The 112,343-nt window shown below is 69.5% G+C and carries 101 protein-coding genes, 1 tRNA gene, 2 pseudogenes and 3 riboswitches (1 of these 107 running past the window's edge); of the genes and pseudogenes, 51 read left to right on the top strand and 53 right to left on the bottom strand.

Translation table 11 applies throughout. The annotated features are described in order from the left end of the window. Positions 1-1,725 carry the 5' portion of an ATP-dependent chaperone ClpB gene (gene clpB, locus ASG71_RS04070; protein WP_056737442.1) on the bottom strand. Its footprint begins 933 nt before the window's first position, so only the first 1,725 of its 2,658 coding nucleotides appear in the window; the start codon lies at positions 1,723-1,725; its stop codon lies beyond the left edge, outside the window. Between the two features lie 344 nt (positions 1,726-2,069). On the opposite strand from clpB, the gene ASG71_RS04065 reads away from it, so the two are divergent. The 6 genes from ASG71_RS04065 (at position 2,070) to ASG71_RS04040 (ending at position 8,204) form a co-directional block, all read left to right on the top strand. After that, positions 2,070-3,128 (top strand): LacI family DNA-binding transcriptional regulator, encoded by a 1,059-nt coding sequence (locus ASG71_RS04065; RefSeq protein ID WP_056737441.1) that lies wholly within the window; start codon positions 2,070-2,072, stop codon positions 3,126-3,128. Positions 3,129-3,224: 96 nt separating this feature from the next. Further along, positions 3,225-4,544: an MFS transporter gene (locus ASG71_RS04060; RefSeq protein ID WP_235563920.1), complete on the top strand. Its 1,320-nt coding sequence runs from the start codon at positions 3,225-3,227 to the stop codon at positions 4,542-4,544. A gap of 133 nt (positions 4,545-4,677) precedes the next feature. Further along, entirely contained in the window at positions 4,678-5,442 is a 765-nt protein-coding gene (locus ASG71_RS04055; RefSeq protein ID WP_056737439.1) for an SDR family oxidoreductase, read from the top strand. 20 nt (positions 5,443-5,462) lie between these two features. Continuing rightward, positions 5,463-6,395 carry a 3-keto-5-aminohexanoate cleavage protein gene (locus ASG71_RS04050; RefSeq protein ID WP_056737437.1) on the top strand — a complete coding sequence of 311 codons (933 nt, stop codon included), beginning with the start codon at positions 5,463-5,465 and terminating at the stop codon, positions 6,393-6,395. Between the two features lie 4 nt (positions 6,396-6,399). Continuing rightward, the gene (locus ASG71_RS04045) at positions 6,400-7,389 is read left to right on the top strand and encodes a glycerate kinase (RefSeq protein ID WP_056737434.1); all 990 of its coding nucleotides are present in this window, start codon (positions 6,400-6,402) and stop codon (positions 7,387-7,389) included. A gap of 296 nt (positions 7,390-7,685) precedes the next feature. Further along, positions 7,686-8,204 carry a carboxymuconolactone decarboxylase family protein gene (locus ASG71_RS04040; protein ID WP_056737433.1) on the top strand — a complete coding sequence of 173 codons (519 nt, stop codon included), beginning with the start codon at positions 7,686-7,688 and terminating at the stop codon, positions 8,202-8,204. Positions 8,205-8,235: 31 nt separating this feature from the next. Here ASG71_RS04040 and ASG71_RS04035 read toward each other — a convergent pair whose 3' ends face one another. The 5 genes from ASG71_RS04035 to ASG71_RS04015 form a co-directional block, all read right to left on the bottom strand. Further along, a complete protein-coding gene (locus ASG71_RS04035) occupies positions 8,236-9,318 on the bottom strand; it encodes an SDR family oxidoreductase (protein ID WP_056737430.1) in 1,083 nt (360 codons plus the stop codon). Between the two features lie 64 nt (positions 9,319-9,382). Further along, complete coding sequence (locus tag ASG71_RS04030) at positions 9,383-10,432, bottom strand: sulfate/molybdate ABC transporter ATP-binding protein (RefSeq protein ID WP_056737428.1); 1,050 nt, start codon at positions 10,430-10,432, stop codon at positions 9,383-9,385. After that, on the bottom strand, positions 10,429-11,295 hold the full coding sequence (locus ASG71_RS04025) for an ABC transporter permease (RefSeq protein ID WP_056737426.1): 867 nt from the start codon (positions 11,293-11,295) through the stop codon (positions 10,429-10,431). Before ASG71_RS04025 ends, ASG71_RS04030 begins: the two co-directional genes overlap by 4 nt. Next, positions 11,295-12,062 (bottom strand): molybdate ABC transporter substrate-binding protein, encoded by a 768-nt coding sequence (gene modA, locus ASG71_RS04020; RefSeq protein ID WP_056737424.1) that lies wholly within the window; start codon positions 12,060-12,062, stop codon positions 11,295-11,297. Before modA ends, ASG71_RS04025 begins: the two co-directional genes overlap by 1 nt. Further along, positions 12,059-12,469, bottom strand: a complete 411-nt coding sequence (locus ASG71_RS04015) for a TOBE domain-containing protein (protein WP_056737421.1) — start codon at positions 12,467-12,469, stop codon at positions 12,059-12,061. The genes modA and ASG71_RS04015 overlap by 4 nt, the downstream gene beginning before the upstream one ends. 20 nt (positions 12,470-12,489) lie before the next feature. On the opposite strand from ASG71_RS04015, the pseudogene ASG71_RS17155 reads away from it, so the two are divergent. Further along, a pseudogene (locus tag ASG71_RS17155) lies at positions 12,490-13,050 on the top strand (FAD-binding oxidoreductase); the annotation flags it as partial. A gap of 658 nt (positions 13,051-13,708) precedes the next feature. Here ASG71_RS17155 and ASG71_RS17150 read toward each other — a convergent pair. Beyond that, positions 13,709-13,789, bottom strand: a complete 81-nt coding sequence (locus ASG71_RS17150; RefSeq protein ID WP_414826657.1) for a twin-arginine translocation signal domain-containing protein — start codon at positions 13,787-13,789, stop codon at positions 13,709-13,711. Here ASG71_RS17150 and ASG71_RS16870 point away from each other — a divergent pair. Together ASG71_RS16870 and ASG71_RS04005 are read left to right on the top strand one after the other, a co-directional pair. Then, the gene (locus ASG71_RS16870; RefSeq protein ID WP_414826656.1) at positions 13,788-13,964 is read left to right on the top strand and encodes a BBE domain-containing protein; all 177 of its coding nucleotides are present in this window, start codon (positions 13,788-13,790) and stop codon (positions 13,962-13,964) included. The genes ASG71_RS17150 and ASG71_RS16870 overlap by 2 nt on opposite strands. A 9-nt stretch (positions 13,965-13,973) precedes the next feature. Beyond that, positions 13,974-14,843: a DUF4031 domain-containing protein gene (locus tag ASG71_RS04005; protein WP_056737418.1), complete on the top strand. Its 870-nt coding sequence runs from the start codon at positions 13,974-13,976 to the stop codon at positions 14,841-14,843. A gap of 13 nt (positions 14,844-14,856) precedes the next feature. Here ASG71_RS04005 and ASG71_RS04000 read toward each other — a convergent pair whose 3' ends face one another. From ASG71_RS04000 to ASG71_RS03985, 4 genes are all read right to left on the bottom strand, one after another. Next, positions 14,857-15,348, bottom strand: coding sequence for an SRPBCC family protein (locus ASG71_RS04000; protein WP_056737416.1), 492 nt, complete (start codon positions 15,346-15,348; stop codon positions 14,857-14,859). Between the two features lie 44 nt (positions 15,349-15,392). Beyond that, a complete protein-coding gene (locus tag ASG71_RS03995) occupies positions 15,393-15,794 on the bottom strand; it encodes a YccF domain-containing protein (RefSeq protein ID WP_056737414.1) in 402 nt (133 codons plus the stop codon). A 72-nt stretch (positions 15,795-15,866) separates the two neighbouring features. After that, positions 15,867-16,418, bottom strand: coding sequence for a YceI family protein (locus ASG71_RS03990; protein ID WP_056737412.1), 552 nt, complete (start codon positions 16,416-16,418; stop codon positions 15,867-15,869). A gap of 103 nt (positions 16,419-16,521) precedes the next feature. Continuing rightward, complete coding sequence (locus ASG71_RS03985; RefSeq protein ID WP_056737410.1) at positions 16,522-17,121, bottom strand: phosphoribosylanthranilate isomerase; 600 nt, start codon at positions 17,119-17,121, stop codon at positions 16,522-16,524. Positions 17,122-17,231: 110 nt separating this feature from the next. On the opposite strand from ASG71_RS03985, the gene ASG71_RS03980 reads away from it, so the two are divergent. From ASG71_RS03980 to ASG71_RS03960, 5 genes are all read left to right on the top strand, one after another. After that, the gene (locus ASG71_RS03980) at positions 17,232-17,900 is read left to right on the top strand and encodes a HutD family protein (RefSeq protein ID WP_056737408.1); all 669 of its coding nucleotides are present in this window, start codon (positions 17,232-17,234) and stop codon (positions 17,898-17,900) included. Between the two features lie 92 nt (positions 17,901-17,992). Continuing rightward, positions 17,993-18,059: riboswitch (guanidine-III (ykkC-III) riboswitch) on the top strand. Between the two features lie 9 nt (positions 18,060-18,068). Continuing rightward, positions 18,069-18,392 (top strand): DMT family transporter, encoded by a 324-nt coding sequence (locus ASG71_RS03975; RefSeq protein WP_056737406.1) that lies wholly within the window; start codon positions 18,069-18,071, stop codon positions 18,390-18,392. After that, positions 18,392-18,820 carry a DMT family transporter gene (locus ASG71_RS03970; protein WP_056737402.1) on the top strand — a complete coding sequence of 143 codons (429 nt, stop codon included), beginning with the start codon at positions 18,392-18,394 and terminating at the stop codon, positions 18,818-18,820. Before ASG71_RS03975 ends, ASG71_RS03970 begins: the two co-directional genes overlap by 1 nt. A 186-nt stretch (positions 18,821-19,006) precedes the next feature. Continuing rightward, a complete protein-coding gene (locus tag ASG71_RS03965) occupies positions 19,007-20,017 on the top strand; it encodes an aldo/keto reductase (protein ID WP_056737399.1) in 1,011 nt (336 codons plus the stop codon). A gap of 21 nt (positions 20,018-20,038) precedes the next feature. Next, on the top strand, positions 20,039-20,689 hold the full coding sequence (locus ASG71_RS03960) for an MBL fold metallo-hydrolase (RefSeq protein WP_056737397.1): 651 nt from the start codon (positions 20,039-20,041) through the stop codon (positions 20,687-20,689). 161 nt (positions 20,690-20,850) lie between these two features. Here ASG71_RS03960 and ASG71_RS03955 read toward each other — a convergent pair whose 3' ends face one another. From ASG71_RS03955 to ASG71_RS03945, 3 genes are all read right to left on the bottom strand, one after another. Further along, positions 20,851-22,761, bottom strand: coding sequence for a DEAD/DEAH box helicase (locus tag ASG71_RS03955; protein WP_056737395.1), 1,911 nt, complete (start codon positions 22,759-22,761; stop codon positions 20,851-20,853). A 361-nt stretch (positions 22,762-23,122) separates the two neighbouring features. After that, positions 23,123-24,520, bottom strand: a complete 1,398-nt coding sequence (locus tag ASG71_RS03950) for an MFS transporter (RefSeq protein ID WP_056737393.1) — start codon at positions 24,518-24,520, stop codon at positions 23,123-23,125. 42 nt (positions 24,521-24,562) lie between these two features. Beyond that, complete coding sequence (locus ASG71_RS03945) at positions 24,563-25,594, bottom strand: Lrp/AsnC family transcriptional regulator (protein WP_056737391.1); 1,032 nt, start codon at positions 25,592-25,594, stop codon at positions 24,563-24,565. A 176-nt stretch (positions 25,595-25,770) separates the two neighbouring features. Here ASG71_RS03945 and ASG71_RS03940 point away from each other — a divergent pair, with 176 nt between their 5' ends. Continuing rightward, positions 25,771-27,012 carry a M20 metallopeptidase family protein gene (locus ASG71_RS03940; RefSeq protein WP_056737389.1) on the top strand — a complete coding sequence of 414 codons (1,242 nt, stop codon included), beginning with the start codon at positions 25,771-25,773 and terminating at the stop codon, positions 27,010-27,012. Between the two features lie 22 nt (positions 27,013-27,034). Further along, complete coding sequence (locus tag ASG71_RS03935; RefSeq protein WP_056737387.1) at positions 27,035-28,324, top strand: MFS transporter; 1,290 nt, start codon at positions 27,035-27,037, stop codon at positions 28,322-28,324. 147 nt (positions 28,325-28,471) lie between these two features. Here ASG71_RS03935 and ASG71_RS03930 read toward each other — a convergent pair whose 3' ends face one another. Continuing rightward, positions 28,472-29,785, bottom strand: coding sequence for an MFS transporter (locus tag ASG71_RS03930; RefSeq protein WP_414826646.1), 1,314 nt, complete (start codon positions 29,783-29,785; stop codon positions 28,472-28,474). Between the two features lie 206 nt (positions 29,786-29,991). Here ASG71_RS03930 and trmB point away from each other — a divergent pair, with 206 nt between their 5' ends. The 4 genes from trmB (at position 29,992) to ASG71_RS03910 (ending at position 37,185) form a co-directional block, all read left to right on the top strand. Continuing rightward, positions 29,992-30,915 carry a tRNA (guanosine(46)-N7)-methyltransferase TrmB gene (trmB, locus tag ASG71_RS03925; RefSeq protein ID WP_056737384.1) on the top strand — a complete coding sequence of 308 codons (924 nt, stop codon included), beginning with the start codon at positions 29,992-29,994 and terminating at the stop codon, positions 30,913-30,915. Between the two features lie 122 nt (positions 30,916-31,037). After that, a complete protein-coding gene (locus tag ASG71_RS03920) occupies positions 31,038-31,916 on the top strand; it encodes a DUF1206 domain-containing protein (RefSeq protein WP_056737382.1) in 879 nt (292 codons plus the stop codon). 85 nt (positions 31,917-32,001) lie between these two features. Continuing rightward, complete coding sequence (locus tag ASG71_RS03915; RefSeq protein ID WP_056737380.1) at positions 32,002-35,439, top strand: DEAD/DEAH box helicase; 3,438 nt, start codon at positions 32,002-32,004, stop codon at positions 35,437-35,439. Between the two features lie 117 nt (positions 35,440-35,556). Further along, on the top strand, positions 35,557-37,185 hold the full coding sequence (locus tag ASG71_RS03910) for an FG-GAP-like repeat-containing protein (protein ID WP_082574854.1): 1,629 nt from the start codon (positions 35,557-35,559) through the stop codon (positions 37,183-37,185). Between the two features lie 52 nt (positions 37,186-37,237). Here ASG71_RS03910 and ASG71_RS03905 read toward each other — a convergent pair whose 3' ends face one another. The 7 genes from ASG71_RS03905 to ASG71_RS03875 all read right to left on the bottom strand — a co-directional run bounded on the left by ASG71_RS03905 (position 37,238) and on the right by ASG71_RS03875 (position 45,198). Then, positions 37,238-37,639 carry a hypothetical protein gene (locus ASG71_RS03905; protein ID WP_200947936.1) on the bottom strand — a complete coding sequence of 134 codons (402 nt, stop codon included), beginning with the start codon at positions 37,637-37,639 and terminating at the stop codon, positions 37,238-37,240. Between the two features lie 239 nt (positions 37,640-37,878). Then, complete coding sequence (locus tag ASG71_RS03900) at positions 37,879-38,301, bottom strand: heat shock protein transcriptional repressor HspR (RefSeq protein ID WP_056737376.1); 423 nt, start codon at positions 38,299-38,301, stop codon at positions 37,879-37,881. Between the two features lie 10 nt (positions 38,302-38,311). Continuing rightward, positions 38,312-39,292 carry a DnaJ C-terminal domain-containing protein gene (locus ASG71_RS03895; protein WP_056737374.1) on the bottom strand — a complete coding sequence of 327 codons (981 nt, stop codon included), beginning with the start codon at positions 39,290-39,292 and terminating at the stop codon, positions 38,312-38,314. A 173-nt stretch (positions 39,293-39,465) separates the two neighbouring features. Then, on the bottom strand, positions 39,466-40,137 hold the full coding sequence (locus ASG71_RS03890; RefSeq protein WP_056737371.1) for a nucleotide exchange factor GrpE: 672 nt from the start codon (positions 40,135-40,137) through the stop codon (positions 39,466-39,468). 2 nt (positions 40,138-40,139) lie between these two features. Next, positions 40,140-41,999, bottom strand: a complete 1,860-nt coding sequence (gene dnaK / locus ASG71_RS03885) for a molecular chaperone DnaK (protein ID WP_056737369.1) — start codon at positions 41,997-41,999, stop codon at positions 40,140-40,142. A gap of 331 nt (positions 42,000-42,330) precedes the next feature. Further along, on the bottom strand, positions 42,331-42,783 hold the full coding sequence (locus tag ASG71_RS03880) for a hypothetical protein (RefSeq protein WP_056737367.1): 453 nt from the start codon (positions 42,781-42,783) through the stop codon (positions 42,331-42,333). 195 nt (positions 42,784-42,978) lie between these two features. Further along, positions 42,979-45,198 carry an MMPL family transporter gene (locus tag ASG71_RS03875; RefSeq protein WP_056737365.1) on the bottom strand — a complete coding sequence of 740 codons (2,220 nt, stop codon included), beginning with the start codon at positions 45,196-45,198 and terminating at the stop codon, positions 42,979-42,981. Positions 45,199-45,370: 172 nt separating this feature from the next. On the opposite strand from ASG71_RS03875, the gene ASG71_RS03870 reads away from it, so the two are divergent. The 4 genes from ASG71_RS03870 (at position 45,371) to ASG71_RS03855 (ending at position 48,092) form a co-directional block, all read left to right on the top strand. After that, on the top strand, positions 45,371-45,868 hold the full coding sequence (locus ASG71_RS03870; RefSeq protein ID WP_082574852.1) for a MarR family winged helix-turn-helix transcriptional regulator: 498 nt from the start codon (positions 45,371-45,373) through the stop codon (positions 45,866-45,868). Positions 45,869-45,945: 77 nt separating this feature from the next. Then, positions 45,946-46,761 (top strand): methyltransferase domain-containing protein, encoded by an 816-nt coding sequence (locus tag ASG71_RS03865; RefSeq protein ID WP_056737360.1) that lies wholly within the window; start codon positions 45,946-45,948, stop codon positions 46,759-46,761. A gap of 93 nt (positions 46,762-46,854) precedes the next feature. Next, complete coding sequence (locus ASG71_RS03860) at positions 46,855-47,406, top strand: dihydrofolate reductase family protein (protein WP_056737358.1); 552 nt, start codon at positions 46,855-46,857, stop codon at positions 47,404-47,406. Positions 47,407-47,468: 62 nt separating this feature from the next. After that, positions 47,469-48,092, top strand: coding sequence for a LysE family transporter (locus ASG71_RS03855; RefSeq protein WP_056737357.1), 624 nt, complete (start codon positions 47,469-47,471; stop codon positions 48,090-48,092). A 106-nt stretch (positions 48,093-48,198) separates the two neighbouring features. On the opposite strand, the gene ASG71_RS03850 is transcribed toward ASG71_RS03855, so the two are convergent. The 5 genes from ASG71_RS03850 to ASG71_RS03830 all read right to left on the bottom strand — a co-directional run bounded on the left by ASG71_RS03850 (position 48,199) and on the right by ASG71_RS03830 (position 53,363). Further along, positions 48,199-49,761, bottom strand: coding sequence for an acyl-CoA synthetase (locus tag ASG71_RS03850; protein WP_056737355.1), 1,563 nt, complete (start codon positions 49,759-49,761; stop codon positions 48,199-48,201). Between the two features lie 72 nt (positions 49,762-49,833). Beyond that, positions 49,834-50,289, bottom strand: a complete 456-nt coding sequence (locus ASG71_RS03845; RefSeq protein WP_056737353.1) for a MaoC family dehydratase — start codon at positions 50,287-50,289, stop codon at positions 49,834-49,836. 27 nt (positions 50,290-50,316) lie between these two features. Continuing rightward, on the bottom strand, positions 50,317-51,531 hold the full coding sequence (locus tag ASG71_RS03840) for an acyl-CoA dehydrogenase family protein (protein WP_414826645.1): 1,215 nt from the start codon (positions 51,529-51,531) through the stop codon (positions 50,317-50,319). A 1-nt stretch (position 51,532) separates the two neighbouring features. Next, positions 51,533-52,426, bottom strand: coding sequence for an amidohydrolase family protein (locus ASG71_RS03835; protein ID WP_056737349.1), 894 nt, complete (start codon positions 52,424-52,426; stop codon positions 51,533-51,535). A gap of 1 nt (position 52,427) precedes the next feature. Beyond that, complete coding sequence (locus ASG71_RS03830; protein WP_056737347.1) at positions 52,428-53,363, bottom strand: SDR family oxidoreductase; 936 nt, start codon at positions 53,361-53,363, stop codon at positions 52,428-52,430. Positions 53,364-53,481: 118 nt separating this feature from the next. On the opposite strand from ASG71_RS03830, the gene ASG71_RS03825 reads away from it, so the two are divergent. The 3 genes from ASG71_RS03825 to pabB all read left to right on the top strand — a co-directional run bounded on the left by ASG71_RS03825 (position 53,482) and on the right by pabB (position 56,641). Next, complete coding sequence (locus tag ASG71_RS03825; RefSeq protein WP_056737345.1) at positions 53,482-53,976, top strand: MarR family winged helix-turn-helix transcriptional regulator; 495 nt, start codon at positions 53,482-53,484, stop codon at positions 53,974-53,976. A gap of 71 nt (positions 53,977-54,047) precedes the next feature. Continuing rightward, on the top strand, positions 54,048-54,581 hold the full coding sequence (locus ASG71_RS03820; RefSeq protein WP_056737343.1) for a low molecular weight protein-tyrosine-phosphatase: 534 nt from the start codon (positions 54,048-54,050) through the stop codon (positions 54,579-54,581). Beyond that, positions 54,578-56,641 carry an aminodeoxychorismate synthase component I gene (gene pabB / locus ASG71_RS03815; protein WP_056737341.1) on the top strand — a complete coding sequence of 688 codons (2,064 nt, stop codon included), beginning with the start codon at positions 54,578-54,580 and terminating at the stop codon, positions 56,639-56,641. The genes ASG71_RS03820 and pabB overlap by 4 nt, the downstream gene beginning before the upstream one ends. 9 nt (positions 56,642-56,650) lie before the next feature. On the opposite strand, the gene cls is transcribed toward pabB, so the two are convergent. Then, entirely contained in the window at positions 56,651-58,126 is a 1,476-nt protein-coding gene (cls, locus tag ASG71_RS03810; protein ID WP_200947935.1) for a cardiolipin synthase, read from the bottom strand. 93 nt (positions 58,127-58,219) lie between these two features. Here cls and ASG71_RS03805 point away from each other — a divergent pair, with 93 nt between their 5' ends. Then, entirely contained in the window at positions 58,220-59,167 is a 948-nt protein-coding gene (locus tag ASG71_RS03805; RefSeq protein WP_056737339.1) for an aminodeoxychorismate lyase, read from the top strand. A 9-nt stretch (positions 59,168-59,176) separates the two neighbouring features. On the opposite strand, the gene ASG71_RS03800 is transcribed toward ASG71_RS03805, so the two are convergent. After that, the gene (locus ASG71_RS03800; protein WP_056737337.1) at positions 59,177-59,953 is read right to left on the bottom strand and encodes a hypothetical protein; all 777 of its coding nucleotides are present in this window, start codon (positions 59,951-59,953) and stop codon (positions 59,177-59,179) included. 182 nt (positions 59,954-60,135) lie between these two features. After that, positions 60,136-60,249: riboswitch (SAM riboswitch) on the top strand. Between the two features lie 38 nt (positions 60,250-60,287). On the opposite strand from ASG71_RS03800, the gene ASG71_RS03795 reads away from it, so the two are divergent. Genes ASG71_RS03795 through ASG71_RS03785 form a run of 3 tightly spaced genes read left to right on the top strand, consistent with a single transcriptional unit; the run spans position 60,288 to position 62,202 of the window. After that, positions 60,288-60,590: a DUF1737 domain-containing protein gene (locus ASG71_RS03795; RefSeq protein WP_056738474.1), complete on the top strand. Its 303-nt coding sequence runs from the start codon at positions 60,288-60,290 to the stop codon at positions 60,588-60,590. Continuing rightward, a complete protein-coding gene (locus ASG71_RS03790) occupies positions 60,587-60,997 on the top strand; it encodes a rhodanese-like domain-containing protein (protein WP_056737335.1) in 411 nt (136 codons plus the stop codon). The genes ASG71_RS03795 and ASG71_RS03790 overlap by 4 nt, the downstream gene beginning before the upstream one ends. Beyond that, positions 60,994-62,202, top strand: coding sequence for an O-succinylhomoserine sulfhydrylase (locus ASG71_RS03785; RefSeq protein WP_056737332.1), 1,209 nt, complete (start codon positions 60,994-60,996; stop codon positions 62,200-62,202). The genes ASG71_RS03790 and ASG71_RS03785 overlap by 4 nt, the downstream gene beginning before the upstream one ends. Here ASG71_RS03785 and ASG71_RS03780 read toward each other — a convergent pair. The 5 genes from ASG71_RS03780 to ASG71_RS03760 form a co-directional block, all read right to left on the bottom strand. Next, on the bottom strand, positions 62,199-63,392 hold the full coding sequence (locus ASG71_RS03780; RefSeq protein ID WP_056738472.1) for a glutamate--cysteine ligase: 1,194 nt from the start codon (positions 63,390-63,392) through the stop codon (positions 62,199-62,201). The two genes, ASG71_RS03785 and ASG71_RS03780, sit on opposite strands and share 4 nt — an antisense overlap. A 93-nt stretch (positions 63,393-63,485) precedes the next feature. Next, complete coding sequence (locus ASG71_RS03775; protein ID WP_056737330.1) at positions 63,486-65,009, bottom strand: UDP-N-acetylglucosamine 1-carboxyvinyltransferase; 1,524 nt, start codon at positions 65,007-65,009, stop codon at positions 63,486-63,488. Between the two features lie 134 nt (positions 65,010-65,143). Further along, positions 65,144-65,947, bottom strand: coding sequence for an energy-coupling factor transporter transmembrane component T family protein (locus tag ASG71_RS03770; protein WP_056737328.1), 804 nt, complete (start codon positions 65,945-65,947; stop codon positions 65,144-65,146). Then, positions 65,944-67,572, bottom strand: a complete 1,629-nt coding sequence (locus tag ASG71_RS03765; RefSeq protein ID WP_056737326.1) for an ABC transporter ATP-binding protein — start codon at positions 67,570-67,572, stop codon at positions 65,944-65,946. Before ASG71_RS03765 ends, ASG71_RS03770 begins: the two co-directional genes overlap by 4 nt. A 13-nt stretch (positions 67,573-67,585) precedes the next feature. Beyond that, on the bottom strand, positions 67,586-68,218 hold the full coding sequence (locus tag ASG71_RS03760) for an ECF transporter S component (RefSeq protein WP_056737323.1): 633 nt from the start codon (positions 68,216-68,218) through the stop codon (positions 67,586-67,588). Between the two features lie 68 nt (positions 68,219-68,286). Then, a riboswitch (TPP riboswitch) is annotated at positions 68,287-68,426 on the bottom strand. A 335-nt stretch (positions 68,427-68,761) separates the two neighbouring features. On the opposite strand from ASG71_RS03760, the gene ASG71_RS03755 reads away from it, so the two are divergent. Next, positions 68,762-68,989 (top strand): DUF2188 domain-containing protein, encoded by a 228-nt coding sequence (locus tag ASG71_RS03755; RefSeq protein WP_056737321.1) that lies wholly within the window; start codon positions 68,762-68,764, stop codon positions 68,987-68,989. A 403-nt stretch (positions 68,990-69,392) separates the two neighbouring features. Here ASG71_RS03755 and ASG71_RS03750 read toward each other — a convergent pair whose 3' ends face one another. Next, entirely contained in the window at positions 69,393-69,938 is a 546-nt protein-coding gene (locus ASG71_RS03750; RefSeq protein ID WP_056737319.1) for an RNA polymerase sigma factor, read from the bottom strand. Further along, positions 69,935-70,522 (bottom strand): hypothetical protein, encoded by a 588-nt coding sequence (locus tag ASG71_RS16535; RefSeq protein ID WP_157366202.1) that lies wholly within the window; start codon positions 70,520-70,522, stop codon positions 69,935-69,937. The genes ASG71_RS03750 and ASG71_RS16535 overlap by 4 nt, the downstream gene beginning before the upstream one ends. A gap of 534 nt (positions 70,523-71,056) precedes the next feature. Here ASG71_RS16535 and mraY point away from each other — a divergent pair. From mraY to ASG71_RS03730, 4 genes are all read left to right on the top strand, one after another. Further along, the gene (mraY, locus tag ASG71_RS03740) at positions 71,057-72,160 is read left to right on the top strand and encodes a phospho-N-acetylmuramoyl-pentapeptide-transferase (RefSeq protein WP_056737315.1); all 1,104 of its coding nucleotides are present in this window, start codon (positions 71,057-71,059) and stop codon (positions 72,158-72,160) included. Between the two features lie 101 nt (positions 72,161-72,261). Then, complete coding sequence (locus tag ASG71_RS03735) at positions 72,262-72,846, top strand: DinB family protein (RefSeq protein WP_056737313.1); 585 nt, start codon at positions 72,262-72,264, stop codon at positions 72,844-72,846. Between the two features lie 673 nt (positions 72,847-73,519). Continuing rightward, positions 73,520-73,615 (top strand): hypothetical protein, encoded by a 96-nt coding sequence (locus ASG71_RS16865; protein ID WP_235563967.1) that lies wholly within the window; start codon positions 73,520-73,522, stop codon positions 73,613-73,615. A gap of 252 nt (positions 73,616-73,867) precedes the next feature. Beyond that, complete coding sequence (locus ASG71_RS03730; RefSeq protein ID WP_235563917.1) at positions 73,868-74,431, top strand: heme-degrading domain-containing protein; 564 nt, start codon at positions 73,868-73,870, stop codon at positions 74,429-74,431. Positions 74,432-74,444: 13 nt separating this feature from the next. On the opposite strand, the gene ASG71_RS03725 is transcribed toward ASG71_RS03730, so the two are convergent. Continuing rightward, positions 74,445-75,182: a DUF4386 family protein gene (locus ASG71_RS03725; protein ID WP_056737311.1), complete on the bottom strand. Its 738-nt coding sequence runs from the start codon at positions 75,180-75,182 to the stop codon at positions 74,445-74,447. Between the two features lie 137 nt (positions 75,183-75,319). Between ASG71_RS03725 and ASG71_RS03720 the strand changes: the two genes are divergently transcribed. Further along, positions 75,320-75,583: a DUF4235 domain-containing protein gene (locus ASG71_RS03720; protein WP_056737309.1), complete on the top strand. Its 264-nt coding sequence runs from the start codon at positions 75,320-75,322 to the stop codon at positions 75,581-75,583. A gap of 41 nt (positions 75,584-75,624) precedes the next feature. Here the strand turns inward: ASG71_RS03720 and mnhG are convergent, their stop codons facing one another. Genes mnhG through ASG71_RS03690 form a run of 6 tightly spaced genes read right to left on the bottom strand, consistent with a single transcriptional unit; the run spans position 75,625 to position 82,011 of the window. Next, positions 75,625-76,017 carry a monovalent cation/H(+) antiporter subunit G gene (mnhG, locus tag ASG71_RS03715; RefSeq protein WP_056737307.1) on the bottom strand — a complete coding sequence of 131 codons (393 nt, stop codon included), beginning with the start codon at positions 76,015-76,017 and terminating at the stop codon, positions 75,625-75,627. Then, positions 76,007-76,285 (bottom strand): monovalent cation/H+ antiporter complex subunit F, encoded by a 279-nt coding sequence (locus ASG71_RS03710; protein ID WP_056737305.1) that lies wholly within the window; start codon positions 76,283-76,285, stop codon positions 76,007-76,009. Before ASG71_RS03710 ends, mnhG begins: the two co-directional genes overlap by 11 nt. Next, on the bottom strand, positions 76,282-76,827 hold the full coding sequence (locus tag ASG71_RS03705; protein ID WP_056737303.1) for a Na+/H+ antiporter subunit E: 546 nt from the start codon (positions 76,825-76,827) through the stop codon (positions 76,282-76,284). The genes ASG71_RS03710 and ASG71_RS03705 overlap by 4 nt, the downstream gene beginning before the upstream one ends. Beyond that, the gene (locus ASG71_RS03700; RefSeq protein WP_056737301.1) at positions 76,824-78,437 is read right to left on the bottom strand and encodes a Na+/H+ antiporter subunit D; all 1,614 of its coding nucleotides are present in this window, start codon (positions 78,435-78,437) and stop codon (positions 76,824-76,826) included. The genes ASG71_RS03705 and ASG71_RS03700 overlap by 4 nt, the downstream gene beginning before the upstream one ends. Next, positions 78,434-79,000, bottom strand: a complete 567-nt coding sequence (locus tag ASG71_RS03695) for a Na(+)/H(+) antiporter subunit C (protein WP_056737299.1) — start codon at positions 78,998-79,000, stop codon at positions 78,434-78,436. The genes ASG71_RS03700 and ASG71_RS03695 overlap by 4 nt, the downstream gene beginning before the upstream one ends. Next, complete coding sequence (locus ASG71_RS03690; protein WP_056737297.1) at positions 78,997-82,011, bottom strand: Na+/H+ antiporter subunit A; 3,015 nt, start codon at positions 82,009-82,011, stop codon at positions 78,997-78,999. Before ASG71_RS03690 ends, ASG71_RS03695 begins: the two co-directional genes overlap by 4 nt. Before the next feature lie 171 nt (positions 82,012-82,182). Between ASG71_RS03690 and ASG71_RS03685 the strand changes: the two genes are divergently transcribed. Genes ASG71_RS03685 through ASG71_RS03675 form a run of 3 tightly spaced genes read left to right on the top strand, consistent with a single transcriptional unit; the run spans position 82,183 to position 85,308 of the window. Next, complete coding sequence (locus tag ASG71_RS03685) at positions 82,183-83,583, top strand: MFS transporter (RefSeq protein ID WP_056737295.1); 1,401 nt, start codon at positions 82,183-82,185, stop codon at positions 83,581-83,583. A 40-nt stretch (positions 83,584-83,623) separates the two neighbouring features. Further along, complete coding sequence (locus ASG71_RS03680) at positions 83,624-84,106, top strand: cation:proton antiporter regulatory subunit (protein ID WP_056737293.1); 483 nt, start codon at positions 83,624-83,626, stop codon at positions 84,104-84,106. Positions 84,107-84,111: 5 nt separating this feature from the next. Beyond that, the gene (locus ASG71_RS03675) at positions 84,112-85,308 is read left to right on the top strand and encodes a cation:proton antiporter (RefSeq protein WP_056737291.1); all 1,197 of its coding nucleotides are present in this window, start codon (positions 84,112-84,114) and stop codon (positions 85,306-85,308) included. Between the two features lie 39 nt (positions 85,309-85,347). Here ASG71_RS03675 and dcd read toward each other — a convergent pair whose 3' ends face one another. Both dcd and ASG71_RS03665 read right to left on the bottom strand, forming a co-directional pair. After that, positions 85,348-85,923: a dCTP deaminase gene (gene dcd, locus ASG71_RS03670; RefSeq protein ID WP_056737289.1), complete on the bottom strand. Its 576-nt coding sequence runs from the start codon at positions 85,921-85,923 to the stop codon at positions 85,348-85,350. Positions 85,924-85,990: 67 nt separating this feature from the next. Further along, positions 85,991-86,434 carry an SRPBCC family protein gene (locus ASG71_RS03665; RefSeq protein WP_056737287.1) on the bottom strand — a complete coding sequence of 148 codons (444 nt, stop codon included), beginning with the start codon at positions 86,432-86,434 and terminating at the stop codon, positions 85,991-85,993. A 303-nt stretch (positions 86,435-86,737) separates the two neighbouring features. Here ASG71_RS03665 and ASG71_RS03660 point away from each other — a divergent pair. Then, positions 86,738-86,811, top strand: a tRNA-Gly gene (locus ASG71_RS03660). A gap of 304 nt (positions 86,812-87,115) precedes the next feature. On the opposite strand, the gene ASG71_RS03655 is transcribed toward ASG71_RS03660, so the two are convergent. Then, entirely contained in the window at positions 87,116-88,528 is a 1,413-nt protein-coding gene (locus ASG71_RS03655; RefSeq protein WP_056737285.1) for an MFS transporter, read from the bottom strand. A 157-nt stretch (positions 88,529-88,685) separates the two neighbouring features. Between ASG71_RS03655 and ASG71_RS03650 the strand changes: the two genes are divergently transcribed. Together ASG71_RS03650 and ASG71_RS03645 are read left to right on the top strand one after the other, a co-directional pair. After that, positions 88,686-89,540 (top strand): LysR substrate-binding domain-containing protein, encoded by an 855-nt coding sequence (locus tag ASG71_RS03650; protein ID WP_056737283.1) that lies wholly within the window; start codon positions 88,686-88,688, stop codon positions 89,538-89,540. A 218-nt stretch (positions 89,541-89,758) separates the two neighbouring features. After that, on the top strand, positions 89,759-90,124 hold the full coding sequence (locus ASG71_RS03645; RefSeq protein WP_056737281.1) for a hypothetical protein: 366 nt from the start codon (positions 89,759-89,761) through the stop codon (positions 90,122-90,124). A gap of 134 nt (positions 90,125-90,258) precedes the next feature. Here the strand turns inward: ASG71_RS03645 and ASG71_RS03640 are convergent, their stop codons facing one another. Further along, positions 90,259-93,807 (bottom strand): bifunctional proline dehydrogenase/L-glutamate gamma-semialdehyde dehydrogenase, encoded by a 3,549-nt coding sequence (locus ASG71_RS03640; RefSeq protein ID WP_082574846.1) that lies wholly within the window; start codon positions 93,805-93,807, stop codon positions 90,259-90,261. A gap of 216 nt (positions 93,808-94,023) precedes the next feature. After that, a complete protein-coding gene (locus ASG71_RS03635; RefSeq protein WP_056738466.1) occupies positions 94,024-95,487 on the bottom strand; it encodes an amino acid permease in 1,464 nt (487 codons plus the stop codon). A 142-nt stretch (positions 95,488-95,629) separates the two neighbouring features. Here ASG71_RS03635 and ASG71_RS03630 point away from each other — a divergent pair, with 142 nt between their 5' ends. From ASG71_RS03630 to ASG71_RS03620, 3 genes are all read left to right on the top strand, one after another. After that, positions 95,630-96,538, top strand: a complete 909-nt coding sequence (locus tag ASG71_RS03630; RefSeq protein WP_056737279.1) for a LysR substrate-binding domain-containing protein — start codon at positions 95,630-95,632, stop codon at positions 96,536-96,538. A 71-nt stretch (positions 96,539-96,609) separates the two neighbouring features. Beyond that, positions 96,610-97,038, top strand: a complete 429-nt coding sequence (gene panD / locus ASG71_RS03625; RefSeq protein ID WP_200947934.1) for an aspartate 1-decarboxylase — start codon at positions 96,610-96,612, stop codon at positions 97,036-97,038. A gap of 133 nt (positions 97,039-97,171) precedes the next feature. Beyond that, the gene (locus ASG71_RS03620; RefSeq protein WP_056737275.1) at positions 97,172-98,098 is read left to right on the top strand and encodes an AEC family transporter; all 927 of its coding nucleotides are present in this window, start codon (positions 97,172-97,174) and stop codon (positions 98,096-98,098) included. Between the two features lie 33 nt (positions 98,099-98,131). On the opposite strand, the gene ASG71_RS03615 is transcribed toward ASG71_RS03620, so the two are convergent. Further along, on the bottom strand, positions 98,132-100,345 hold the full coding sequence (locus ASG71_RS03615) for a discoidin domain-containing protein (protein ID WP_157366200.1): 2,214 nt from the start codon (positions 100,343-100,345) through the stop codon (positions 98,132-98,134). 443 nt (positions 100,346-100,788) lie between these two features. Here ASG71_RS03615 and ASG71_RS03610 point away from each other — a divergent pair, with 443 nt between their 5' ends. Further along, positions 100,789-101,694 carry a DUF1524 domain-containing protein gene (locus ASG71_RS03610; RefSeq protein WP_414826644.1) on the top strand — a complete coding sequence of 302 codons (906 nt, stop codon included), beginning with the start codon at positions 100,789-100,791 and terminating at the stop codon, positions 101,692-101,694. Positions 101,695-101,717: 23 nt separating this feature from the next. Here ASG71_RS03610 and ASG71_RS03605 read toward each other — a convergent pair whose 3' ends face one another. After that, positions 101,718-102,707, bottom strand: coding sequence for an LLM class flavin-dependent oxidoreductase (locus ASG71_RS03605; RefSeq protein WP_056737271.1), 990 nt, complete (start codon positions 102,705-102,707; stop codon positions 101,718-101,720). A gap of 180 nt (positions 102,708-102,887) precedes the next feature. Here ASG71_RS03605 and ASG71_RS03600 point away from each other — a divergent pair. The 4 genes and pseudogenes from ASG71_RS03600 to ASG71_RS03585 all read left to right on the top strand — a co-directional run bounded on the left by ASG71_RS03600 (position 102,888) and on the right by ASG71_RS03585 (position 107,413). Further along, a pseudogene (locus tag ASG71_RS03600) lies at positions 102,888-103,756 on the top strand (aldo/keto reductase). Positions 103,757-103,807: 51 nt separating this feature from the next. Next, positions 103,808-104,509 carry a type 1 glutamine amidotransferase domain-containing protein gene (locus ASG71_RS03595; RefSeq protein WP_056737269.1) on the top strand — a complete coding sequence of 234 codons (702 nt, stop codon included), beginning with the start codon at positions 103,808-103,810 and terminating at the stop codon, positions 104,507-104,509. Positions 104,510-104,582: 73 nt separating this feature from the next. Beyond that, positions 104,583-106,274, top strand: a complete 1,692-nt coding sequence (locus tag ASG71_RS03590; protein ID WP_056737267.1) for a helicase HerA-like domain-containing protein — start codon at positions 104,583-104,585, stop codon at positions 106,272-106,274. Positions 106,275-106,420: 146 nt separating this feature from the next. Then, positions 106,421-107,413 (top strand): hypothetical protein, encoded by a 993-nt coding sequence (locus tag ASG71_RS03585; protein ID WP_056737265.1) that lies wholly within the window; start codon positions 106,421-106,423, stop codon positions 107,411-107,413. A gap of 84 nt (positions 107,414-107,497) precedes the next feature. On the opposite strand, the gene ASG71_RS03580 is transcribed toward ASG71_RS03585, so the two are convergent. From ASG71_RS03580 to ASG71_RS03570, 3 genes are all read right to left on the bottom strand, one after another. Next, positions 107,498-109,468, bottom strand: a complete 1,971-nt coding sequence (locus ASG71_RS03580; RefSeq protein ID WP_056737263.1) for an NHL domain-containing thioredoxin family protein — start codon at positions 109,466-109,468, stop codon at positions 107,498-107,500. Continuing rightward, the gene (locus tag ASG71_RS03575) at positions 109,468-111,546 is read right to left on the bottom strand and encodes a cytochrome c oxidase assembly protein (protein ID WP_414826643.1); all 2,079 of its coding nucleotides are present in this window, start codon (positions 111,544-111,546) and stop codon (positions 109,468-109,470) included. Before ASG71_RS03575 ends, ASG71_RS03580 begins: the two co-directional genes overlap by 1 nt. 183 nt (positions 111,547-111,729) lie before the next feature. Beyond that, entirely contained in the window at positions 111,730-112,017 is a 288-nt protein-coding gene (locus tag ASG71_RS03570) for an HU family DNA-binding protein (RefSeq protein WP_011776355.1), read from the bottom strand. Between the last annotated feature and the right edge of the window lie 326 nt (positions 112,018-112,343).

Here is a 112,343-nt window from a genome sequence, read left to right as displayed (position 1 = left end):
CAGCCGCTCGCCCAGGACGTGCTCCATGTCCAGCAGTTTCTGGCTTTCGCCCTGCAGCATGCGGCCGGCCGGAATGCCGGTCCAGGCGGAGATCACCTCGGCGATGTCGTCCGCGGTGACCTCGTCGGCGACCATCTGCCCGGACTTGTCCGGCACCGCCGCCTCGGCCTCGGCAGCGGCGGTGAGTTCGCGCTCCAGGGCCGGAATCTCGCCGTAGAGGATCCGTGAGGCAGCCTCGAGGTCGCCCTCGCGCTGGGCCTTGTCCGCCGTCGAACGCAGCTCGTCCAGCTTGGCGCGCAGGTCACCGACCCGGTTCAGGCCGGCCTTCTCCGCCTCCCAGCGGGCATTCAGCGCGGCGAGCTCTTCCTTCTTGTCCGCCATGTCCGACCGCAGCGCGGCCAGCCGCTCCACCGACGCCGGATCGGTCTCGCCGGCCAGGGCCAGCTCCTCCATGGTCAGCCGGTCCACCTGGCGGCGCAGCTGGTCGATCTCCTCCGGGGCGGAGTCGATTTCCATCCGCAGCCGGGACGCGGCCTCGTCCACCAGGTCGATCGCCTTGTCCGGCAGCTGCCGGCCGGAGATGTACCGGTTGGACAGGGTGGCCGCGGCCACGAGCGCGGAGTCGGCGATGGAGACCTTGTGGTGGGCCTCGTAGCGTTCCTTGAGTCCGCGGAGGATGCCGATCGTGTCGTCCACGCTCGGCTCGCCGACGAAGACCTGCTGGAAGCGGCGCTCCAGGGCCGGGTCCTTTTCGATGTTTTCGCGGTACTCATCCAGCGTGGTGGCGCCGATCAGCCGCAGCTCGCCGCGGGCCAGCATGGGCTTGAGCATGTTGCCGGCGTCCATCGAGCTGTCCCCGGAGGAGCCGGCCCCGACCACGGTGTGGAGCTCGTCGATGAAGGTGACGATCTGGCCCTCGGAGCTCTTGATCTCCTCCAGGACCGCCTTCAGCCGCTCCTCGAACTCGCCGCGGTACTTGGCGCCGGCGACCATGGAGGCCAGGTCCAGGGCGATCAGGGTCTTGCCGCGCAGGCTCTCGGGCACGTCGCCGGCGACGATCCGCTGGGCCAGGCCCTCGACGACGGCGGTCTTGCCGACGCCGGGCTCGCCGATGATCACCGGGTTGTTCTTGGTGCGGCGGCTGAGGACCTGGATGATGCGGCGGATCTCGGCGTCGCGGCCGATCACCGGGTCCAGCTTCCCGGACCGTGCGATCGCGGTCAGGTCGGTGCCGAACTTCTCCAGGGCCTGGAAGGTGTTCTCCGGGTCGGCGTTGTCCACCTTGCGGTCGCCGCGGACCCCGGGCAGGGCCGCCAGCAGCGCCTCGTGCGAGGCGCCGGCTTCGCGCAGCAGGCGTCCGACGTCGTCGCTCCCCGCCGCCAGGCCCAGCAGCAGGTGTTCGGTGGAGACAAAGGTGTCGCCGAGGCGCTCGGCCTCGTTCTGCGCGTTCTTGATGGCCTGCATCGCGGTGCGGGAGAGCTGGGCCTGCTGCACCGAGCTGCCGGAGTTGGAGGGCAGCGACTTGATCGCCGTGCTCGCCTGCACGCTGACGGTGTCCGGGTCGGTCCCGGTGGCGCGGAGGAGAGCGACGGCGACCCCCTCGCGCTGGTCCATCAGCGCTTTGAGCAGGTGCGCGGGTTCCAGCTGCGGGTTGCCCGCCGTCGAGGCGTTCATGGCGGCGGCCGAAAGAGCCTCCTGGCTCTTGGTGGTGAATTTGGCGTCCAAAGAGAGCTCCTTCCGGGGATAAGACTGTCGTCAAAGTTGAGTCTACCCCGCTCAACTTTGGATTGAGTGCCTTTGGCTCCATGTTTGCCCACGGCGAAACCGCTGTCTAGGGCCCGGCGGTGGGACATGCTCGGTCCCGGCGCCTCCCGGTGGACATAAGCCGCTATGCCCATCGGCCACGGCCCACGGATGGGCATGTCCTTCGGGGCGGGCACAGGGCGGGCATGTCCGCACGCGAATCGCGCCGGAAAGCAAGCCCGCAACTTAACGTTGCTTAACGCTGAAACCGCTCATTACTGTAACTGAGGTCACAGGGACACGAACCGGCGCGAAGGAGGGTCAGGATGCAGGCACATGCCGCCACCGCTGCCAGCGACGGCCCGGTTGCCCCGGTTTCCGCGGCCGCCGTCGCCCGGGCGGCAGGGGTCTCCCCCGCCGCGGTGTCCTATGTCCTCAACGGCAAGGGCGGCGTCTCGCCGGAGACCCGGCGCCACATCATCCACGTGGCGAACGAGCTGGGCTTCAGGCCCCGTAAGTCCTCCCACTCCACCGACCTGCAGCGCACCCGGGTGGTCGGCCTGATCCTGCCGAACATCATCAACCCGATGTTCCCGCGCTGGGCCCAGGGCGTGATCTCCGCGGCGGCGGACTCCGGCTACGAGGTCTTCGTGGCCACCACCCAGGATGATCCCGAAGTCCTGGCGCAGGTCACCGCCACGCTGGCGAACCGGGCCGTCGACGGCGTCATCCTCGCCGCCTCGCTCCGAGACGATGCCCGCGCCCTCCGCACCCTGAGGGCCGCCCGGATTCCCTACGTCTGCCTGTCCCGCCGCGCCGACTTCCTCGATTCGGACTTTGTCGGGATCGACGACGACGCCGCAGCCACCGTGCTCATGCAGCACATGCTCGGCCACGGCTACACCGAGATCGCCACCGTGATCGGCCCGCGGGTGTCCACCGCGTCGCTGGCCCGGGAGCAGGCGTTCGTGCGGACGGCGGCCGCCGCCGGCGTCGTGATCAGCGGGGACCGCAAGATCAGCACCCGGGTCAACAACGAGGGCGGCCGGCTCGCCGCCGAGCGGCTCTTCGCCTCCGGGCCACCGCCGCAGGCCGTGGTCTGCGGCAGCGACGAGCTGGCCATCGGCGTCATGGAATATGCCATGGCCCGCGGCCTGCGGATCCCGGACGACGTCGCCGTCGCCGGCTGCGACGGGCTGCCGCACAGCCGATCCGGCCTGATCAACCTCACCAGCATCGTCCAGCCGCAGCAGGAAATGGCCCACGAAGCCTTCGCCCTGCTGCTGCAACGCATCGACGCCCCGTCCCGCAGCTACACCTCACTGGTGTGCCCGCACCGCCTCCACGTCGGCCGTACCTGCGGCTGCGCGCCGGCTATTCCCTGACCTTACAGACCACCCAGACACGCACCGCACCCCCAAGGGCTTCTCCAACGCTGCCCGCTGTCCACCGTCACCCTGACCCAATCCAAGGACCCACCCATGTCAGTTGTATCCGCACCAACGAAGATGCGCACACCGCAGGAAATAAACGGTGTGATCCTCCGCAGGGTCATGCCGCTGCTGATCGGCGCCTACATCATGGCCTTCCTGGACCGCACCAACATCGGTATGGCCAAGGACCGCCTCGAAATCGACCTCGGCATCTCCGCCACCGCCTACGGCATCGGCGCCGGCCTGTTCTTCCTGACCTACGCCCTCTCGGAGATCCCCTCCAACCTGATCATGCACAAGGTCGGCGCCCGCTTCTGGATCATGCGGATCATGATCACCTGGGGCCTGATCTCCGCCGGCATGGCCTTCGTGCAGGGCGAGTGGTCCTTCTACATCATGCGCATGCTGCTCGGCGTCGCCGAGGCCGGGCTCTTCCCCGGCGTGATGTACTTCCTGACCCAGTGGTTCGTGGTCAAGGACCGGGCCAAGGCCAACGGCATGTTCCTCCTCGGCGTCTCGATCGCCAACATCGTCGGCGCCCCGCTCGGCGGCCTGCTGCTGACCCTCGACGGCCTGGGCGGCCTGCACGGCTGGCAGTGGATGTTCCTGATCGAGGGCCTGCCCGCCTGCTTCCTGGCCTACGTTGTCTGGAAGAAGCTTCCGGACCGGCCCAGCAAGGCCACCTTCCTCAGCGCCGAGGAAGCCGCCGACCTCGAGGCCCGCATCGCCGCGGAGGAGAAGGCCGGCGCCGAAGCCTCCGGCAACCACCGCCTGCGCGATGTCCTCAAGGACAAGCAGATCCTGCTGGTGGTCGGCGTCTACTTCACCCACCAGATCGCCGTCTATGCCCTGTCCTACTTCCTGCCCTCGATCATCGGCACCTACGGCAAGCTCAACCCGCTCCAGATCGGCCTGCTGACCGCCATCCCGTGGATCTTCTCCGCCGCCGGCGCGCTGCTGGTGCCCCGCTTCGCCACCGACGGCCGGCGCTCCCGCCTCCTGGTCACCGGCACCATGATCGGCATCATCGCCGGCTTCGCGCTCGGCGCCGTCGGCGGACCGCTGCTCGGCATGATCGGCTTCTGCCTGGCCGCGTTCAACTTCTTCGCCCTGCAGCCGATCCTCTTCACCTACCCGGCCACCCGCCTCACCGGCGCCGCCCTCGCCGGCGGCATCGCGTTCGTCAACACCATCGGCCTGCTCGGCGGGTTCCTCGGCCCCTACGTCATGGGCTTCATGCAGGACGCCACCGGCTCCAAGCTCTCCGGCCTGTGGTTCATCGTGGGCATGTGCGTCATCGGGGCGCTGCTGTCGCTGATGCTCAAGCGCGGCACCGAGAAGCCCGACGCCGTCCCCGCAGCCCACTAGGCGCCCGACGACGGCGGCCGGCACGGCTGCCGCCGCCCGCCCGGGTGCCACCCAGGCGCCCGCCACGCCGTTCCGCCGGCACGCCCAGCGTGCCGGCGGAGCGGCCCCCGAACCACCACCCCTAGGAAACACCATGGATTTCACCGCCAAACGCGTCCTCGTCACCGCCGGAGCCAACGGCATCGGCCTGGCCATCGCGAACAAGTTCCGGCAACTCGGCGCCGCCGTCTTCGTCACCGACATCGACCCCGACGCCGTCGAGAAGGCCCGCGTCAACGGCCTGGCCGCCGCGGTCAGCGACGTCTCCGACGAAACCCAGGTCCGCGACCTCATGAAGACGGTGGCAGCGGAACTGGGCGGCCTGGACGTCCTGGTCAACAACGCCGGCATCGCCGGACCGACCGGCCCGCTGGAGACCCTCGACGCGGATGCCTGGAAAGCCACCTTCGACGTCAACATCCACGGCCAGTTCTACTGCATCAAGCACGCCCTGCCGCTGCTCCGGCAGGGAAATGGCGCCTCGATCGTGAACCTCTCCTCCGCCGCCGGCCGCCTCGGGATGGCCGGGCGCAGCGCGTATTCGGCCTCGAAGTGGGCCGTCGTCGGGCTGACCAAGACGCTCGCGATCGAGCTCGGCCCGGACCGGATCCGGGTCAACGCCATCTGCCCCGGCGCGGTCAACGGACCCCGGATCGACGCCGTCATTTCCGCCAAGGCGGAGATGCTGGGCCTGCCCGCCGAACAGGTCTCCGAGCTGTACCATAACCAGTCCTCCCTGGGCCGGCTCATCGAGGCAGAGGACATCGCCAACATGGCCGCCTTTGCCGCGAGCGACCTGGCCCGCAACGTCAACGGCCAGGCCCTCGCCGTCGACGGCAACACCGAAAAGCTGTACTGAGCCCCGAAGGAGCGACCACCATGGCTGCTGCACGCAAAGTCATCATCACCAGCGCCGTCACCGGCGCCATCCACACCCCGTCCATGTCCCCGCACCTGCCGGTGTCCCCGGATGAGATCGCCGACGCCGCCATCGGCGCCGCCGAGGCCGGCGCGGCGATCGTGCACATGCACGCCCGCGACCCGAAGGACGGCCGTCCCTCGCAGGATCCGGAGCACTTCGCGCCGATCCTGGACAAGCTCAAGCGCAACACCGATGCCGTCATCAACATCACCACCGGCGGCTCCCCCCACATGACCGTTGAGGAGCGCATGCAGCCGGCCGCGCTGTTCAAGCCCGAGCTGGCGTCGCTGAACATGGGCTCGATGAACTTCGGCCTCTATCCGATGCTGGACCGCTTCACCGAGTTCGGCCACGAGTGGGAGCGCGAGGGCCTTGAGAAGAGCCGGGACCTGGTCTTCAAGAACACCTTCCAGGACATCGAGACGATCCTCGGCATCGGCAACGCCAACGGCACCCGGTTCGAATTCGAGTGCTACGACATCTCGCACCTGAACAACCTGGCCCACTTCCACGCGCGCGGCCTGGCCCGCGGCCCGCTGTTCGTCCAGTCCGTCTTCGGCCTGCTCGGCGGGATCGGCGCGCACCCGGAGGACCTGATGCACATGCGCCGCACCGCCGACCGGCTGCTCGGCGAGGACTACCAGTGGTCCATCCTGGGCGCCGGCAAGAACCAGATGCCGCTCGCCACGATCGGCGCTGCCATGGGCTCGCACGTGCGGGTGGGCCTGGAGGACTCGCTCTGGATCGGCCCCGGCCAGCTCGCCGCGTCCAACGCCGAGCAGGTCACCCGGATCCGCACCATCCTGGAGGCCCTCAACTTCGAGGTCGCCACCCCGGACGAGGCGCGCGAAATGCTGCAGCTCAAGGGCCGCGACCAGGTGGGTTTCTAGGCCTGTGAGCATCCTCGTCGCCCCGGACAGCTTCAAGGGCACTTTTTCCGCCGAGGAGGTCGCGGCGCATATTGCCGCCGGGATCCGAGCCGCGGGCGGGACCGCCGTCGAACTGCCGGTGGCCGACGGCGGTGAGGGAACCTTTGAGGTGCTGGTCCGGGGCCTGGACGCCCGCCCGGTGCGCATCCGCACGGTGGGGCCGTGGGGCGACGACGTCGAGACGGCGATTGCGCTGGCCGGGGACGGCACCGCCCTCGTCGAACTCGCGTTCGCCAGCGGGCTGAACCTGCCCACGGCCGGCGACCGGGATCCCGTGCGGGCCAGCACGTACGGCACCGGGGTGCTGATGGCGGAGGCCGTCCGGCTCGGGGCCCGGCGGGTGCTGGTGGCCGCCGGTGGTTCCGCAACGACAGACGGCGGCGCCGGGGCCATCGCCGCGATCGAGGAACGCGGCGGGCTGCGCGGGGCCGAGGTGGTCGTCCTCAGCGACGTGACCACCGGATTCGCCGAGGCCGCCCGCGTCTTCGGCCCGCAGAAAGGCGCCGGCCCCGCCGCGGTGGAGGCCCTGACCCGGCGGCTCGAAGCGCAGGCGGACCGGTTCGCCCGCGAGCTGGGCCGCGACCCCCGGCCGGTGGCCCGGACCGGGGCGGCGGGGGGCTTCTCCGGCGGAATGTGGGCGCAGTACGGCGCCCGGCTGGTGTCCGGCGCGGACCATGTCCTAAATCTGCTCGGCTTCGACGCCCTGGCCGCCGCGAGCACCGCGGTCGTGGTCGGCGAGGGCCGGCTGGACTCCCAGACCGGTCAGGGAAAGATCATCGCCGCCATCCTGGCCCGCATCGGCACCACCCCGGTCTACGCCGTCGTCGGCTCCGTCCACGAGGACCTGGGCGACTATGCGGACAACTTCGCGGACGTGATCGTGGCCAGCGACGCGGAGGCCCTGGCGGCCGCCGGTTCACGGCTGGCCCGCCCTCCGGGACATGCCCGTCCCTGACGCCCGCCATTGGACATGCCCGTCGTCCGGACCCGCCATGGGGCACAATCCGCTATGTCCATTCCTCAGGCCAGGTGCTGGGCATGCCCACGGGGCGGGCCGCGCGAGGGGTGGACATGCGCGGCGGCAGCGTCCCGGAATGGGCATGCCCGTCAAAAGGAGAGATCCGGTGGCCGGATCCCCCAAGGAGCCGACCACCGGATCGAAAATGACTACGAGTAAAGCTTGTCATACATGTGACAGATTTGTCACATCAGGCGTGCGTGGCGGGAGCCGCGGCTCGCTAGGCTTGGTCCATGGAGCAGACCCCGACCCCGGACCACCCCCGCAGCGTCTTCCTCGATAAGGCCCACCCCGCCGCTTGGCGGGCGCTGAACGGCCTGGGCCTCAAGGCCAAGGAGGCCGCCGACGAGGCCGGCCTGGACCAGACGCTGATCGAGCTGCTGAACGTACGCATCTCGCAGATCAACGGCTGCGCCTTCTGCCTGGACCTGCACGTGGGCGACGCCATCAAGAACGGCGAATCCGCCCAGCGGCTCGCAGTGCTCCCCGCCTGGCGGGACACCAAGCTCTTCACCGAGAAGGAAGCCGCGGCCCTCATGCTGGCCGAGGCGATCACCAACATCTCCGACTCGACCGCCCGGGAGCTCGAGGGACGCCTGGCCCGCAAACACCTCACCGACGACGAGTTCGCCGCAGTCAGCTGGCTGGCCATTGCCATGAACGCCTTCAACCGGGTGTCGATTGTCAGCCAGCACCCGGTGCGCCGGAAGTCCTCCGAAACCCGGCAGGCGGACGGCGCCGCTACCGACTAACCCGGCAACCCCGGCCGCGCCGCGCCCCTCCCTACGGGATCAGCCGGTCGGCCCGGAAGCGGTCGAAGAGTCCGGTGAAGGAGTCCAGCGTCCGGCGGTAGCCGGTGAAGCCGGCCAGCCGGCTCTTGGACATGTCGGCCAGCACCTCGATGTTGCGGCCCAGGTCGCCGTCGGAGTGCCACCACGACGAAACGCGGGACAGGTCATGCTCGGCAAGTCCGTGCCGGGCCGCGATGTCCGCCCACGGTCCTTCCATGCCCTTCATCTGCTCCTCGAGCGGCCGGGGCGCGCCCTCGAAGCCGACCGGTTCGACGCCGAAGTAGGCGGCCAGCCGCGGCCACATCCAGCGCCAGCGGAAGACGTCACCGTTGACGATGTTGTAGGCCTGGTCGGCCGCCCCCTCCGCGGTCGCCGCCCAGAGCATGTGCTCGGCCAGCAGCCCGCTGTCGGTCATGTCGGTGAGGCTGTTCCACTGCGTCTCGGAGCCGGGGAAGATGAAGGGCAGGTCCAGTTCCTTGCAGAGCGTGGCCTGGACGGCGAGCGTCAGCCCCATGTTCATGGCGTTCCCTACCGCGTGGCCGATCACGGTATGGGCGCGGTGGACCGACCAGGTGAAGCCCTGCCGTTCGGCCGCAGCCCACAGTTCGTCCTCTTGGGCGTAGTAGAAGTTCGCTACCGGCAGCCGCGGTTCCTCCTCGTGGAAGGGCGTGTCCGGCATCTCCCCCGCGGCGTAGGCCTCGAACGGGCCGAGGTAGTGCTTCAGCCCGGTCATCAGCGCGACGTGTTCCACCGGGCTGCCGCGCAGCGCATCGAGCAGGTTCCGCAGCATCGCCGCGTTGACCTCGATGTTCTCCTTCTCGGTGGCCTGCCGCGACCACGCGGTGAAAAACACATGCGTGGGATTCTCCCCGGCCAGCGCGGCCGCGAGGCTCTCCGGCGACCCGAGGTCGGCGCTGAGCGGCCGCACGCCTGGACGGGCGACGCCGCCGCGGGACATGGCCAGGACGTCCCAGCCGCTCTCGGACAGGAGGCTCACGAGGGCGGAACCGGCGATGCCGCTCGCTCCCACCACGAGTGCGGTCCGGCCCTGGGCGCGGGTTGATTCTGGAAGCACGGAATTCCTCCTGAAGGGTGGCTGGGGGTGTCCCTCCACCCTACGGCGCCGGCCGCGGCCGGTCCTACGCGGGGTAAACCGAGACGGCAGCGGCCTTCACCACGAAGTAGATGCGCGAGCCGGGGGCCAGGCCGAGGTCGGCCGAGGCGGCGGGGGTCACGTCGGCGGACAGCTCCCCTGCCCGCACCCGGATCTGGTCCCCGTGCGGCTCCAGGTCGGTGACCGTGACCGGGAAGGAGTTCCGCGGGCTGCCGTGCGCCTCGTCGAGGAAGACGGACACGGCCGACGGCGGGAACGCCGCCACGCCGGCCTGGCCGGGGTCCGCCGCGTCCTCGTGCCCTCCCGCCAGGTCCAGGCCCGCGGCGGTCCGGAGGCCGGTCGCGGTGACGGTGCCGGCGAGCAGGTTCAGCCCCGCCAGGCCGGCGGCGAAGCGGCTGCGGGGCCGCTGGAGCACGTCGCGGGTGGGCCCGGCCTCGGTGACCGCGCCGTCCTCCAGCACGATCACCCGGTCCGCCAGCATGTAGGCATCCAGCACATCGTGGGTGACGATGATGGCCCGGCGGCCGGCCAGGACCCGCTTCAGCAGGCGCCGCAGCAGCGGGGCCGCGTGCACGTCGAGGGCGGCCATCGGTTCATCGAGCAGCAGTAGCTCCGGACCCGCCGCGAGGGCGCGCGCCAGCGCGACGCGCTGGGCCTGCCCCCCGGAGAGTTCCCCGGGACGCCGGCCGGCCAGCTCCGCCGCGTCGACCTCACCGAGCCAGTGCCGGGCGGCCTCGCGGGCGCGGCCCCGGGGCACACCGGCGCTCCGGGGCCCGAACGCGACGTTCTCCAGCGCGCTCAGGTGTGGGAACAGCAGGGCTTCCTGGGCCAGTAGCGCGGTGCCGCGCCGGTGCGGGGCCGTCCACGCCTTCCGGCCCGGCCCGAGGTTGAAGAGCAGCCGGCCGTCGAGCTCCGCGTGGCCCGCGTCGGGGCGCAGCAGGCCCGCCACCACGGACAGCAGGGTGGACTTTCCGGCGCCGTTGGGCCCGAGAACGGCGACCGTTTCGCCCTCCGCCAGGTTCAGGGTGACGTCGAAGTGGCGGTCGGCGACGGCGGCCTGCAGGCTGAAGGTCATGGGGCCTCCCGCCGTACTCCGGAAATGCGCCCGGTCGTGCGCCCGGTCCTGCTCCCGGCAACAGGCCCGGAGTCCCCGCCGGCCGGGGAGGGCCCCCGGTAGCTGAGCCCGACGACGATGACCGCCACGGCGACCAGCAGCAGGGAGAGCGCGACGGCGGCGTCGGCGTCGGTCTCGCGCTGCAGGTAGATTTCCAGCGGCAGGGTGCGGGTGACGCCCTGCAGGCTGCCGGCAAAGGTCAGGGTAGCGCCAAACTCGCCGAGGCTCCGCGCGAACGAGAGCACGGCGCCGGAGGCGAGGCCGGGCAGCACCAGGGGCAGGGTCACCCGGCGCAACACCGTGCCGGGCCGCGCGCCGAGCGTGGCGGCCACGGCCTCGTACCGGCTCCCGGCAGAGCGCAGGGCCCCCTCAAGGCTGACCACCAGGAAAGGCAACGCCACAAAGGTCTGCGCCAGGACCACCGCCGTCGTCGAGAACGCGATCTGGACGCCGGCGATCTCCAGGCTGCGGCCCAGCAGGCCCTGCCGGCCGAAGGTGTAGAGCAGCGCAATGCCGCCCACCACCGGCGGCAGCACCAGCGGCAGCAGCACGAAGGAACGGAGCAGCCGCTGCCCGCGGAACGAGGTCCGGGCCAGGACCAGCGCCAGCGGGACGCCGAACAGCAGGCACAGGACCGTGCTCGCCGCCGCCGTCCGCAGGCTGAGCCCCAGCGCGGTGAGCGACGCCTCCGAGCTCAGCAGCGGGAGAAGGTGCGGCCAGTCGACCCGGGCGGCCATCGCGGCCAGGGGCAGCAGGACGAACAGTGCCCCGACGGCGGCGATACCCAGCGCCCAGCGCGGAATCCCGGTGTAGCCGTGCCGCATCACGGCTTCCCGAAGCCGGCGCCAGCCAGGATTTTCTGTCCCCGGTCGCCGGTGACCTCGGCGGTAAAGGCGTCCGCAAGGTCCGCTTCCCGGCCGTTCTTCAGCGCGGCGATCGGATACCGGTTGACGGCGGCGGCGGACTCCGGGAACGGGATTTCCTTCACCTTCGACCCGGCCGAACGGACGTCCGTGACGTAAACGAGCCCGGCGTCGGCCTCCCCCGAGGTGACCTTTCCCAGCACATCCGTGACGGAGGATTCTTCACTGACCGGCTTCAGCGTGACGCCGGCGGCGGCCTGGACCGTGCGGGCGGCCGCGCCGCACGGCACCTGGGCCGCGCACACCACCACCCTGACCCCCGGCCGCGCGAGGTCGGCGAAGGAGGCGATGTCCGCGGGGTTGGCCGGCGGCACAGCAAGGGCGAGGACGTTGCTGGCGAAGTTCCGGGGCGTGCCCTCGACGAGCCCGGCGTCGAGGACCTTGGCCATGTTCTTGGCATCCGCGGAGGCGAACACGTCCGCCGGCGCGCCCTGGCTGAGCTGGGTGGCCAGGTCGGCTGACCCGGCGAAGCTGAGCGTGACCGTGGTGCCCGGATGGCCGGCCTCAAAATCGCGGGCCAGCTCGGTGAACGGCGCCTTCAGCGACGCGGCCGCGAAGACGGTCAGGGTCCGCCCGCCCGATCCGTTGCCGGGCCCCGCGCAGGCGCCGGTTCCCAGCGCCAGGGCACCAGCCGCCAGGAGGGCGGCAGCGCGCCGCAGCCGATTCATGCTTGGGCCTTCCTGTGTGGGCTTTCGATGATCACGGTCGTGGCTTTGACGACGGCGGTGGCCACCGACCCGGGCTGCAGGCCCAGGTCACGGACCGCCTCGCTGCTCATCAGCGAGACCACCCGGAACGGCCCGCACTGCAGTTCCACTTGGGCCATGACGGTATCGGCGGTGATCGCCGTGACCAGCCCCACGAAGCGGTTCCGGGCGGAGCTGACGCCGCTGGCCGGGTCCTCCGGCAGCTTCGCCTGCTCCCGGGCCAGCGTCGCCAGCTCGAGCCCGTCCACTACCAGCCTGCCGGCGTCGTCCCGCTGCGGGGTCAGGCTGCCGTTCTCGGTCCAGCGGCGGACGGTGTCATCGCTGACGCCCAGGAACCGGGCTGCTTCGGAGACGCGAAAGGTGCGCATAGGGCCACTTTAGCTCGCAGATGCGGTTGCAGGCACCCATATGCACCCGCAGTTGCGCCCGGCCTTCTCAACCCGTCGAAGCGCGGACCCGTAGCCGCGGACGCGCATCCGCCGTACGATTTTGGGGTGGGGTGGAGCCGCGGTCGGCTAGGAGCACCGCCGTGAAATGGGTCAGGCCGGAGGACGCGGCCTATGACGAAACTCGAAAACTCTTCAACGCAATGATCAACCGGCACCCGGCCGTCATTGCCCAGTGCGCGGACGCGGCCGACGTCGCCGACGCCCTGGCCCACGCCGCGGCCAACGGCCTCGACGTCGCGGTTCGCGCCGGCGGGCATTCCGTCGCCGGCATGTCCACCAACGAGGGCGGCCTGGTGGTGGACGTCAGGCCGATGAAAGCCATCGCCGTGAACCCGGAGGACAGGACCGTGACGGTGGGCGCCGGCGTCACCTGGGGTGAATTCGACCGCGCGACCCAGGAACACGGCCTCGCCAGCACCGGCGGCCGCGCCTCCACCACGGGGGTTGCAGGCTTCACCTTGGGCGGCGGCTCCGGCTGGCTGGAACGGTCCTATGGCTTCGCCTGCGACAATCTGGTCTCCGTGGACCTCGTGACGGCCGCCGGGGACCGGGTCACCGCGAGCGCCCGGGAGAACCCGGAGTTGTTCTGGGCCCTGCACGGCGGCGGCGGTAACTTCGGCGTGGCCACCAGCTTCACCTTCGGGCTGCACCAACTGGGCCCGACGGTCCATGCCGGGATCATGCTGTGGCGCGGCGAAGAGGCGGCGGACCTCAGCCGCTCCTACCGGGACCTGGCGCAGGCAGCGCCGGACGCCGTCGGCAGCGCGCTGGTGTTCCTCACCGCACCCCCGGAGCCGTTCGTGCCGGAAGACATGGTGGGCAAGCCCGCCGTCGGCCTGGCGTACCTTTACGCCGGCGATCCGGCCGCGGGCGCCGAGCAGGCGGCGCCGTTCCGCGAGCTCGAGCCCGCTGTGGACCTCGTCGGCGACATGAACTACGCCGACTTCCAGTGCATGATCGATGACCCGCCGGACCTGTACCACTACTGGAGCGCCGAGTACCACGACGCGTTGCCGGACGCCGCGCTGGATGTGATCGTAGACGCTGCCCGGCACCTGCCCGGGCCGTACTCCCAGCATCTGGTGGCCCGCTGGGGCGGGGCCGTGGCCGGTCCCGCCGCCGCGCAGACGCCGTTGCAGAACCGCAGCGCCCAATGGGTCACGCACCCGTACGGCATGGAGGCGTCGGCGCGGCCGCGGCGGAGGCCAAGGCCTGGGTCAAGAAGTTCCGCCGGGACATCGCCCCCTACGCCAACGGCGGGGTCTGGCTGAACTTCGTCGGCGACGAGGGCCGGGACCGCGTCCGCGCCGCCTTCGGGGAGGACAACTATGCCCGGCTGGCCCGGGTGAAGCGCGAGTTCGATCCGGGCAACGTCTTCCGCGGCAACCAGAACATCCTGCCGGCCGCCTCGTAGACTGCCAGCATGGCCGTCTACCTGGATCCACCGCTCTGGCCCGCCCACGGAACCCGGTTTTCGCACCTCATTTCGGACAGCTCGCTGGAGGAACTGCATGCGTTCGCGCGCGCCGCTGGCATCCCGGAGCGGGCGTTCGACGGCGACCACTACGACGTTGCCGAGGCCCGCTACGACGCGCTGGTCGCCGCCGGCGCCGTGCCGGTCGAGGGCCGGGTGCTGGTCCGCAAGCTGATCGGCAGCGGGCTGCGGATTCCGGCGCGGCGCCGCAGCGGCTCGCTGAAACTTCCGCTGCTGACCCGCTGGAACGAGGTGCTGCCCGGCCACGACGCCCTGTTCCTGGACCTGCTGGACCGCTGGGGCGAGGAGCACCGGAAGTACCATGGCCGGACCCATCTGCTCGCCGTGCTGGAGGCCCTGGACAAGCTGACCGCCCCGGAGCGCCCGCCCCGGACCGTGCTGCTCGCGGCCTGGTTCCACGACGCCGTCTACCTCGGCATCGCCGGTGAGGACGAGGAAGCCTCGGCCCGGCTGGCCGAGGAGCGGCTGGAAGACGCCGGACTCCCGGCCGCCGAGGTGGACGAAGTGGCCCGGCTGGTCCGGATGACGGCCGAGCACCGCCCGGACCCCGACGACGGGCCCGCCGGCCTGCTCAGCGACGCCGACCTCTCCGTCCTGGGCGGCGGGACGGACGAGTATGCCCGCTACCTCGCGGCCGTCCGGCAGGATTTTGCGCACATCGGCGACGCCGACTTCGCCGCCGGGCGCGCCGCCGTCGTGCGCCAGCTGCTGGACCTTGACCCGCTGTTCCACACCGCGCGGGGGCGCGAACTGTGGCAGGACGCCGCGCGGCGCAACCTGGCGGCCGAGCTGGGCTGAGCCGGTTCGGGCGTTAGGCGGCGCCCCGGCGGAGGTGTTCGGCGAGGCGGTCGAAGGATTCCCGCCAGCCGGTCCCGTTGCTGTCCCGGTTCTCCGCCGTGTCGAAGGGCCCCTGGCTGAACGTCAACCGGGTGCCGCCGTCGATCTCGTCCAGCCGGTACGTAATCTCGGTCTCGTAGCCGCGGGTCCCGTCCGCCTTGTCCCAGGCGTGGGTGAACACGAAAAGGTTCGGGGGTTCGATGTCCGTGTGGATGCCGCTCCACCAGTACTGCTGGCCGGTGGAGTCCTGGACCATGCAGGCGCGGTACTGTCCGCCGATTTCCAGGTCGGCGTCGATGCTCTCCCGCGGCGTATGGAAGCCGCGGGGACCCCACCAAGCCGGGGCCTGGTCCGGATCCGTCAGGGCGGCCCAGACCACGCCGATCGGTACCTGGAACTCGCGGGTGATGACCAGCATCAGCTCGTCGGTGCCGGCCTCTGCTTCCGGGATGGTTGATTCCTGCATTGTTCTTCCCTCGGCTTTCTCAGGCAGACCGCCCGCTGTGGAGCCTAGCGGTAGCTGACCGCGAACGGGCGGTCGGTAGGCACGATCTGCTTGCCCAGCGGCATCAGGGACACCGGAATGAGCTTGAGGTTCGCGATGGCCAGCGGGATGCCGATAATGGTGATGGCCATGGCGAAGGCCGTGACCACGTGACCGATCGCGATCCAGATGCCCGCCACCAGCAGCCAGATGACGTTGCCCAGCAGCGTGAACACCCCGTTGCCGCCGGGCTTGTCCACCACCATGCGGCCGAAGGGCCATAACGTGTAGGACGCGATCCGGAACGAGGCCAGCCCCCACGGAATGGTGATGACCAGCAGGCAGCAGATGACGCCGGCCACGAAATAGCCAATGGCCAGCCAAAGTCCGCCGAAAACCAGCCAGATGATGTTGAGCAGTGTCTTCATGGCTTCATTCTCTCCCGCCGAAGGCCGTTCCGGATCAGCGTTGCCCTGATCAGCCCCTGATTCCGGCCGCTGCTAGGCGTCGGCCTGCTTGACCATGGCCGCTTCGACGTTGATCTTGACTTTGTCGCTGACCAGCAGCCCGCCGGCTTCCAGTGCCGCGTTCCAGGTCAAGCCGAATTCCTTGCGGGAGATCTCGGCCTCGGCGCTGAATCCGGCCCGGGTCGCGCCGAAGGGATCCACCGCGACGCCGGTGAACTCGACTTCCAGGTCCACGGGCTTGGTCACGCCCCGGATGGTGAGGTCCCCGGTGAGCACATAGTCCTCGCCGTCGCCCCGGATGGAGGTGGCCCGAAAAGTCATTTCGGGATAGTTCTCGACGTCGAAGAAGTCCGGGCCGCGCACGTGGCCGTCGCGGTTGGCATCGCCGGAGTCGAAGCTGGCGGTCTTGACCGAGGCGTGCAGGCTTGCGTCGGCCAGTGAGTCGCGCACCCGGGCTTCCGCGGAGGCCTCGTTGAACCGGCCGCGGACCTTGCTGATGCCGGCGTGCCGGACGCTGAAGCCGACCTCGCTGTGGGACATGTCCAGCGTCCAGACGCCGGGGGTCAGTCCTTGGGGCAGAGTCATAGCCGTTCCTCCTTGTGGATGGGTGGCGGGCCCGGCCCGCCGGTAGTCCTCAAGAAGCATGCTAACGACGTTGCCGTCCGGGCGATAGGTGCCCGGAGTCCGGTCAGCGCCCCTTGGCCGCTGCCACGAAGGCCACGATCCTGGCCGGGTCCTTGACGCCCCTGGCGGCTTCGACGCCGGAGGAGACGTCTACGCCCCAGGCGCCGGCCGCCGCCGCAGCGGCGGCAACGTTGTCCGGGTCCAGCCCGCCGGCGAGCAGCCATGACCGGCCCTGCAGGCCGAGCGCCCGCACGGAGGCGTAGTCCCAGGCTTCGCCGGAACCGGGCACGGCCGCATCGATCAGGAGCAGTTCCTCGCCCCAGTCCGCGAAGGCCGACGGATCCGAGGCCATGGTGACTGCCCGGATGAGCTTCAGGCCGGCGTCGTGGACGGTGCGTACGTCGGCGGGGCTCCGATCACCGTGCAGCTGGACCCAGTCCAGCCCGGCTTCCCGGGCCCGGGCGACGGCGTCGTCGGCCGTTTCGTGCCGGAAGACGCCCACGGCGGGCAGCCCGGCGGGCACGGCGGCCAGTAGCTCACGGACCGTGTCCGGTGCCACCTCGCGGGGGCTGCGGGTGAGCACGAAGCCCAGGGCGTCGGCGCCGGCGTCGACCGCGGCGCGCACCGACTCGGTCGTGCTGAGGCCGCACACTTTGACGAACATTTCCGGCTCCCTACGCAGTTGTTTGCTGCTTCGACGGTAGCAAGTCCGCGGGGGCCGCGCCGACTTTACGCCCGGCGGTACGCGAGAGCCCGTCCGGCTAGGCTGTGCTGATGGAGATCATCCGGTACGCCGAGCTCAAGCCCGTCCCCTGGCGCAACGGCGGCGGGGTGACCCGCGAGCTGGCCAGGTTCCCGCAGGCTTCCGGGCAGGGCGCCGCGGCGGGCGATGCCTGGGACTGGCGGGTCAGCATCGCGGAGGTCTCGCGGGCCGGAGCGTTCTCACGGTTCGCCGGGATGGAGCGGGTGCTGACCGTCGTCGACGGCGAGCTGTTGGTCCTGACCGTGGACGGCGCCGAGCATCCCCTGGAGAAGTACCGACCGTACCGCTTTTCCGGCGACGCGGACGCCGCCGGCGCCCTGCCCACCGGTGACATCCGGGACCTCAACGTCATCACCCGGACCGGTGCGTTCAAGGGCTACACCTCGATCATCGAGCTGTCCAAGAAGCGGGCGCATCCGGTCTTCGCCGGGCAGTTCGGCGTCCTGCTGCAGGGGCAGGCTTCGGCCGGCGTTCCGGGCGCGCCGGATGCCCACGCCGCTGCCGGTGGCCCCGCCGCCCCCGGCGGTCCCGAGGTTTCCGCCGGTCCCGAGGTTTCCGGTGACCCCGGCGAGGCGCCGCAGGCGCTCGAGAGGTACGACGCCGTCGTCGGCTCCGACACCCGCACCCCCGAAATCCTAGGCCGCGGCTTCCTCGCCGTCGTCTCAATCGACCCGGTGTAAATCGGTCCGGTAACCGGCCGAGGTCACAGGTGGGACGGCGCTCCAGCCACTGGAGCGGCGCCGCGCGGTAGCTGGGCTTGCTAGCCTTGGAACCAGGGCCGCCGCTTCGCGGCCTCCGGACGACGGTTCAGTACCCGGCACGCGACAAGACTGGCCAAAGGAGCTGTCATGGCGTGGCTTGTCCTCATCTTTTCCGGAGCACTGGAGGCTGTCTGGGCCGCGGCGCTGCACCGGACCGCGCAGGCCACCGGCCGCCGCCGGATCGCACCGGGCGCACTCTTCCTCGTTGCCGTCCTGGCCAGCACCGGCGGCCTGGCCATCGCGATGCAAAGCATCCCCACCGGCACGGCATACGCGGTCTGGGTGGGCGTCGGCGTGGTGCTGACCTCCGCCTACGCCATGGCCTCCAAGGTTGAGCCTGCGACCGCCGCACGGATCCTGCTGCTGGCCGGAATTGTCGCCTGTGTGGCCGGCCTGAAGCTGGTGGCGTGATGGCAGCGGACCGCGCCGCCGGGCGGGCACCGGCGACGACGCTGGCCTGGCTGATCCTGCTCGGCTCGGCCGTGCTGGAAGCCGTTTGGGCCACAGCCCTGGGACTCTCCGACGGCCTCACCCGTCCGCTGCCCACGGCCGTGTTCGCCCTGACCGCCACCCTGAGCATGGTGGGCCTGGGCCTGGCGGTGAAGACTATCCCGCTCGGCACCGGGTACGCCGTCTGGGTGGGGATCGGCGCGGCGCTGACCGTCGGCTGGGCCATGGCCACCGGCGTCGAACCCGCGAATCCGCTGAAGCTGCTGTTCATCGCCGGGGTTGTGGGCTGCGCGGCCGGTCTGAAGCTGCTCCCGGCCAGTGAACCCGACCCGCCCGGTACGCTCCCGCCCGGTGAACCCGACCCGCCCGGTACGCTCCCGCCCAGTTAGTCCGCGCCCGAAGCCGGATTTGAGGGAGACACGCCGTGTCCCGGCCCGCCCGCCGACAGTAACCGGGCAGGTACGCCCGCATACCGGACCTTCCCCGCCAAGAACCGGAAAGGACCGTCGGAATAGGTGCGCGACCGGCGGAGTTCTTGGCTGGGACGGCATTTCCGGCAACGAAGGAGTTCAAAGATGACGGCAGCAGCAGTCCCGATTGGCGACGGCCTCAGCGTCAGCCCCCTGGGGTTCGGCGGCATGGCCCTGACCCCGGTCTACGGGGAGGTGGACCCGGCCGAGGCGCTGGCCACCCTGCACCACGCCGTGGACGCGGGCATGACCTTCCTCGACACCGCGGACATCTACGGCGGCGGCAGCAACGAGGAGCTCATCGGCCAGCTGCTCAAGGAGCGCCGCGGCGAGGTCCAGCTGGCCACCAAGTTCGCCCTGGTCGGAACCCCCTCCACCGGCTACTCGGACATCCGCGGCGACGCCGCCTACGTCCGCCAGGCCATCGACCGCAGCCTGCAGCGCCTGGGCACCGACACGATCGACCTCTACTACATGCACCGCCGTGACCTCCGCGTTCCGATTGGGGAAACCGTGGAGGCCATGGCGGAGCTGGTGAAGGCCGGAAAGGTCAAACACCTTGGCCTGTCCGAGGTGACGGCCGAGGAGCTGCGCGAAGCGCACAGCGTCCATCCGATCGCCGCGGTCCAGAGCGAATGGTCCATCTGGAGCCGTGACGTGGAACGCCAGGTGGTTCCCGCCGCCGCCGAACTGGGCGTGGGATTCGTGCCTTATTCGCCGCTGGGCCGGGGATTCCTCACCGGCACCGTGGATGCCTCAAAGCTGGGCAGCAACGACTTCCGCCGCAACATCCCGCGCTTCGCCGAGACCGCGATGGATGCCAACCAGGCAGTGGTGGCCGCCGTCCGGGACGTCGCCGCGGAGCTCAGCAGCTCCGGAGAAACCGCAACGCCCGCCCAGGTGGCACTGGCCTGGCTGCTCGCCCAGGGCGGCAAGCTGGACCTGCCGGTGGTGCCGATCCCGGGCACCCGCAAGGCCGAACGGATCGACGAGAACCTCGGCGCCCTGGCGCTGGAGCTGACCCCGGCGCAGCTGGCCCGGCTCGACGCCGCCGCGGACGCCGTCGTCGGTTCCCGCTCGGCGGATCCGAACTGGGTTTCGCAGGGCCGCGAATAGCCCGGTCCTAGACTGATGCGCATGGACTCACTTCTGCACTCACTCCGCGACATCACCATCCGCCGGATTTCGGTCAGCGAGATGGACAACAACGTGTACCTGCTGACCGCGAAGGCCACCGGCGCGCAGCTCCTGATTGATGCGGCCGACGACGTCGACGCCATCCAGGGGCTGCTCGCCGACGCCGCCGCGGACACGGCCGCGACGCCGAGGCTGGCGCTGATCGCCACCACCCACCGGCACTGGGACCACGTCCGTGCGCTGCCGGCGCTGGTGGAGGCCACCGGCGCCAAAACGGCCGCCGGAACCGACGACGCCCCCGAGCTGCCGGTAAAGGTCGATGTGCTGCTGGACCACGGCGACGTCGGCAACTTCGACGGGTTCGACGTGACGGCGGTGCACCTGCGCGGGCACACCCCCGGTTCCGTGGCGCTGGTCTACCAGGACCCGGAGGGCCCGGCCCACATCTTCTCGGGCGACTCGCTGTTTCCGGGTGGGGTGGGCAACACGGACAAGGATCCGGAGCGGTTCACCCAACTGCTGGACGACGTGTCCGCGCGGCTGTTCGACGTTTACCCGGACGACACCGTGGTGCACCCGGGCCACGGGGAGCCGACCACCCTGGGCGCGGAACGCCCACATCTGGCGGAGTGGCGCGCCCGGGGCTGGTAGCCCAAGGGCAGAATTCCGCTACGGCTTCGGAAATCCGCTACGGGTTCGGACGGCCGCTGCTGGTATCCCAGCAGCGGCCGTCCGTTTCCCTAGCGAAAAGCCTGGGGCCACGCCTGCCGGGTTCCCTGACCGAGCTTGCGAGGTTAGGGAGCGGTTGGGGATTAGCGGCTGCGGCGTTCGTTCGACGCCGGAGCGGAGGCGCGGCGCGGGCCGCCGCTGCGTGCCGGACGGCCGCTGCCGGAGCGTCCGCCGCCGTTGCCGCCGCCGGCGTATGAACCGCCGGAGGTGCCGCCGGTGTTGGAGGACCAGACCGGAGCGGAGCCGCCGGACTTGGCGCCGGCTGCGGCGCGCTGGCCGGTTGCCGGGCGTCCACCGCGCTGGCCGCCGGTAGCGCCACCGGTACGGCCGGCACCCGTGCGGGGGGCACCGCCGGTACGGCCGGCGCCGGCGCCGGCGCCGCGGGAGGCCGACCCGCCGCGGGCGTCGCGGCTGTCTGCAGCGCGTCCGTCGGAGCCGCGGCCGGCCGAGGCACGGCCGCCGGCTGCGGGAACATCATTGTGGTGCGCGTAAGCGGTGGCCCGGCCCCGGCCGCGTGCATTGCGCCGCTCGGCGCGCTCGGCGTCGGCCCGGTCCTGGTTCTGCTCGGCGACGCGGTCCGCGGCGTCGCGGGCAGCGGCCTTGCCCTCGTACGCTGCGGCACGGCGCTCGGCGCGGGGCAGGTCGGTGCGGGGCGCCTCGGCGGAGACCCGTCCCCGTCCGCCGCGGCCGCCACGGCCACCGGCCGTGGGAGCCGCCTGGCGGCGGGCGCGCTTGCGCTCGGCGTTGGCGCCGGTGGAGGTGCCGCCGCCCTGCTTGGCGGCCTTGGCAGCCAGCAGCGCCGCACGGGTCCGCGGATCGATCTTGTCGGCCATCTCGCCGACCAGTTCGGCCACCAGCGGCGAGTTGGCGGTGACGCGCTCGAAGCTGACCTCGACGCCGGCGGCCTTCATCAGTTTCTTGACGTCGGACTGCTGCTCCGGCAGGGTCAGCGTGACCACGGTGCCGTCGGAACCGGCGCGGGCGGTACGGCCCGAGCGGTGCAGGTACGCCTTGTGCTCGGTGGGCGGATCCACGTGGATGACCAGCTCGACGTCGTCGACGTGCACGCCGCGGGCGGCGACGTCGGTCGCCACCAGGACGCGGACCTCGCCGGAGGAGAATTCGGCCAGGTTGCGGTCACGGGCGTTCTGCGAGAGGTTGCCGTGCAGGTCGACGGCGGGGATACCGGCGTCGGTCAGGGTCTTGGCCAGCTTGCGGGCGTGGTGCTTGGTGCGCATGAACAGCACGCGGCGGCCGGCGCCGGAAGCGAGCTCGACGATCAGCTGCTTCTTGACCGTCTGGTCGTTGACGACGAGGACGTGGTGCTCCATGGTGGTCACCGCGGCCTGCGGATCGTCCACGGAGTGGGTCAGCGGGTTGGACAGGTAGCGCTGGACGATCTTGTCCACGCCGTTGTCCAGGGTGGCGGAGAAGAGCAGGCGCTGGCCCTGGCTGGGGGTCATGTCCATGAGCTTCTTGACCACGGGCAGGAAGCCGAGGTCGGCCATGTGGTCCGCCTCGTCCAGGACGGTGATCTCGACGCCTTCCAGCGTCACGATGCGCTGGCGGATGAGGTCCTCCAGGCGGCCCGGGCAGGCGATGACGATGTCGACGCCGGCGCGCAGCGCCTTCTCCTGGCGGGCCTGGGAGATGCCGCCGTAGATCACGGTGGTGTTCAGGCCGGCGGCCTTGGCCAGCGGCTCGATGGTCGCGTTGATCTGGGTGGCCAGCTCGCGGGTGGGTGCCAGCACCAGGCCCATGGGGCGTCCCGGCTTGCGGAAGTACCCGGCCTCGCGTTCGGCCAGCCGCGCCACCAGCGGGATGGCGAAGGCGATGGTCTTGCCGGAGCCGGTGCGGCCGCGGCCCAGGACGTCGCGTCCGGCCAGGGTGTCCGGCAGGGTCTTGACCTGGATGGGGAACGGGGTTTCGATCCCCTGGGCGGTGAGGGTGTCGGCAAGGGCCTTGGGCGTGCCGAGGGCAGCAAAAGTAGTCATTTGTACCAGTGGTCTTTCAGGCGGTATCCGTGCGGATATCGGCCCCCGGGGCCGGTTGGCCCGAGGGTTCGCCGAAGAAAAGTCAGGTGATCAACCGGGCCGCAAGCAGGGTCTGCGGGCGGCCGGGACCAAATAGAACGCGTTCATCGACGCAGGATGTGCCTCTCACATGAATAAAGCCCACCGCTGCGGCCGGAATCCGGAAGGAATCCTGCAGGGGATCCGGGCTGGCCGCGCGGGGCGGAAACCGGATCCAAAGTGGGCATCACTGCACATCAAGTTCCTCCAGTCTAGCATCTGCGCCTCTCCTCTCGTTTCCGGGAGCACCGGGAGACAAGGCCGGAGGACCGGCCGGAGGGGACTAGGCCGCCGCCTGCCCGGCGACACGGGGAGCGACCAGCACGCCCGCGACGCCGATCGCTGCGGTGAGCGCGAAGACCCCGGCGAAGGGGGCTGCGCCGCCGCCAGCCGCCGTCGTAAACGCCGCGAAGACGATCCCCGTCGCGGCGAGCGCCAGGGCGCCGCCGAGCGAGTCCGAGATGGACATCGCGGAGCTGTTGAACCCCTCGGTTTCCTTGGTGGACAGGGCCAGGGTCATCACGCTCAGCCGCGGATACATCAGCCCCATTCCCCCGCCGGCGAAGATCCAGCCGGTGATCGCGACGGCGGCGGGCCAGCCCAGCAGCGCGGTCGCCAGCGCCAGGACGACGGCGCCCAGCACCAGCGCCGAGCCGATCCGGACCGCGCGGCGGTGCTCCAGCCGGGCCCCGAGCCGGCCCTGGACCGCGGAGGCCCCGGCCCAGGCCAGGGCACCGCCGGTGAGGGTCAGGCCCGCGAAGGTGGGCGAAAAGACGTACCGTTCCACCAGCAGGTAGGGCAGGTACACCTCCGCACCGAAGAACGCCGCCGAGGCCAGGCCGCGGGCGAGGATGACGGCAGGCAGCCCGCGGCGCGCCGTCAGGGTCCCGCGCGGAACCAGGGGCCGGACCGCCACCAGCGCCACGGCGACGGCGGTGGCCGCGAGCGCCCAGCCGGCGCCCGGCACCTCGACGGACAGGTTCAGCCCGAGGACCGCGAGCGCGGCCAGGCCGGCCCAGGCCAGCCGGCCGTAGTCCCAGGGCCGGCTCCCGGCCTGGGAGGCGGGCAGTCCGCGCAGCGCCGGCACGATCATCAGCATGGCCGGAACCACCAGCCCCACCACGCCCAGGAAGACCCAGTTCCAGCCCAGCCACTGGGCGACGAGCCCGGCCGCGAAGGGCCCGACGAGCGAGGGGACGACCCACGCCGCGGCGAACGCGGCGAAGATCTTGGGGTGCAGCACGGGCGGAAAGACGCGGGCCACCACCACGTACAGCGCCACCGTGACGGCCCCGCCGCCCAGGCCCTGGACCAGCCGGCCGGCGAGCAGCGCGGTCATGGTTTCCGCGGTGCCCGCGAGGAGAAGTCCCAGCACGAACAGCGCCACTGAGGCGTACAGCGGACCGGCCGGGCCGCGGCGGTCCGACCAGTTGCCGGCGGCGACCATGCCGATGACACCGGTCGCGAGCGGACCTGCGAACGCCAGGGCGTAGAGGCTGGCCCCGTCCAACTCACGGCTCACCAGCGGCATGATGGTGGTCACCGCCAGGGATTCGAAGGCGGCGAGGAACACCAGGGCCAGGGCGCCCAGGGTCACCAGCAGGTAGGTGCGGTGGAAGATGCCCTCCGGCGCCGCCGTGGTGCGCTCCGGCAGCGGCTGCGGACTGGCATCGGTGCTCATGGTTGAAGCCTAAGCGGACGGCGCCCGGGCCGGAAGCCGGGCTCAGTCGTCGTCGCCGGGCCCCTGCGCGGGGACCACGACGGCGCCGCTGGCCCGGGAGTCCGGCTCCAGCATCCAGCCCACCCGTTTGACAGTGCTGAGCATGACGACGCTTTCGACCAGCACGATGCCGGGGACCTTCTGCTGCAGTTCCAGCTCCATGGTCATGACGTCGGCGAGCGACTGCAGCCACATGATGATCACGAAGTTGGCCGGCCCGGTGGTGGAGGCACTGAGCCGGACGTTCCGGATGGTCTTCAACTCCGCGGCCGCGGCCTCGTGCTGGCCGGCGGGAACGTTGACGAACCATTGGCAGGTGACCGGGAAGGCCGAGAATTTCTGGGCGACTTCGCAGCGGAAGGACAGGATTCCGCTGGCGATCACCCGGTTGAGCTGCCGCTGGACGGTGGCGGGGTGGCGGCCGAGGGCCCGGGCGATGTCGGCCGCCGTCGCCCTCCCGTCCCTGGCCAGGAACGGCAGCAGCGCCAGATGGCTGGCGGGCAGCTGCTCCCGGGCAGCGGCCCGCGTAACACCGGTGGCCGCGGGCCCGGCCAGCGCCCGCACCGCCGCCCGCTGGGCACGGCTGAGCACGTTCAGCCGCCAGGCGCCTCCGCTGGCGTGCAGCCGGGTGCACAACGCGGTCTGGTACTTGACCAGACCGTCGATGTCCTTGAGCCGTGCGACGACCTTGGTGCTGAAGTCGTCCAGCGACGGGGTGATGACCGTCAGCATCAGGTCGCGGTGGCTGGCCGCCTCTTCCACCGTGACGACCTCCGGCATCGCGGCGAGCCCGGCGGTGACCTCCTCGCGCCGGTTCATGGCGCAGTCCACGGCCACGAAGGCCAGGCACATCTGGTGCGGATCGCCGATCAGGTGCGCGGTGATCCAGGAGACCCCGGAGGACCGCAGCCGCTCCCAGCGTGCCGCGAGGGTGGTCGCGTGGACGCCCAGCACTTCCGCGGCGTCGGCCCAGCTCAGCCGCGGCGCGATCTGCAGCACGTTGATCAGCGCAAGATCGTCTTCACTAAGGTCCACCCGATTCTCCCCTCTGGTGCATGAAAACTGCGCCTGCGGCCGCTTCCTGCATATTTCCGGCGGTTCACCGCGCTGTGAGCCGCATCACTTGAGAATAGACGCTGGAAGCCCCCGGCGGGCAACGGCCGCACCACGGCGGCCCGCAGGACCCCGCCATCGACAGCCAAGGAGAACACGTGCCGATCACCGCAGACGCCCGCGAATTGCAGGACGACCTCGCCAGGTTCCGCCACGCAATGCACCAGGAACCGGAGATCGGCCTGAGCCTGCCGCGCACCCAGGAGAAGGTCCTCCGGGCGCTCGACGGGCTCGGCTACGAGATCACCCTCGGCGAGGAGACGACGTCGGTCACCGCCGTGCTGCGCGGCGGCGGTGCCCCCGGCGACGGCCAGGGCACCCGCCCGGCGGTGCTGCTGCGGGCGGACATGGACGGCCTGCCGGTGCAGGAAAAGACCGGCGTGGAGTACACCTCCCGGATCGACGGCGCCATGCACGCCTGCGGCCACGACCTTCACACCTCCATGCTCACCGGCGCCGCCACCCTCCTGGCCGAGCGGCGGCACACCCTGGCCGGCGACGTCGTGCTCATGTTCCAGCCCGGCGAGGAGGGCTTCGACGGCGCCGCCCACATGATCCGCGAAGGCGTGCTCGACGCCGCGGGCCGACGGGTGGACGCCGCCTACGGCATGCACGTGTTCTCCGCGCTGGAACCGCACGGCACCTTCTGCACCAAGCCCGGCGTGATGCTCAGCTCCTCCGACGGGCTGACCGTCACCGTGCTCGGCGCCGGCGGGCACGGCTCCGCCCCGCACTCGGCCAAGGACCCGGTCACGGCCGCCGCCGAAATGGTCACCGCCCTGCAGGTCATGGTCACCCGCCAGTTCAACATGTTCGACCCGGTCGTGCTCTCCGTCGGCGTCCTGCAGGCCGGCACCAAGCGCAACATCATCCCGGAGACGGCCCGCATCGAGGCGACCATCCGGACCTTCTCGGAGCAATCCCGGCAGAAGATGATGGATGCCGTGCCGCGGCTGCTGAAAGGGATCGCGGCCGCGCACGGGCTGGAGGTCGACGTCGACTACCAGCAGGAGTACCCGCTCACCATCACGGACGAGGACGAGACGACCACCGCCGAGAACGTGATCGAGGGCCTGTTCGGCGACACCCGCCTGGCCCGCTGGGCCACCCCGCTCAGCGGCTCCGAGGACTTCTCCCGGGTCCTCGCCGAAGTCCCCGGCACGTTCATCGGGCTCAGCGCCGTGCCCCGCGGCGCGGACCACGCCGCCTCGGCGTTCAACCACTCCCCGTACGCCACGTTCGACGACGGCGTGCTGGCCGACGGCGCCGCGCTCTACGCGGAGCTCGCCGTGTCCCGCCTCGCCGCGCTGGCCGGCGCCGCCCCGGCACCCCTTTCCTAGCCCCAACTTCAGGGAGAAGACCATGACCGCAACCACGGCCCTGCCCACCGCACCCCCGACTTCCACCCGCAAGACCCTCATCGGCACCGGCATCGGCAACGCCGTCGAATGGTACGACTGGGCGATCTACGCGACCTTCACTCCGTTCATCGCCAGCCAGCTCTTCAGCAAGTCCGACCCCGCCTCGGCGGTGCTGTCCACCCTGGCGATCTTCGCCGTCGGCTTCGTGGCCCGCCCCTTCGGCGGGTTCCTGTTCGGCTGGATCGGCGACCGGATCGGCCGCAAGGCCTCCATGACACTGGCCGTGGGGCTGGCGTCGGTGGGCAGCCTGATGATCGGCATCGCCCCGACCTTCGCCGCCGTCGGCGCCTGGGCCTCGCTGATGCTGCTGGTCGCCCGGCTGGTCCAGGGCCTGGCGCACGGCGGCGAGCTGCCGTCGTCGCAGACCTACCTCTCGGAGATGGCGCCGAAGGAACACCGCGGCTTCTGGGCCACGCTCATCTACACCTCCGGCACGGTGGGCATCCTCTTCGGCACCCTGCTGGGCGCGGTGCTGAACATGACGCTGAGCGCGGAGCTGATGAACGCCTGGGGCTGGCGGATCCCGTTCCTGATCGGCGCGGCCATGGGCCTCTATGCGCTGATCATGCGGTCCCGGCTGCACGAGACGGACGTCTTCGCCGGGGAGGCGGCGGCGGAGAAGCGCGCGCCGATCTGGCCGCAGATTGTCCGGCACCGCAAGCAGGCCCTGCAGGTGATCGGCCTGACCGTCGGCCTGACGGTCATCTACTACATCTGGGGCGTCGTCGCCCCCAGCTACGCCACCACGGCACTGAAGATCGACCGCGGCGAGGCGCTGTGGGCCGGCGTCGTCGGGAACATCGTCTTCATCGCGGCGCTGCCCTTTTGGGGCAAGCTCGCGGACCGGATCGGCCGCAAGAAGGTGCTGTGGTCCGGCGCCCTCGGCGCGGGCCTGCTGCACTTCCCGATGACCGCCCTGCTGAAGGATTCGGCCTGGCAGCTGGCGGTGAGCATGTCCGTCATGCTGGTCTTCATCGCCGCGAGCGCCGCGATCGTCCCGGCGGTCTACGCCGAACTGTTCCCCACGAGCATCCGCACGGTAGGCGTCGGGGTCCCCTACTCAATCTGCGTGGCGGTCTTCGGCGGCACGGCGCCCTACCTGCAGCAGTGGTTCGGTACCAGCCTGCAGGCCCCGCAGCTGTTCAACATCTACGCCGTGGTCCTGCTGGCCGTCTCCGCCGCGTTCGTCTTCACGATCCCGGAGACGAAGGGCAAGGACCTCACCCTCTGACCCGGCCCTCCCCCTGCTCCACCCTCCCCCGGCGTTGCTCTATCACTTGTGGCTGCTATCCGGCAGGTTTGGCAGCCATAAGTGATGGAGCAACCGGCGGGCGGGGGCGGGATGCGCCAGGGGCGGGTAGGCGGGGCTGGCGGCGGGTCAGCCGCCGACGAAACGGTTCCGGCCCGCGCGGTACCCGAAGACCGCCGCCAGCGACCCGATCACCAGGAACAGCACCCCGGCCGCGGCGAAGGAGCCCGTGGCCTGGTGCAGCTGACCGACCAGCAGGGTTCCGGCCGACCCGACCCCGTACCCCACGCCCTGCATCATCCCGGAGAGGTGCGCGGCGGTGTGCCCGTCGCGGGTGCGCAGCATGATCATGGTCAGGGCCACCGCGGTCAGGCTGCCCTGGCCCAGGCCGAGCAGCCCGGTCCAGACCCAGACCCAGTCCAGCGGCCCGAAGATGCTCAGGGCGAACCCGCCCCCGGTCATCAGCGCGACGGCGGTGTTGATGGCCCGCTGGTCCCGGAACCGGGCGGCCACGGCGGGCGCGAATAGCGACCCCAGCATCTGCAGCACGATCGAGGCGGACACGATCAGTCCTGCCGTGCCGCCGTCGACGCCGCGCTCCCGCAGGATCGGCGCGAGCCAGGCAAAGACGCTGAAGGACATCATGGCCTGCAGCACCATAAAGATGGTCACCTGCCAGGCGACCGCCGAGCGCCAGACGTTGACGCCGCCGCCGGCCACCTGGTGCCGCCCGTGGCGTTGCGCCGCCGCCAGGGGCAGGAACAGCAGGAGCACGACGCCGGCGGGCAGCGCCCAGAACCACAGCGCCGCGGTCCACTGGCCGGTGGCGCTGAACAGCGGGTACGTGAACCCGGCGCCCAGGGCAGCGGACGCGCAAATTGCCGTGGTGTAGAGCCCGCCCATCAGTCCGAGCCGGTGCGGGAAGTCGCGCTTCACGAGCCCGGGCAGCAGGACGTTGCAGAGCGAGATTGCCGCCCCGCACGCCGCCGTCCCGGCCAACAGCGCGGGCAGGTGGCCGGCGCCGGGCAGCTCCAGGGGCCGCAGCAGCAGCCCGGCGGTCAGGACGGCCATGGCGCCCAGCAGCACCCGTTCGGCTCCGAACCGGCGCGCCAGCTGCGGGGCGAGTGGGGCGAAGACGCCCAGCAGGGTCACCGGTGCGGTGGTCAGGACCACCACCGCCCAGCCAGGCAGCCCGGCGGCGGTCACCTCGGTCAGGACCGCAGCGAAACTGGAAAACACAGTGCGAAGGTTCAGGCCGATCAGGACCAGGCAGACGCCCAGGTAGGCCAGCGTGCGCCGGCTGCCGAGCCGCGTCGGCTCCGCCGCCGGGACCTGGTCGATTTCCGCATCCACCAGCTGGTCCGGATGGGGAACGCCGCGCCCGGCCGGGCGGAAGCCGGCCTCGGCGCGGGCTGGCCCCGGCGCATTCGTAGGTCTGGTCACCGCCCCATTCTGGCAGGCAGACACCCGCCGCTCCGACAGGGTTCCGCCGGTCGGACGCCGCCAGGCGGCCGTTCGGACACCGTCCGGCGGCGGGCCCGCGGCGGGCCGGCGGCGGGCCCGCGGCGGACCCGCGGCAGACCGGAGGGCAGCCGCGGGCTTCCCGCCGGCGCCGGGGGACGCCCCGCGATTCCACTATTCTGGAGGGGATGAGCGAATCCCCAGAATCCCCCCAGCAGCCGCAGGAACCCCGGCCGGTTACCCCCGGCAGCCAGGCGTCCTTCGGAACCTACGGCGGCCGTCCGGTCAGCTTCGTGCGCCGCGGCACGCGTCTGCAGGGCCGCCGCCAGGCCGCGTGGGAAGAGCACGCGGACCGGTGGGCGGTCGAGGTTCCCCGGCACGTCGCCAACACCTCCGTGCACCCGGACTACGTGTTCGACGCCGAGGCGGAGTTTGGCCGGAAGGCTCCGCTGATCGTGGAGATCGGCTCGGGCCTGGGCGACGCCGTGTGCCATGCGGCCGCGGAGAATCCGGACAAGGATTTCCTGGCCGTGGAGGTCTACACCCCGGGCCTGGCCAACACCCTCATCAAGATCAACAGCCGCGGCCTGAGCAACGTCCGCGTGGTGGAGGCCAACGCCCCCGAGGTGCTGGCCACGATGTTGCCGGCGGGTTCGGTGACCGAGCTGTGGGTCTTTTTTCCGGACCCGTGGCACAAGTCCCGGCACCACAAGCGCCGGCTCATCCAGCCCGCCTTCGCCGAGCTCGCTGCCCGGGCCCTCAAACCCGGCGGCCTGTGGCGGATCGCGACCGACTGGTCGAACTACGCGGTGCATGTGCGGGAGGTGCTGGCCGGGTCCGCCGACTTCGAGAACCTGCACGAGGGCGAACGCAGCGGCGATGACAGCCCGCTCACGCAGGTCTGGCAGTCCGGGGTGGAGTCTGTGGTGGGCGGCGCCCCGGTCAAGGAGGGCCGGGCCCCGGTCAGCACGGAGCACACCGGCCCCAACGAAGGCGTCGACGAGGCGGGCGGCTGGGCACCCCGGTTCGAAGGCCGGATCCTGACCAGCTTCGAGGGCAAGGCCCACGAGGCCGGGCGGATGATCTTCGACCTCTGCTACCGGCGGCGCTGACCACACGCCCGGGCGCGAGCGCATCACACCGGCGCCGCACACCGCACGGAAGCCGCCGCCCGGACCGGCCCGTCAAAAAGGTGCTGTCCCGCAACGGATTCCCGTGGCACGATTACCGAAGAATGCATGGCTGGCGGCGGCAACACCCCAGCGGAGAAGCCAACCGACGCGAGGGACCGAAAATTAAAAAAGAGCTCAAGGACGTCGCGGAGGTCGCCGAGGACGTCACCAATTCCAAACCGCTGGAATACGCGGCCCGCGCCGGGTTTGCCGTCTCCGGGATCCTGCACTTCCTGATCGGCCTGGTCGCGATCCGGCTCGCGATGGGCGGGCAGGGGCAGGCGGACGTCAGCGGCGCCGTCGAGGAACTCGCCAAGCAGCCGGCCGGCCCGGCGCTGCTGTGGAGCGCCTTCGCCGCCTGCGTCGCGCTGGCCCTCTGGCAGACCAGCGACGCCATCTTCGACTTCAGCCACCTGCCGACGAAGAAGAAGGTCGGCAAGAAGCTCAAGGCAGCGCTGCAGGCCGTGGTCTACGCCGGCTTCGGGCTGACCATCGCCTCCGTCGCCCTCGGGGCCCACGCCGACCACCGCCGCTCCACGAGCGACCTCACGGTGAACCTGATGAAGGCTCCCGGAGGGGTGCTGCTGCTCCTCGTCATCGGCGCCGCCATCGCCGTCACGGGCGTCGTTTACGCCATCCGCGGCTTCCGGAAGTCCTTCCTCAAGTACCTGCGCCTGCCCGGCAATCCGCATGCCCGCACCGCGGTGACCACCGCCGGCGTAGTCGGCTACGCCGCCAAGGGAATCGCCCTGCTGCTGACCGGGCTGCTGATCGTGATCGCCACCATGAAGGCCAACCCGGCGGAATCGACCGGGCTCGACGGCGGCCTGAAGGCCCTGCGCGAGCAGCCGATGGGCGTCTACATGCTGGCCGCCGTCGGAGCCGGCCTGATTTGCTACGGCATCTTCCTCGCGGTCCGGGCACGGCTCGCCAGGATGTAGGGGCAGGTCCCGGCGCCGACGTGTCCGGGGCCCGCGCGGCTGGCTAAGATGGATCAGATGACCATCTGCCGAAAGTAGTGCTTGCATGCCATCGGATCCGGACGAAAGTGCGGCACTGGCGATACAGACCCCCACCATTAACGACCGCTCGCTCGCGGCCGGGCTTGCCTACGCCATGGGGAGCCGGGTCTCCGGAATTTCCTTTGACGCCGCCACCGGGCTGATGCTCGGGAAGGTCCGGGGCGGGGCTCCCGTGCCGTATTCGACGACGGCGAAGCTGGTCCGCAAGGGGGCCGGCTGGAGCTGCACGGTCGGCGTGTGCAGCTGCCCGGTGCGCAAGGACTGCAAGCACGTGGCCGCCCTGCTGTTTGCCGCCGAGGACAACCCGGCCACCCGCATGCAGCTGCTGGCGCCCGCGGAGTCCTCCCGGCTCTCGCAGCGGCCCTCGGCAGTGGAGCTGCCGGACTGGGAACAGGCCCTCGGCCCGCTGCTGGCCCGGCCCGCCGCCGAACGGCCCGGCAACGGCGTACCGCTGGCCCTGCAGTTCGAAATCGAGGAACCGGCGCCGCACTTTTCCTACACCGGCCGCCGGGACCCGCTGCGCAGCGTCCGCCAGCTGAAGGCCCGGCCGGTCATCATGGGCGCCAAGGGCAAGTGGATCCGGGGCGACGTTTCCTGGAACACCCTGAGCTACCTGAACTACCGGCGCGAATGCAACGAAGCCCACGTCGAGTGGATGCTGGAGTTCCTCGCCTCGCACACCGCCCAGGCGAACCGGCAGCACGCCGGCGCCGCGCCCTGGCTGGGGCTGAACACCTACGCCGGCAAGAACCTCTGGACGCTGCTGGCCGAGGCCCGGAAGATCGGCCTGGCCCTGGTCCACGGCCGCGGCGACGAACCCGTGACGCTGGCCGGCGAGCCGGCCGCCGTCGGGCTCAATCTGGCCCGGCTGGGCGCGGAGGAGCCCGACGGCGGCGGGCTCGCGCTCGGCCCGACCATCACCGTCGAGGGGACGGTCGTGGACCCCGCCGCGGTGGGGACCATCGGCCGGCCGGCGCACGGGATCTTCGTGGCCGGCGGCGGCGAGCTGCCGGGTGTGGGACCGGGCGACGCGGCGATTACGCTGGCGCCGCTGGAGGAAGGACTCAGCGAGGAGCTGCTGGCCTTCGTGACCGCCGGCACCACCCTGCATATTCCGGCGCGGGACGAGGGACGCTTCCTGACCGGGTTCTACCCCAAGCTCAAGCAGACCGCCCGGGTGACCGCCTCGGACGATTCCGTCGAGTTGCCGGCCCTTGCCGTCCCCACCCTGTCCCTGCTGGCCAACTACGGCGCCGACCACCGGGTCCGGCTGCACTGGGAATGGCACTACACGTCCGGCACCCACGTCACGGCCCAGCCGCTGTGGCGGCACCCCGGGGACCACGGCTACCGCGATGATGCCGCCGAGGCGCGCATCCTTGAGACCGTGGGCCAGCCGTGGGAGGCCGTGGCGAAGCTTGGCGAGTCGGCGGCAGGCGGCTGGGGCACCCCGCGGCTGGCGGCGTCCGCCGAGCTCAGCGGCCTGGACACGCTGGCGTTTACCGAGGAGGTCCTGCCCCGGCTGCGCGAGCTGCCGGAGGTGTCCGTGGACACCGCCGGTGAAATCGCCGAATACCGCGAGGCCGAGGAGGCCCCGGTGGTGTCCATCTCCACCAAGGCCACCGACCAGCGCGACTGGTTCGACCTGGGCATCCAGATCTCCCTCGAGGGCCAGCCGGTGTCCTTCGCGGCCGTCTTCTCCGCCCTGGCATCCGGCCAGACCAAGATGCTGCTGCCCAGCGGCGCGTACTTCTCCCTGGACCTGCCCGAACTGCACCAGCTCCGCGCGCTCATTGAGGAAGCCCGCGCGCTCCAGGACAACAAGGACGCGCCGCTGCAGATCAGCCGTTTCCAGGCCGGGCTCTGGGACGAACTCGCGCACCTGGGCATCGTTGACGAACAGGCGGCGGCCTGGCGCGAGGCGGTCGGCGGCCTGCTGGCGGGCGGCGTGGACGGCCTGCCCCTGCCGGCGTCCCTGAACGCCGAGCTCCGCCCCTACCAGCTCGAGGGCTTCAACTGGCTGAGCTTCCTCTACCGGCACGGACTGGGCGGGGTGCTGGCCGACGACATGGGCCTGGGCAAGACCGTGCAGGCGCTGGCGCTGATCTGCGCCGCGAAGGAGGCCGCAGCGGCCACGACGGCGAGGGCTGCACCGGCGGCGGGCACGGAGGCGGCGGCGGCCCCGGCGACGGCGGAGGCGCCGGCACCGTTCCTGGTCGTGGCTCCGACCAGCGTGGTGGGCAACTGGCAGGCAGAGACCGCTCGGTTCGCACCGGGCCTCACCGTCCGGGCCATCGGCGAAACCTTCGCCAAGAGCGGGTCGGTGCCGGCCGAGGCGCTGGCCGGGGCCGACGTCGTCATCACCTCCTACGCGCTGTTCCGGATCGACTACGAGGCCTATGCCGGCCGGCGCTGGGCCGGGCTGGTGCTGGACGAGGCGCAGTTCGTGAAGAACCACCAGTCCAAGGCGTACCAGTGCGCCCGGAAGCTCCCGGCGGACTTCAAACTGGCGATCACCGGCACGCCGCTGGAGAACAACCTCATGGAGTTCTGGGCGCTGACCTCCATCGTCGCGCCCGGGCTGTTCTCCAGCCCCAAGCGCTTCGCCGAGTATTACCAGAAACCGGTGGAAAAGAACGGCGACCGGGCGCAGCTGGAGAAGCTTCGGCGCCGGGTCCGGCCGCTGATGATGCGGCGCACCAAGGAACAGGTCATCCACGACCTGCCGCCCAAGCAGGAGCAGGTCCTCGAGGTGGTGCTCAACCCGCGGCACCAGAAGGTCTACCAGACCCACCTGCAGCGGGAGCGGCAGAAGATCCTGGGCCTGATCGAGGATGTCAACAAGAACCGCTTCACGATCTTCCAGTCCCTGACCCTGCTGCGGCAGCTGAGCCTGGACCCGTCCCTGATCGACCCTTCCCTCGCCAGCGTGCGCTCGAGCAAGCTCGACGTCCTGTTTGAGCAGCTCGAGGACCTTGTGGCCGAGGGGCACCGGGCGCTGATCTTCAGCCAGTTCACCGGGTTCCTCGGCAAGGCCCGGGAACGGCTGGTAGAGGCCGGCATCGAGTTCTGCTACCTCGACGGCGGCACCCGCAACCGCACCGACGTCGTCAACGAGTTCAAAAACGGCACCGCCCCGGTGTTCCTGATCAGCCTGAAAGCCGGCGGCTTCGGCCTGAACCTGACCGAGGCGGACTACGTCTTCCTGCTGGACCCGTGGTGGAACCCCGCGTCCGAGGCGCAGGCCGTGGACCGGACGCACCGGATTGGGCAGGCCCGCAACGTCATGGTCTACCGCCTGGTGGCCAAGGACACGATCGAGGAAAAGGTCATGGCGCTCAAGGCCAAGAAGTCCCAGCTGTTCGCCGACGTGATGGAAGGCGACGCGCTTTCCGGCGGGGCGCTGACCGCGGAGGACCTGGCCGGACTCTTTAACGACTGACGGGGACGGCGCCGGGCACCGGGGACTGGGCGCGGGGTGCCGTTCAGCCCTACCCGTCCAGCCGTGCCGGGTGTCCAATAGTCCGTAACGGTGGGAGCGCGGGCGAAGGAGCTGGCCATGGCTGCGCGGATCGGGTTCAGGGGCGGTTCGGTCCGCCCGCGGCGGCGGATTCCCGCGGTGCTGGGCTCGTTCCTGGCAGCGCTGGCCCTCGTGGCCGGGCTGTTGCCCGCGGTAGCCCCGCCGGCGCAGGCGGCCACCCTCTACGGCCATGACATTTCGTGGCCGCAGTGTCCGACGGCGGTCGGCGGGGTGGGGCTTCCGCTGCCGCCGACCACCACGCAGTTTGTCGTGGTCGGGCTGACCCGGGGGCTTCCCTTCACCGAGAACCCCTGCCTGGCCAGCCAAGTGGCCTGGTTCAACAGCAACAACAAGCGGGCCCATGCCTACACCATGGCCGCTTTTCCCACCGCGGCGCAGCTGACCACCTACCGCGCGCAGGGCCCCTGGGCCGCAACGACCCGGGCCGGTCAGCTCTCAAACGTCGGTTACGCCGAGGCCCGCTACGCCGTCGCCAGCCTGCAGCGCGCCGGGTTCCGGCCCCCGGTCGTCTGGATCGACGTGGAACCGCGGCCTGCCCAGCCCTGGCCGACCGCCACCGCCGCGCAGCAGCGGGAGAACCGGCTCGTCGTCGAGGGCCTCATGCGGGGCCTGCGGGACGCCGGCTTCTCCTACGGCCTGTACTCCTACGCCTCCGGGTGGCAATCCATTACCGGCTCCTGGCGGCTGCCGGGCGTCCCGGTCTGGGCCACCGCAGGCCGGCTGGACTACCCGGCCGAGGCGCTCGACCGCTGCCGGCAGGCAAGTTTTTCCGGCGGACGCGTCTACCTCTCCCAGTGGTACGACGACTTCCGCGACTATGACCTGAGCTGTGATCCGTACGCCTTCACGCCGTTGCCGAAGCCGGCCTCCACGCTCTCGGGGGCCACGGCGGACTTCAACGGCGACTGGAACAATGACGTCCTGGCCCGGGTCGCGGCCACGGGCGACCTCCGGCTGTACGCCGGGACCGGCCGGGGCGGACTGTCCCCGGGACTCAAGGTCGGGACCGGCTGGGCCGTCTTCAACGCCCTCGAAACCCCGGGAGACTTCAACGGTGACGGCGCACTGGATGTGCTCGCCCGGGAGTCCGCCAACGGGCGGCTGTGGCTGTACCGCGGCAATGGCACCGGCGGCTGGCTGCCCCGCGTGCTGGTCGGCAGCGGCTGGCAGGGCATGAGTGCGATCGTCGGTCCGGGCGACTTCAACGGTGACCAGCGGGGCGACGTACTCGCCCGGGAGGCGGCGACCGGCTTTCTGTGGCTTTACCCCGGCAACGGCTCCGGCGGCTGGCTGCCCCGGGTGCGGGTGGGCATCGGCTGGAACGGCTTCAACGCCCTCGTCGGGCCGGGGGATTTTGACGGCGACGGCGCTCCCGACGTGCTGGCGCGGGAGACGGCAACCGGACAGTTGTGGCTCTACCGGGGCACGGGCGCCGGCGGCTGGCTGCCCCGAGTGCTGATTGGCAGCGGCTGGAATGGCATGACCGCGGTGATGAGCCCCGGGGACCTGAACGGGGACCGGACGCCCGACGTCCTGGCCCGCGACAGGGCGGGGGTCCTCTGGCTGTACCCGGGCAAGGGAACCGGCGCGTGGTTGCCGCGGGTCCGTGCCGGGATCGGTTGGAACATCATGAACGCCATCTTCTAGGCGGCACTGCCCGGGCGGATTCAGCTCCGGGCCCGGAGGTTCCGGGGACGGCTCAGGCGGCCGCCGGAGCAACAAGCGGCCCCGCGGCGGCCAGCTTGCGCCGTGCCCAGCGCCGGAGCGCCGTTCCTTTGCCCGTCCACCAGCTGTCCTCGTCAGGGCAGTGGTGCCAGCGGAAGATCACGGACACCAGCACGAAGACGCCGCCGGCAACCTGCTCCCACGCCCCGGATGCCGCATGCACCAGCACGACGACCGCCATGATGCCGATCGAGGGCAGCGCCAGAGTCCGGAACGCCGTGTTCGCCAGATACCGCCCCCGCGAGCGGGGTACGGAGACTGCACGGACCAGATCCGCGCAGACACAGGCGACAACCAGGCTCTGGCCCAGGCTGAGCAAGACGAGGCCCGGAAGGGAATGGCCGAAGACGGCGACCGCCTGCAATCCGGAGTTCATGGCCGGTCCGCGATCGTTGCGGACGCCGGCGCCCCTGCGCGTCGAATCAGTGGTGTGAACATGCGCTGCCCCCCGACAGTTGTCCCTGGCCGCCCTCTGGCTGCCAGCACCATTCAACCGGTGGGCGCGCGTGGAAGTCACTGCCTGCGGGTACCCGACTCCGCGCGAACCGGTACCTGACTTTTACGGCGAGTACTCAGGTTTGTGCCGGGCACTACTTGGCTGCGGGCCCGGCGCGGCTATTTGGTCTCGCGGGGACGCCAGACCACCAGGGCCTGCGAGCGTGCCCGGGGGCGCTGGCCGCGGGCCAGCGTCACGACGTCGCCCGCGGCGCCCGCGGCGAAGATACGCGAGTCCAGCGGCTGACGGCGGCGGCCCAGTTCCTCGGTCAACTCGGTCACCCGGCGCTGCAGGGCAGCGACCTGGTTCTCCAGCTGCAGGATCCGTTTGATGCCTTCAAGCGAGACGCCCTCCTGGGAGAGGCGCTGGACCTCGCGGAGCATGGTCACATCGCGCTGCGAGTACCGCCGGGATTTTCCGGGCGCCCTGCTGGGAGAGACGATGCCGAGGCGGTCGTACTGGCGCAGCGTCTGCGGGTGCATGTCGGCCAGTTCCGCGGCCACGGAGATGACGAAGATCGGCTGGTCGAACTCGATGTCCACGGCTGGATCCTTAGAGCCGGGCCTTGGCTGCCAGGCCCGCGCGGACGTCCTCGGCGGCGGTGGCCGCGGCGAACGCCTTGACGGCCTCCTCGGCCTCCTTGGTCAGCTTCTTGGGAACGGCGACGTCGATGGTGACCAGCAGGTCGCCGGTGGCCTTGCTGTGCTTGACCCCGCGGCCCTTGACACGCAGCGTCCGTCCGGTCGGGGTGCCCGCGGGAACCCTGACCCTGACCTTGTCCCCGTCGATCGTCGGGACCTCGATGTCGGCGCCCAGGGCGGCCTCCGGGAAGGTGACCGGGACGTGGATCCGAAGGTTGTCGCCGTCGCGGGTGTAGAAGTCGTGGGGCTTGACCGAGACGGTCACCATGAGGTCGCCGTTGCCGGCCGAGCCGTACTGGCCCTTGCCGCGGACGCGGACCTTCTGGCCATCCTTGATGCCGGCCGGGATCCGCACGTCGATGACCTCGCCGTCGGGTTCGCGCAGGCCGATGGTGGTGCCGCGGATGGAGCCGGCGAAGGAGATGCTGGTCGACGCGGTGCGGTCGGCGCCCTTCTGCGGGCCGCGCTGGAAGGACTGGCCCCCGCCGAAGCCGCCGCCGCCGAACAGGTCGGCAAATTCAGGCGGGATACCGCCGGCGGTGCTGTAGCCGCCGGAGTGGCGGCCGCCGCCGCCGGTGAACAGGCCGCCGAAGAGGTCCTCGAAGCCCGCGCCGCCGCCGGCACCGCCGGCCCCGCCGGGGGCGAACCTGGCCCCGCCGCCCATCGCCCGGATGGCGTCGTACTGCTGGCGCTCGTCGGGATCGGAGAGAACGGAGTAGGCCTCGGAGATGTCCTTGAACTTCTTCTCCGACGCGGTGTCACCGGCGTTGGTGTCCGGATGGTGCTGCCGCGCAAGCTTCCGGTAAGCCTTCTTAATGTCGGCGTCGGAAGCGTCCTTGGCGACACCAAGGATCTTGTAAAAGTCCTTGTCGACCCAGTCCTGGCTAGCCAATGGCGTTTCCTTTCAAAAAACAAAGCGTAAGGCGAGATTACCGCGGAGCGCCGAAGCGGATGAGGGGCCCGGGAGTGGCTTCGGGCCTGCCGGAGCGTGGAGGCAGAGTCCGCCAGGACTCTGCCTCCACGCGTAGGGGCGGGGCCCCCTCATCCGCGAAGGCGCGAAGGTGACTACGCCGGAACGGACACAATCACCTGGGCCGCGCGCAGGACCCGTTCGCCGGACTTGTAGCCCGAGCGGAGGACCTGGCTGACCGTGTCGGTTTCGACGTCGGCGCCGGGCTGCTGGATGAGGGCCTCGTGGATCGTGGGATCGAACTCCACTCCGGTCTCATCGATGCGCACCAGGCCATACGTCTTCAGCGCGTTCTCCAGCTTCGCGGCGATCGCGGCGAACGGTCCGTCGGCGAGGTCGCCGTGCTGCCGGGCGGCGTCGACGTCGTCCAGTACCGGAAGCAGGGCATTCAGGACGCCAATGACGGCCATCTCCCCTGCCACGGCACGGTCACGTTCGACGCGCTTGCGGTAGTTGACGTACTCGGCCTGCAGGCGGCGGAGGTCGTTCTTCAGTTCCTCCGCCTCCCCGGCGTTTGCACCCTGCGCCACGGATTCCGCTGCCGGAACGTCGACGCTGTTGAGGATGTCCTCGGCCTGGGACAGGGCGTCCCCGGAGTCCGGCTCCCCGGCCGCGGTCCGCTCCTGGTCGGGATGACGGGCCTGGCCGGTTTTCGGGTCAACCTTGCGGTTGTCGTGGATGACCGGCTTCTGGTTCTCGTCCCGCTGCTCGGCGTCGCGACGGTCCCCGGAAGCGCCGTGCTCTTCTTCGTTACCGTGATGCGGCATGGCTACTTCTTCTCGTCTTCGTCAACGATCTCGGCGTCGACGATGTCCTCGTCGGCTGCGCCCTGCTCGCCGGCCGGGGCACCCTGGGCACCGGCGGCGCCGTCGGGGGAACCGGGCTGGGCGTAGATGGCCTCGCCGAGCTTGGTCTGCGAAGCCTGCAGCTTCTCAAACGCGCTCTTCACGGCGGCGTCATCGGTACCTTCGAGTGCCTTCTTGAGCTCGTCGACGTCGGCCTGGACCTCGGTCTTGACCTCTTCCGGCAGCTTGTCGGCGTTGTCGGCGATCAGCTTGTCCACGGAGTAGGCGAGCTGCTCGGCAGTGTTGCGGGTGTCGGTTGCCTCGCGGCGGGCCTTGTCCTCTGCTGCGTGCTCCTCCGCGTCGCGGACCATGCGGTCGATGTCTTCCTTCGAGAGGCTGGAGCCGCCCGTAATGGTCATCGACTGTTCCTTGCCGGTGCCCTTGTCCTTCGCGGAGACGTGCACAATGCCGTTCGCGTCGATGTCGAAGGTGACCTCGACCTGCGGCACGCCGCGCGGGGCGGGAGCGATGCCGGTCAGTTCGAAGGTGCCCAGCGGCTTGTTGTCGCGGGTGAACTCGCGCTCGCCCTGGAAGACCTGGATCGCCACAGACGGCTGGTTGTCATCCGCCGTGGTGAAGGTCTCGCTGCGCTTGGTGGGGATGGCCGTGTTGCGCTCGATCAGGTGCGTCATGACACCGCCCTTGGTCTCGATGCCCAGGGACAGCGGGGTGACGTCGATCAGCAGCACGTCCTTGCGCTCGCCCTTGAGGACACCGGCCTGCAGGGCGGCGCCGACGGCGACGACCTCATCCGGGTTGACGCCCTTGTTGGGCTCCTTGCCGCCGGCGAGTTCCTTGACCAGCTCGGAGACGGCCGGCATACGGGTAGACCCGCCGACCAGCACGATGTGGTCGATGTCGGAGAGCTTGATGCCGGCTTCCTTGATGACGTCGTGGAACGGCTTCTTGGTGCGCTCGAGCAGGTCCTTGGTCAGGTCCTGGAACTTGGCGCGGGTCAGCTGTTCGTCCAAGTGGACCGGGCCGTCGGGGGTGACGGAGAGGTACTGGAGCGAGACGTTGGTGCTGGAGGAGGAGGAGAGTTCCTTCTTAGCCTGCTCCGCGGCTTCCCGCAGGCGCTGCAGGGCGATCTTGTCCTTGGACAGGTCGATGCCCTTGACCTTGAGCTGGTTCAGCAGGTAATCCACGACGCGCTGATCCCAGTCGTCGCCGCCGAGGCGGTTGTCACCGGCGGTCGCACGGACCTGGATGGTGGAGAAGTCGTCTTCATCCTTGCCGACTTCCAGCAGGGAGACGTCGAAGGTTCCGCCGCCGAGGTCGAAGACGAGGATGAGCTCGTCTTCCTTTCCCTTGTCGAGGCCGTAGGCCAGGGCCGCGGCGGTGGGCTCGTTGACGATGCGCAGGACCTTCAGGCCGGCGATCTCGCCGGCTTCCTTGGTGGCCTGGCGTTCGGCGTCGTTGAAGTAGGCGGGAACCGTGATGACGGCGTCCGTGACCTTCTCCCCGAGGTAGGACTCGGCGTCGTTCTTGAGCTTCATCAGGATGCGCGCGGAGATTTCCTGTGCCGTGTACTTCTTGTCGTCGATCGCGACGTTCCAGTCGGTGCCCATGTGGCGCTTGACCGACGCGATGGTGCGGTCGATGTTGTTGACGGCCTGGCGCTTGGCGATCTCGCCGACCAAGACCTCGCCGGACTTGGAGAAAGCAACAACCGACGGCGTGGTGCGGCCACCCTCGGCGTTGGCAATAACGGTGGGCTCGCCACCTTCGAGAACGGAGACGACGGAGTTGGTGGTTCCGAGGTCGATACCTACTGCACGTGACATGTGGTGCTTCCTTCTTTCCTTGGAAACTGACTGGCCCCGGCACTCGGCCGGTTGCCGGCTGACCGGGATGATTCCCGGAGCCCGAGCCCGTCGAGACGAGGCGCGCCCACTGATTGAGCGCTCTGCACTCAACTTTACTCAGCGCGATCGGGATGTCAATCCGAGGTTGAGTCGAATCGACTCAACTTTGCTTTGCCGGTGACCACAGGCGGGTGCCAACCTGCCTGCGGGCGCCGGAGATCCGCGCAACGGCGCGGCTGTGCGGCCCCCGCAGGCACCCCTGGGGTGATTTCGCTGTCCGAGAACGGGTCCGGCGTGTCCTTCGGCGGGGCTAGCGGACTTCGCGGCCCGCGTCGTCCCGGACGGTGCCGTCGCGCCCTGCTTCATCCTCGTCCGCGGCGGTCCGGGCAGGGCGGTGCGCCCGCCGGTCACCGGCCGCGCCCGCGGCACCGTAGTCGCCCTCGGGGTATTCGCCTTCCTCGCCGGCGAGGGCATCGGGCGCTGTGGCTCCCGCGGCGCCGTAGTCACCCTCGGGGTAATCCCCCTCTTCGATGCCTACCGTCGACCCCGTAGCCACTCCGGCCGCGCCGTAGTCCCCTTCGGCGTATTCACCCTCGGGGGCACCCGCGGGGTTTTCGCCGGCCACGCCGGCGTCGCCATAGTCGCCTTCGACGTACTGTCCGGCGTCGGCCTCAACCCCCGCCTCCTCGGCGCCGGCGGGAACCTGGTCGGAGCCATGCCGCTTCTCTGCTGCCGTTCGATCAAACTCACTGTGTTCAGACATGTTTGGATCCTTCCTGCAGGCGTGGGCGCCCGCGCGGGCGCAGGGGCAGTCTATCGACCGCCGCCGGGCGGCAACAGGGGCGCGTCCGGCCCACCCCGCTTAAGGAAGCAGCCGCCGCCACCGTCGCCTGGTGGGGGGACCAGGGACGGTGACGGCGGCTGCGGGCCGGGCGCGGGGGCCCGGCCGGGGATCCGCCTAGCGGACTCCGGCGTCGGCAGACTCCGGTTCCGGGGCGGCGGGAGCAGTGCGGCCGGCCGCGTTGGCCGAGGGCCGGCCCAGCTTGCTCGGCCACCAGATCCGCGGGCCGATGTCGTAGGCGAGCGCCGGGACCAGCAAGGACCGGACCAGGACGGTATCCAGCAGCACGCCGAAGGCGACAATGAAGGCCAGCTGGACCAGGAACATGATGGGGATGACACCCAGGGCGGCGAACGTTGCCGCCAGCACCACCCCGGCGGAGGTGATGACCCCGCCGGTGACGCCCAGCCCGCGGAGGATGCCCGGGCGGGTGCCGTGCTTGAGGGATTCCTCACGCACCCGGCTCATCAGGAAGATGTTGTAGTCCACGCCGAGGGCGACCAGGAAGACGAACCCGAAGAGCGGAACGGTGGCGTCCGCTCCCGGGAAGCCGAAGATGTTGTTGAACACGACGGCGGAGACGCCCATCGCGGCCCCGTAGGACAGCACCACGGAGGCGACCAGCAGGACCGGGGCCAGCACCGAGCGGAGCAGCAGCATCAGGATGACCAGGATGACCGCGAGCACCACCGGGATGATCGTGACAAGGTCGCGCTGGGCGGTGGTGTTGGTGTCCAGGGCGGTGGCGGTCACCCCGCCGACCAGGGCTCCGCTGTCGATCTTCTTCAGGTCATGGCGGAGGCTGACCACGACGTTTTCGGCCTCATTGGAGTCCGCGGCGTAGTTCAGGGTGGCGTTGATCAGCACCTTGCCGTCGCGTACCGACGGCGTGGCGGGCGGAGCGCCCGGGGCACCGGGGGCGCCCGGAACGATGGGCACATTGCCCTCGGCCAGCAGGTAGGCATCGCCGACGCCGTCGCTCGCCTTGACCTTCTCCAGCACCTCCTGGGCCTTCGCTTCCTCGGCGACGACCACGGCGGGGCTGCCGGAACCGGCGTCGAAGTGCCTTGCCAGGGCGTCCTGGCCGTCCACCGCGTTCGAGGCGGCGAGGATGACGTCGGTCTGCGGCACGCCGTTGGCCTTCAGCTGCAGTACGCCGGCGGAAGCCACCAGGAGCAGCAGGACGGAGGCCACCCAGACGGTGCGGGGCCGGCGGGACACCAGGGATCCGGTGGCGCGCCAAATACCCTTCTGCCCCTCGAGGCCGGTGACAAGTTCCGGCTCGCGCTCGGTCTCCGGGAGCAGCTTGGGGCGGAACGGCCAGAAGGCGGTGCGGCCCAGCAGCGCCATCATGGCCGGCAGCAGGGTCAGAGCCGCGAAGAGGCTGCAGAGGATGCCCGCCGCGGCCACCGGGCCCAGGGCCTTGTTGGAGTTCAGGTCGGAGAAGAGCAGGCACAGCAGCGCGATGATGACCGTGGCACCGGAGGCGAGGATCGGCTCCCAGGCGGCCTTCCACGCGGTCAGGGCCGCGCCGGTGCGGTTCGTGGTGTGGGTCAGGGCTTCACGGAAGCGGGCCACGTAGAGCAAGGCGTAGTCCGTGGCGGCGCCGATGACCAGGATCGAGAGGATGCCCTGGCTTTGGCCGTTGAGCTGGATCCAGCCCAGCTTCGCCATCCCGAAGACCAGCAGGATCGCGGCGCAGAGGGCGAAGACGGAGGTGAACAGCACCGTGATCGGGAGCAGCAGCGAGCGGTAGACCACCAGCAGGATCACGAAGACCGCCGCCAGCGCCACCAGCAGCAGGATGCCGTCAATGCCCGCGAAGGCGCCGGCCAGGTCGGCGGTCAGCCCGGCGGGGCCGGTGACGTAGGTGCGCATGCCGTCCGGGGCGGCGGCCGCCACCTCGTCCCGGAGTTCCTTCACCACCTCCTTGACCTCGTCGGAGGAGGCGATGGGCACCACGAACTGCACGGCCTTGGCGTCCTCGGAGGGAATGGGGCCGATCACGGTGCTCCCGGCCCGCAGCTCCTCAAGCTTGCCTTTGAGCGCGGCGGCCTCGCCGAGCTGGGTCCGGGTGAAGGCCGCATCGTTCTCGATCACGATGACCGCCGGAATCTCCTTGGAGTCACGGAACTTGGCCTGCCAGTCCTGGGCCGCGGTGGCTTCGGCACCGGCGGGCAGGAAGGAGGCCTGGTCATTGGAGGAGACCTCGCTCAGCCGGCCGAACGTGGGGCCGCCGATCCCGGCAATGGCGAGCCAGGCGACCACCAGGACGGCGGGCACCAGCCAGCGCAGCCAGAACGGGACTCGGGTGCTGTTTTGCCTGCTGCTCTTCATGGCGTCCTTCTCGGGTCGGCTTGGCGGAGTAGACTTTAGTAAATCATAGATTATCTCCATCATCGATATAAGTGCCTGGCTAGTAAGATTTGTTGCGGCAGCGCTGGAGTAAACTCCGGAGGGCGCTCGGCGCAGGCCGCGCGGCCGCAGCAGCGGGAGAGGGATGGGTGCAATGGCAACAGACATACCGGGGCGTCCCGACGTCGACGGTCCGCCCCTGGTGCACCTGCTCCAGGAGTTCAGCCTGGAGGCCAACCGTTACGTGGACGCCGCCGGCGGCCGGAACGACATGCACCGGACGGACCTGAACGCCTTGTCCGTGATCATGCACCACACCGCGCGGAACCAGGTGGTCACCCCGGGGGTGCTGCGCCGCGAACTGCACCTGAGCTCCCCCGCCACGACGGCCCTGATCGACCGGCTGGACAAGTCCGGTCACGTGGTCCGGGAACGGCAGGGCGCGGACCGCCGGCAGGTCCAGCTCCGGATGACCCCCAAGGCCTACCGCGACGGCGGCGCGATGTTCCTGCCGCTCGCCCGCCACATGGCGGCCGCCCTGGAGTCCTTCACCCCTGAGGAGCTGGAGGTGGCCACCCGTTTCATGACCGCCATGATCGATGCCACCGTCCGCGCCGGCGAGGAAGCCGCCGCCCCCGCGGACCCGCGCTAGCCGGCCGCCCCGGACCGCCGGCAATTGCTGCCACCGGGTTGGCCCAGATCCCCGGGCGGCAGGCGTAGCGTTTGCCTATGAGCGCCCAGCAGCCCGACGATGTCTACACCCACGGCCATCACGAGTCCGTGGTCCGCGCGCACGCCTCCCGGACGGCGCAGAACTCCGCGGCGTTCGTCCTGCCGCACCTGACGCCAGGCGTGTCGGTGCTCGACGTCGGCTGCGGGCCCGGCAGCATCACGTGCGACTTCGCCGTCCTGGTCGCCCCCGGCGAGGTCACCGGCGTCGACCGCGCCCCCGAGGTAATCGCGCAGGCCAGCGCCCTGGCCGCCGAGCGCGGAGTGCCCAACGTCCGATTTGCCGCCGACAATCTTTACGACCTGGACTATCCGAACGAGACGTTCGACGTCGTGCACGCGCACCAGGTGCTGCAGCACCTGACCGACCCGGTGGCAGCGCTCCGGGAAATGCGCCGGGTGGCCCGGGCCGGCGGGATCGTGGCCGTCCGCGACGCCGACTTCCACGGCATGAGCTGGTATCCGGCGCTGCGCGAACTGGACGAGTGGATGGAGCTCTACCAGCGCATCGCCCGCCGGAACGGCGCGGAACCCGACGCCGGACGCCGGCTGGTGTCCTGGGCGCAGGCCGCGGGCTTCACCGACGTCGCACCGTCGAGCAGCAACTGGCTCTACGCCACCGGCCAGCTTCGGCGCTGGCAGGCCCGGGTGTGGGGCGAGCGGGTGCTGCACTCGGCCTTCGCAGAGCAGGCGCTCGAGTACGGGTTCGCCACCCCGGCGGACCTGGCCCGGATTTCTGCCGGCTGGCACCGCTGGGGTTCCACAGACGACGGCTGGTTCCTGATTCCGAACGGCGAGGTGATCGCCCGGGCCTGAGGTGATCCGCCGACACGCCATCCCGCGCAGGCCTTTCCGGGCCCCGCTTCTGCCGCTAGGGTGCACTCAACGACCCAGCAGCGAGGAGCACCCATGCGTAAAGTGACGGCCGGCCTGTTCAGCTCCGTGGACGGGGTGGTGGAAGACCCGTTCAAGTGGCAGTTCGACAGCTTCGATGAGGAACTCGGCGCCGGGATGGACGCGATGACGGGCAGGATCGGCGCCGGGATCCTGGGCCGGGTCGGGTACCAGCAATGGTCGGAGTACTGGCCGAATGCCGAGGTCGATGAGGACTTTGCCGGGTTCATCAACCCGCTGCCCAAGTACGTGGCATCGCGGACGCTGACCGGGGACCTCGCCTGGCAGAACGCGCGGCTGATCCCGGGTTCCCTGGAGGAGTTCGTCGCGGACCTGAAGCAGGGCGACGGCGGCGACATCGGCGTCTTCAGCAGCATCTCACTGGTCCGCCAGCTGCTCTTCGCCGGGCTGCTGGACAGCCTGATGCTGATTGTCCACCCGGTCATTGCCGGCAGCGGCCGGCGGCTGTTCAACGACGGCGATCCGCTCACCCGGCTTGAACTGCAGTCCTCGGAGCAGACCAGCAAGGGCAACCTGATCCTCAGCTACGGACTCCGGCAGGGCTGAGACGGGGCCGCCGCCCGCGTCATCAGGCGGAAGCGGCACCCAGGGAACCGTAAACTTGGAAGGTGCAAATCTCCCTCTGGCTGGCCCTGGTCGGCGCCGGTGTCCTGATCAGCTTCACGCCCGGCGCAGGCGCCATCAACACCATGAGCAACTCCCTGAATTCGGGCTTCCGGCGCTCCATCTGGGGCATCCTTGGCCAGCAGGCGGCCCTCGTGGTCCACATCCTGATCGTGGCCCTCGGCGTCGGGGTGTTGGTGGCCAGCTCGCCGGTGGCCTTCAACGTCATCAGGTACGCGGGCGCCGCGTACCTGGTGTACCTGGGCATCCAGCAATTCCGGCACAAGCCGGACCTGGACCAGGAGAAGGCGGCAGCGCTCCGCAACGAGCCTGCTTTCTCCATGTTCCGCCGCGGCCTCTGGGTGAACCTGCTCAACCCGAAGGCGATCGTCTTCTTCCTGGCCTTCATGCCGCAGTTCATCCGTCCCGACCAGCCGCTGCTGCCGCAGTACCTCGTGCTCTCTGCCACGGTGATCGTGATCGACATCCTGGTCATGTGGTTCTTCTTCGCGGCGGCGGCCACCACGTTCCAGCGGTTCACCCACGACGCCCGCGGGCAGCGGATCCTGAACCGGACGTTCGGCGTGCTGTTCATGGCCGTCGGCGTGCTGCTGGCGCTCATCCACTAGCCGCGTCCGGCCACCCGCGGGGCGCGAAGTGTACGTTCGCGCTACCCCGCGGGGCGCGAAGTGTACGTTCGCGGCCACCCCGCGGGGCGCGAAGTGTACGTTCGCGCTACTGGGGCTGGCCGGTGGTGCGGGTCAGTTTCCGCAGCTCGGCCTTGCGGATCTTCCCGCTGGCGGTCCGGGGCATGTCGTCGACGAACACGACGGACTTGGGGATCTTGTACCGGGCCAGCTTCCCGTCCAGGTGGGCGCGCAGCTGCTCTTCGGTGAGCCGGGCGCCGTCGCGCAGCAGCACGACGGCGCGCGGGACCTCGCCCCACTTCTCATCCGGGACGCCGATCACCGCGACACTTCCGACGGCGTCGAGCTCGGCGATCGCCTGCTCCACTTCGGCGGGGTAGATGTTTTCGCCGCCGGAGATGATCATGTCCTTGAGCCGGTCCGAGATGAACACGAAGCCTTCCGGGTCCGTGTAGCCCATGTCGCCGGACTTGAACCAGCCGTCCGGGGTGTAGGACTCGGCCGTCGCCTCCGGACGGTTCCAGTACTCGCGGATGACGTTGGGGCCCTTGACCTGGATTTCCCCCACGGTTCCCGGCGCGGCGGGGCCGGCCTCGGGGTCCAGGGGGTCGGCCACCCGGACCTCCGTGAAGAAGTGCGGCAGCCCTGAGGACCCGGCTTTGTCCCGGGAACGCGCGGCGGGCAGGCTGGTGGCCCCCGGCGCGGTCTCGGTCATGCCGTAGCCGTTGGAGAAGCGCAGGCCCCGGCGTTCGTAGGCCTCCAGCACCCGCATCGGCACCGCGGAACCGCCGCAGGTCAGCTTGTTCAACGAGCTGAGGTCCGTGGCGTCCCAGTCGGGGTGCTCGCACAGCATCTGGTAGGTGGTGGGGACCCCGCTGATGGTCGTGGCGCGGTGCTGCTGGATCAGTTCCAGCGTCCTGCGCGGGTCGAACCGGGCTTCCAGGACCACGGTGCCGCCCTTCAGGAGGGTGGGCAGGACGCCCATGTCCAGCGACGCGACGTGGAACATCGGCGAGATCATCAGCGCCACGTCGGTGGCGGCGAAATCGAAGTCCACCAGCACGTTGAGGCAGTTCCAGGTGATGTTGCCGTGGGTCAACAACGCGCCCTTGGGGCTGCCGGTGGTGCCCGAGGTGTAGAGGATCATGGCGGCGTCATCGAGACCCACCGGCACGTCGGGCGCGGTGTCCGCCCCCGATGCCAGCACGGTTTCGTAGTCCTCCGCCGCGCCGTCGCCTGCGCCGGCCGCGGCGCCGTCGTCGACGACGAAGCGGGCCCGCACCGCCGTCTCCGCGGAACCGCGCTCCGCGAGCGCGGCCAGGGCGGCGGCGTGGACCAGCACCACGGCGCCGCTGTCCTGGAGCTGGAACCGGATCTCCGGCGGCGCCAGCCGGGTGTTGAGCGGCACGAACACCGCACCGATCAGGCCCGCGGCGAACAGGGTCTCCAGGAAGGAAGGATCGTTCTCACCGAGGTAGGCCACCCTGTCGCCCTTTCCCACCCCCCGGGCGCTGAAGGCATTCGCGAGCCGAGCGGAGCGCAGGGCCAGCTGCTCGTAGCTGAGTTCGCGCGGGCCGGCGATGACGGCGGCTTTCGCGCCCGACTTCGGTCTGCGCCGTTGCAGCCACGAGCCGATGCCAAAATTCTCCACGGCACTTCCTTTCTACAGAGACGGTACGCCTGCGGTGCCGGCGAGGGCAGGACGGTCTCCCGGTCGTTGCGCTTACTTGTAGAAGCGGGCGAGGAATTCGGCGACGACGGCGGGACGTTCCTGACCCTCGATCTCGATGGTGTTGGAGACCTTGATCTGGGCGCCGCCCTTCACCTCGGTGACCTCGGCGATCGTGGCGCGCATCCGGATCCGCGAACCGACCTTGACCGGGGCGGTGAAGCGGACCTTGTCCAGGCCGTAGTTGACCTTGGTGGTGACGCCCTCGACGTCGAACAGTTCGCCCCAGAACGGGATGATGAGCGAGAGGGTCAGGAAGCCGTGCGCGATCGGGGCGCCGAACGGGCCCTCCTTGGCGCGTTCGACGTCGACGTGGATCCACTGGTCATCGCCGGTGGCGTCGGCGAACTTGTTGATCTGTTCCTGGGTGATTTCGCGGTAGTCGGTGGCGCCGAGGTCGGTGCCGGCGAGGGTAAGGAGTTTGTCGAAGTCGACGACGAGGTTGGGCATAGCGGGCTCCTGGGATAGGTGGGGTGGTTAGCGGGTAAAGGCGCTTTCGCCGGTAAGGGCGCGGCCGACGATCAGGGCGTTGATTTCGTGGGTTCCCTCGTAGGAATAGACGGCCTCGGCGTCGGCGTGGAAGCGGGCGACGTCGGATTCGAGCGTGATGCCGTTGCCGCCCGCCACCTCCCTGGCCAGCGCCACCGTCTCGCGCATCAGGAGCGCGGCCTGCATTTTGGCCAGCGCCGAGTCCTGGTCGCGGTAGATGCCCTTGTCCTGCTGTTCGGTCAGCCGGACCACGAGCGACAAGGAGGCGGTGACGTTGCCGAGCATCCGGGCGAGCTTTTCCTGGACGAGCTGGAAGGAACCCACCGGACGGCCGAACTGCTGCCGGGCGGTGGTGTGGCGGAGGGCGGCTTCGAAGGCGCCGGCGGCCATGCCGGTCGCGATCCAGGCAACGTCCGAACGCATCGCCCGCAGCATGGCGGCCACGTCCCGGAAGGACTTGACGTTGTGCAGCCGCATCTCATCCGGAACCCGGACCTGCTCGAGGGTGATGTGCGCGTTCTGCATCATGCGCAGTGCCGTCTTGCCGTGGATCTTCTGCACGCTCACGCCGGGGGCCTGGCGGTCCACGAGGAAGGCCTTGACCTGCCCGTCGGCCTCGTCGCGGGCGAACACCGCCAGGACGTCGGCGGTGGCCGCTCCCCCGATCCAGCGCTTGGCGCCGTCGAGCACCCAGCTGTCGCCGTCCCGGCGGGCCCTGGTCGACAGGCCCCCGGCAATGTCGGAGCCGTGGTCCGGTTCGGTCAGCGAGAAGACGCCCTTGAGCGAGAAATCGATGACCTGCGGCATCCACTCGGCCTGCTGTTCCGCCGAGGCGCCGACCCGGATGGCGGTCCGGAACAACCCGGCCTGGGCCGTGTAGTAGGTGGCCAGTGAGCCGTCGGTCCGGGCCAGTTCAAAGGTCCGGAACCCGTGGTAGATCCCGCGGGCCGGTGCCCGGTCCGGCCCGGAGGTTCCGGCGAGGTCCGCCGGTTCCATCAGGTCCAGGTCGATCAGCGGCCGGGCCAGCTGGTCCGGGAAGTCGCCGCGTTCCCAGTAGTCGGCCAGCAGTGGCCTGGCCTGCTCGTCGAGGAAGGTCCGCAGGCGGCCCAGCACGCGCCGCTCCGCGTCGGTGAGGAGGGACTCGGCGTCGTAGTAGTCGCAGACGCCGTAGAGCCGCTCCTGTGCCACGGTTTCCAGGCCCACCTCAACCACCGAGCCCGAGCAGGCGGACGGCGTTGTCCTTGAGGATTTTCGGCCGGACCGCGTCCTTGAGCGGCAAGTCCGCGAAGGCGCCCAGCCATTTCTGCGGGGTGATGAGCGGGAAGTCGGTGCCGAACAGCACCTTGTCCTGCAGCACCGAGTTGGACATCTTCACGAGCGATTCCGGGAAGTACTTGGGGGACCAGCCGGACAGGTCGATGAAGACGTTGGCCTTGTGGGTGGCGATCGAGTTCGCTTCGTCCTGCCACGGCACCGAGGGGTGGGCCATGATGATCTGCAGTTCGGGGAAGTCGGCGGCCACGGCGTCGAGGAGCAGCGGGTTGGAGTAGGCCAGTTTGATGCCGTATCCGCCGGGCAGTCCGGCGCCCATGCCGTTCTGGCCGGTGTGGAAGATCGCCGGCAGCCCCAGCTCCTGCAGGGCCTCCCAGAGCGGGTAAAACTGCTCATTGGAGGGGTCGAACCCCTGGAGGCTGGGGTGGAACTTGAAGCCGCGGGCACCCAGGTCGACCGCCTGGTGCTTGGCGCCCTGGATGGCCTCGGCGCCGGTGCGCGGATCGACGCTGCCGAACGGGATCAGCACGTCGTTGTTCCGCGCCGCCCCGGCGATCAGCTCCGGGATGCTGTTGGGTTCGTGCTTGAGCTGGGTGCGCGCGTCCACGGTGAAGACGACGGCGGCCATGTTCAGTTCGCGGTAGAGCTCCGCGATCCGGTCCAGCGAGGGAGTCCGTTCCTCGGCCTTGAAGTATTTGGCGGAGGCCTCGGTCAGGGCGTCGGGCAGCGAGCCGTGGCCGCAGCTGTCCACCTCGAGGTGGACATGCATGTCGATCGCGTCGAGCGAGGCGGCATCGATGCCGAGTTCGTAGCGGCCGGTGGCCATCTCAGCGGGCCTCGGCCGGTTCCGGCCGCAGGTCCTCCGGCAACGGCAAGAACTCCTCGCCCACGCTCTGCAGCTTGTCGCCGAAGAGCGCGCCGAAGTTGTCCACGAGGTCCTGATATCCCCAGCCGCCCTCGCGGTATTCGGTGGCGGCCGCCTCGGGGTGGGTCCACAGCTGCAGACGGTCCCCGCCGGCACCAATGGCCTGGCCGGTGATCCCGCCCGCGGCGTCGGAGGCCAGGAAGGCGACCAGCCCGGCGACGTCGTCGGCGGTGCCGAAGCCGAGGTCGTGGCGGAAGAAGGCCGGCATTGCTTCGCCGCGTTCGTCCGCTGCGACGGCCTTCTGGAAGTAGGGAACGGTCTTGGTCATGGCGGTTGCCGCGACGGGGATCACCGCGTTGGCGGTGACGCCCGCCTTCTTCATTTCCAGTGCCCAGGTGCGGACCATGCCGACGATCCCGGCCTTGGCGGCGGCGTAGTTGGTCTGGCCGAAGTTGCCGCGCTGGCCGGTCGGGGAGCCGATGGTGATGATGCGGCCCGCGACCCCGTGCTCCTTGAAGTAGCCGAAGGCTTCGCGGGCGCAGGTGAAGGTACCGCGGAGGTGGACGTTGATGACGGCGTCGAAGTCCTCGTCCGTCATCTTCAGCAGGCTCTTGTCCCGCAGGATGCCTGCGTTGGTGACCAGGATGTCCAGTCCGCCGAATTCCGCCACGGCGGCCTCGACCAGCTGCCGGGCGACCTCGGAGCTTCCCACCGGTGCCACGACGGCGGCCGCGCGGCCGCCGTCGGCCTGGATGGTGCGGACCGCCTCGTCCGCGACGGCCTCGTCGACGTCGTTCACGATGACGGCCGCCCCCTGGCGTGCCAGCTCCCGGGCGTAGGCCAGCCCGAGGCCGCGGCCGCTTCCCGTGACGATTGCTACTTTTCCTGCCAGGCTCATCGCTGCTCCTTCGCTAGCTGTGCATCCCGCCCACCGGCATGGCATGCTGATCTGAATCCATGAAAGTATGGATGATTGAAAATGTCAACGATTTACTTTTTTGACTATTGGAGTGCGCATGACCATTGACACCGGGACCGGCGCGGGCAGCAACCCGGTGGACAAGCTCGAGGCCGCGTCGATCAGCGCCGACGCCGGCTTCCTGCTGGCCAAGCTGCACGCCGCAGGCTCGGTACTGAACAACCGCGCGCTGGCCGCGTTCGACCTCAAGGAGCGCTCCTACTCGGTGCTCGCCCTGGCTACCAGCGACCTGGAGCCCACCCAGCGCGAGATGGCGGAGTTCCTCAGCCTCGATCCCAGCCAGATCGTTGCCCTGATCGACGAACTGGAAAAGCGCGGCCTGGTGGTGCGGGCCCCCGGAAAGCAGGACCGCCGGGCCAAGATTGTCTCCGCCACCGCAGAGGGCGCCGCACTCTTCCGGCAGGCCGAAGCCGCGGCCGAAGAGGCGGAGGCCGAGGCCCTCGCCGCGCTCAGCGCCGCCGAGGTCGGCCAACTGAAGGACCTGCTCCGCAAGGCCCTGCGGGCCCGGACGCATGTGACAAAAAACGAATAATCATTGACATATTTGTCACATATTCCGGTGGGCGAGTAGCCAAGAGGGTGCGGGATCGGCCATTCTTAAGCATGAACTCATCGTCGAGCCAATACCGGATCATCGCAGTCTGCACCGGGAACATCTGCCGCTCGCCGATGGCCGAATTGATGCTCGCCGAAGCCGTTGCCGGGGCCCAGCTTCCCGGCGTCACGGTGGATTCTGCGGGGATCACCGACTATGAGGCCGGACGCCCGATCGACCCCCGGGCCGCCCGCACCCTGGCCGCCCACAACATTTCCTCCGCAACGCATGTGGCCCGCGAATGGCGCCACGAGTGGTTCCGCTCGCGGGAGCTGATCCTGGCGCTCGACGTCGACCATTACGGCTGGCTCCGCCAGGCGGCACCGGACGAGGCCGCGCTGGGCAACATCCGGATGCTGCGCAGCTTCGACCCCGCGGTCGCCGGCAGGGACCCGCTGGACCAGGGGATCGAGGACCCGTGGTACGGCGGCCATGCCGATTTCGAGTCGACCTGGGACCTGATCAGCGCGGCAGTCCCGGGCATCCTGGCGCACGTCCGCAGCGTTTTGGACCTGGGGCAGCGGGTACGCTCTAGTTCATGAGCCCAGCACCCGTCATCATCGCCATCGACGGACGCTCCGGGGCCGGAAAGACCACCCTGGCCATCGAGCTCGCGGCCCGGCTCCGGGAACACCATAAGGTCTCGCTCTTCCACCTCGAGGACATCTACCCCGGCTGGGACGGACTCGCCGCCGGCATCGAACGCTACGCCACCACCGTCGCCGCCCCGCTGCGCCGCGGCGAAGCCGCCCACTGGGTCAGCTGGGACTGGGAACGGCACGGGGACGGCGCCGCACGCCGGACCGAGCCGGCCGAAATCGTCCTGGTGGAGGGCGTCGGCGCCGGGGCCGCGGCCGCGGCGCCGTATCTGGACGCGGTGGTCTGGGCCGACGCCTCCGGCCCGGACCGCCGCGCCCGGGCCCTCGCCCGTGACGGGGACAGCTACCGGCCCTACTGGAGACTGTGGGCCCGGCAGGAAGACGCGTGGCTGGCCGCCGACGACGTTCCCTCCCGGGCCGACGTGCGGGTTCAGAGCCTGGCCGACGGCAGCGCACCGGACCAGGTGTTGCGCGCCCTGCAGTATGTCCCGGCCCTGGCCCCGGCCCTCGCACCCGAGCTGTCGGGCCGTCGCGGGCTGGAGTTGCGGGCCGAGCGGCTTGAGGCGGCCCCCGACGCGGCCCGGCTCTTCGCCGAGCTCTACGGCGGCTCCGCGCACGCCGTCTGGCTGGACTCCTCCCTCGCCGAGGCCGGAGGCTTCGGCGGCGCGGCCGCCGGGCTGCCTTGGGGCGCGGAGGCTGCCGAGCGCAGCCGCTTCAGCATCCTGGCGGACGACGGCGGCAGTTTCGGCGAGGCGGTCCGGCACCGCTCGGGGCAGAGCTGGGTGGACCTCGGCCAGGCCGCCGTCCGGGTGGAGGGCGGCTTCTTCCGCTGGCTGGACGGCGCCTGGGGCAGCCGGGCCCTGGACGCCCCGGAGGGTTACCCGTGCGAGTTCGTCCTCGGCTGGCTCGGCTACCTCGGCTATGAACTCAAGCGGGAAACCGGAGGCAGCGACGTCGCCGCCGCGACCGATGACGCCTGCCTGATCTTCGCCGGCCGCGCCGTGGTGCTGGACCACCGGGAGGGCACGGCGTGGCTGCTGGCCCTCGCCGGCCCCGACGCGGCGGACTGGCTGGCGGCGGCCCGCACCGCCGTCACCCGCGCGGCCCTGCCGGGAGAGGCTGTCCCGGCCCCGTCCGGCGCCGCCGCCGCCCCGCACTTCCGCGCCCGGGACACGGAGGCGGCGTACAAGGCCAAGATCGCGGCCGCGCAGTACGAGATCGCCGAGGGCAACAGCTACGAAGTGTGCCTCACGACGTCACTGGCCGCCACCGCCGCGGACCTCGATCCCTGGCCCACCTACCTGGCGCTGCGCCGGCGCAGCCCGGCGCCGTTCGCCAGCTACCTGCGCTTCCCGGCCCTGACCGTGGCCAGCACGTCGCCGGAGCGCTTCCTGCGCATCGACGCCGACGGCGGGATGCGGGCCGAGCCGATCAAGGGGACCCGCCGCCGCGCCGCCGATCCCGATCAGGACGCAATGCTGCTCGCCGACCTGGAATCCTCACCCAAGGACCGCGCCGAGAACATCATGATCGTGGACCTGCTGCGCAACGACCTGAGCCACTTCGCCGTGCCCGGGTCCGTCACGGTCAGCCGGCTCTGCGCGATCGAGAGCTACGCCACGGTCCACCAGATGGTCAGCACGATCGACGCGCGGCTGCGTCCCGGGACGCCGCGGGCCGAAGCCGTGGCCGCGTGCTTCCCGGCCGGGTCCATGACCGGGGCGCCCAAAGTCAGCACCATGGCCATCCTGGACCGGCTCGAGGCCGCGCCGCGGGGCGTCTATTCGGGCGCGATCGGCTACTTTTCACTCAGCGGCGCCACCGACCTCGCGGTGGCCATCCGCACCCTAGTGGTGGCATCGACGGAGCACGGCGCCGAGCTGGGCCTCGGCGTCGGCGGGGCCATCACCGCGGATTCCTCGCCCCCGGAGGAGTATGACGAAATCCGGACCAAGGCCTTCGGGGTCCTCTCCGCGCTCGGAGCGGAGTTCCCGGCCGGCTGACCGGCGCGGCTACTGCAGGGTCGCGGTCAGCCGGGCGACGTTATCGACGTACTTGACCAGCTGCGGCCGCTGCAGCCAGTCCTCCAGCTTGAGTTCGCGCGAAATCCCGCGGTAGGTGTCCTCGACGGCGCGGATCCGCTGCACGATGTCCTCCCCCAGCATCATCACCGAGACCTCAAGGTTCAGCGAGAACGAGCGCATGTCCATGTTGCTCGACCCCAGCACGGCAACCTCGTCGTCGACGGTGAAGTGCTTGGCGTGCAGCACGAACGGCGCCTTGTAGAGGTGGATCCTGACCCCGGCCTCCAGCAGCGCCTGATAGTAGGACTGCTGCGCGTGGTGGACCAGGAACTGGTCGCCCTTTTCGGAGACGAACAGTTCGACGTCGACGCCGCGCTGCGCCGCCGTCGTCACCGCGTAGAGCAGCGAATCGTCCGGCACGAAGTAGGGACTGCAGATGGAGAGCTTGTGCTGGGCCGAGTAGATCAGGGTGTTGAACAGCCGCAGGTTGTTCTCGGTGATGAAGCCGGGGCCGCTGGGCACCACCTGCGCCGTGACATGGCCGGGCACGGCTTCCGGCCGGTGCCCGAGCTGGTGCTCCAGGGACTCGTCCGTTTCACTGAGCCAGTCGGTGGCGAACACGACGTTGAGGGTGGTCACGATCTGGCCCCGCATGCAGGCCATGAGCTCGACCCATTCGCGCCCGACCTTGCGGTGGCGCGGGTTGTTGTAGGACGGTTCGATCAGGTTCTGCGACCCGGTGAACGCCACGTCGCCGTCGATCACCATGATCTTGCGGTGGTTGCGCAGGTCCGGCCGGCGCCACTGGCCGTGCACGGGACGCAGCGGCAGCATCGGGCGCCAGCGGATTTTGCTGGCGTTGAGCCGGGCCTTCAGCTTGCTGTACCCCTTGATCCGCAGGGTGCCGAGGTGGTCGAACAGGAGCCGGACTTCCACGCCGCGTTCGGCGGCTTCCTCCAGCGCCGTCAGGAGCTCGTCCGTGACGTGGTCCGAGCTCATGATGTAGAACTCGGCGTTGACGAAGGACTTGGCCTCCCGGACGGCGGCGGCCATCGCCTTGATGGAGTCCGGGTAGCCCGGCAGCAGTTCGACGCTGTTGCCATCCACCATCGGCAGCGACCCCAGGGTCTTGTTCAGCTCCGCCGCGGACGCCACCCACTCGGGACCGTCGTAGCGGCTCTCGACGGCGGCCAGTTCGGAGGTCCCGGCCCGGATCCGGGTGTTGACGGCCTCCTGCTGGGCGCGGCGGCGGCGGGAGAGCCGGAAGTTGCCGAACAGCAGGAACAGCACCAGCCCCAGCGCCGGGACGAAGAAGATGCCGAGCAGCCAGGCCATGGCGGTGGTGGGCCGCCGGTTGCCTGGAATGATGCCGAGCGCGAGCACACGGATCACCAGGTCGATGAGGGTCAGGATGAGGACCACCCAGGACGGAAGTGTTCCCACTAGCGGAAATGGCCACAGCACAGGCGAACCCCTCAAGCTCCAGACCCGCGGAACAGTTCCGGAACGGGCAATCCCGCAAATCCTATCCCGGCGGCACCGCACTAAGCTGAAGGCATGACTACCCCCGCCTCTGTTCCGGCCCGCGCGACGGTGCTGGTGTTCCTCGATCCCGCCTTTGAGAATGGCCGCATCGCCGACGCGTCACGCCCGCAGCTGATGGCCACGGACCAGGGTGCGACCCGCGGCGACGGGGTGTTCGAGTCGCTGCTGGCCGTGGGCGGCCGGCCCCGCAAGCTGCCGGCCCACCTGGCCCGCCTCGCCGGCTCCGCCCGCACCCTGGAGCTGGACATCCCGGACGGGGACACTTGGCGCCGGGCCATCGAGACAGCCATCACCGAGTTCCGCGGCGCTGACGCGGCCGGGGACGACGAGGTGGTGGTCAAGCTGCTGGCCACCCGCGGCGTGGAAGGCGCGTCGACGCCGACCTGTTGGGTGCAGGCGTCCCTGCCTCCGGAGGCCGGCCGCCGGCAGCGCGAGACCGGGATCGACGTGCTGCTGCTGGACCGCGGCTATGACAGCGAGGTCGGCGAGCGCGCACCCTGGCTGCTGCTGGGCGCCAAGACGCTCTCCTACGCGGTCAACATGGCCGCGCTGCGCTACGCCCACCACCAGGGCGCGGACGACGTGATCTTCACCTCCGCCGACGGGCGGGTCCTGGAGGGACCGACGTCGACCGTGCTGCTGGCGCACCTGGACACCGTCGACGACGGCGCCGGCGGCACCCGCACCGTGCGCCGACTGATCACCCCGCAGCTGGACAGCGGCATCCTCCCCGGCACCTCGCAGGGCGCCTTGTTCACCGCGGCCAAGGCCGCCGGGTGGGAGCTGGGCTACGGTCCGCTGGTCCCGGACGACCTCCACGACGCCGACGCCGTCTGGCTGATCTCCAGCATCCGGCTCCTCGCCCCGGTGAACCACATCGACGGCAAGGAAATCGGCACCCCGGAGCTGAGGAGCCAGCTCACGGCCGAACTCAACGACCTGTTCGCCACGATCGAGTAGGACCGCGGCTCAGCCCTTGGCACCGGCCCGGGCGAGGGCGTCGTCGACCATCCGCGCCATATCCGGGGCCGAGCCCTTGGTGACATCCGGGCCGGAAACAACCGCGGTGGCCGAGAGCCCCCCGCTGGCTCCCATCACCACCACCGTCACCAGCTTTTCCCCGTCCGGCATGGTCTGGGTGGACAGCGACGCGAACGAAGCGTCTGCGCTGGTCGGCACGGTCAGGATTTCGGTGGCGCTCTCGAGCTTCTGACCCTGCATCTCCATGGTGAAGTTCTCGCACTTTTTGGTGTTTGCTACCGAGCTTTCAACGTTCTTTGCCAGCACCGCCGGGTCCTTGAACGCCACCAGGGTCACCGCCGTGACGGCCCGGACGGTGGTCGACTCGGAGGCGCCGCCGGCGAAGACACTGCCCGGCGGGATCTGGGCGTTGCTGTCAGCAACGGCAGCGCACGCCTTCGGCGTAATCACGACGCCCGACATCATCTCCTTCGATGCGGCGATGCCCTCTTCCAGCTGCGCGGCCGGGATGGCCGTCAGACGCTTGCCCTGGGCATCCTTAAGGCCGGCGACAATCGCCGCCAACTCGGTCTGCGAGAACTCTTTGGCGGCCGCAGTGGGCGTCGGCGTCGGCGTCGGGCTCGGCGACTGGCTGGCGGACGGGGCGCCGGGCGACCCGGCGGGCGTCGACCCTGCCGTCGTCGGGGCCGCGGAACCGCCGCAAGCGGCGAGCCCCAGGGCGATGGTGAGCAGGAGCGCGGCCGGCGCGAGGCGTCGCAGGTACATGTGGATCCCCAATTCTTCGTGTGAGCGTGCGGTGGTATGCGCCAGCATTTCCCCCGCCGGCGTGTCAGTGGTGAGACTACGCCATGGCACAGTTCCGGGACAGGCACCACTCCCGCGGCCGCGTGACTGAACATGACGGCGACGGCGGCCCGGCCGGCGCCGGAGGTGCTACGTTTTTGGGGAGTAATGAGACCCGGCGCCAAGCCCTGACTGGCCGGTCGGCAACCCTCCTTTCGCGGCGGGGTGCCTCAGGTGAATACTCGGCATATCGACCCCTCGAGCTGCAAGCGTGAAAGTAAGGAGATCCGTCGTGTCCGACGCGTCCGTCCCCGCTGTGCCTGCCACAGCCCCCGCCCCCTCCCCTGCCGGCACCGGTCCGCGGGCGGAGGAAAAGCTGGCCTACCGGCTGTTCACCGGCCCCGATGACCGCGCTTTCTGCGAGCGCGTCTCGGCGGCCCTGGCCGAGGGCTACGTCCTGCACGGCAGCCCCTCCGCCACGTTCAACGGCCTGACCGTGATCGTCGCGCAGGCCGTGGTGCTGCCGGCGGCGATCGCCAGCGCCGACGCCGCCGTCGCCAGCGCGGTGGATGAGCTCGACGGCGGCGCTGAGGAGTTCGACGGCGAGGGCCACGCGTGAGCTACGCCGGGGACCTGAGCCCGCAGGAAGCCTGGGCCAAGCTCGGAGCCGGGGCCGTGCTGGTGGACGTCCGGACCGAGGCCGAATGGCAGCAGATCGGCGTCCCGGTCACCGCCGGAACCGGACGGGACCCGCTCCTCATCGAGTGGAACCTGGCCGGCGGCGTCCCCAACCCGCGGTTCCTCGACCAGCTCACGGCAGCTGTCGCCGGGGACGGCACCGAGCTGCTCTTCCTGTGCCGGTCCGGTGCGCGCTCGGCCGCCGCGGCGGCGGCCGCGACCACTGCGGGGTTCACGGCCTACAACGTGCTGGAAGGCTTCGAGGGCGAGCCCGGCCCGTCCGGGGCGAGGGACGTCAACGGCTGGAAGAACCGCGGCCTGCCCACCGACCAGGACAGCACCGCGTGAGTTTCAACCCCGACGCCCAGGACTGGAGCCCGGACACGCAGGCCGTCCGCGGCGGCCTCGACCGCACCGGGTTCCGCGAAACCACCGAACCGATCTTCCTGAACTCGGGCTTCGTCTACGAATCCGCCGCCGCGGCCGAGCGCGCCTTCACCGGCGAGGACGAGCGCTTCGTCTACTCCCGCTACGGCAACCCCTCGGTGGCCACGTTCCAGGAACGGCTCCGCCTGCTCGAGGGCACCGAGGCCTGCTTCGCGACGGCGTCGGGCATGTCGGCGGTGTTCACCGCGCTCGGCGCGCTGCTGGGCGCCGGCGACCGCGTGGTCGCGGCGCGGTCGCTGTTCGGGTCCTGCTTCGTGATCCTCAACGAGATCCTGCCGCGCTGGGGCGTGGAAACGGTCTTCGTGGACGGGCCGGACCTGGAGCAGTGGCGGTCTGCGCTGTCCGAGCCAACGACGGCGGTGTTCTTCGAGTCGCCGTCGAACCCGATGCAGGAGATTGTGGACATCGCCGCGGTCAGCGCGCTGGCCCACGACGCCGGCGCCACGGTCGTCGTGGACAACGTCTTCGCCACCCCGCTGCTGCAGCGCTGCGGGGAGCTCGGCGCGGACGTGGTTGTCTACTCCGGCACGAAGCATATCGATGGCCAGGGCCGGGTGCTAGGCGGCGCGATCCTGGGCACCCGCGAGTTCATCGAGGGGCCGGTCAAGCAGCTCATGCGCCACACCGGCCCGGCGCTGTCCGCCTTCAACGCGTGGGTGCTGAGCAAGGGCCTGGAAACGATGGCCCTGCGGGTGAACCACTCCTCCGCCTCGGCGCTGCGGCTGGCCGAATGGCTCCAGGAACAGCCGGCCGTCAACGGGGTCCGGTACCCGCTCCTGCCCTCCCACCCGCAGCACGAGCTGGCCGCCCGGCAGATGAAGGCCGGCGGCACCGTGCTGACCCTGGAACTCGCCCCCTCGGCCGGGCGCACCGCCAAGGAGGCGGCCTTCGCGCTGCTGGATGCGCTGCAGATCATCGACATCTCCAACAACCTCGGCGATTCGAAGTCCCTGATAACCCACCCCGCCACCACGACGCACCGCGCCATGGGGCCGGACGGGCGCGCCGCGATCGGGCTGAGTGACGGCGTCGTGCGGCTCTCGGTGGGGCTGGAGGATGTGGATGACCTGATCCGCGACCTGGGGCAGGCGCTCCGGCGGGTCTAGCCGCGCCGGACCGGCACCAGCACCGGCTCCGGTCCGGCGGCCGGTGCAGGCTCTTCCCCGCGCGTGGTCACACGCACGGCGTGGGCGACGACGGCGGCCGCCGCGGCGTCGTCGAACGGTGTGTCCAGGCCCGGGGCGTTGAGCGCCTGCCGCTGCAGCTGCGAGCCGGTGCCGTCGGCGAGGATCCGTTCGACGCCGTGCCGCACCAGCTCCAGCTCCCCCTGCTCCGCCAGGACCGGGGCCACGAAATCGACCAGGGCGTGCACCACCTCGCGGGCCGGGGCGGGCCGGAAGGTCCCGAAGTCCAGCAGCTCGCTCTGCAGCCCGCAGTTGCTGGCCTGCCAGGCGGCCATCTTCAGCAGCACGGTCGGCACCGGGGCCGGGTCGACGCCGTCGCGCCACTCCCGGCTGGCGGATTCCACCAGCGCACGCACCAGCACTGCGATCAGCGCCGCGTCTTCGGCGCGCAGGCACACGTCCGCGACCCGGACCTCCACCGTCGGGTGATGGCGGGCGAGCCGCGCGTCGAAGTACACCATGCCCTCGTCGAAGAGCACCCCGGTCTCCAGCAGCCGCGCCACCACACGCCGGTACACCGGGAGGCTGCCGAAGATCATGGCCGGGCCGGCCGCGGGCCACCGGTTCCATGCCTGGGTGCGGTAGCTTTCGAACCCCGTCTCCGAGCCGTTCCAGAACGGCGAATTGGCGCTGAGCGCGATCAGCACCGCCAGCTTGTCCCGGATCCGGTCCAGGACGGCGACGCCCTCCTCCGGGGACTCGATTAAGGTGTGGACGTGGAAGCCGCAGGTCAGTTGCTCCTGCACGGTCAGGCCGAAGCGTTTCTGCATCCTGGCGTACCGCGGGTTGGGCGTGGTGTGCGTGGGCGAGGCCAGCGGCGACGTGGCCAGGGCCGCGACCCGGGCGCCGTGGATCCGGGCGGCATGGTCCGCGAAGGCCCGGGACTGCCGGACCTGCCCGAGCAGGTCCGCGTGGTCCAGGCAGGGCCGGGTCTGGGTTTCGATCTGCTCCAGCTTGAGCTCGAAGCTGAAGCCGGAGTCGTCGTGGTCCGCGGCGTGCGCAGCTGCCGCGCCCGGCGTGAGCCCCCGCAGCAGGGCGTCGGCCAGGGCCAGCGGCGCCCCGCTGGCGGGGTCCACGATCAGCAGTTCCTCCTCGACACCAAAGGTGCGCATGGAACCATTGTGCGCCAGCACCCGCCCGGCCGCGCCAGCTGGGGCGGTTCAAACTGGTCAAACCGTCCAGACTGGCCGGGCCGTTCAGGCTGTTCAGTCTTGGAAGTACTCGATTTTTGCGCCGATGGTGTTCAGCCGCTCGGCCAGGTCCTCGTAGCCGCGCTCGATCACGTAGATGTTGCGCAGTTCGGAGACACCGCGGGCGGCCAGCATGGCCAGCAGCAGGCAGGCGGCCGGACGCAGGGCCGGCGGGCAGCCGACTTCGGCGGCGCGCCACCGGGTGGGTCCGTTGACGTAGATCCGGTGCGGGTCCAGCAGCTGCACCTGGGCGCCGAGCTTGTTTAGCTCCGTGAGGTAGATCGCCCGGTTCTCGTAGACCCAGTCATGGATCATCGTCTGGCCCTGGGCGTTGGCGGCGATCACCGCGAAGAACGGCAGGTTGTCGATGTTCAGGCCCGGGAACGGCATGGGGTGGATCTTGTCCTCCGGCGCCCGCAGCTCCGAGGGCCGGGTGGTGACGTCCACCAGCCGGGTGCGGCCGTTGCGGGCCACGTACTCTGCGGAGACCTCCAGCCGCTGGCCCATCTGTTCCAGCGTCGCCAGTTCGATTTCCATGAACTCGATCGGGACCCGGCGGATGGTCACCTCGGAGTTGGTCACGATCCCGGCGGTGATCAGGCTCATCGCCTCGATCGGGTCCTCGGACGGGAAGTACTCAATCTCGACGTCGACCGACGGGCGCCCGACGATCTTCAACGTCGTGGTGCCGACCCCCTCGATGTCCACGCCCAGCATCTGGAGGTAGAAACACAGGTCCTGGACCATGTAATTGGGGCTGGCGTTGCGGATGATGGTGGTGCCGCGGCGGTGGGCGGCGGCCATGATCGCGTTTTCGGTCACCGTGTCTCCGCGCTCGCTCAGCACGAAGGACCGGTCGTGGCCGTCCGCGGGCGGGGCCTGCACGCTGTAGAAGCCGGACTTTGCCTCAACGCTTAGCCCGAATTGGCGCAGCGCCTGCATGTGCGGTTCAACGGTCCGGGTGCCGAGGTCGCAGCCGCCCGCGTAGGGGAGGCGGTATTCGGCGGACTCATCGAGCAGCGGGCCCAGCAGCATGATCACGCTGCGGGTGCGGCGGGCGGCCTCAACGTCCATCGAGTCGAGGTCCAGCACGGCCGGACGGCGGATCTGCAGGTCGTTGGCGTTCAGCCAGGTGCATTCGACGCCGATGCTGGTCAGCACCTCGACGATCCGGTTGACCTCTTCGATCCGGGCCAGCCGGCGCAGCACCGTGGTGCCGCGGTTGATCAGGCTGGCGCAGAGCAGGGCGACGCCGGCATTTTTGCTGCTGTTGACGTCCACCGCACCGGAGAGGGTGCGTCCGCCCTCCACGCGCAGGTGCGTCATCTGCGGCCGGCCGACTTTGACGATGGCCCGGCCGAAGATCGTTTCCAGCCGCTGGATCATTTTCAGGCTCAGGTTCTGCTTGCCCTGTTCCATCCGGGCGATGGCGCTTTGGCTGGTGCCCAGTTCCGCGGCGAGCCGGCCCTGGGTCCAGCCCTTTTCGCCGCGGGCGTTCCGCAGGACGGCGCCAACGTGTTCAGCAGTCTGTTGAGTCATACCTCCATCAATATCACGGATGAGCTACGCGGCCGCGCAAAAGCCGCGAAGGTGCAGTCAAGCTCACAAGATATCCGTCTGGTGCGATATTCTGCCCGCGCCCGTGGCCGGACCGGTCCCGGAAGGCCCGGCGGTTACTGCTGGCCGAGGAGCACAATGTTCCACGTGCCGGCGCCGAGCGCAGCGGCCACCGCGGCGGCCGGAATCAGGATCCCACCCAGGAGCACCCAGGCATCCAGCCGGCTGAACGTGGCCTGCCGGGCCCAGGTTCGCCGTGCACCGCCGAAGCCGCGGGCCTCCATGGTCACCGCCAGCCGGGACGCCCGGCGGACGGCCTGGACCAGCAGCCCGAAGCTCTGTCCCAGGGTGGCTTTCAGCCGCTGCACCGGGTTGCCGTGCGAGCCGACGCCGCGGGCCCGCCGCGCCATGCCGATGGTCTGCCATTCCTCGGCCATCAGCCCCACCAGGCGCATGGCCGCGAGGGTGCCGAGGACGAAGCGGTGCGGCAGTTTCGCCTGCTGGGCGAGAGCATCGGCCAGGTCGGTCGGGTCGGTGCAGCTCATCAGGAGCACGGCGGGCAGCGCGATCGCCAGGCCGCGCAGCAGGAACCCCAGCCCGAGCTGCAGCGAGCCCTCGCTGATGGACCAGATGCCGGCGTCGAGCAGGATCCGTCCGTGGTCCGGGGCCAGGATCGCGGTGCTCCAGCCTCCCACGGCCGCGGCGAGGATCAGCGGCCAACCGCGCTGCCAGAGCAGGGCGACGGTCAGGCCGGCGAGCGGGAACAGCAGCAGTTCGAAGGCCAGCGCCACGGAGGCGGACACCCAGTCGATGGACAGCGCCAGCGCGATGGTGATCAGCACGACGCCGATGAACTTGGCCAGCGGGTTGGCGCGGGTGAGCAGCGCCCGGTTCCCGCCCAGGGTCAGGGCCTGCCTCATGGCGCCGCCACCCCCGGCGCCATCCGGCCCGGCAGCTCCGGCTGCGGGGCGCCCAGCCGCAGCTCGCGGCCGCCCAGGACCTGGCTGAATTCCGCGTCGTGGGTCACCGAAACGACGGCGGTCCCGGCGTCGAGCAGTTCCGAGAGGAACGAGGCGAGCTCCGCCCAGGTGTTGGCGTCCTGGCCGAAGGTCGGCTCGTCCAGGACCAGCACCTGCGGATGCGCGGCCAGCACAGTGGCGACAGAGAGCCGGCGTTTTTCGCCTCCGGAGAGGGTGTAGGGGTTCGCGTCCACGAGGTCGCGCAGCCGCAGCCGCTCCAGCAGTTCGTCCACGCGCTCCTCGCCGCGGCCCAGCTGGCGGGGCCCGAACATCAGTTCATCCAGCACCCGGCCGGTGACGAACTGGTGTTCCGGTTCCTGGAAGACCGTGCCGATCCGGGCGATCAGCTGCTGGGCTTTCCAGGTGTACGGGTCGATGCCCGCGCCCCGGCTCAGCTCGGTCGCGGCGGACACGGTTCCGGCGGCCGGGGGCAGCAGACCCGCCAGGGTCAGCGCAAAGGTTGATTTGCCGGAGCCGTTGGGCCCGGTGACAGTGAGGGCTTCGCCGGCCCGGACCTGGGCGGTAATCCCGGCCTGCACCGGGGCCGGCGGGATCCTGCCGAACCCCTTGAGCAGGCCGGCCCGGCGGGGGCGTTCGCGGGAGACGGACAGTTTTTCCGCGGCGAGCAGCAGCCCGCCGGCCGCGGGGTCCGCCGGGGTGTCCCCGGTGCCCTGTCCGGGGGCGCCCTGTCCGTCGGCGCCCCCGGCGGCACGTGCCCGCGTCGCCGGGACGTGGCCCGGCACCCAGACGCCTGCCGCGATGAGCATGTCCCGCGCCTGCTCCAGGACCCGGTCCGGCGGACCGTCCAGCAGCACGGCGGACTCCGTGGCGGACCCGGGCTGCAGCACCACGATGCGGTCGACCAGGTCCTTCCAGACGGCCACCCGGTGCTCGACCACCACCAGCGTCGCCCCGGTCTTGTCCAGGCAGCGCCCGACGGCGTCGCGCACCTCCAGGACCCCGGCGGGGTCAAGGTTCGCGGTGGGCTCGTCCAGCAGCAGCAGCCCGGGCCGCATCGCCAGGATCCCGGCGAGCGCCAGCCGCTGCTTTTGCCCGCCGGAGAGCGCCGACGTCGGGTGCTCCAGCGGGAGGCCCGCCAGGCCGACGTCGTCCAGCGCTTCCGCGACCCGGCGCCAGATCTCCGCCGGGGCGACGGCGAGGTTTTCGGCGCCGAACGCGACGTCGTCGCCCAGCCGCGAGAGCACCACCTGGGTTTCCGGGTCCTGCTGCATCAGCCCCGCCCGGCCGCGCTGCGCCCGGGGCGCGGCGCCGTCGATCAGCAGCGCGCCGGTCTCGTCGGCGTCGGCGTCATCCCCCGCCCCCGGGGCGCCGCTGTCGCCGAGCACGCCGGCCAGGGCGTGCAGCAGGGTGGACTTGCCCGCGCCGGAGGGGCCCAGCAGCAAGACCCGCTCGCCGGGGCTGATCTCCAGGTCCAGGCCGCTCACTGCGGGCCGGGACCGGCCGGCGTGCCGCCAGCCCCAGCCACGGGCACTGATGGCCGCGGGCCGGACCTCAGGTGTTGTCATCCGTGCGCGGGGGTTAGGAGAATACCGGTTCCGACGCCGCCCTGCGCGAGGCGAAGGAGGCCAGCACCCCGGTCTTGGCCAGCCCGCGGGTGGCCAGCCAGGACAGGCCGCCGGCGATCACGGCGCCGGAAATGGCGCAGAAGATGATGTAGGCCAGCTTGTCCCCGGTCTCGTAGGCGATGTTCCAGCCCCACGGCAGGAAGGAGTCGTTCAGGCCGCAGAATAGCCCGGCGCCGGCGCCGGCCAGCAGCGACACGGGCAGGTTGAACCGCTTGTACAGGAAGGCCGCGAACACGAGTTCGGCTCCGAGTCCCTGGACGAAGCCGGAGAAGAGCACCGAGGCGCCGTACTGCGACCCCATGATCAGCTCTCCCGTGGCGGCGACGGTCTCGCAGAACAGCGCCGCGCCGGGTTTGCGGATGATGAGCATGCCCAGGGCCGCCGGGATCATCCAGCCGCCCGCGTACAGGCCGGTCAGCGGGGGGTAGACCGCGTTGAGCGGCACGGACACCAGGTTCGAGCCCTGGGACCAGGCCCAGAAGATCACGCCGCCGGCCACGGCGATCAGCGCGGCCACCACAATGTCGACCACACGCCAGTGGGTCCTGCCGGTGGTAAGTGTCTGCTGTGCAGAAATATCAGTCATGCCATCCTCCTGAGGTACAGGAGGGGAGGGCTTCCGGCGTCGCCGCGGCTTCCGCCACGGGCGCCGGGCACCCTGAGAACTCGACTCCCTTGCGCCGGTACTAACCGGATCAGGTTCGAGGGTCTGCGGCTGTCCGCACTCTCAGCGCCCACCCGCGGTTCCCGGACTGCTTCCGGTGCCCGACGGCGGCGCTCCCCTGTCGTATCAAATATCGCCCGTTGTGGGCTGGCCCAGTTTACACCCGGCAGGGCACGCGCGGAGCACCTGGTGCAGATGGTCCAAGTCATTGTTTAGCCCTTGGTTTTGTAGCACTGCAGCAAGGTTCGTGTGGCTGTCCAGCTATCTCCGCTCGGCCTCCGGCGCGCGGGTTCGGCGCCCAGGCTTGAAAACTAAGCATGCTTGCTATTAGGTTGGTGTCAGCTCCTCCGCCTGTCCCCCATCAGGAGGAGGAAGCTTGAAAACGCCCCGCTGTCCCCCCAATACTGCGGGGCTTTTCGCTATCCGAAGTCAGGTAGCAGGACCGAACGGCAAAAGGAGAGTGCAATGCCTCAGGCAGACATTGAAACGTACTACGAAGACGGCCAATGGAAGAACAAGCGCAAGGGCACTAATCGGGCGTTCGGCGCCGGCTACAGGACCAAAGAGGATGCGGTAGTGGCGGGCCGGGAAGCCGCCCGGGCCGGCAAGGTCGAGCACGTCATCAAGAACCAGGACGGCCAGATCGCTTCCAAGAACAGCTACGGCAACGATCCGCGAAACGTCCCGGGCTGACTCCGACGTGAGTCGCCAGCCGCGGCAATGGAACTCCTGAGGGAGGGTCTGGGCGGCCGGCCCTCCCTCAAGCGGAAGGGTCAGTACCTCTACCGGACACCCGGGGGATGCCCGGTCCCGCCCTCCTGCTCGGTCGCCCCGATGATGGTGAAGCTTCCGACTACGGTGTTGCAGGGCGGACCAAACGCTGAAGTCCACGGTCTCACAACCCTAGTGTTTCGAGGCGCAGAGGTTTCAAGACACTTAAACTCGATGGGACCAGGGGTGAGCAAAGGCACGATACAAAGGGGCGAAGCAGGATCTCTCAGTCCTCGTAAGCGGAAGCCTAGAACCGTTCCATTTTGAGATCGCTTCTCTGCGCGCTTGGACTACGGGGATGGGTTCGGTCCGCGGCAAGGTGAGCTCAGATAGGCGCAGCTTGTACGCGGGTGGAGCCTTCTCTTTCGCAATCGATCTCTTCCAGCGCTACGCGCAACTGCTGCTTTGCCCGTGATAACCGTGAGCGGGCTGTCGACGCGTTGATGCCCAGAACGGCTGCTGCCTCGTGAGACGCCAAGCCATCCCAGTAGGTGAGTCGGACGAGCTCGGCATCCTCGTCCGGCAGTCGATCGAGTGCGTCCCGCAGCTCGATCGCCGTGTCATCCCATGTGGGCCCGTTCAAGAGCCGCATGTCGTTCACCAGCCGCTCCACCGCCGCAGAACGACGTGCCAACGTGCGACGGGAATCCCGCAATACGTTATGCGCGGTAACGAACAGCCACATCCGCCCCTGAGTCGGGTCAGTCGGCACTCTTCGGCGTAACTTCCAGGCGGTGAGCAACAACTCACCGAGCGCCTCCGCTGCATCGGAGTCGTTTAGAAGGCGTCGCTGGAAGTAGCGCAGCAGGTCCTCTGCATTGTGTCGGACGAGTTCGTCGATCGACGTCGCCGCCTCCCGTCCGCTGGTCACCGGCAACCCTGCGCCATGCTGAATAGCATCACGGAATCTTTCTCGTCCGAGAGCAGACCACGGTCCTTCAGCTCGGCAAACAGGAGGTCCGCAGCTGTGCGGCGCATTGCGTCCTGTGCGATCTCTTCCGGAGTGTGGTGCACGACTCCTGGGGTACCGTCGCTGTACGGGCGGCCATTTTCCGACTCAAGCTCCACCGTCCACTTCGAGGTGTCAAGTGCGTCGAGGTCGAGCCCTGCGAGGATCTCACGGGCGGCGATAACAACCGGTGCGTCGTCGGTGACTCCGTCTGGCTTCACTTGGAGCCCGGTGAAACAGGTCTGACCGTTAGGTCCAGGGAACTGGTGCACGTTGTCGGCTGTCCAACCCCAGGGCGTGTTCAGGCCATTGCCTGCGACAGCGACCGTCCCGCCTCCGACAATCACGACCGAAGCCGCCACGCCCACTGCCCATTTGTGCAGCCTACGCCCACGTCGTGCGCCCGCTTCTTGCAAGATGCGTGTGCTGTGCTCGGCCAGCCCCAGCGGACTGGATACGTGCGGTGCCGCCGCACGGATTCGTGTTTCGAGATCGAAGTCATTCATTACGGTGTCGCCTTCCTGAGAGAAGCTTTACCAGTACATGGCCGCAAACCGCACGACTGTCCACCGCTGGCCCGAATTTCTCCAGGCCAGAGCTGGCCTGCGTCACGCCATCGCACAACCCTAGGGATTCGAGGCACTGAGGTTATGAGACACAGGGAATCCAGATGCGGCGACCCCTTCAGGTATCCGTAAGGGGATCCTTGAAGGGGCACTTTCTCGGGCGGGTCTAACGCAACAGGTAACGAGTGTTTAGTCGTGGTTTTCATTTTCGGGAGCCGTCTGCATGAAATGTCAGGTGACGGTCCCTCCTGGCTTCTCTGGTTCTTCAGATGGAACCGGAAACGCATTCGCCCACCGGGTGGCCGCGACCCGCAGGATTGTTATCGGCCGGTTGCTTCAGCCATAGCGGGTGAGTCGAGCTGGTGCTGAAGAATCGATCCGATAGGATCGGCGGCGAAAGAGTCGGCGGGGTGCCCGGCGATCCGCCCAGTCCTGCAACGGACTCAGTCCGGGAAACAGAAGGGGCATCTCCCTATGATTGCGCTGCTACTCGCTGCGGCTTCGGCCCTGATTCTGTCGTTGAGCGGCACACCGGTGCTCGCTCGCTACCTGGTCAAGAAGAACTACGGCCAGTTCATCCGCGACGATGGCCCCACCTCCCACCACACCAAGCGTGGCACTCCCACCATGGGTGGGGCGTGGATCATTGGGTCGGTGGTGATCGCCTACTTCGCAACGCACGGCATCATGACGATCCTTGGTGAATCGACGGGCCCAACAGCCTCGGGACTGCTGCTGCTCATGGTCTCCGTCGGCATGGGCCTCGTGGGCTTCTTCGATGACTACATCAAGGTCTCCAAGCAGCGCAGCCTTGGCCTCACTGCGCCGGCAAAGATCGTCGGCCAGACAGCTGTCGGGGTGACATTCGCCGTCCTCGCTCTCAACTTCCCCAATGAGAACGGACGCACTCCAGCCTCCACCGCAGTTTCATTCGTTAGGGACACGTCCTTCGATTTAGCCTTCGCCGGGCCGGTGATCGGGGCAATCCTCTTCATCCTGTGGTCCATCCTGATCCTCACCGCGGCAACCAACGGCGTGAACATCACCGACGGGCTGGATGGCCTGGCCGCGGGGGCGTCGACCTTTGTCTTCGGCGCTTACATGCTGATGAGCATTTGGCAGTTCAACCAACGATGCGCTGATCCCAGTGTCCCGACCAATATTTGCTACCAAGTGCGGGATCCACTCGACCTTGCCCTGATCGCGGCTGCGCTGTGCGGCTCCCTCGTCGGATTCCTCTGGTGGAACACCACACCGGCGAAGATCATCATGGGTGATACCGGATCACTCGCCCTCGGGGGCGCAATCGCAGGGTTCGCGATTCTGTCCCGCACCCAGCTGCTTCTAGTCATCATGGCCGGTCTGTTCGTGATGATCACCCTGTCCGTCATCATCCAGGTGAGCTTCTTCAAACTCTCCGGCGGCAAGCGCGTCTTCCTCATGACGCCGCTGCATCACCACTTTGAATTGAAGGGCTGGGAACAGGTCACGGTGGTGGCCCGCTTCTGGATCATTGCGGGCCTTTTCGTCGCCGTCGCCCTTGGCATCTTCTACGCCGAATGGGTTGTACTCCTGTAACAGCCTCATCCCGGCGAGTCGGAATCGCCAGACTCACGGATGGCAGCCACTCGAGCGCGGCGCTAGTTACACGAACATGTGGGCACCGTAGACTTCGGACGATGATCGACGAATCCGCAAAAGCACACCTTCACGAGCGACACCGGGATGCCCGTGAACAGTTTGTGAAGAAGCTCGAGGGTCTGAGTGAGTACGACGTGCGCCGGCCCATGAGCCGAACGGGCACAAACCTTCTCGGCTTGGTGAAACACCTGACGCTTTACGAGGCAGCCTACTTCGGGCATGTGTTCGGTCGTCCGTATCCAGAGCAGCCCGTCCCCACGCTCGACGGAGGCTTTCGGAATCGCGACTTCATGTGGGTAACAGAGCATGAGTCCCGTGGCGACGTTATGGCCGCGTACCAGCGGGCATGCTTGCACGCCGATGGCACGATCGAGTCGCTGCCCATTGACGCGGCCGGACACGTGTCATGGTGGCGTTCAGACGTCTCACTCTTCACCGTGCTGGTGCATATGCTCCTCGAAACCTCACAACATTTAGGACATGCAGACATCATTCGCGAAGCCATAGATGGAGCTGTGGGAGCGAATGCGGCGCGGCCGAACACGACCGAGGAAGCCGACTGGGCAACCCACCGGGCGATGATCGAAGTTGCGGCCCGCCACGCGGCGAAGATCGTGCCTTGAGGCGACGGGAAACCGCTTGTTTCGATGAAAGGTTTACTGGTGCAGTTCGAGCGCAAGAGAGCGCGGGACAGCCCGCGGGAATTCAAAAGTCGGTCACATAACCCGCCCGCCCCTCGTTGTCACCCCTTGTGCCACCCCGGCTCTACGACCGCCCGCGAATTTCGGTCGATTCGACGCTCAAACAGTCAGCCTGGACCGCCCGTAAGCCGGTCGTCGAAAGCTCAGCCAGGCAGCGATTCTTCCTTCGGCGCCGTTGCTAGCCTCTAAAGGCACGTTTACCCCGCACGATGAAATGCACGGTGAAGGTGCCCTAACCGCTACACACTGCGGCGTCTCGAAACCCATGGGATACGAGATGTCTCGCCGGACCCCGCCGAGGGCACGACAGGGGCGGCAACACATCAGCTGATTCTCGGGTAACTTTCCGACTTCGGCGATTCTCATAACTACGTCTCGAAACCATCTGGCTGATTCGGCGTTTCCACCGTTAGTTATGAGACACCCCGAGAGCAGGCCCGGCGAAACTCGTCGGCTACGCGCGCGTTCCAATACGTCAGCAATCAACCGACCGGCCGCAGGCCGATCTTATGCCATTCGCCGTCCGACTCGATGATCTCTACATCGACCACGGGTCTCTGGCGCCCGGTCCTCGCGGCCTCAGTTCGACCGGTCGCTGGGGGCCCTGGTCGAGGGCGACGCTCTCATCATCACAACGCCGGACCGGCTCGGGCGTCACCGACTCTCAGCCAACGGCGGCAAACCGGACTGAACCTGACTGGCCGGCCTCGACGGATCACGGCCAGTCAGATTCGCAGCGCAGTGCGATTGTTCTCAGGGGCGCAACTGCTGTTCAGGTTGCCCGCGATCTCGGAATGTCCGCGGCGACGTTCTACCGACGCTCTCATGCACTGACGCCTAGAGAGACACCACCGCCGCCCCACCCCGAGCGAAGCGCTGCACCAGGGCGGCGTGGTTGCTAGAGTCGGCGTACATCATGCGCTCCCCGACGGAGGTTGAAGCCTTGCTCGAAACCCCAGCGCCCCAAACCCCCGCGCCCGCCGCGGACTACGACCCGGACTCGGCCGACCCGCAACCCCACGGCTCACTGGCCGCGCTGATCGGACGCATCCTGGCCGAAATCGAGGACCTGCAGTTCCAGTCCTTCAGCAAGGACGACGCCCTGGACCTGGGCCTGCGCCTGGTGGAGCTGGGCCGGCAGCGGTCCCACCCGATCGCCATCGACATCACCAAGGGTGAGCAGGTCCTGTTCCACGCCGCACTGGAGGGGGCCACCCCTGATAACGAGCGCTGGATCCGGGCCAAGCACCGCACCGCGGTGCGGTATGAGGTTCCCTCCCTGCTGGTGGGTCTCCGGGCGCGGGCGGCCGGGCGCCGGATCGAGGACGATCCGTGGTTCGATCCGCAGGAGTTCGCCGCGCACGGCGGTTCCTTCCCCATCTACCTGCGCGGCACCGGGATGATCGGGGCGGTCACGGTGTCGGGGCTGCCGCAGAAGGCCGACCACGAGCTGGTGGTCGAAGCCCTGGCCGAGATCCTGGGCCGTCCGGGCCTTCCGGGCAGCTAAGCCTGCCGGGCCGCTAAGGGCGGCGGCCCGGGTCCTTTCCCAGCCGCAGCAACGCAATCCCTGCCCACACGAACCACACCCACAGCAGCACCCCGTAGGCCCAGTAGAAACCGGGAGCGGCATGGCGCAGGGCTTCCGCGGCCACTCCGAGGGCGCCGGTGGCGATGCCGACCCAGGCCAGGGCCCGCGGCAGCACCCCCTTGAGCATCACGACGGAGATCAGCAGGATCCCCAGCGCGGACAGCATCCCGGCTGCGGCGGGGGTGTTGTTCTCGGCGATGACCGCCTCGGCAGCCGTTGCGTACCGCAGCCGCTCGCCGTCGTCGGCCGCGGCGGCGTAGCGGTCGCTGAGGTACACCAGCACCGTGGAACCGCGGCTGGTGACCGGGATAGCGAGGACCAGCCCCCAGGAGAGGGCCCCGATGACCGTCGCCAGCAGGGCCAGGCCCCGGTCCAGCGGGGCGAGGGCGACGAAGAGCGCGACGAAGACGAGCACGGGCAGGATATTCGGCAGCGTCCAGAGCAGCTGCTCGGCGGTGTAGCTTTCCTTGTGCCGGGCGATGAATTCCAGCGTCTCGGCGCCGCCGTGGACCGGCGGCGGCGCGAGGAAGTCCAGGACCAGGGCCAGCACCAGCAGTGCGACGAAGAGCACCGCGCCCAGGCCGGCCCAGAAGTACAGCCGCCGCCAGTCGTTCCGCGCGGCAGCGGGAGCCTGCGGCGGAGCGGGCGGGGAGACGGCAGGGTCGGTCATGCTCGACGGTACGTCCCCGCTCGGGCGGCGCAGCAGGGGCGTTCGGCCCGCCTGCCTCCGGCGCCTGCGCCGTGCCGGAGCCGGCGATGACGCTAGGCTAGGGGAAGCCCTGTTTCCTCCCGCAAGGAGTACGACGCATGAACATCATGATCAAGTTGCTAGGCACCGGAATCAGCCTTGTCGCCGGTTTCGTCGGCACCAAGGTGGTCGACACCGTTTGGGAAAAGACCACCGGCAACAAGCCGCCGAAGGGCCACGACGACGACGTCCCCACCACGCTGCGCCAGGCCCTGACGTTCGCCTTGATCTCGGCCTCGGTCAGCGCCGTCATCCAGGTCCTCGCGAACCGCGGCACGCAGCGCGCCATCACCCGCTTCGCCAAGACCCAGGACCTGGTCTAGGGCGCATCCTCTAAGGCGCGTCGGGCTGAGGCCGCAGCGGGCTACTTGTCGTCGGTGAACCCGTGTTCGCCGGCGGCCTGCTGGACGACGGCTTCGAGCTCGTCGGCGCTGAGCAGTTCCGGGTGCAGGTGCTTGGTGCGGTACCCGGCCCGGCCCACCATGTGCGCGGAGACCGGGACCGTGAGCAGCTGGAAGATCCAGGCGACCACGAGCACCGGCCACACCCACCAGGTGCGCAGCTGCAGTCCCACCGCGCACAGCAGCAGGAACAGGCCCAGCACCTGCGGCTTGGTCGCTGCGTGCATCCGGCTCATCAGGTCGGGGAACCGCAGCAGGCCGATCGCCGCGCCGAGGGACATCAGCGCCCCCACCACCATGAACACGGCGGAAACGGCGTCGATCACGGCGTCTACGGACATCTGGTCAGGATTCATCGGGCTGCTTCCTTCGGTCTGCCACGAAGCGGGCCACGGTCACGGAGCCGACGAACCCGATGATCGAAATGGACACCAGCAGCATGAGGTTGTTCAGGTGCCGGTTGACGGCCATGTCGATGCACAGGGCCGCGCCGAGGATGGCCAGCAGCACGTCCGAGGCCAGCACCCGGTCCAGCAGTGACGGCCCCCGCGCGATCCGGATGATCGCCCCGCCGGCGGCGAGGGAGAGGACGACGGCGGTGATGGTCAGGACCAGCGGCATCATGCGCCGACCTCCTGGTTCAGTGCGGACAGCTCGGCCTTGGTGCCCATGATCCGGATCAGCCCGGCCTCGGTCTCCCGGACTTCCTTGCGGAGTTTGTCGGCGTCGTCGGCGTCCCGGACGTTGATGCCGTGGATGTAGAGCGTGGACGTGGACCGGTCCACTTCCACCACCACGGACCCGGGGATCAGCGAGATGACATGGCCGGTGGCGGTGACCAGCAGGTCTGAACGGCTGCGGAGCGGCACGGCGACGACGGCGCTGATCACCCGCGGCCCGCGGACCACGGCCAGGAACAGGACCTGGAAGCTGGCCGCGACCACCTTGGCCAGGAAGCCCAGGGCGAACGGGATCGCGCGCAGGACGTTGAACCGGCCGCCGAGCTCCACCGGGGGCAGGTACAGCAGCCGGGCCACGACGACGGCGATCAGGGCGCCGAAGAGCAGGTTCCCGGGGCTGAAGTCCTGCCAGAGGGCGCCCCAGACGATGACGAGCCAGACCAGCAGGGGCAGCTCCTGGCGCAGCGAAACACGTTGGCGGGTCATCGTCCCTCCCCCTGCGGCGCGGGTTGGGCGAACGCCGGGACCGGGGCATCGTCGCCCAGGACGGAGTGGATGTAGGCGGTCCGGTCCAGCATCTCCCCCGCCGATTGCCCGGCAACCCGGAACAGCGGCCCGGCGAAGACCGTCAGCGCGACGCCGAACAGGACCAGGCCTAGGGTCGATCCGACCATGGTGCGTGGCAGCAGGGTCGTCTTCTGCTGTCCTGCCCGGTCGCCGGCGTCCTTGCCGCCGGGGACGGCGAGCAGCACCGGGTCGGGGTGTTCGGCGTCCTCGGGCTTGCGCCAGAAGGCACGGTTCCAGACGCGGGCGATGGCCAGCAGGGTCAGGAGGCTGGTCAGCACTCCTCCGGCGACAAGCGCATACGCCAGCGGGGTGCCGAGCTGCACGCCGGCCTGCAGTAGCCCGAGCTTGCCCAGGAAGCCGGACAGCGGCGGGATGCCGGCCAGGTTCATGGCCGGGATGAAGAACAGGACGGCCAGCAGCGGCGAGAGCTTCGCCAGCCCGGCGACCCGGTCCACCGAGGAGCTTCCGGCGCGCCGTTCGATCAGGCCGGTGACCAGGAAGAGGCTGGTCTGGATGGTGATGTGGTGCGCCACGTAGAAGACCGCGGCGCCAAGGCCCGCGACCGAGGACATCGCCAGGCCGAACACCATGTAGCCGATGTGGCTGATCAGGGTGAAGGAGAGCAGTCGTTTGATGTCGCTCTGGGCCAGCGCGCCCAGGATGCCCACCACCATGGTCAGCAGCGCCGCGACCATCAGGGGCGTGTTGAAGGTGTCCCCGGGGAAGAGCAGGGTCTCGGTGCGGACCATCGCGTAGACGCCCACCTTGGTCAGCAGGCCGGCGAACACCGCGGTGACCGGGGCCGGGGCCGTCGGGTAGGAGTCGGGAAGCCAGAAACTCAGCGGGAAGACGGCCGCCTTGATGCCGAAGGCCACCAGCAGCAGCACGTGCAGCAGGTTCCGGGTGCCCTGGTCCAGTTCGGCCAGCTTGATCGCGAGGTCTGCCATGTTGATGGTGCCGGTGGCGCCGTAGATCATGGCGATCGCGATCAGGAACAGGACGGAAGACACCACGGACACGACGACGTAGGTGACGCCGGCGCGGATTCGCGGGCCGGTTCCGCCGAGGGTCATCAGCACGTAGCTGGCCGTCAGCAGGATCTCGAACCCGACGTACAGGTTGAACAGGTCGCCGGAGAGGAAGGCGTTGGAAACGCCCGCGACCAGGATCAGGTAGGTGGGGTGGAAGATCGACACGGGAGCATCGCTGTCCCCGTCGGCCATGCCCTGGCCGGTGGCGTACACCAGCACGGCGAGGCTGACGGCGGAGGACACCACCAGCATGAGCGAGGAGAACTGGTCGACCACCAGCACGATGCCCCACGGCGGCAGCCAGCCGCCGATGTTCACCGCGGACGTGCCGCCGTTCCAGACGGAGGCGAGCAGCAGGCACTCGAGCAGCAGGGTCAGGGAGAGCAGCGCGATGCTGACGGTCCGCTGGGCCCGGGGCTGCCGGATCAGCAGGAAGGTCAGGGCGGCACCCAGGATGGGAAGGACGACGGCGAGCGGGGCAAGGCTTGCGATGTTCACTTCTGCCCTCCTTCCGGGTCGGGGTCGACGGTGCGGGAGCCGGGCTGTTCCTCGGCGGCCGCCTCCGCGGCGGGCATGTGGCGGGCTCCGGCCCGCACGGTCTCCTCCGGGCCCCCGCCGTCCGCGGTATCGGCCGGGCCGGCCGCCACGAGCGGGAATTCGGAGGTCTCCACCGGGATGACGGCGTCGTCCTCGGCGTCGAAGCTGGGGGTCTCGGCCACGCGGCGGTCCTCGGCGTCGTCCTGGATCTCGTCCTGCCTTGCCAGCACCCAGGTGCGGTAGATGATGCCCAGCATGAAGGCGGTCACGGCGAAGGAGATGACGATCGAGGTCAGGATCAAAGCCTGCGGCAACGGGTCGTTGTAGTCCCGGGGGTCGGTGGCCTTGTCGAACAGCGGGGCCAGGCCCGCGTAGCCGCCGGTGGCGAGGATCAGCAGGTTGGTGGCATTGGCCAGCAGCATCAGGCCGAGCAGGACGCGGGTGAGGCTGCGTTCCAGAAGCAGGTAGATGCCGCAGGCGTACAGGGCTCCCATCACCGTCAGCAGGGTCAGATTGACGCTCATGCGTTCCCCCCGGTGGTGGATTCGGCAGGCCGGTCCGCGGCGCCGGCAGGGCCGTCGCCGGGTTCTTCGGGCAGTTCCTGGCCCTCGGCCCCGGACTCCGGCTGGTTTTCGAAGTGTTCGTCGATTTCGGCACCGAGGCTGCGCAGCACATCCAGGGCGAGGCCGACGACAACGATGTAGACGCCGATGTCGAAGATGGTGGAGGTGACGAACTTGATGTCGCCGAAGACCGGCAGCCAGAGTTCGATCACGGCGGTCTGGAACACCTGGCCGCCCAGCAGCAGCGGCGCCACCCCGGAGGCCGCGGCCGTCGCGAGGCCGATGCCCAGCAGTGCACCGGCGCCGACCGGCGTCGCCTCACGCAGTTCGAAGCGGCCGCCGGCGAGGTACCGGATGGTCAGGGCCAGGCCGGCCATGAGGCCGCCGGCGAAGCCCCCGCCGGGAAGGTTGTGCCCCGCCAGCAGCAGGTAGATGGAGAAGACAATCATGGAGTGGAAGACCAGCCGCGTGACGACCTCGAAGATGATCGAGCGGCGTTCCGGGGCCAGCGTCCGGCCGGCGACCAGCCACGCGTCCCGGGTCGCCGCCGCGAAGCGGCGGCTCATGGCCAACGCCGCGTTGTCGCGGGTGTTGGCGGTCCGGCCGGGGCGGCGGCCGACGCTGCCCTCGGCGACGTCGGCGGAGGGCCCGATCTGGTCGCCGCGGCCGCGGACAAAGATCAGGCTGGCGACGCCGGTGGCCGCAAGCGCCAGCACCGAGATCTCGCCGAAGGTGTCCCAGGCCCGGATATCCACGAGTGTCACGTTGACGACGTTCAACCCGCCGCCGCCCTCGTAGGCCAGGCGCGGGAACTCCAGCGACACCGGCGTCGCCACCCGCGAGCCCATCGCATAGATCGCGACAAAGACCATGGTGAGGCCGAACGCGGCGCCGATGATCACCCGGATCACCCGGTATTTTCCGCCGGTGCGGTCCCGCAGCTCGGCCGGAAGGCTGCGCATCGCGAGGACGAAGGCCACCAGGATGATCGTCTCCACCAGCATCTGCGTCAGGGCCAGGTCCGGGGCGCCCTGCAGCGCGAACATCAGGGCGATGCCGTAGCCGGTAACGGACACCATCAGCACGGCCAGGAAGCGTTTGTTGGCCCGCACGGCGGCCAGCGCGCCGATCACGATCCCGGCGCCGACGACGAGCTGCAGCGGCGAGCCCGGGTCCACGAAGTAGAGGCCGCCGGGCAGCGGCTTGTCCGCCAGCACGAGGGCGGTCAGCGGCAGCACGAAGGCGACGGTCAGGATGACGGCCAGGTAGAAGAACAGCGAACCGCGCTGGGTCCGTCCGGTGATCCAGACGGCGGCGTCATCGAGCGCGCCGATCGTGAGCTGGTAGCTGCGGTCGGCGTCGAACCAGGCCGGGACCAGGGACTGCGCCCGCGCGACGGCGTTGCGCCCGTAGAACATGGCCAGGCCGAGGGCGAACGTGACGGCGGTCAGGCCCAGCGCCGGGGTGATCCCGTGCCACAGCGCCAGGTGGCCGGCGCCGTCGCCACCGTCGAACAATGCCGCGTAGGGCTGGATCCAGGCGTCCACCGGGACCGGCCACAGGCCGTAAACGATCGTCAGCAGGCTCAGCAGCGCCGGGGCGGCCAGGAACGCCGGCTTGATCGCTTTGAACGGCGTGGGCTCGACGCCCGGTTTGAGCGCGAAGGCGCCCCACATGAACCGGGCGCTGTAGGCGAAGGTCAGGATGGACCCGAGCACCAGGCCGGCCAGTGCCGCCAGCCCCCACGGCCCGGTCTCCGCGTGGTGGACGAACGCCTCGAAGACCGATTCCTTCGCTACGAAGCCGGCCAGCGGCGGCACGCCGGCCATGGAGGCGGCGCCGATCGCTGCCACCACCCCGAGGGCCCGGGAGGACCGGTAGACGCCGGAGAGCTTGCGGACGTCGCGGGTCCCGGCCTGGTGGTCGATGATGCCGACCACCAGGAACAGTGTGGCCTTGAACAAACCGTGGGCCAGCAGCAGGGCGAGGCCGGCCAGGGCGGCGTCGGGTTGGCCGAGTCCGACCACCATGGTCAGGAAGCCCAGCTGGCTGACCGTGCCGTAGGCGAGGATGAGCTTGATGTCGGTCTGCCGCAGGGCGCGGTAGCCGCCGACCAGCATGGTGGCCAGGCCCAGGCCCAGCACCACCGGGAGCCAGAACGTGGTCTCGGCGAACCCGGGGGCCAGCCGCGCCACCAGGTAGATGCCCGCCTTGACCATGGCCGCGGCATGCAGGTAGGCGCTGACCGGCGTCGGGGCCGCCATGGCCCCCGGGAGCCAGAAGTGGAACGGGACCAGCGCGGATTTCGTCACGGCACCGGCGAGGATGAGGACGACGGCGACCGCCACCGCCTCGGCCGCGGGCCCGTCCACCAGTTCCGGTGCGGCCGCCAGGAGGGCGGAAATCCGGTACGTCCCGGCTGCCGAGCCCAGCATGATCAGCCCCACCAGCATGGCCAGGCCGCCGGCCGTGGTGACGACCAGGGCCTGCAGCGCGGAGCGCCGGGCCGAGAGCCTGGTCCGGGCGTAGCCGATCAGCAGGTACGACAGGACGGTGGTCAGTTCCCAGAAGATGAACATCAGCAGCAGGTCATCGGCCGTGACCAGGCCGAACATGGCCCCGGCGAACGCCAGCAACTGGGCGCCGAAGCCGCCGAGGTAGCTGTCCTTGGATTTGAAGTAGCGCGCGCAGTACACCAGCACCAGCGCACCGACGCCGAGGACCAGCAGCGACATGACCCAGGCCAGGGCGTCCATCCTGAAGGCCAGCTCCAGCCCCAGGTCCGGAATCCACGGCAGCACCGCTCCGGTGGACCCGGCGTCCGAATACACAGCCCCGTGCTGCAGCGCCAGCCAGATGAACGACCCTGCGGGCACGGCGGCCAGCACGTAGAACGCGTTCCGGCCCAGCCTGCGGAAGAGGAACGGCGCCACAGCGGCCACCGCGAAGTGCACGGCAAGGACTGTGATCACTGGTATCTCCGCAACGTCAGGAATTCGATTGTCAAAAGTTGGAGCAGGCGGGGCAAGAGTTAGGTTCGGTGGCCCCAGTTTACCAAGCGTGCGCAAATTCTTTACCGGCCGGGACCCCGCCCGGGACCGTTTCTGCCCGGCCTGCCGCCGCGGGGCGGCTAACATCGGGCTATGAACTCCGCCACCGCCCCGGAGGCCACCGCCCCGGCCTCGGAACTTGAGTCCGGCAGCCACGCCACCGGTAAAGGCCGGGTCCTGGCCTGGGCGGCGTGGGACTGGGGATCGGCGGCCTTCAACGCCGTGATGACCACTTTTGTCTTCACCGTGTACCTGACGTCCAAGCCGTTCGGCGGCGAAGACGAAGCCTCCGCGGTGCTCGGCGGCGCCCTGGCCATCGCCGGGGCCGCGATCGCCCTGCTGGCACCGGTCACCGGCCAGCGCTCGGACGCGGGCGGACGCCGGAAACTCTGGCTGGGCGTCAACACCGCCGCCGTCGCGCTCCTGACCGGGCTGTGCTTCTTCGTCTTCCCGCGCCCGGAGTTCCTGCTCCTCGGGGTGACGCTGATCGCGCTGGGCAACGTCTTCTTCGAATTCGCCGGCGTCAACTACAACGCCATGCTGGCGCAGATCTCAACGCCCGCCACCATCGGCAAGGTCAGCGGCTTCGGCTGGGCGGCCGGCTACCTGGGCGGCATCGTGGCGCTGCTGATCGTGCTGCAGCTGTTCGTCCAGCCCAGCATCAACTGGTTCGGGGCCTCCACCGCCGACGGCCTGAACATCCGCCTGGTGGCGGTGTTCTCCGCCCTGTGGTTCCTGGTCTTCGCGGTTCCGGTGATGTTCGCCGTCCCGGAGGTCCCCCGGTCCCGGCGGTCCGGCCCGGGCTTTTTCGGCTCCTACGCCCTGCTGGTGCGCCGGATCAAGGCCATCTACCGGACCAGCCCGCACACGATCTTCTTCCTGCTCGCCAGCGCCATCTTCCGGGACGGACTCGCAGCGGTCTTTACCTTCGGCGGGATCATCGCTGCGGGCACCTTCGGCTTCGAGCTCAAGCAGGTGATCTTCTTCGCGATCTTCGGCAATGTCGTCGCGGCCGTGGGCGCACTGGCAGGCGGCTTCCTGGACGACAAGGCCGGGCCGAAGGCGGTCATTATCGGATCCCTCGTCGGGCTGCTGGTGGCCGGCAGCGTGCTGCTGGCCCTCGGCAATGAAACATATTCCTTCTTCGGCATACAGTGGGCGGGCAGCACCACCTTCTGGATTTTCGGCCTGTTCCTCTGCCTCTTCGTCGGTCCGGCGCAGTCAGCCTCGCGCGCCTACCTCGCCCGGCTCGCCCCGCACGGGGAGTCCGGCGAGCTGTTCGGCCTGTACGCCACCACCGGTCGGGCGGTGAGCTTCCTGGCCCCGGCACTGTTCACCCTGTGCATCACGGTCGCGACGCCGCTCGTCGCCCCGGGCGAGGCGCAGCGCTGGGGCATCCTGGGCATTCTGGTCGTCCTGCTGGCCGGGCTGCTCGTGATGCTGCCGGTCAAACCGCCAGGCAAGACGGAAATCGCCGTGGTGCCTGAGGCCTGAAACCGCCCTAAAGTCCCCGGCCGCGCACTAGGCTGGAGGCATGAACGTGGATGAAACTGACCTTCCCGGCCTGGGCCGGCGCAAGGATTTCATGACCGCCTCGGGCCGCCGGATCGGCGTCGTCGAGTACCGCGAGGGCCAAACCGAACTGATCGTCTCGACCTGGGACGACCCGGACACGTGCCAGGCCTCGATCCCGCTGACCGCGGACGAGGCGGCGGCCCTCGGCAACCTCCTCGGCGGGCAGCGGCTGGCCATGCAGCTGTCCGAGGCGCACCGGGAGGTGCCGGGGATCGTGACCCGGCAGTTCTCCATCGCGGCGGACTCCCCCTTCCAGAACCAGCCCATGGGCAAGGCGTGCATCCGGACCCGGAGCGGCGCCTCGATCGTGGCCATCATGCGCGAGGGGGAGGTGGTCCCGTCGCCGGGGCCCGACGTCGTCCTGCACCCCGGCGACCTTCTCGTCGCGGTGGGCACCCAAGAGGGACTGGACACGGCGGCCAGCATCCTGCGCAACGGATAAGCGGCATGGATCCGCTCGCCCTGACCCTCATTGAACTGGGGGCCGTCGTGTTCTGCCTGGGCCTGCTGGCCAGGCTGGCCGGGCGGATCGGCATGTCCCCCATCCCGCTCTACCTCATCGGCGGGCTCTTCTTCGGAGCCGGCGGTCTGGTGAAGCTCGAAGGGATGCACGAATTCGCCCATCTCTCCGGCGAGATCGGCGTCATCCTGCTCCTGCTCATGCTCGGACTGGAATATTCGGCGTCGGAACTGGTCACCGGCCTGCGGCGGTCCTGGCAGGCCGGCGTCCTGGACCTGGTCCTGAACTTCCTGCCCGGCGCCGGCCTGGCGCTGCTGCTGGGCTGGGGCCTGGTGGGCGCCATGGTCATGGGCGGCGTCACCTACATTTCCTCCTCCGGAATCGCGGCGAAGGTCATCACCGACCTCGGCCGGATCGGCAACCGGGAGACCCCGGTGATCCTGTCCATCCTGGTGTTCGAGGACCTGGCGATGGCGGTTTACCTGCCGGTCCTGACGGCGACCCTGGCCGGGGTCAGCTTCCTGGTGGGCCTGCAGACGGTGGGGATCTCCCTCGCCGTGGTGACGCTCGTGCTGGTGGTGGCGCTGCGCCACGGCCACCACGTCTCAAAGGCGGTCCACAGCGAGAACTCCGAGGTGTTCCTGCTCAACCTGCTGGGCGCGGCCCTGCTGGTCGCGGGCCTGGCGGCCGCCATGCAGGTCTCCGCGGCGGTGGGCGCCTTCATGCTCGGGATCGCGATCTCCGGGGCCACCGCCCACAGCGCCACGCGGATCCTCGAACCGCTGCGGGACCTCTTCGCGGCGATCTTCTTCGTGGTCTTCGGACTCAACACTGACCCGGCGTCCATCCCGCCGGTCCTCGGCTGGGCCTTGGTCCTGGCCGTGCTGACCGCCGCGACCAAGATGATCACCGGCATCTGGGCCGCCAAGCGGGCCGGGATCGCGCTTCCGGGACGTTTCCGGGCGGGGGCGGCCCTCATTGCCCGCGGCGAGTTCTCCATCGTGATCGCCGGGCTCGCGGTGGCCTCCGGCGTGGTGCCCCACGACCTGGCCGCCCTGGCCACCGCCTACGTGCTGATAATGGCGGTGATGGGGCCGCTGGCGGCGCGCTTCATCGAACCGGTCGTGCGGCTCTTCCGCCGCCCGGTCAGTCGGGCTGCGGTCCCGGTCCGTCCTGCCGGGTAGGGGCAGGGCAGGCTTCGGCACCGCGGCGGCACCGAAGCGCTAGATGTCGGTGCGGTGGAAGTTCAGGTGGCTGCGGCTGGCCGTCGGGCCGCGCTGGCCCTGGTAGCGGTTGCCGTACTCGCCCGAGCCGTACGGGTGTTCGGCGGCCGAGGTCAGGCGGAAGAAGCAGAGCTGTCCGATCTTCATGCCCGGCCACAGCTTAATCGGCAGCGTCGCCATGTTGGAGAGCTCCAGCGTGACATGGCCGGAGAACCCGGGATCGATGAAGCCCGCCGTCGAGTGGGTGAGCAGGCCGAGCCGGCCCAGGGACGACTTGCCCTCGAGCCGGGCCGCGATGTCGTCCGGCAGGGTGACGGTCTCGTAGGTGGAGCCCAGCACAAACTCGCCCGGGTGCAGGATGAAGGGCTCGCCCTGTTCGACCTCCACGAGGCGGGTCAGCTCTGGCTGGTCCTCGGACGGGTCGATGTGGGCGTATTTGTGGTTGTCGAAGAGCCGGAAGAAGCGGTCGATCCGCACGTCCACCGACGAGGGCTGGACCATCTCGGGGTCGAAGGGCTCCAGCACAATCCGCTGGGAATCGATTTCGGTACGAATGTCGCGGTCAGAGATCAGCACAGGTTCAAAAATACCCCAGACCCGGCCGGCCGGATCACCCGCGCGCGGGTGTGACGCCCTGGCCGGCTCAGGCGGCCGCCAGCCGGGGCTCGAGCACGGACTTGAGCTGCTCCAGCTCGGCGACCTGCGCCAGCATCGCCCGGCGCACGCGGGGATAGCTCAGCAGGGCGGCGACGGCCGGGCGGCAGCGCAGCGCGAACCGCACCCTGGTGCTGCTTCCCTCGGTGCTCAGGTAGTAGCCGCCGTGCACGCGCATCCGTCCGGCAATGGCCTGGAACTCGATCTCCGCCCCGGGACGGGTCGTGGACAGCGCGAAGTCGACGTCGGCCGGGCCGCCCGTTCCGGCAAAGAGCGGCCGGTAGACGGCGCCCGTGGCGCCGGCGGCGCCGGAAATCAGCTTCACGCCCCGGATCCCGGTCCGCCAGGACGCAAGGTTCCGGGGGTCCAGCAGGAAGGTGTAGATGCTCATCGCGTCGCGTTCGATCACGACTTCATACTCTGCAAAGGCCACGGAATCCTCGCTCGGCGGACGGCTGATGGACGTAGCCCGTTCCCCGGAGACTGCAGCTAACCCCTTCAGGATAGACAGCAAGGCCCGCCCCGCGCGGCTGCGGGGGCGGGCCTTTATCGAAGAGTTATCGCCGGTGCCGTTCTTTACGTGTCGGTGCCGGAATCGCTGCCGAGCACGCTGCCGAGGCAGGCCTGCGCCGGGCGGGCACGCCGGATGGGTGCATGTTCGGGGAAGGACGGCGATCTGGGGTAAGGTAAAACTCGTTGTTAGGCGGGTCGGGATTCGGTTCCTGTCCGGCCCAATGCGGCTGTAGCTCAATGGTAGAGCGCTAGCTTCCCAAGCTTGATACGCGGGTTCGATTCCCGTCAGCCGCTCCACTCCCCCATTTGCGCTCCCGTTCCGGACGAGCGCACCCCGGGCCCGCGGTGCGCCGGTCCAGAAGCGCAGCCCCGGTCCGAAACCGCCCCTGAAACCTCAGGCCCGGACGACCCGCAGCAGCCGCCTCCGGGCCTTCAGGTCCACCTTCAGCATCGGCTGCCCCCGGCGGGCCACGACGACGGCGCCACTCCCCGCTTTGCGCGGCCGTTCCGGACAAGCGCACCCGTTCCGGACAAGCGCACCCCGGGCCCGCGGTGCGCCCGTCCAGAAGCGCAGCCCCGGTCCGAAACCCCCGCGGAAACCTCAGACCCGGTCGATCCGCAGCAGCCGCCTCCGGGCCTTCAGGTCCACCTTCAGCATCAGCTGCCCCCGGCGGGCCAGGACGACGGCGACCGCCGCCGCGGCCAGCGCCGGGACCCCGCCGGAGACGAAAATCGCCAGGTGCGGGTCCAGGTGCTCCGCCAGCCAGCCCATCAGCGGGCCGCCGATGGCCTGCCCGCCGATCAGCACCATGATGTACAGGCTCATGACCCGTCCGCGGATCCCCATGTTGGCACTGACCTGCACCAGCTGGTTGGCGGCCGTGAGGAACATCAGGCACCAGAAACCGGCAAGCACCATCGCCGCCCCGAACCACGCCATCGACGGGGCCGCGGCGGCCAGGCACAGCATCAGCCCGTACATCCCGGCGCCAAGGACCACCGAGCGCAGCCGGAGCTGCCGGCGCCGGGCGGAGGTAATCGCTCCCGCCAGCGCCCCGAGCGCCACCAGTGCGTTGAGCAGGCCGTAGCCGCCGGCGCCGGCGTCGTAGACGTGGTCGGCAAACGCCGCCAGCAGCACCGGCAGGCTCATCGCGAACACGGCCACGAAACCGGCCATCAGCCAGGGCCAGTAGATGGTGGGCTTGGCCAGGGCGTACCGGAGCCCCTCCCGCAGCATGCCCTTGCGCTTGGCGGCCGGCAGCGTGAGGTGCAGCTGGTCCTTGCGCAGGAGCAGGAGCATGGTCAGGGTGGAGCAGCATGCGGCGGCGTTGGCAGCGAAGGCCCAGCCGGCCCCCACGGCGCTGAGCAGCACGCCGGCCACGGCAGGCCCGATCAGGCCGCCCAGCTGGAAGATCGTCGAGTTCACGCTGATGGCGTTCCGCAGGTAGGCCGGGCCCACGAGTTCGTTGACGAAGACCTGCCGCGCAGGCTGGTCCAGCACCGTAACCAGGCCCAGGGTGAGGGCGATCGCGTACACGTGCCAGACCTGGATCTGATGCGTCAGCGCCAGCACTGCCAGGACGGCGGCCAGCACCGCTGCCACGCTTTGGCACAGCATCAGGATCTTCCGCTTGTCGAAGCGGTCCGCCATCATCCCACCCCACGGGCCCAGCAGCAGAGAGGGCAGGAACTGCAGGGCCACGGTGACGCCGACGGCGGTGACGGAGCCGGAGAGCTGGAGCACCAGCCAGTCCTGCGCGATCCGCTGCATCCAGAGCGCGACCACCGCGATGAAGTGTCCCGCCGCGAAGATCCGGAAGTTCGGGACCTTGAGGGAGATGAAGGTGTGCCGCCACGGCAGCCGCTCGCTGACGACGGCGACCGGCTGGGTAACGGGGTCGGCGGCCAGCGGGGTGACAACGGCGGTCGGCTGGCTGACGACGGCGCCCGGCCGGGCGGCGGCGGGCGGATCGGAGCGGGGGTCGGCGGCTTGGAACGGCGGAGGGGGTGGCACGGATTACCTCGGAGCAAAGGGTTTCTTGGGAGTGCCTTCAGCCTAGGCTGGCAAAAATCGATAATGGAAGGCTATTCTGCACATAACTAACATCATGAAACGCAATGGATTGGGGAGTCCATGAACCGCAACGGCAGCCAAGGGACCGGCGGCCCGCATGTTTGAGCCGGCCCAGCTCAGGTCCTTCCTGGCCGTGGCGGAGACCCTGAGCTTCACCCGGGCGGCGGAGCGCCTGGGCCTGGCGCAGCCAACCGTCAGCCAGCACGTGCGGAAGCTCGAAGCCGCGGCCCGGCGCACGCTCATCGCCCGTGACACCCGTGATGTGCGCCTGACCGACAACGGCGACGCCATGGCGGGGTTCGCGCGGACCATCCTGGCCGCCCACGATTCTGCTGCCCGCTACTTTTCCGGCTCGGCGATGCGCGGCCGGCTGCGCTTCGGCACCGCCGACGATCTGGCCATCACCGGGCTCCCCCGGATCCTGCGCGAGTTCCGCCAGATCTACCCGCAGATCAACCTGGAACTGACGGTGGGCCAAAGCGACCAGCTCTACAAGCGGTTGAACGCCGGCCAACTGGACCTGGTCTTCGTCAAGTGGGTTGCCGGCGCCAAGGACGGCACCGTCGTGCAGCAGGATTCCTTCGCCTGGGTGGGACTCGAACAGACCGCCCTGGACCCGGCCGAACCGGTCCCCCTGATCGCCTACCCCTCGCCGAGCCTGAGCCGGAAGCTCGCCATCGACGCGCTCGAGGCCACCGGACGGACCTGGCGCATCACCTGCACGACACGCCAGATCAGCGGCGTCCTCGCCGCCGTCCGGGCCGGGGTCGGCGTCGCCGTGATGCCTTCCTCGCTTGTCCCGGACGACCTGAAGATCATCACCCGGCGCTTCGATCTCCCGCCGGTGGGCGACGTCGACTTCACCCTGATCCGCAATCCGCTGGCCAACACGGAGGTCATCGAGGCCCTCACCCAGACCATCGTCGGGCGGGCGCTGAACCGCTCCACCTAGGCGCGGCCGGCAGGTACCTACGCGCCGCGGGAGGGCTACCTACCCGGAAAATACCCAGTCGTGTGGCGCTGTACGCAGCCATTGAACACTAAGTGGTACTTGCCCTATCCTGACCTTGTTGAAGGTCAAGCAGAGGCCCGCCACCAAACTATTCACAACGGACGCTCGCCCTGATTGCCGCGGTGCGGCAGGCGGCAGGCGCTCGGGATAGGCCAGCAATGACGCCCGCCATTAACCATTCTCGTCCCGCGGTATCGCCGCACACCGGCCGACCGGCCCACCCGATCCAGGGGGCCCGCTCCCTGGCCGCCCGGCTCGAAAGCCTGCCGCACTCCGCCTTGGGCCGCCGGGATCCACACCCGGCGACGACGCGCGCCGACGACGACTTTGTCGGCATCCCGTACTGCGAGCGCTGCGGGACGGACGAGTTCGTCTACCTCGAAACGTTCGTGCCCGCCAAGCACCACCGGGACGGCTCCGTCAGCAAACTGGCCGAGGTCACCTATTTCTGCTCCGGCTGCGACGACTTTTCCGCCCACGCCGTCCCTGCCTCCTGGGCGCCGCCGGGCTGGTACTTGGGCTAACTGCCCCGGACGACCTTCGCAACCACGGATAGACCGCCACAGCCGCACACCCTTCGGTGTGCGGCTGTGGCGGCCTGTCGGGTCCTGCCCGCGGGCCGCCCCGGCGGAGCGGCATGCCGGGCCAGGCGTTCGGGCTAGAGCAGACCCTCCGATAGGTGGTTGGCGGTACCGAAGCGGTGCGCCGTGATGCTGACGGCCTGCTCGTGCAGGAACGGCAGCAGCTCCACCCGCCCGGCCTCCGTGACCGGGTGGGAGTACACGGCCAGGTCCGGCCGCCCGCCGGTTGCCTCGGCCAGGGCCGCGGCGTCGCCGCCGATCAGGCGGACCCGGGTCACCGGCAGCTTCATAGCCCCCGCGAGCCGCGCCGCGGAGGCGAGCCAGTCGGCGTTGTTCTCCACGACGGCTTCGATTCCGAGTCCCGCGAGCACGGCCCGCAGCTGGGCAGGCAACTCGACGGCGCTGGACACGGTCAGGTCTGAGCCTGCCCGGACGCCGGCCGCGACGACCCGCACCAGTTCACCGAGCGGGCTCCCGGCCGAGAGCCGGACGGCGACCGGCAGCGGCCGGTAGCGGAACACGTTCCGCTCCGCGCTCAGGCCCGAGACGTCCTTGGCGGTCCCGAATTCCTCGGCCCAGGCGCGGGCGTCGGAGGCGAGGGCACGCTGCAGCGGCGCGAGCTCGGCGGCGGCCAGGAACCCCTTGGCGGCGTCCTCCAGCCGGCTCACGCCGGGGTGCAGCCCGGCCCCGGACCGGTCCGCGGTGCTGGGCTTGCTGACCCAGTCGCCGAGGCCGGCGAGGTAGTTCGGGCCGCCGGCCTTGGTACCGGCGCCCACCGCGGACTTCTTCCAGCCGCCGAAGGGCTGGCGCTGCACGATCGCTCCCGTGATGCCGCGGTTGACGTAGAGGTTGCCGGCCTGGACGGTGTCCAGCCACAGGGCCAGCTCGTCCGAGTCGAGGGAGTGCAGGCCGGAGGTCAGCCCGTAGTCGATCTCGTTCTGGATCGCGATGGCCTCCTCCAGGGTCTCCGCGGTCATGACGCCGAGGACGGGGCCGAAGAACTCGGTGAGGTGGAAGTAGGACCCGCGCCGGACGCCGTGGCGCACGCCCGGGCTCCAGAGCCTGCCGGAGCCGTCCAGCTGCTTCGGCTCCACGGCCCAGGCCTCGCCCTCGCCGAGGGTGGTCAGCGCGTTGAGCAGCTTGCCGCCGGCGGGTTCGATGATCGGGCCCATCTGGCTGGCCGGATCCTCCGGGTAGCCGACCTTGAGCGAGGTGACGGCGTCGATCAGCTGGTTGTGGAAGCGCTTGGACGTCGCGACAGAGCCCACCAGGATCACCAGCGAGGCCGCGGAGCACTTCTGGCCGGCGTGGCCGAAGGCGGAGTAGGCCACGTCCTTCGCCGCGAGGTCCAGGTCGGCGCTGGGGGTGACGATGATGGCGTTCTTGCCGCTGGTCTCGGCCAGCAGCGGCAGGTCCTTGCGGAAGGAACGGAACAGTTCGGCGGTCTCGTAGCCGCCGGTGAGGATGACGCGGTCGACGGCGGGGTGGGAGATCAGCTGCGTTCCGAGCTCACGCTCGCCGAGCTGCACCATGGCGAGCACGTCGCGGGGCACGCCGGCCTCCCAGAGCGCTTCGACCATGACGGCGCCGCTGCGGCGGGCCTGCTTGGCCGGCTTGATGACGACGGCGGATCCGGCGGCGAGTGCCGCGAGGGTGGAACCGGCGGGGATGGCCACCGGGAAGTTCCACGGCGGTGTCACCACGGTCAGCTTCGCCGGCACGAAGGTGGCGCCGTCGACGTCGTCGAGCTTGCGGGCGGACTCGGCGTAGTAGTGCGCGAAGTCGACGGCCTCGCTGACCTCGGGATCGCCCTGGTCAATGGTCTTGCCGGTTTCGCTGGCCATGACCTCAAGCAGCTCCGCGCGACGGGATTCCAGGACGTCGCCGGCGCGGTGCAAAATCTCGGCGCGCTCGGACCCGGAGAGGGCGCCCCAGGCCCGGCCCTTCTCGACGGCGGTTTCGATGACGGTGTTCAGGGCCGCTTCGGTGGTGACGGTGGCGGCTTCGACGGCAGCGTTGCCCAGCGTGGAGGTGGCCACCCGGCCGAGGATCGCGCGGCCCCAGTCGCGGTTTGCCGGCAGCGAGGGGTCCGTGTCGGGCGTGTTCTCGAAGTCATCGTGCGGCATGGGCTCGGCCGGGAGGGCGCGGTTCTGCCGGCGGTTCGGGGCGGGTACCTCGTCGTCGAGCCCGGCGAGGGAGGCGAGGAACCGCTGCTTCTCGCGCTCGAAGAGCGCTTCGTTCTCGCTCAGTTCGAAGACGGCGGACATGAAGTTTTCCTGGCTTGCGCCTTCTTCGAGCCGGCGGATCAGGTAGGCGATCGCGACGTCGAACTCGGCGGGGTGGACCACGGGCGTGTAGAGCAGCAGCGAGCCGACGTCCCGCTTGACGGCCTCGGCCTGGCCCTGGGCCATGCCCAGCAGCATCTCGAACTCGATGCCCTGCTGGGCGGTGTCCGCGATGCCGCGCTGTTTGGCCAGCAGCCACGCGAAGGCGATGTCGAACAGGTTGTGGCCGGCCACGCCGATCCGGATGTTGCGGATCCGTTCCGGGTGCAGGGCGTAGTTGATGACGCGCTTGTAGTTGGTGTCGGAGTCCTGCTTGGTGCCCCAGGTGGCCAGCGGCCAGTCGTGCAGGGAGGCCTCGACCTGTTCCATCGGCAGGTTGGCGCCCTTGACCACGCGGACCTTGATGGCGGCGCCGCCGCCGGCGCGGCGGGCCGCGGCCCAGTCCTGCAGGCGGATCATGGCGGCGAGCGCGTCGGGCAGGTAGGCCTGCAGCACGATGCCTGCCTCGAGGTCCTTGAACTCGGGCTTGTCCAGGATCCGGGTGAAGACCGCGATGGTCATGTCCAGATCCTTGTATTCCTCCATGTCCAGATTGATGAACTTGGCCTTGCGTCCGCCGCCGGCGAAGGAGGCGGCCCGGGCGAAGAGCGGGGTGAGCTTTTCCACCACGTGCTCCACTGCCTCGTCGAAAGCCCAGGCGGAGTGCGGTGCCACGGTGGAGGAGACCTTGATCGAGACGTAGTCGACGTCGGGCCGGGCCAGCAGGGTGTGGGTTCCCTCCAGCCGGCGGGAAGCTTCGTGCTCACCGAGGACGGCCTCGCCGAGGAGGTTCACGTTCAGCTTGATGCCGTCCTTGCGGATCTTCGCGATCGCCGGGCCCAGCTTGGCGTCGGTGGCGTCGACGATCAGGTGGCCGACCATTTCGCGCAGCACGCGCCGGGCGACCGGGATGACGACCTGCGGCAGCACCGGCGCCATCGCCCCGCCCAGGCGGACGGCCCCGCGCATGTACCAGGGCAGGAAGGCCGGGACCTTGGGCGCGAGGGCGGCGAGGTTGCGGGCGGCGACCCGGAGATCCTCTGGGCGCACGACGCCGTCGACGAAGCCGACGGTGAAGCCCAGTCCGTTCGGGTCTTTAAGCACACCGGCAAGCTGCTGGGCCGAGGCGTCCACCGGGACTTTGGCGGCTTCGGTCAGCCAGTGGCGGACCAGGGTGATGCTCTCCTCGGCGAGGGCGGCGGCTTCAAGCACGGGCGAGCCTTCGGAGACGGCTGCGTGGGTGGCGTCGCTGCCCTTGTCCGCGCCGGCGCTCAGCCCGGATTCCAGTGAGGTGTTGGTCATGGAAGCACTCGTTCTTTCTCATCATGTGGACCGTTCTGGAATCAGTATGCGACCGGATTTTCATAAGATAAAGCGATGTTTTCCGAGCAATACTGGTTAGAAAAATCGATGCTTCGCAGTCGTCCAAAATTCCGCGCCGGACACACGGATGCGCTATCACTTATGGCCTCCAAACCCGGTGGATGGGAGCCATAAGTGATAGCGCACTCGAGGGAGCTAGCCGACGTGACGGTGCAGCTCCACGGCCTCCTGGTGCCTTGGGCTGTCCGGGTTCATCAGTGAGTGCTTCCGGCCGTAGCCGAAGTAGATCGCCAGGCCGATCACCAGCCAGACGCCGAAGCGCAGCCACGTCTCCCAGTGCAGCTGGAGCATCAGGAAGCCCGAGGCGAGCATGCCGAACAGCGGCACCACCGGCATCAGCGGGAGCCGGAAGGTGCGGGGGGCGTCCGGTTTCGTGTAGCGGAAGATGATCACGGACAGGCAGACGACGACGAACGCGGCCAGGATGCCGATGTTGGTCAGGTCCGCGACGGCCTTGATCGGGAAGACCCCGGCCAGCAGCGCCGACGCCACACCGGCGATCCAGGTCACCCGCTGCGGGGTTCCGTGGCGGTCGGTCTTGGCGAACCAGCCGGGCAGCAGTCCGTCGCGGCTCATGGAGAACCAGACGCGGGTGACGCCCAGCAGGAAGGTGAGCATGACCGTCAGGATGGAGAGCACGGCGAACACCGAGATGATCGTTGCGATGACCGGCAGCCCGACGCCGTTGAAGGCGGACGCGAACCCGGCCTTGGGGTCGATATCCAGGTAGTTCTGCATGCCGGTGAGCACCAGGGTCGCAGCGACGTAGAGCAGCATGGCCACGATCAGGGACAGGATGATCGCCTTGGGCATGTGCTTCTTGCCGTCGGTGGCCTCCTCTGCCGCGGTACTCATCGCGTCGTAGCCGAAGACCGCGAAGAAGACGGTGGCCGAGCCGGCCAGCACGGGTCCGAAGCCGCTGGGCATGAACGGGTTGTAGTTGTTGGTGTTGATGTAGAAGACGCCCAGTCCGATGATGAACAGGATCAGGACGACCTTGATGGCGACGGCAATGAGTTCGAAGCGGCCGAAGGTCTTGGTGCCGCGCGAGAGGATCCAGGCCACGAGGAGGCAGACGGCGACCGCGGGGATGTTGACCACGCCGCCCTTGCCTTCGTCTGCGGTGGAGGTCATCCAGACCGGCATATGGATACCGATGCCGGACAGGAACGCGTCGAAATAGCCGGAGATGCCGATGGCCACCACGGCCACGATGGCAATGTACTCCAGCAGCAGGTCCCAGCCGATGAACCAGCCGATCACTTCGCCGAGCGCCACGTACCCGTACGTGTACGCGGAGCCGGCCCGCGGAATCATGCCGGCGAACTCGGCGTAGGACAGCGCCGCCGCCGCCGAGGCCAGCCCCGCGATCAGGAACGAGATCAGCACGGCGGGTCCGACGCCGGGTTCGCTCTCGCTGCCGTGGGCCACCAGGCCGGCGAGGGAGAAGATGCCGACGCCGATGATGCCGCCGACGCCGATGGCGGTGAGCTGCCACAGGCCGAGGCTCTTGAAGAGCCCGCTGTGCTTGTTTTCTTCTTCAATGTCGTCGATCGGCTTGCGCCGCATGATCGACTGGGTCAGGTCTTTCGAACCCATCAGGGTCTCCTCCGTCGGGGTGGCACCCATCAATCCGCCCTGTGATGGGGATTACTTAACGACAACAGTATGCAAGCCCAATTCCATTAGATAAAGTGAATTCTCCTAAACAATAAGCATTAGAATTCACAAAGGAACGGGAATGCTTGACGTCCGGCGCCTGCGCCTGCTGCGCGAGCTCAAAATCCGCGGCACCCTCGCGGAAGTCGCCGACGCCCTGCAGTACAGCCCCTCGTCGGTTTCGCAGCAGCTGGCCCTGCTGGAGAAGGAAGCCGGCGTCGAACTCTTGCGGAAAACGGGACGCCGGGTGCAGCTCACGCCGCAGGCGGAAGTGCTCGTGGCACACACCGCACAGCTGCTGGAAACCCTGGAGCAGGCGGAGGCCGACCTCGCGGCGTCGCTGACCACCGTGACCGGCACGGTGCGGATCGCGGTCTTCCAGTCGGCGGCCCTGGCGTTGATGCCCGACGCCCTGACCCGGATGTCCGCAAACTACCCGGAAGTCCGGATCGAGATGACCCAGCGCGAGCCGGAGACCGCCCTCCATGAGACCTGGGCGCGGGACTTCGACCTGGTCATCGCCGAACAGTATCCGGGGCATGCCGCACCCCGCTACGCCGAGCTGGACCGAATCCGCCTGACCGGCGACGCGATCCGGCTTGCCGTTCCGCCGCCGGGGCCGGGCCGGGCCGCCGTCGCATCCCTTGCCGACACCGCGGGGATGCCGTGGGTGATGGAACCGCGGGGCGCCGCCTCCCGGCACTGGGCCGAACAGGCCTGCCGCAGCGCCGGTTTCGAACCCGATGTGCGGTTCGAAACCGCGGACCTGCAGGCGCAGATCCGGCTGATCGAGTCCGGCAACGCTGTCGCGCTGATGCCGGACCTGGTCTGGACCGGCCGGGGCACCACGGCGCAGTTGATCGACCTGCCGGGCAACCCGCACCGCACCGTCTTCACCTCCGTGCGGCGCTCCAGCGCAGCCCGTCCTGCCATCCTTGCGGCGCGCGAGACCCTCGCCGCAACCGCCGCCTCGATCGCTCCGGCCGCCTGAGGCAGCACCCCCCGGACGGTGTTGGCTGGCTCACAGCGCAGCCTCGGCGCCGGCGCTAGACTGGGAACGTTATGAATCGCACAATGTTCAAGTCCAAAATCCACCGCGCCACGGTCACCCACGCGGACCTTCACTATGTCGGCTCGGTCACCGTGGACCTGGACCTGCTCGAGGCGGCCGACATCCTCCCGGGCGAACTGGTCGCCATCGTGGACGTGACCAACGGCGCCCGGCTTGAGACCTACACGATCGCCGGCGAGCGCGGCTCCGGCGTCATTGGCATCAACGGCGCGGCCGCCCACCTGATGCATGAGAACGACGTCGTCATCCTCATCACCTACGCCCAGATGACCACGGAGGAGGCCCGGGCCTACACCCCCAAGGTGGTCCATGTGGACAAGGACAACAGGGTCGTCCAGATCGGCAACGATCCCGCCGAAGGCCACACTGCCGGGCTGCTCCGGCCGCCCCACGCCCTGAATAACGCCGAGCTCAGCTGAGGCCCGCGCCGTCGCGCGCCTGTTCATGACGATCCTTGGACAGGAATACCGGCCCCGGGGATAAATCTGATTATTGTGGGGCGGTGACCTTCCTCCCGCATCGCCCGCTTTGCCTGCACCGCCGGGGCGCAGCGTGCTAGGCGTGCTGGCCGGCTTCTTCGTCGTTTGGACCATCATCCTGGTCGGCATGTTTGTCGGCCGCCGCAACATCCTGGGCGAGAACGCCCGCTCGGTCCTCAGTGCCCTGACGTTCTTTGTGGCAAGCCCGGCGCTGCTCTTCGAAACGCTGAGCAAGGCCCGGCTCGGCGAGGTGTTTGCGGCGCCGCTGCTGGTGGCGGCGGTGAGCGCGGTAACGACGGCGGCGGTCTTCTTCGCCGTCGTCAGGCTCCTGCTGAAGCGCCCGCTCCCGGAAGCGCTGGTGTCGTCGATGAGCGCCTCGCTCGCCAATTCCGCCAACCTCGGCATTCCGATCGCCGTGTTCGTGCTGGGCGACGCCAGCTACGTCGCTCCCCTGCTGATCTTCCAGCTGGCGTTCTTCACGCCCCTGTTCCTGATGGTCCTGGATGCCACCACCACCGCGCACCGGACGACGGCCCTGAGCTTCGTGCTGATGATCCTGAAGAATCCCATGATCGTGGGATCCGGACTCGGGCTGCTGGTGGCCGGGACGGGCTGGCAGGTCCCGGCCCTAATCCTTGAGCCCATCCACCTCATCGGAGGGGCCGCGATCCCGGCGATGCTGCTCTCCTTCGGTATGAGCCTGAACGGTTCCCGTCCGTTGCAGGCGTCGGCGGCCCGCCGGGCCGACACCCTGCTGGCCAGCGGATTCAAGCTTGTCGTCCACCCGGCGCTGGCCTTCCTCTTCGCCCGGTTCGCCCTGGGCCTGCAGGACCAGGCGCTGTTCGCCGTCGTGGTCACCGCGGCCCTGCCGACCGCGCAGAACGTGTTCGTGGTGGCCAACCGGTACCGGACCGGACTCACCGTGGCCAAGGACACCGTCCTGATCACCACCGTGGTGGCCGTCCCCGCCCTGATCGGGGTGGCCCTGCTGCTGGCCTGAGCCGGGTCCGGACCGGCCCGGGCTCAGCCGGGCTCAGCGCGGGGCGAGGGCGACCGAGATGCTGTACGGCGGCAGCGTGAGTGTGGCGTGACTGTCCGCGGCCACGGTCGAACTGACCGGGGGGTCGTTGGGCTCCGGGTGGCCGCCGTTGCCCCTGCGGTGGGTCGGGTTCCACTTGTACTGCTCCGGGGAGTACTGGTCCACCTCAAGCGGCCCCTGCAGGGGACGTGCCTTGCCGCCGTCGTCCTGCATCAGACGCACGGTCACGCTCCGGCCGGGGTCCTTGTTGAACAGGAGCACGGCAAGCTTGCCGTCCGGGCGGCGGACCGAATAGGCCGTCACGAGGGCCTGGCCTTTGGCGTCGCGCAGGTCGCTGGTGGTGCTGTAGAGGGTGTGCTCGCCGGTACCGGCCTCCAGCCAGTGGTGGTTGACCAGCCGGGCGGCCTGGAATGTTGCGATCGGGCGGATTTTCCATTCGTCGTAGAACTGGAACAGCATGAGGTTGCCCGAGGTGTCGCATTTTTCCCCGACTTCGTCCTGGAACACCCAGTTCGGCTCGATGCCGTAGAAGTAGCTGGTTTCCCCGCCCATGGCGAGGAACATGGCGGAGGTCTCCGCGTTCACGATGGCGCCGGGCAGTCCGAGCTCGACCTCCCCGACGAAGGAGGAATAGCCGTATTCGGTGATCACCTTGGGGACCTCGGCCGGCAGCCCGGCGTCCGCCTGGCGTTTGAGCAGCGCCGCCAGCAGCCCGGGGTTCTGCGGCAAGGTCCCCGCGGGGTTCGCGCACACGTCATCGAACGGGTACCACTCAAAGGAAAAGAAATCGAAATCCTCCATGGCGTCCCGTTGCCGCAGGTAGGAAACGAAGCGGCCGGTCCAGGACCTGACCCCCTTGTCGTCCGGCCAGTGCACCCAGTCCGGCAGGGTGGTCTGGTAGCCCGGACCGCCGAATTGGAGATCCGGGTTGACGGCCTTCATGGCTGCTGCCATCTGCACATAGAGGGCGCCATAGTGCTCCGGCTGGGCAAGCTGCCCGTCGGGTTCCTCGCCAACCTCGACCCGCTGCACCGGGAAGCCGCGCTTTCCCAGGTACCGGGCGAGGGCGGCAGCATCCTCGGGGGTGCCGTAAAGGGCCGGGACCGGGACCATCATGGGCTCGCCCCTGGTGAGCCCGCTGGCGAACAGCCGCTCGAAGCTGGCGTGTTCGTAGTCCGTGTCCAGGTCCTCCTTGCGGTGCCAGGGATCGGTTGACGACGTCCACATGACCGTTTGCCGGTGCGAGCTGCGGTGAACGACGTGGTCGACGAACGAGGCCCCCTGCTGCTGCCCAATGTAGAGCTCCCGGACCGCGACCCCGAGCCGGTCGCGGATGTCCTTGGACCCGGCCGGGGCGGTGTTTGAATCCGCCGTGAGCAGGATGCGCAGGTACTGGACGTCGACCGGTTTGGCGGCGACCCGCACGGACTGGCTCCCCCCGGTGCCGCGGTGCGCCGCCTGCGGAAAGTCCCGCCAGGTCCCGTTGTCGACCGGAAAGCGTGCGTCCCGGCCCTGCCAGCGCTGCACCTTGAAGCTGGTGGCGTACGGAGTGCCCCAGTCGAAGCGGACGGTGTCCACGGGGACGGCGTGCGGGAATTCGACCATGATCCACTGCGGATGGAGGCTGTCCGGTTGCCCGGTGAAATGGGAGTCCAGGTAGGGGTTGCTCTTCCAGAACGTCGTGACGTCATCGTCATTGAGCCGGGAGTGGCCGCTGTTCTTGCCCTGGTCAATCGTGTTGCCCCGGCGCGGGAGGCGGTAGCCGTACGAGACGCCGTAGTCTTCCACCGGCTCCGACGAGGAGGTCCAGTAGCCCTGCTCCTTCCCGGCCTCGCTCCAGGTTCCCCGGGGGTTCCAGTGCCACGCCTTGACGCCCAGTTCGGTCCGCAGCCGGTAGCTCACCGGGCCGAAGCCGGCGGACTTCATGGCCTCGACGTTCCGGGGCGTCCAGACCCGGTCGATTTCGTTCTCCTCGAGGCCGTCCACGCCGACGCCCATGGCGCGGTGCCCCTCGAACGAGTTCACGGGCTTGTCCACCGCAATACTGACTGTCCCGTCGACCGGGGGCAGCGGCCCGGGTTCGGCGCCCCGCAGCGCGACGGTGGAGCCGATCCAGATGCCTGCCGCTGCGACGACGGCAACGGATGCCAGGGCGACGCGCCGCATGGGTCGTCGGGTCGGTTTTTGCTGCTCAGCATCAGGCGCCATGAGGTCCTCGGGTCCGCGGTAGTCCGGTTAGGGCATGGGGGAATTCAACCGGGCGGCCCTGAGCCAGCCGCCCGCGACAGCAGGGCCGTCGAGACGATCACATCCCAGTGTGCCGGGCGATCCGGGAAATTTCTACGGCCCGGAGGCCCCGGTTTTGCTCCCTTCCCTGCCTGCCGTGCACGGCGCAGGGCGAGGCTGCCGGCATCGTCACGGGGCGGGAGCGGCGTGGCACGCGGACCAAAACCGCGGCCGACCCTAAGCTGGAAAAGGCCAAAATCGGCCGCGGAAGCAGGCCGGCAACGGGGGAAGCAGTGCGCAGGATGGATACACGCCGCGGCGCGGCCGGCCGGGTTGCCTGCGTCCTTGCTGGCCTCCTGCTGGCCTCATCGACGGGCTGCGGCGGGCCCGGGCCGGGAGCCGGAGTCGGCCAACCTGCCGCCCCCGTGACCGCCCCGGCCGCCACGATCCCGGCCGCCCCCACGACGGCGGCTACCGCAGCGGCCGGTAAAGCCGCCAAGACCACGGTGCCGCCGCCCGGACAGTCGACTGCCGCGCGCACCGCCCTCAAAATGCTGTCAACGCTCCCCGTCAAGGGCCGGGCACCTAAAACCGGGTACTCCCGCGACCAGTTCGGCGAGGCCTGGGCCGACGTCGACCGCAACGGCTGCGCCACCCGCAACGACATGCTGCGCCGGGATTTGACGGCCGCCGTCCTCAAACCCGGAACCCGCGGCTGCGTCGTTCTCTCCGGCACCCTTTCGGACCCCTACACCGGCTCGTCGATCGCCTTCGTCCGGGGCGCGGCGACGAGCACTGCGGTGCAGATCGACCATGTGGTGGCCCTCAGCGACGCCTGGCAGAAGGGCGCGCACCGGCTGGCTCCGGCCCGGCGCGTGGCCTTCGCCAACGACCCGTTGAACCTGCTGGCCGTTGACGGCCCGGCCAACATGCAAAAGAGCGACGGCGATGCCGCCACCTGGTTGCCCCCGAACAGAGCCTTCCGCTGCACCTACGTGGCCCGCCAGATCGCCGTCAAGGCCAAATACGCATTGTGGGTCACCCCCGCCGAGCGGGACGCCATGGCGCGGGTGCTGGGCAACTGCCCGGCCACCCCGCCCGGGCCGGGTTCACGGCCGACAGCAACGAAGCCGGCCGCCGCGCCTGCGGCAGCCGCGGTCCCGCTGCCCCCGGCGGCGGCAACCCCGGCACCGGCGGCGGCTGACCCGGCTGGCGCGTACTACGCCAACTGCGCCGCCGTCCGGGCTGCGGGCGCGGCGCCGATCCGGCGGGGGCAGCCGGGCTACAGCAGCCGGCTGGACCGGGACGGCGACGGCGTCGGCTGTGAATAACCCGGAACCTTAGGCCGGCGGGCTCAGGCGGGGGCGAGTTCCGCGACGCCGGCGAGCAGCTCGACCGAGCGCAGCCGCTCCTCGACGCCCGGGCTCTGGTGCGCGACGATCAGTTCGTCGGCGTCGGCGTGGGCCGTGAACTCCTCGAGATAGTCCAGCACCGCGGCCGGGGTGCCCACGGCGGAGTACCTCATCATCTGCGCCATGTGCTGGCCCTGCGGCGAGTCCAGGATCATGTCCGCCTCGTCGTCGCTGAAGTCGCGGCCGTTGCCGAAGAACAAGGAGACCCGGGCCCGTTTGGTGGCCTGGAACATCGCCTGGGCGTCGGCGGCGGAATCGGCGGCGATCACGTTGACGCCGGCGATGACGTGCGGGGCCTCAAGCTGGGCGGATGGCCGGAACTCGCGGCGGTAGAGGGCCACCGCGTCCTGCAGGGCGCTGGGCGCGAAGTGCGAGGCGAATGCATACGGCAGCCCCAGCTGAGCGGCGAGCTTCGCCCCGAACAGCGAGGAGCCGAGAATGTAGAGCGGGACGTTGGTCCCCTTGCCCGGGGTCGCTTCCACGCCGGGAATGCGGGTCGGGCCGGTCAGGTAGCCCTGCAGTTCCAGGACATCCTGCGGGAAGCTGTCCGCGCTCATCGGGTCGCGGCGCAGGGCCCGCATGGTGTTCTGGTCGCTGCCGGGCGCGCGGCCCAGGCCAAGGTCGATCCGTCCCGGATGCAGCGTCTCCAGGGTGCCGAACTGCTCGGCGATGGTCAGCGGAGCGTGGTTGGGCAGCATCACGCCGCCGGCCCCGAGCCGGATGGACTGGGTGTGGGCGGCGACATGGGCGATCAGCACGCTCGTGGCGGAGGAAGCGATCGAGGACATGTTGTGGTGCTCGGCGTACCAGATGCGGCGGTACCCCAGCTCCTCGGCGCGCTGGGCCATGGCGACACTGCCGGCGAAGCTTTCCGCCGCTGTCTGGCCCTTGCCGATGATTGCCAGGTCAAGGATGGAAAGCGGAACAGTCACGGAAAAGCCGGCCTTTCGTCGTGGAGCAGGGGAGGAACTGAAGCTGGCGCGACGCGGCGGATCGCGGCGTCGCACACCGATGCCAACGACGCCGGAGCCCGGCTTATTTCTCCGCCCCTGGAGTTACCGGTCACAGGGCCCGGGCGGAATACTCAGCAGGCTTACGAGGTTGGAGCCCGTATGAGCCACGACAACCCGCAGCATCCCGAAATACCCGCCACGCTTGATGTGAAAGATCTCGGCAGGGTCCACCGGCTGGGCTTCGGCGCCATGCGCATCGTGGGCGACGGCGTGTGGGGGCAGCCCGCCGACCGCGCCGCAGCGATCGCCGTCGTCCGCCGCGCCGTCGAGCTCGGCGTCGACTTCATCGACACCGCCGACTCGTACGGGCCCGACATCAGCGAGGAGATCCTCGCCGAAGCCCTGCACCCCTATAAAGAGGGCCTGAAGATTGCCACCAAGGTCGGCTTCGCCCGCACCGGCCCGGACGAGTGGGTGCCGCTGGGCCGGCCCGAGTACCTCCGCCAGCAGACCGAACTGAGCCTGCGCAAGCTCAAGGTCGACGCCCTGGACCTGCTGCAGCTGCACCGCATCGACCCCAAGGTTGACCCGGAGGAGCAGTTCAGCGTGCTCCGCGACCTGCAGAAGGAGGGCAAGGTCAAGGCCCTTGGCCTGTCGCAGGTCAGCGTGGCCGACCTGGAGCTGGCCGGCCGGTACTTCACCGTCGCCACGGTGCAGAACCGGTACAACCTCACCGACCGCAGCTCCGAGGATGTCCTCAACTACGCCGAAGAACACGGCATCGGTTTCATCCCCTGGGCCCGGTCTCGGCCGGGGAACTGGCCCGTCCGGGCGGCCCGCTGGAGACGGCGGCCACCCGCCTTGGCGCCAGCACCTCCCAGGTGGCCCTCGCCTGGCTGCTTCGCCGGTCCCCGGTCATGATGCCCATCCCTGGCACCGGGACGGTCAAGCACCTCGAGGAGAACCTGGCCGCCGCCGGCGTCGTCCTCGACGATGCCACCTACGCCGAACTTGAAGCCGCACGCTGAACCCCCACCCCATCCCCGCCGGCCCCGTGGCCGGCAGAACAGGAGAACAACATGGCTAACATCCTGATGGTCGTTTCCGCCGCCGATTCCCTCACCATGCGGGACGGCAGCAAGCACCCCACCGGCTACTGGGCCGAGGAACTCGTGGTCTCGCACCGGACCCTGAAGGACGCCGGGCACAGCGTCAGCCTGGCGACCCCGGGCGGCGCCAAGCCGACCGTGGACCAGGTCAGCCTGGCCGCGGAGTCGGCCGGCGGGCAGGACCGCGCCGACAGCTTCCGCGACTACATCGCCAGCATCGACGCCGAACTCTCCGCGCCGCTGGTGCTGGCCGACGTCGACCTCTCCGGCTACGACGCGATCGTGATGCCCGGCGGCCACGGCCCGATGGCCGACCTGTTCCAGGACGCCGACCTGGGCCGGCTGCTGGTCGAGGCCAACAAGGCCGGCAAGGTCATCGCCCCCTTCTGCCACGGTCCCGCCGGCCTGCTGAGCGCCGTCGACGACGCCGGCAACTTCGCCTTCGCGGGACGCCGCCTGACGGTGTTCACCAACGAAGAGGAGCTCGGCGGCGGCACCGGGGAAAACACTCCCTGGTTCGTTGAGGACGAACTCAAGGCCAAGGGCGCCACGGTGGAAAACGGCGCTGCCTGGAGCTCCAACGTGGTCCGGGACGGCAACCTCATTACGGGGCAGAACCCGCAGTCCAGCGAGGACGTGGCCAAGGAAGTCGCCGCGGCCCTCGCTGGATAGCCCAGGCTTCCTTGCCTAAATAAAGACTGACCTTAGCCGGGTCCGGGCTTCCGGACCCGGCTAAGCTAACGCCATGGCCATCAAAACCACTGCAGAGAAAGTCGCCACCATCCAGAAGGGCTACACGCTGGAGGGGCCCACCATCGAGCTGGGAGCCGCGATCGTCGACGGTGAACTCCGCGCGGAGGCTCCCGTGCGGCTGCCCCTGGCGATGATGAACCGGCACGGCCTGGTCGCCGGCGCGACCGGCACGGGCAAGACCGTGACACTGCACATGATGGCCGAACAGCTCTCCACCGCCGGGGTGCCGGTGTTCCTCGCCGACATCAAGGGCGACCTTTCGGGCCTGGCGACGGTGGCCACCGGGTCGGAAAAGCTGAAGGCCCGCACCGACAGCATCGGCCAGCCCTGGTCCGGCAAGGCATTCCCGGTGGAATTCCTGGCCCTGGGCGGCGACGGCGCCGGCATCCCGGTCCGGTCCACCATCACCTCCTTCGGGCCCATCCTGCTGTCCCGCGTGATGGAACTGAACGAGACACAGGAATCCAGCCTGCAGCTGGTCTTCCACTTCGCGGACAAGAACAACCTCGAACTGATCGACCTGAAGGACCTGCGGGCGGTCATCCAGTTCCTGACCTCCGACGAGGGCAAGGACGAACTGTCCAACCTGGGCGGTCTCTCCAAATCGACCGCCGGCGTCATCCTCCGCGAGCTCATCACCCTGGAGGCGCAGGGTATGGAGAAGTTCTTCGGGGAACCGGAGTTCGATACCGCCGAGCTGCTGCGTACGGCCCCCGACGGGCGCGGCGTGGTGACCTGCCTGGAGCTGCCCACGCTGCAGACGAAGCCGATGCTGTTCTCCACGTTCCTGATGTGGCTGCTGGCCGACCTGTTCGAGGACCTGCCGGAGGCCGGCGATCTGGACAAGCCAAAGCTCGTCTTCTTCCTCGACGAGGCGCACCTGCTCTTCAACGACGCCTCCAAAGCGTTCCTGGAGGCGATCACCACCACGGTCCGGCTCATCCGGTCCAAGGGCGTCGGCATCTTCTTCGTAACGCAAACCCCCAAGGACGTCCCCGCCGACGTCCTTGGCCAGCTGGCCAACCGGATCCAGCACGCCCTGCGCGCGTTCACCCCCGAGGACGCCAAGGCGCTCAAAGCCACGGTGTCCACCTTCCCGATCAGCGACTATGACCTTGAGGAGACGCTCACCTCCGCCGGGATCGGCGAAGCCGTCATCACCGTCATGAACGAGAAGGGCGCTCCCACACCGGTTGCCCTGACCCGGCTCCGGGCACCGGAGTCCGTGATGGGACCGAGCGAAGACTCGCTGGTCGCCGGGACGGTGGCCGGCTCGGCCCTGCTCGCCAAGTACGGCACCGCCGTGGACAACGTCTCCGCGTATGAAAAGCTTTCGGGCCAGGCCGCAGCGCCGACCGGCCCCGCGGCCGGGGATGCCCGCGACGGCGGCGTGGCCGGCGGCCAGGACCAGGCCGACGTCGACGCCGATGCCCGCCGGATCGAGGAAGACATCCTGGGCCGGCCGAGCAGCCGTCCCGCGCCGGCGCCCGAACCGCCGCGCGCCCCGCAGCGCCGGGCACCGCAGCCGCAGGAGTCCGGCGGGATGGCCGGCGACCTCGCCGGCGCGCTCGGCGGCGCCCTGGGCGGCGGGCTGAAGAGCATGGCACGGTCGCTGGGCACCCAGATCGGCCGGGAGCTGCTCCGCGGGGTCTTCGGCACGTCCTCCAGGCGGCGCCGGCGGTAGTGCACCGCGGGTAGTACGCCGCCGGTAGCCGGGTGCGCCCGGCCGGCCCGGCGCGGACGCCCGGGCCGGCGTCATGGTGCACGTCACACTGCCACCCCGGGAGACCGGCATTCGGCCACCCGGCAGGTAACGTAAGGTACGTGCAAATGAGTCAGGCGTTGGTCAGGATCGCAGCCGCGTGGCTGCTGGGCCTGATGCTCGCCGTGGCCGGCGCCGTCGTCGCGGTGAACCTGGTCAACAATTCCATTGCCAGTCCGCAGCAGCCGGTCCGCGAGTACCTGGACGCCCTGCGCAAGGGTGAAGGCGAGAAGGCCCTGGGCCTGCTGCACGCCTCGGTGCCGCAGAGCAACCCCGCCATGCTGGACGGCGAGGCCCTGAAAACCGCCACTGCGCGGATCACCGACGTGAAATTTGGCGACGCCGAGGACCGCGGCGGCAACCAGGCCATGGTCCCGATCGACTACACGATCGACGGGAACCGGCTTCACACCGAGTTCCTCTTGCAGAGCTCCGGAACCCAGTGGCTTTTCTTCCACGACTGGTCCTTCGTGCCCGCCGCGCTGCCCGTCGTGGATGTCACCGTGGTGAACTCCAGCCAGGCCAGCCTCAACGGGGTGCCGGTGAACATGCCCGACGGGCGCAACTCCTTCGCCGTGTTCTACCCCGGCGAATATGAGGCGTCCCTGGACGACCAGTACTTCGCCGCCCCCGCGACCAAGGCCACAGTCACCAGCCGGGACATGCCCTCGGCGCCGCTGAACCTGTTGACCCAGGCCACCGACGGCCTCAAGGATGCCGTCTCTGCCAAGGTGAAGGAATTCCTGGACGGCTGCGCCGAGCAGGCCGACAAGCGGCAGCAGCTCCAACCCGCGTGCCCGTTCTACCACGCCACCAACAACCGGGTCGTGGACGGCACCATCGACTGGAGCATCGCCGACTATCCGGCCGTCAGCATCGAGCCGTTCGGCGGCCGCTGGGTTGTTGCCCCGCTGGACGGGAAGGCAAGGATCAAGGCACGGCAGGTCGACCTGTTTACCGGCGCCGTAACGGAATTGAACGCCGTCCATGACTTCAGCTTCACCACCCGCCTGGACATCACCGGCGACACGGTGAAGCTCACGCCCCAGCTCAACTACTAGCCGCCTACAGGCCGGCCTTAACGCCGAAGAGCTGCCCTTCGTGGCGTCAGCACACGAACGGCAGCCCTCCGGGCGGGCGAACGCTTAGTCCATGCCGCGCAGGTCGAGGACCAATTCACTGTCCCCGTCGGCCTGCAGCACCACGGGGATGCCCCAGTCCTGCTGGTACAGGTGGCACGCAGCGTGGTCCGGAATCTCGCCGTCGGCGTCCTCCGGTCCGTCGCAGGCCGCCGCACGGGCGGTGATGTGCAGGACGCCCTCGGGGACGTCGGAGGCAAGCTCCAGGGTGCGGAGCAGCCCGACCGAGGTCCCGCCGCCCGCGACCAGCAGTTCGGGCGGCGTCGAGGAGATCTTCAGCTGCGTCGGGTCGCCCCAGCGGTCGTCCAGCTTCTGCCCGGTCGGTGCCGTGAACCGCACCGTCAGGGACAGCAACCCGGGAGCCACCGGGCTCTTGGGCCGGTGCGTCTGGGACGCTCCTTCGTCAACCTGCTGCGCTTCCTTGGGGATCGGGACGTACACGAGCTGGTGCTTGTTCGCCTCCACCACGACCAGCAGCGGCTCCGCGCCGGCTACGTGGGTGTGGTCCACGATCACGTCGGAGGGTTCGGACAGTCCCCGCGCCAGCGTGGACACCGTCCCGGTGGCCGGGTCGTAACGGCGGACTGCGCCGTTGTACGTGTCGGCGATCGCCACCGAGCCGTCGGGCAGCACCGTCACGCCAAGCGGATGCTGCAGCCGCGCGTCCGCTGCCGGGCCGTCGCGGAAACCGAAGTCGAACAGTCCCTTGCCGACGGCGGACTCGACCGTGATGGCGCCGTCGCCGGCGATCACGAGTTTGCGCAGCGCGGAGGTCTCGGAGTCTGCGACCCAGATGTTACCGTCCGCGTCCTCGGCGAGGCCGGAGGACTGGGCGAACCAGGCCTCGGCGGCGGGGCCGTCGAGCAGGCCCTCAAGGCCGTTGCCGGCGATGATCGACACGGCCCCGCTCACGGGGTCGAAGCTGAAGATCTGGTGCACGCCGGCCATGGCCACCACGACGGCGTTGAGCCGGCCGGACCAGACGACGTCCCAGGGGGAGCTGAGGGAGACCTGCAGCGGGTCCGCTTCGAGCGGGCTGCCGTACGCGGCGCCCTCCTCGTCCACGCGGGCGGGCCCGGTTTCGAGCAGCCGCTGTACGCCGTTGCCGGCGAGCGTCCTGACGCTTCCGTCGGCGAGCGACAGGCCGCGGAGCCGGTGGTTGACCGAGTCGGCGATGACGACGTCGTAGCCGGCCTTCGCGGCCGCGTCCTCGGGGAGCAGCACCAGGCCCTGCGGCTCGTTGAAGCGCGCGTCCGCGGCGGCGCCGTCGGCGTGGCCCTTCTCGCCCGAACCGTAGGTGGCCAGCACGGTTTCGAAATCGGTCGACAACTGCACGACCCGGTGGTGGCCGGTGTCAGTGACCAGCCAGGATCCGGCGCTGTCGGCGCCGTCCGCCACGGATCCGCCGCGGCCGGCGGGCAGGAACAGGGCCTTGCCGGGGAACCGCAAGGTGCCCGACGTCGGCTCCGGCGCCACGTAGGGGCCGTCGCCGCGGTGCAGCGTGCCCTTGGCTTCGTGCTCGGCGATCAGCTCCGGGATGAGCACCGCCAGGCCGTCCGCGTGACCCTCACCGGACAGGTGCGCCACGATGTAGCCCTCGGGGTCGATCACCACGAGCGTGGGCCAGGCCCGGGCCGTGTAGGCCTTCCAGGTCTCCAGTTCGGGGTCGTCCAGGACCGGGTGGCGGATCTCGTAGCGCTCGACGGCGGCGGCGAGGGCCACCGGGTCGGCTTCGTGTTCGAACTTGGGCGAGTGCACGCCGACGGTCACGAGGACGTCCGAGTACTGCTGCTCCAGCGGGCGGAGCTCGTCCAGGACGTGGAGGCAGTTGATGCAGCAGAAGGTCCAGAAGTCGAGCAGCACGATCTTGCCGCGCAGGGATTCGAGGTCCAGGGACTTGCCGCCGGTGTTCAGCCAGCCCCGGCCCACGAGTTCGGAGGCCCTGACCCGGTGGTGGGTGCGTACGGTTTCGCTCATCAGCGTCCTTCCAGCTTTGAATTGCGTTCTGCCAGCTTCGCATCGCGTTCGGCGAGCTGGGCAAACATATCGTTGTAAGCGGTGAGATCGGCGTCGTTATTCCTGTCCGCCGCCCGGTCGGTTCGCTTGGACTCGCGCGCGTCGGAGCGGGACCACATGATCGCGACGCCGATTGCCACGAGCAGCGTGGGCACTTCGCCGATCCCCCACGCCACGGCGCCGCCCTTCTGCTGGTCCAGGAGGGCCGAGCCGCCCCAGGTCCGGCCCAGGTTGCCGAAGTAGTCCGCCGCCAGCAGGCCTGTGCCGCCCATGATGGCGACGCCGAAGAATGCGTGGAAGCCCATCGTGGCCAGCAGGAGCAGCAGCCGCATCGGGTACGGCGCGCGGCGCGGCAGCGGGTCGATGCCGATCATGGTGAGCACGAAGATGTAGCCGGTCAGGGCGAAGTGCAGGTTCATCAGTTCGTGGCCCACGTGCTCGCGCATGGCGTAACCGAAGGCGTCCGAGTAGTAGAACAGGATGATCGACCCGGCGAAGTTCGCGGCGGCGAACAAGGGGTGCGTGACGAGTTGGGAGAACTTCGAATGCACGAAGACCAGCAGCCACTCCCGGGGCCCGCGGGAGCTGTCTCGGCGCGGAGCGAGGGCCCGCAGCGCGAGCGTCACCGGGGCGCCGAGGACGAGGAAGATGGGGGCCACCATGGTCAGCGCCATGTGGTCGATCATGTGCGCGGAGAACAGCACGCGGCCGTAGACCGACGGCGGACCGGACGTGATGTAGGTCAGGACCAGCAGGCCGATCACCCAGTTCACGGTCCGGAATGCGGACCAGGAGTCGCCGCGCTGGCGGACCTTGCGCAGGCCCAGCAGGTAGGACACGAGCCCAAAGACCGCGACGGCGACCCAGAGCCAGTCCAGGCGCCACTCCGTCAGCCAGCGTTCCGGCGTCGGCTCCGGGGGCAGCTCGTAACCGGAGAGGATGAAGGCCGGGGACGCGTCCGGGGCAAAGGTAGTTGGTTGCGGCGGCGCCGAACGGCCCAGCGCCACCGCGATACCCGATGTCGCCCCCATGATGAGCAGTTCTGCGAGGACAAGCTGCCACAGTACGCGGCGGGCAGAGAGGCTTCCGCCGTTGCCGTCGAGCTGCGGGATGATCCAGCGCCGGTGCATCAGCCCGATCCCGCCCAGGACCAGCACCGCCGCGGTCTTGGCCAGGACCAGCTGGCCGTAGGCGGACCCGGCGAGGTCGGCCCAGGTGGAAATCCTGATGCTGGCGTTGATGACGCCGGAGGCAAACACGAGTACGAACGCGAACCCGGCCAGGGAGGAGAAGCGGCTCAAGGCGGGGCCGGTGGCATCGCTCCGCCCCCGGTCGCCGGGTCCGCCGGCGCCGGCCAGGACGCCGGAGAGCAGGGCCAGGACGATGATGCCGCCGACCCAGACCGACACACCCACCAGGTGCAGACCGAGCGAGTTGATGGCGCCCTCGTGGTCATTGGAGCTGGCCGAGTGGCCGATCAGCGCCACCGGCACCAGACCCGCCAGGGCCAGCACCAGCGTCGCCGCCAGCGCCCCGGGCGCGCGGACGCCGAACAGTGCCGTCGTGACGACCGCCGCGATGATGACGACGGCCAGCCAGGCGCGGCCGGTGTCGATGTCCGTCATGAAGTAGACGAGGGACCTGGTGAACTCCGGGTCTCCCGCGACCGCCTGCCCGGCGATGTCCGAGTAGCTCAGGACCAGGACGGCGACGGCTGCCAGCGTCCATCCGACCCCGGCAGCGGCCGCGACGGCCAGCACCCGGGTGAAGGCGGGGTGTTCCGGCTCGTCCGTGTCCCTGCCCTTGCGGCCCGACAGGCTCCGGGGCAGGATGCCGACCGCGAAGATCAACGCGCCGACGACCGTGGCGAAAGAGACATTGTGCAGGGCCTTGGCGACGGGCAGGCCCCACCGGACCAGGGCGCCGGGATCAGAGACCGCGCGGGCGCCCGCTGCACCGGAGAAGAGCAGCGCCGCGACCAGTCCGACGAGGACGGCTCCCAGGCCTACTGCGAGCCACGGGCTGCTGATGGCCGGCACTCCGGCACCCGAGCCGGGCGCTCCCCGGTGGGAGGGCGCTGCTGGGGTTCGGGATTTTGCTGCAGAAGGCACACCTCCATTGTCCGCTACCCCCGCCCGCGGGCCGAATCCGGGCCCTGCCGCTTAACGCAAAGGAGCGGCAACCCGGCTGGGTTGCCGCTCCTTTCAAGCGGATGAAGAAGACTACTTCTTCTTGGCGACGGCGGCCTTCAGCTTGGAGCCTGCGGTCAGCTTGACGCTGTGGCCGGCTGCAATCTGGATGGTCTCGCCGGTCTGCGGGTTGCGGCCGGTGCGGGCCGCGCGGTCGGTGCGCTCAACGGCGAGCCAACCCGGGATGGTGATCTTTTCGCCCGCGGCGACAGAGGTCTCGAAAACCTCGAACAGTGCGTCGAGCACGGAGTTGACGGCTGCCTGGCTGGTGCCGGCCTTGCCAGCTACCTCTGCAACAAGTTCACTACGGTTCTTAGCCATTTATGTCCTCCTGGACGGTTCTCATCTCTGAAGCCTGCACGCGGCATGCGTGCAAACCACTCCCCGAAAACTTACCAGCTTGGCGCCGTCGAGGAGGCAAATTCCGCGTGTTTTCGCTGTTTTTTCGGGAAAATCACGGGTTCCGAGGCTTCAACTGCCCATAATCGACCGGACCGGTAGCTTTCGCCCCTCCGGCAGGGGTGTCTGGGTGGTGGTTGGGTGGTTAACGTGGGAGAGCCTCCAACCTGGTGGTTGGAGGCTCTCGACCTGAATGATGTTCCGGCGGTGACCTACTCTCCCACACCCTCCCGGGTGCAGTACCATCG

Source organism: Arthrobacter sp. Soil763 (genome assembly GCF_001428365.1).
In the GTDB taxonomy this organism is placed as follows: Bacteria; Actinomycetota; Actinomycetes; order Actinomycetales; family Micrococcaceae; genus Arthrobacter.
The sequence above is the reverse complement of the archived record's forward strand: the minus strand, read 5'-3'. Positions and strand labels throughout refer to the sequence as shown.

Excerpts from the sequence above, each read along its gene's own strand:
- ASG71_RS03755 (WP_056737321.1), top strand. The coding sequence starts at position 68,762 with ATGCCTCAGGCAGACATTGAAACGTACTACGAAGACGGCCAATGGAAG.
- ASG71_RS03980 (WP_056737408.1), top strand. The coding sequence starts at position 17,232 with ATGGAGATCATCCGGTACGCCGAGCTCAAGCCCGTCCCCTGGCGCAAC.
- ASG71_RS04030 (WP_056737428.1), bottom strand. The coding sequence starts at position 10,432 with ATGACCTTCAGCCTGCAGGCCGCCGTCGCCGACCGCCACTTCGACGTC.
- ASG71_RS03800 (WP_056737337.1), bottom strand. The coding sequence starts at position 59,953 with ATGTACCTGCGACGCCTCGCGCCGGCCGCGCTCCTGCTCACCATCGCC.
- ASG71_RS03865 (WP_056737360.1), top strand. The coding sequence starts at position 45,946 with ATGAGCGCCCAGCAGCCCGACGATGTCTACACCCACGGCCATCACGAG.
- ASG71_RS03825 (WP_056737345.1), top strand. The coding sequence starts at position 53,482 with ATGACCATTGACACCGGGACCGGCGCGGGCAGCAACCCGGTGGACAAG.
- ASG71_RS03570 (WP_011776355.1), bottom strand. The coding sequence starts at position 112,017 with ATGGCTAAGAACCGTAGTGAACTTGTTGCAGAGGTAGCTGGCAAGGCC.
- ASG71_RS03725 (WP_056737311.1), bottom strand. The coding sequence starts at position 75,182 with ATGACCGACCCTGCCGTCTCCCCGCCCGCTCCGCCGCAGGCTCCCGCT.
- ASG71_RS03975 (WP_056737406.1), top strand. The coding sequence starts at position 18,069 with ATGGCGTGGCTTGTCCTCATCTTTTCCGGAGCACTGGAGGCTGTCTGG.
- ASG71_RS03695 (WP_056737299.1), bottom strand. The coding sequence starts at position 79,000 with ATGAGCGTCAATCTGACCCTGCTGACGGTGATGGGAGCCCTGTACGCC.
- ASG71_RS03955 (WP_056737395.1), bottom strand. The coding sequence starts at position 22,761 with ATGACTACTTTTGCTGCCCTCGGCACGCCCAAGGCCCTTGCCGACACC.
- trmB (WP_056737384.1), top strand. The coding sequence starts at position 29,992 with ATGAGCGAATCCCCAGAATCCCCCCAGCAGCCGCAGGAACCCCGGCCG.
- ASG71_RS03675 (WP_056737291.1), top strand. The coding sequence starts at position 84,112 with ATGGATCCGCTCGCCCTGACCCTCATTGAACTGGGGGCCGTCGTGTTC.
- ASG71_RS03630 (WP_056737279.1), top strand. The coding sequence starts at position 95,630 with ATGCTTGACGTCCGGCGCCTGCGCCTGCTGCGCGAGCTCAAAATCCGC.
- ASG71_RS04025 (WP_056737426.1), bottom strand. The coding sequence starts at position 11,295 with ATGCGGCACGGCTACACCGGGATTCCGCGCTGGGCGCTGGGTATCGCC.
- ASG71_RS03650 (WP_056737283.1), top strand. The coding sequence starts at position 88,686 with ATGTTTGAGCCGGCCCAGCTCAGGTCCTTCCTGGCCGTGGCGGAGACC.
- ASG71_RS03920 (WP_056737382.1), top strand. The coding sequence starts at position 31,038 with ATGCATGGCTGGCGGCGGCAACACCCCAGCGGAGAAGCCAACCGACGC.
- ASG71_RS04040 (WP_056737433.1), top strand. The coding sequence starts at position 7,686 with ATGGAGCAGACCCCGACCCCGGACCACCCCCGCAGCGTCTTCCTCGAT.
- ASG71_RS03585 (WP_056737265.1), top strand. The coding sequence starts at position 106,421 with ATGAGTCAGGCGTTGGTCAGGATCGCAGCCGCGTGGCTGCTGGGCCTG.
- ASG71_RS03710 (WP_056737305.1), bottom strand. The coding sequence starts at position 76,285 with ATGATGCCGCTGGTCCTGACCATCACCGCCGTCGTCCTCTCCCTCGCC.
- ASG71_RS03835 (WP_056737349.1), bottom strand. The coding sequence starts at position 52,426 with ATGGCCACCGGCCGCTACGAACTCGGCATCGATGCCGCCTCGCTCGAC.
- ASG71_RS03935 (WP_056737387.1), top strand. The coding sequence starts at position 27,035 with ATGACCGCAACCACGGCCCTGCCCACCGCACCCCCGACTTCCACCCGC.
- ASG71_RS03780 (WP_056738472.1), bottom strand. The coding sequence starts at position 63,392 with ATGCGCACCTTTGGTGTCGAGGAGGAACTGCTGATCGTGGACCCCGCC.
- ASG71_RS04065 (WP_056737441.1), top strand. The coding sequence starts at position 2,070 with ATGCAGGCACATGCCGCCACCGCTGCCAGCGACGGCCCGGTTGCCCCG.
- ASG71_RS03635 (WP_056738466.1), bottom strand. The coding sequence starts at position 95,487 with ATGGGTTCGAAAGACCTGACCCAGTCGATCATGCGGCGCAAGCCGATC.
- ASG71_RS03970 (WP_056737402.1), top strand. The coding sequence starts at position 18,392 with ATGGCAGCGGACCGCGCCGCCGGGCGGGCACCGGCGACGACGCTGGCC.
- ASG71_RS03905 (WP_200947936.1), bottom strand. The coding sequence starts at position 37,639 with ATGAACTCCGGATTGCAGGCGGTCGCCGTCTTCGGCCATTCCCTTCCG.
- ASG71_RS03960 (WP_056737397.1), top strand. The coding sequence starts at position 20,039 with ATGGACTCACTTCTGCACTCACTCCGCGACATCACCATCCGCCGGATT.
- ASG71_RS03685 (WP_056737295.1), top strand. The coding sequence starts at position 82,183 with ATGAACTCCGCCACCGCCCCGGAGGCCACCGCCCCGGCCTCGGAACTT.
- ASG71_RS03765 (WP_056737326.1), bottom strand. The coding sequence starts at position 67,572 with ATGACAACACCTGAGGTCCGGCCCGCGGCCATCAGTGCCCGTGGCTGG.
- ASG71_RS03860 (WP_056737358.1), top strand. The coding sequence starts at position 46,855 with ATGCGTAAAGTGACGGCCGGCCTGTTCAGCTCCGTGGACGGGGTGGTG.
- ASG71_RS03590 (WP_056737267.1), top strand. The coding sequence starts at position 104,583 with ATGGCCATCAAAACCACTGCAGAGAAAGTCGCCACCATCCAGAAGGGC.
- ASG71_RS03760 (WP_056737323.1), bottom strand. The coding sequence starts at position 68,218 with ATGACTGATATTTCTGCACAGCAGACACTTACCACCGGCAGGACCCAC.
- ASG71_RS04015 (WP_056737421.1), bottom strand. The coding sequence starts at position 12,469 with ATGCGCACCTTTCGCGTCTCCGAAGCAGCCCGGTTCCTGGGCGTCAGC.
- ASG71_RS03890 (WP_056737371.1), bottom strand. The coding sequence starts at position 40,137 with ATGCCGCATCACGGTAACGAAGAAGAGCACGGCGCTTCCGGGGACCGT.
- ASG71_RS03640 (WP_082574846.1), bottom strand. The coding sequence starts at position 93,807 with ATGACCAACACCTCACTGGAATCCGGGCTGAGCGCCGGCGCGGACAAG.
- ASG71_RS03845 (WP_056737353.1), bottom strand. The coding sequence starts at position 50,289 with ATGCCCAACCTCGTCGTCGACTTCGACAAACTCCTTACCCTCGCCGGC.
- ASG71_RS03990 (WP_056737412.1), bottom strand. The coding sequence starts at position 16,418 with ATGACTCTGCCCCAAGGACTGACCCCCGGCGTCTGGACGCTGGACATG.
- ASG71_RS16535 (WP_157366202.1), bottom strand. The coding sequence starts at position 70,522 with ATGAATGACTTCGATCTCGAAACACGAATCCGTGCGGCGGCACCGCAC.
- ASG71_RS04000 (WP_056737416.1), bottom strand. The coding sequence starts at position 15,348 with ATGCAGGAATCAACCATCCCGGAAGCAGAGGCCGGCACCGACGAGCTG.
- ASG71_RS04055 (WP_056737439.1), top strand. The coding sequence starts at position 4,678 with ATGGATTTCACCGCCAAACGCGTCCTCGTCACCGCCGGAGCCAACGGC.
- mnhG (WP_056737307.1), bottom strand. The coding sequence starts at position 76,017 with ATGAATCCTGACCAGATGTCCGTAGACGCCGTGATCGACGCCGTTTCC.
- ASG71_RS03995 (WP_056737414.1), bottom strand. The coding sequence starts at position 15,794 with ATGAAGACACTGCTCAACATCATCTGGCTGGTTTTCGGCGGACTTTGG.
- ASG71_RS03985 (WP_056737410.1), bottom strand. The coding sequence starts at position 17,121 with ATGTTCGTCAAAGTGTGCGGCCTCAGCACGACCGAGTCGGTGCGCGCC.
- ASG71_RS03645 (WP_056737281.1), top strand. The coding sequence starts at position 89,759 with ATGACGCCCGCCATTAACCATTCTCGTCCCGCGGTATCGCCGCACACC.
- ASG71_RS03615 (WP_157366200.1), bottom strand. The coding sequence starts at position 100,345 with ATGGCGCCTGATGCTGAGCAGCAAAAACCGACCCGACGACCCATGCGG.
- ASG71_RS03875 (WP_056737365.1), bottom strand. The coding sequence starts at position 45,198 with ATGAAGAGCAGCAGGCAAAACAGCACCCGAGTCCCGTTCTGGCTGCGC.
- ASG71_RS03820 (WP_056737343.1), top strand. The coding sequence starts at position 54,048 with ATGAACTCATCGTCGAGCCAATACCGGATCATCGCAGTCTGCACCGGG.
- ASG71_RS03965 (WP_056737399.1), top strand. The coding sequence starts at position 19,007 with ATGACGGCAGCAGCAGTCCCGATTGGCGACGGCCTCAGCGTCAGCCCC.
- mraY (WP_056737315.1), top strand. The coding sequence starts at position 71,057 with ATGATTGCGCTGCTACTCGCTGCGGCTTCGGCCCTGATTCTGTCGTTG.
- ASG71_RS03870 (WP_082574852.1), top strand. The coding sequence starts at position 45,371 with ATGGCAACAGACATACCGGGGCGTCCCGACGTCGACGGTCCGCCCCTG.
- ASG71_RS03950 (WP_056737393.1), bottom strand. The coding sequence starts at position 24,520 with ATGAGCACCGATGCCAGTCCGCAGCCGCTGCCGGAGCGCACCACGGCG.
- ASG71_RS03910 (WP_082574854.1), top strand. The coding sequence starts at position 35,557 with ATGGCTGCGCGGATCGGGTTCAGGGGCGGTTCGGTCCGCCCGCGGCGG.
- ASG71_RS04050 (WP_056737437.1), top strand. The coding sequence starts at position 5,463 with ATGGCTGCTGCACGCAAAGTCATCATCACCAGCGCCGTCACCGGCGCC.
- ASG71_RS03830 (WP_056737347.1), bottom strand. The coding sequence starts at position 53,363 with ATGAGCCTGGCAGGAAAAGTAGCAATCGTCACGGGAAGCGGCCGCGGC.
- ASG71_RS17150 (WP_414826657.1), bottom strand. The coding sequence starts at position 13,789 with ATGTCCCGGCGGAACTTCTTGACCCAGGCCTTGGCCTCCGCCGCGGCC.
- dnaK (WP_056737369.1), bottom strand. The coding sequence starts at position 41,999 with ATGTCACGTGCAGTAGGTATCGACCTCGGAACCACCAACTCCGTCGTC.
- ASG71_RS03720 (WP_056737309.1), top strand. The coding sequence starts at position 75,320 with ATGAACATCATGATCAAGTTGCTAGGCACCGGAATCAGCCTTGTCGCC.
- ASG71_RS04060 (WP_235563920.1), top strand. The coding sequence starts at position 3,225 with ATGTCAGTTGTATCCGCACCAACGAAGATGCGCACACCGCAGGAAATA.
- ASG71_RS03770 (WP_056737328.1), bottom strand. The coding sequence starts at position 65,947 with ATGAGGCAGGCCCTGACCCTGGGCGGGAACCGGGCGCTGCTCACCCGC.
- ASG71_RS03880 (WP_056737367.1), bottom strand. The coding sequence starts at position 42,783 with ATGTCTGAACACAGTGAGTTTGATCGAACGGCAGCAGAGAAGCGGCAT.
- ASG71_RS03775 (WP_056737330.1), bottom strand. The coding sequence starts at position 65,009 with ATGACTCAACAGACTGCTGAACACGTTGGCGCCGTCCTGCGGAACGCC.
- ASG71_RS03915 (WP_056737380.1), top strand. The coding sequence starts at position 32,002 with ATGCCATCGGATCCGGACGAAAGTGCGGCACTGGCGATACAGACCCCC.
- panD (WP_200947934.1), top strand. The coding sequence starts at position 96,610 with ATGAATCGCACAATGTTCAAGTCCAAAATCCACCGCGCCACGGTCACC.
- ASG71_RS03580 (WP_056737263.1), bottom strand. The coding sequence starts at position 109,468 with ATGAGCGAAACCGTACGCACCCACCACCGGGTCAGGGCCTCCGAACTC.
- ASG71_RS03805 (WP_056737339.1), top strand. The coding sequence starts at position 58,220 with ATGACTACCCCCGCCTCTGTTCCGGCCCGCGCGACGGTGCTGGTGTTC.
- pabB (WP_056737341.1), top strand. The coding sequence starts at position 54,578 with ATGAGCCCAGCACCCGTCATCATCGCCATCGACGGACGCTCCGGGGCC.
- ASG71_RS04005 (WP_056737418.1), top strand. The coding sequence starts at position 13,974 with ATGGCCGTCTACCTGGATCCACCGCTCTGGCCCGCCCACGGAACCCGG.
- modA (WP_056737424.1), bottom strand. The coding sequence starts at position 12,062 with ATGAATCGGCTGCGGCGCGCTGCCGCCCTCCTGGCGGCTGGTGCCCTG.
- ASG71_RS03595 (WP_056737269.1), top strand. The coding sequence starts at position 103,808 with ATGGCTAACATCCTGATGGTCGTTTCCGCCGCCGATTCCCTCACCATG.
- ASG71_RS03735 (WP_056737313.1), top strand. The coding sequence starts at position 72,262 with ATGATCGACGAATCCGCAAAAGCACACCTTCACGAGCGACACCGGGAT.
- ASG71_RS03705 (WP_056737303.1), bottom strand. The coding sequence starts at position 76,827 with ATGACCCGCCAACGTGTTTCGCTGCGCCAGGAGCTGCCCCTGCTGGTC.
- ASG71_RS03680 (WP_056737293.1), top strand. The coding sequence starts at position 83,624 with ATGAACGTGGATGAAACTGACCTTCCCGGCCTGGGCCGGCGCAAGGAT.